This window comes from Ochrobactrum quorumnocens (assembly GCF_002278035.1).
Classification (GTDB): domain Bacteria; phylum Pseudomonadota; class Alphaproteobacteria; order Rhizobiales; family Rhizobiaceae; genus Brucella; species Brucella quorumnocens.
This window is the reverse complement of sequence record NZ_CP022604.1, coordinates 862,026-977,368: the sequence shown is the minus strand read 5'-3', so window position 1 is coordinate 977,368 and position 115,343 is coordinate 862,026. Positions and strand designations below refer to the sequence as shown.

Here is a 115,343-nt window from a genome sequence, read left to right as displayed (position 1 = left end):
TTATAAGCGCGAATCTCATAAGAAAATCGAGCTGCGACGCTCCCTCGGACATGACGGTCCGCCACTATACGAGGACGATCCAAGCATTGTTGCAATTGCAAGCGACCACATGGATCAACATGAAAAATTGCCCGTGTTTAGTCTGGATGCAGTGGAAGAAATTGCCGACTTCGTTGTGCAATTGATGAAGCTTTGAGGATTTCCCCATTAGTTGAGATAATATCCGTAAAAAACACGGTCATATCGCCATATTCTATAGAAAACCCTTTTGAAACCCCTTTCTGCATGCACAATTAAATTACGCCAACCGTCTTGCAAAGACATGGAAAATGGTGGGATTATCAAAGCCTGGGCGGATGATTGGGCATAAGTGCGAAAAAATATTGCGCGTTGTCAGCTCTGACATCTATTTGTAGTGAACGGGGGATCCACTGTCAGGCTTACTACTTAAGGTTTTATGTCGACAGCATCTCTTGAAGCGGCTGAACCAGAAAAAGAATCAGGGAACCAGCCACAACTAAACGAGAGGACTAAGAATGCGCGTTATTAAGCGTATCGCTGCGGCGACATCAGTTGCAGTACTTGCCATCACACTCGGCAGCATGAGCGCCGGTATTGCCAATGCTCAGGAACCCCTGAAGCTTAAGATTGGCACGGAGGGTGCCTACCCTCCATTCAACTTCATCAAGCCAGATGGCACGCTTTCCGGCTTTGACGTCGATATTGCCAGAGCGCTCTGCGACGAAATGAAAGCTGAATGCGAGTTCGTGACGCAGGAGTGGGACGGTGCTATCCCTGCCCTTCAGTCCGGCAAGTTCGATGCCTTCATCGCGTCCATGTCCATCACTGACGAACGCAAGAAGCAGGTCGACTTCTCAAACAAATATTACAACACGCCTCCCGGTGTTGCAGCACCTAAGGACACCGACATCAAGGGTGTGACTAAGGAAGATCTCGCAGGCAAGACGATTGGCGTACAGGTTTCGACCACGCATGCCAACTATTCGGAAAAGACCTTCACCGACAGCACGATCAAGGCTTATCCGACTGCAGAAGAATATCGTCTCGATCTAGCCAATGGCCGTCTGGACGCCGTCAACGACGATAGCGTGACGCTGGCCGAATGGCTGAAAACGCCAGATGGCGCTTGTTGCAAGATGGTTGGTACTTTCCCACCAGTTATCGAAATTCACGGTCCTGGTGCTGGCGTTGCCTTCAAAAAGGGCCGTCCTGAGCTGGTTGAAAAGTTCAACGAAGCGATCAAAGCAATCCGCGCCAACGGTAAGTACAAAGAAGTCAATGACAAGTACTTTGATTTCGACGCTTACGGTGCAGAAAACTAAGATATTTTAACATTCAAACGCCGGTTTACTTCCAAGTAAACCGGCGTAACTATTTGGGCTATAAAGAGAAAATTCAAAATCTATCAGGTCTAGTTTCACCACAGACTTGAAGCCCTTAGGAAGAGATTAGGCGCATGGAACATTACGCCACCTTGTTAAGTTTTGGCCCCGACGGCTGGGGTAAAAGTATCGCATGGGGACTTGTCGTCACGATTTCCTTGGCCCTTGCGACATTGCCCGTAGGCCTGGTACTTGGTTTCATTGTTGCTCTGGGTAAGCAATCGAGCGAACCTTCGATACGCCTCGCAAGCAACATTTACACCACTATTTTCCGTGGACTTCCGGAGTTATTGACGCTCTTCCTTGTCTATTTTGGCGCGTCTTTGCTGCTTCAACAACTGCTCAGTTTTTTCAATATCAACGCAAATGTTGAAATCAATGCCTTCGTGGCAGGCATGATTGCGCTCGGTTTTGTGTTTTCATCATATTCCAGCGAAGTCTTTTTGTCTGCTTTTCGAGCTATTCCGCGTGGACAATATGAAGGCGGCTATGCGGTCGGTCTTTCGTATTGGCAGACCATGCGCAAAATCATCCTGCCGCAATTGATCAAGATCGCGCTTCCCGGCCTTGCTAATCTCTGGCTGGTTTTGCTGAAAGATACGTCACTCGTATCGGTTATTACACTCTCGGATATCCTGCGCCAAACGTCGATTGCCGCGCGCGTCACGAAAGAGCCATTCCTGTTCTTCGGCGTCGCCTGCTTGCTCTATCTCGCGCTTGCGATCATCTCCTCATATTTCATCAACCGCATCGCTCGATGGGCCGATGCGGGCAATAGCGCGTCGCGGGGTGCATGATTATGAGTGAAGGTACATCACATGGCGCAGCAACGGTATTAGCCCCACCGCCAGTTGTCAGAAGTTGGACGGGCGCTCGAATTGCCGGGCATATCATCGTGGTATTCTGGGGCCTGCTCTTAATCGGACTTGCGCTATACCTCTATAATGTGTGGCGTATTGATCTGTTTGAAACCTACGCACCGCGCTACTGGTCTGGTCTGCTGGTTACGTTGCGGCTCGTGGCGATTTCGATTGTTATTGGCGCGCTCCTGTCTCTGCCGATCACGGCGGCTCGCATGTCAAAGAACCGTTGGCTGCGTGGCATCGCTTTTGGCTATGTTTATTTCTTCCGTGGCACACCACTGCTCGCTCAGACCTTCCTGATCTATTACGGCTTCGGAACGTTTCGTCCGTTCCTTGAAAGTGTTGGTCTTTGGGTTTTCTTCCGCGATGCATGGAACTGCGCAATTCTGGCCTTCTCGCTCAACACAGCGGCATATCAGGCAGAAATCCTGCGTGGCGCTATTCAGAGCGTTGCTGCTGGGCAATGGGAAGGTGCGGCGGCTCTTGGTATCTCCAAGCGTGTGACGTTCTGGAAAGTAATCCTGCCTCAGGCCTTGATCGTGGCTTTGCGTCCGTATGGCAACGAAATCATTCTGATGATCAAAGGATCGGCTATCGTCGCAATCATCACCGTGCTTGATCTCATGGGGGAAACCCGCCGTGCCTATTCAAGGACGTTCGATTTCCAGACCTACATCTGGGCAGCGGTTATCTACTTGCTGATTGTCGAATGTCTGCGACACGTCTGGGACTTCCTTGAACGGCGATTGACAAGGCATTTGATCCGCTGAACTGACGAATAAAAGAAAATTTATCGCCCCCGTTAGCCTTGCAGCTACCGGGGGCGATCTGCTTTAAATGCATACCTCTCTGAAGCGCATCTCGCGCTTTTTAATCGCAAATCGATAGGCTCAATCATGTTGAAAATCTGGGGTCGAACCAATTCCACCAATGTAAAAAAGGTGCTTTGGATAGCTGAAGAACTCGGGCTCAAATATGAGCAGATCGATGTGGGTGGACAGTTTGGCGGCCTGCAGGATGAAAGTTTTCTTGCTCGGAACCCCAATGGCCTCATCCCGCTTCTTGAAGATGGTGACACCACACTTTGGGAATCGAATGTAATCGTTCGTTATCTCGCCGCAACGCATGCAAAGAGCGGCCTTTGGATTGAAACCCCTGCAGAACGTGCTCAAGCAGAAAAATGGATGGATTGGGCTCCCTCCACGCTCTATGCCAACTTTCGCGATGTGATCACCAATTTGATCCGGCTTCCCGAAGATAAGCGCGACGAGGCAGTAGTACAGCGCGGGATTGAAGGCATGACGCGATCGCTCAAAATTGCCGATCAAGCACTTGCCAACCAGCCATGGTTATCAGGCGACGATTTCGGCGTTGGTGACATTCCGTTGGGTTGTTATGCCTACGCATGGTTCAAGTTTCCTATAGAGCGCCCATCAACCCCTCATCTTGAAGACTGGTATAACCGTCTCACGCAGCGTCCCGCCTATCGCAAGGCGGTCATGACGCCACTCACCTGATCCACCAATTTCTCTCTGGAGGGACAAAGAATGACAGCAATAAAAGTGGCCTTCCTCGGCCTCGGCGTAATGGGCTATCCGATGGCCGGCCATTTGAAAACCAAAGGCGGCTATGACGTTACGGTCTATAATCGCACCAGTGCAAAGGCTGCCAAATGGGCTGAACAGTTCGGCGGAAAACATGCAGCCACTCCTGCTGAAGCCGCGCGCGATGCGGATTTCGTTTTTTGCTGCGTTGGCAATGACAACGATTTGCGTGAAGTGACGACTGGTTCAGATGGCGCTTTTTCGACAATGAAAAAGGATGCTGTTTTCATCGACAACACCACGGCATCCGCAGAAGTCGCACGTGAACTCGACGGCGAAGCGCAGCAGCGTGGCTTTCATTTCATTGATGCGCCTGTGTCTGGTGGCCAGGCTGGCGCAGAAAACGGTGTTCTGACCGTGATGGTCGGCGCGTCGGAAGCGGTGTTTGAAACGGCCAAACCTGTTATCGAAGCCTATGCGCGTTCGGTCGGGCTGATGGGCCCCGTTGGATCGGGCCAGCTCGCCAAGATGGTCAACCAGATTTGCATTGCGGGCCTGGTTCAGGGCCTCGCCGAAGGCATCCACTTCGGCAAGAAAGCTGGTCTGGATATCGAGAAGCTGATTGGCGTTATCTCCAAGGGTGCTGCAGGTTCCTGGCAGATGGAGAACCGGCACAGCACGATGAATGAAGGCAATTATGAGTTTGGTTTTGCTGTCGACTGGATGCGCAAGGATCTCGGTATCTGTCTTGAGGAAGCTGACCGCAATGGCGCGCTACTGCCTGTAACCGCACTGGTCGATCAGTTCTACAAGGAAGTGCAGAAGATAGGCGGTGGCCGCTGGGATACGTCTTCCCTGCTTGCTCGCCTTGAACAGTAAAATCTTTGCTCTTAAATGAAAAAGCCCGGCTTAGAGCCGGGCTTTTTGTTACTTCTCTTAAAAGATCAGAACTTGACCTTAGCTGTCAGCGACAAAGCGCCAACGAAGTCGTTTCCGAATTCACCTTTGGAGCCGGTTGGGTTTGGCTTACCGTTGATTACAGTGTCGTCCATCTCACCAGATGTCAGCCAGCCCGCAGCACCTGCAAGACGAACTTCAAAGTTTTGGGTTGCCTTATAGTTCGTGCCCAGGCCGAATAGCCAGATGTCGGTTTGAGACGTCAAGCCTGTTGTCGTTCCGCGGTCCCAAGTGACAGTTGCTGCAGCAGACCACTGATCGTTGAACTTGTGTCCAACGCCACCGCTGACAGTCCAGCCATCCTGATAATAAAGGTTCAGGTTGGTGATATTCGTTCCCTTAGGAACGATCGCACCGGGAGCAAGCTGTAGATTGGAAGAAGAGTTGAATGCAACCATTTCAACGCTCGACCAATCAGTCCACTTGACCGAACCGAAAGCGAGCCAATCCGGAGCAATACCTGTTTGGAACTTGAATTCGACCGACTGCGGTGTGGCAACATCGCCAGCAACGCTAATCGGAAGTGCGCGGCCAGTGATTGGGCTCAGAGCCAGATTATCAATGGTGCCTTCAAGATTGTATTTGACTTCAGACTGATAGACGACCGTTGCGCGGATCGCATATTCTGGGAGTTCATAGGCAGCACCGATACGCCAGCCAAATGCCTTGTCTTCAACGTCAAGCGAAGCGACACGGAACGAACCGCCGAAAGCTGAGCCCGGAGGAATCATACGGGTCTGTTCACCCTTCAGCTCCTGATAGCTGACGCCACCGAGAAGACGGAAGTAACCTTTTTCACCCGCGTTGAAACGATAAGAACAGTTCAAGCCATAATCATTGGATGAAATCTTCTGTTCGATAGCAGTGAACATGCGAATGTTATCAGTGCCGACATCCGTGTGAATGCCCCATGGCTGACGATACTGTGCCGCACAAGCCAGATCGTCCGTAAGATCAACCTTGGCTGAGAACTTCGGTACCCAATAGCTTTTTGCTTCGTCCACATCATTGGAATAAGGACGACCGTTCAGCGGATTGATGCCACCTGTCGCAGTGCCAATCGGGCCGCGGATATTTTTCAGCTTACGCTGTGGTGAAACGTAGGTGCCCGTTGTATCGATCACGGTGCCCTGCTCGAACAGGATATCAAAATCCTGCGAACTCCGCTCCAGACCGCCCGCATGTGCAGTAACGGCACTCCCCAACAGGCCGACTGCGATCCCGACAGCTTTCATGCGCTGCAGCTTCATAAAATGTCCTCCCAAACAGAATGCAATGAACTTCAGCAATTTACTTTGACGCAAACGTAAATCAGGAAGGATTCAGCCTGCAAGATGCATAAATTGGGAGGTCCGCGAGTAGCGAAGATTTGTTTTGACGAAAAGCTTAAAATAAGCGCGCTAATTGCTAATTCTTCTGATTTTTGCAGGGCTATTAGCACCCAAAACCGCCAAATTTTGCCATTTTTTAGCCCAATTAGAGCCTTGTTGCTAAAGCGCAACAGAGCTGAAAAACAATCGAAACGGCGGTTCGATGAACTTTAGAACGCCTTGAAAGGCTAAAATTACAGCCTCTTTGAAAGCAAAAGCCCGGCAACTAGAAGCTGCCGGGCTAATGATTCGAAATGAGGCAGATCTGAACGGACGAAATCAGCCTGCTTCGCGGATACGCGCTTCTGCGGTCGCCACGCGTGCCGCCGCATCTTTGAGTTCTGCCAAACGCTCACGTTCCGCCTGAACGACCTCTTCCTTTGCGTTCGCTACGAACTTTTCGTTCGAGAGCTTCTTTTCGATCTTCTCCATCTCAGCAGCGATCTTGCCTGCTTCCTTGGCCATACGGGCGGCTTCGGCCTTCAGGTCAATCAGGCTGCCCAAAGGCAGGCAAATGGTAGCTTCGCCGTGCACCAGCTGCGCTGAACCCTTTGGCGCTTCCTCTTCAAAGGAAACTGATTCCACACGTGCCAGACGCTTGATTGCAGCATCATGACGCGCAAAGCGGTCGATAGTTGCAGCATTTGCCTCAAGCACCACGATCGGAGCCACAGCACCAGCAGGCACGTTCATCTCCGCACGAACAGAGCGAATGCCCATGACAAGATCAACCAGCCAGTTGATGTCAGCAGCTGATTCTTCATCTTCAAATGACAATTCAGGCCATTGCGCCAAAGCGAGAACCGTATCGCGCTTTGCACCTTCACCTGCGGTCAAGGTCCAGAGCTCTTCGGTCATGAATGGCATGAACGGGTGCAGGATCTTGTAGATCTCATCCAGGCAGTAAGCAGCGGTTGCCTGCGCTTCAGCCTTAGCAAGCTCATCGTCGCCCATGAAGATTGGCTTGAGCAGTTCCAGATACCAATCGCAGAACTGGTTCCAGACAAAACGATATGCCGCGCTTGCCGCTTCATTGAAGCGATAGTTCGCAATGCCTTCCGTGACAGCGCGCGCCGCCTTGGTCAGTTCCGTCAGAATCCAGCGATTGACAGCAAGCTTTGCATCATCAGGCTTGAAGTTTGGATCAAGCTTCACGCCGTTCATCTGAGCAAAACGTGTCGCATTCCAAAGCTTCGTACCGAAATTGCGATAGCCAGCAATACGCGCCGGGTCGAGCTTAACATCGCGGCCCTGTGCGGCCATGATGGCAAGCGTGAAGCGCAGAGCATCCGCGCCATACTCGTCCATCAGCTCAAGCGGATCGATGACATTGCCTTTGGATTTCGACATCTTCGCGCCGTGCTTGTCGCGCACGAGTGCATGGAGATAAACCGTATGGAACGGAATTTCTTCCATGAAATGCATACCCATCATCATCATGCGGGCAACCCAGAAGAACAGAATGTCGAAACCCGTTACCAGAACACTCGTCGGATAATAGATGCCAAGTTCCGGCGTCTTGTCCGGCCAGCCCAGCGTTGAGAACGGCCACAGGCCCGATGAGAACCACGTATCCAGAACATCGGTGTCACGTTCCAGAGCGACCTCTTCGCCGTAGTGAGCGTGTGCGGCAGCTTTCGCTTCCTCTTCGCTTTTTTCAACGAAACAATGACCATCCGGGCCGTACCATGCAGGGATCTGATGTCCCCACCACAGCTGACGGGAAACACACCATGGCTGAATGTTTTCCATCCAGTCGAAGTAGGTCTTTTCCCAATTCTTCGGCACGATCTGTGTGCGTCCATCACGAACCGCAGCCATGGCTGGCTTTGCGAGTTCGGCTGCGTTCACATACCACTGGTCAGTCAGATATGGCTCGATTGGCACACCACCGCGATCGCCGTGCGGGACAGCGTGGGTGTGATCCTCGATCTTTTCCAGATAACCCTGCTCGTCAAGCATTTCGACGAGGCGCTTGCGTGCAGCAAAACGATCCAGACCTTCGAACTCTTTGATAAGCGCTATCAGATCAGGTGTCAGTTCCAGACCTTCGAGGAAATCAACATTGTCCTTGAGCGTAATCGCTGCCGACGGCGTCAGAATATTGATTGCACGAAGATCGTTGCGCTTGCCAACTTCAAAGTCGTTGAAGTCGTGCGCAGGTGTGATCTTCACAGCACCGGAACCGGCTTCCGGGTCAGCATAATCGTCCGCGACAATCGGTATGCGGCGTCCAACGAGCGGAAGAACGATGTTGTTGCCGACCGACGCGTGATAGCGCTCGTCCTTCGGGTTAACAGCAACACCCGTATCACCAAGCATGGTTTCAGGACGTGTCGTTGCAACAACGATGAAGGTATGCGGGTTTTCTGGATCGAACGGAATGTTTTCCAGCGGATAGCGCAGATGCCAGAGATTGCCCTTAATCTCACGTGATTCGACTTCAATGTCGGAAATCGCGGTGAGAAGCTTCGGGTCCCAGTTCACGAGACGCTTGTCGCGGTACATCAGTCCCTGCTTGTAAAGCGAGACGAAGACTTCGAGAACGGCCCGCGACAGACCTTCGTCCATGGTGAAACGTTCACGTGACCAATCGCATGATGCGCCGAGACGACGGAGCTGATTGGAGATCATCCCGCCTGATTCAGACTTCCATTGCCAGATGCGCTCAATAAACTTCTCGCGGCCCATGATATGACGCGTTGGCTCCTGGCGTTCAGCAAGCTGACGCTCAACAACCATCTGCGTGGCAATGCCCGCATGGTCCAAACCCGGTTGCCAGAGAACATTCTTGCCGCGCATGCGCTCGAAACGGACCATGATGTCCTGAATCGTATTGTTAAGCGCGTGGCCCATGTGCAGCGAACCAGTCACATTCGGTGGAGGAATGACAACAGCAAAGGGATCAGCGCCAGGCTTTGAGCCTGCACCCGCCTTGAACGCGCCGGCTTCTTCCCAGCGTTCAGCGATTTTCGGCTCTACAGCCGCGGCGTCATAAGTCTTCTCAAGCATGGAATTGTCCGGTCTTTATGCGGAATGAATTGATTGACGGCTCAATAGCAACTAACAGCCGACAAATCATCCTAAAAGTGAAAACCCGCCTGTGAGACAGACGGGTCAAGAAGTCCAATCTGGCGTTAAACCAGCTCCAGTCAGGATTGAATCACTGGAACCGATTTACCAATTATCATTAGCATTATCCTACGCAAAACCGCTTCGCACTTTTGCTGGAAATGCTTTAGATACTTAGCGTTCGCCTCGCACCACACGTTCGATTTCTTCGCGAACGAGTCGTTCAACAAGAGGCGGCAGATTATCATCAAGCCAGCTCTGCAGCATCGGGCGCAAAAGGTCAGAAGCGATTTCATCGAAAGAACGACGCGGTTCCGAGTGAACAGCGTGGTTCAGATCCTGAAATGCAGCAGCCACTTTCCGTTCGGTGCCCTCTGACAAAATATGTGCTGAGCCCTGCGCTTTCAAGTCAGCGGGTTGAGCTTCAGCAACAGGCGTCGCTTCAACTTCCGGCTCCGAAGTCTCATCAGGTTGTGCAGTGTCAAGCTCAACGGCAATCTTGGCTTCCAAAGACGGAGCAGTGTCAACTTCGGCTACTGGTTCAACAACTTCGCCGCGATGATCATCATTTTGTGCGTCGAGAACGAAATCGTCTTCTTCCTCATCCGCATCAGGAATTTCATCTGCAATGGTTACTGCAGACGGGGTTTCTGAAAGTGGACCACGCAAAACGGTGTCATCTAAGAACGCATCGCTCTTGAGAGCTGGTTTATCTGCTGCTTCAGGCTGAGATTCCTGAGCAGTAACAGGCTTACGAAACTTGGCGACTTCTCCCCGCGACGGAAAAGCGGACGCGGCAGGCATCGGATGACGCGAAACATCGCTATCTTCGATAATCCGGCGAATGGAAGCGAGAATCTCTTCCATTGACGGTTCGCGTGCTGCGCTGGATGTTTGTGCCATTGCTGTCCGTCTTTCCCTTATTGCCAATTACTCACACAGGCAGAGAATCATTGGATTAAGGGTACCGGACCTTGGTCGTTTTGAGAATCCCTCCACAGACACATGCAATCCGAACCCACAGCTTTATCATTTTGTTAAGAATTGCAGTTCCCACGACGAATCAAACAAAAACGGCGCCAACGGCGCCGTTTCAGTAACTCATATTTTTAAGGTTTACCGGCCATCTGGTGTACGTAGGCCGAACCACTTGTCCTTTACAGCATTGTAGTGCTCTTCAGGCTTATACTGAGCGACCTGCAACTGCATGTCCTGTGCCGTCATACGACCGCTTGCATTCAGAAGCGCATAGCTTGCAACAATCGAGTCATGCTCAGCCTGAACAAGCGCGATTTGAACCTTCACCAGTTCATTCTGTGCATTCAACACGTCGAGTGTGGTGCGCTGTCCGACCTTGCGTTCTTCAATAACGCCATCAAGAGCCAGCTGAGCTGCCGCGATGCCATCGCGGTTTGCCTTGACGGATGCACGAGCTGCTTCGAGTTGAGACCAGGCAGAGCTGATCGCCTGACGAACCCTGTCTTGAATGATATCAACTTCGATACGTGCCTGGCCGAGTTGTTCCTTAGCCTGACGTATCTGCGCTGAAGTACGGCCGCCGGTATAGATCGGAATGCTTACACCGACGCCAACCGATGCGGAGTTGCCATCACCAGCATTGGTGCCAGCATAGGTGTCGAGGTGGCTTGCACTTGCAGTCAAACCAACAGTCGGCAGCAAAGCACCTTCCTTGGCCTTGACGTTGTAGCCCTGCGCGTTAACTGCATACTGGGTAGCCAGAATGCCCGGATGCACAGTAACAGCATTTGCATAGGCAGAATCTGGCGTGCGCGGAAGGTTCTTGGCAGCAGGTGCTGCAGCAAGACGGTCGGGCTGCGAACCAACAACCTGAACATAAGTCGCTTCGGCTGTCTTCACGTCTGCGCGGGCAGAATTGAGCTCCGCGATGGCGGTCGAGCGCTGCGATTCTGACTGAGCAACATCGGTACGTGTGCCTTCACCAACATCTAGGCGCGCACGCGAAGCACGGACCTGCTCGTTCATAGCAGCGAGATTCTTTTCGCGAAGCGCTGCGATCTGACGAAGCTGATACACACTCATATAAGCCTGAACGGCTTCCAGAAGTGTATTCTGTTCGTCGTTGCGGAGATTTTCGCGCTGCGCAAACACACTGGTTTCAGCTGCGGCAACGTTGTTCTTGGTCTGAAAACCATCGAACAGCATCTGGTTCAACTCAATACCGTAGGTACCTGTCGTGCGCGTTCCGGCTGTCGGCGTCTTTCCGCGACCGATATTATACGAACCTGTCACCTGCGGACGGTAGCCGGATTTCGCAATCGCGACATTCTCGTCCTCGATACGCACGCCTGCTCTGGAAGAGTTCAGGGTCGCGTTGTTCTTATAGGCTTTCATGAGAGCGCCATTCAGCGTCTCTGACAAAGCGGCCTGTCCCGATAAAACGGTGCCAGACAGGAGTATTGCCGCCGCCATAAGTCCTTTGCACGCTTTGAACACCGTATACCTCATATCAGAACAAACGAATCTATAATCGAACCGATCGGTTCGGGAAGACTTAATAACGTGTAAATTCCGCTATTTCCATCTTTCCCGCCAGTGCTTTCACAAACAATTTCCGCATCGTTGCAGAATTGCCCCACGCGCTGGATTAAAACTCGAACTGCTCAATACGCTCAAAACCAGGAAGCGGACGAACTGCTGTATTGAAAACGCTGCGTCCCGAAGCAACACCGTTTTCTTTCACGTAAAGTCGCGCAATTCCGGCATTTCCACGCCCTTCGACGACAACCAGACGGCCGCCTTCTTTAAGCTGATTGAAAAGTACTTCCGGCACAAAATCAACTGCACCCTCGATGAAAATCACATCGTAAGGCGCTTCCGATGGATAGCCTGCATTCAAATCGCCTGAAACGATCACAACATTGTCATGGCCAAGTTCCTGCAAACGAGCCGTCGCAACGGCCGCCAGTGCGGAATCACTTTCAAGGCCAATGACCGATCCAGCCAACTCAGAAAAGATTGCAGACGAATAACCAGTGCCGCAACCGACATCGAGAACGACGTCGTCCTTGTTAACTTTCGCAAGCTGCACGAGCTTCGCAAAAGGTGACGGTTCCATGAGATAACGTGGCGCAGTGCCTTCGCTTTCAAGAAGCTGATCCTCGTCGATATAAGCAAGCACCTGACGGTTTGCCGGAACAAAAGCTTCGCGTGGAACAGTCAGAAAAGCGTCGATGACCCTGAGGTCCGTTACATCCGTGGTACGGATCTGGTTATCGACCATCTTCGTGCGAAGATCCTGGAAATCGGCTGCCATAGCCATGCCCTACATCCTTCTTTATCGCGATCACGCGATGATTATGCCTTTTGGCACCCATTTCGAACAGAGCCGGGACCATACGGCAAATCCGTGACAATCGCGGTTCACTATCGTTATGGAGCACCATAAACGAGATTTGCCGCTGGTGTGGCAAAAATCGGTCTCCCAGTCAATCAGACACAAAATTTGCCAAACACAAGATTTGCAGATGTAAGCGCCGCACTTTGTCACTGCGATCTGCAATCTTATGAAACAGCCCACAAAAATGCCGGGCGTTTCAGCCCGGCAATTATGCTTTGGATCGATATCTTGCAAGCGGCGCGCCATCACAACGCGCAGAATAGCGATCACATTATTGCGCAATCGTCGCGGGATAACCCGCAGCAGACAAGGCATGAAGCGCTTCATCCTGCGATGCGTTGCCATCAAACTCGACCTCTTTCTTATCGAGATCGATCTTAACAGTGGCCTTTTCGTCAAGCTTACGTAGAGCGCCAGTGACACTATCGGCGCAACCACCGCATTTCATCTTCGGTACAGAAAAAGTCACCATTCAACTCACTCCTTGCTCTTAAGCGGTCCAGTTAGGATTGGATACCCGAAACGCTCTATCCGGTTGTTTTAAAGCATCTACCTCAGAGGAAAATCGCTTCACACTTTTGATTTAAATGCTTTAACTGACACCACTGTGCAGCTTCCCATCGTGGCAAGGTCAAGCGTGAATTTTCGTTACGGGGCCTCGCAGTTTTCCGGCACGCTCTTTTCGATGGCCAACGGCGATTTCGTCAACGAGCCCGTCATGATCTGCATCGGCTTGTAAGGTGGCTCTTCCTGCATACCAGGATTGGTGAGACGGATCGTATAACAGCCCGTAAATACTTCCTTTTTGCCATCGTCACCCTCAGATTCGATTGCTATCGGAAGGCTCCAGTAAATCTGCCCCGCCCCCGGATCGGGATCAATCTTCCGAACCGCGACCTTTACGCTTTTTGTGCCTTCGTAACCTTTGGCAAATGTCTTGAAATCAGGCTCCCGCCCCTCTTCCGAATAATAGCTGTAAGCGCGAGAATATTCCTTGCGATTGATCGCATTGTAATAGGATTCCATCAGCGCCTGAGGGGTCGAGCGGTCATCACGGTAATCAGGAACCGTTATGCCGTCACTGGCATCCTGGGTCTGCTCAGACGGTTTGGTTTCCTCGACGGGCTTTTCCTGCTTCTGAGTTTGGGCTTGGGCCGGAGCGGCTTTCTTGGGCGCTTCCTGGGCTTGTGCGCCAGACGTCAAGACACCGGACATCAAAACAATGGTGCTGAAAACGCCAGCGACCCCAGCAAGTATCAAAGGCTTCATGCGCTCAATCGACATTCGCTTCTCCTCTTCCAGCAATTCTTTGTTTGCAGCGCACCGAGGTGTGCACGCTCGTTGTGGCTGTGCTCCCGATTTGGTGTCTTGCAGTAATGATGTTACAACACTAACTATAGTAAAAACGTGGCAATCCCGCAGAAAAGCATATTGCTTCGAACAAACTGGATGATTCTCCAGTTGCAGACCAGCATAACACCGGAAGAGATGAAAAATGGGCCGTTTCTCAGTCTTGACGCTTACCGATGCAGCAGCAGCTCGCGTTAGTGAAATCATGGCGTCGCGTGACGGTGCGCTTGGCATTCGCGTCGGCGTCAAAAAAGGCGGCTGCGCTGGCATGGAATATACGATTGACCTCGTCACTGAGCCGAAAGCCGGTGATGATTCCGTCGAAAAAGATGGGGCAAAAGTTTATATCGCACCTGAAGCTGTGCTATTCCTGCTTGGCACACAGATGGATTTCGAAGTCACCACGCTACGCACTGGATTCGTATTCAACAATCCAAATCAGACATCGGCTTGTGGTTGCGGTGAATCTGTTGAGCTGACTGCAGCGTCCTCAGAAAGCCTGCGCCAGATGCAGGGAGCAGCTTAAATACCCGGCGTTCCAAATGGATGATCAATCCTTACGTGACTTGTTTGAAGGCTTAGGAGCGATCAGCATTCGTCGCATGTTCGGCGGCAAAGGTATCTACCATCAGGGATTGATTATAGCGCTCGTTGTTCAGGACGAGCTGTTGTTGAAAGCCGATTCCCAGACGGCCGCTGCCTTCATCGAAGCTGGGTCCAGACAATGGGCTTACGATAGTCGGAAGAGTGGCAAGCCTGTCGCCATGCCTTATTGGAGTGTACCAGACGAGGCTTACGACGACCCTGAAATCATGGCTGATTGGGCGCGACTGGCCTTTGCAGCAAGTCTTAGGACTGCTCCCGCTAAAGCGAAGTCACAGAAATCGCTCTAATAATTCGTTCTTACCTAAAGCATGTCGCAGTTAAATGGATTCATTTAACGTTCGCGAACATGCGACAATTAAAGGAATGTAGAGCGAGCATCATGGGTGCAATTAAACGCGACACGCTCTAGGCTCCAAACCCAATTAAACATTTGATCAAATTACTTCTTCATGATTCACTCTCCTGATAACGGGAGTTTTGGAGCATGGCAGGAGAATTCTGGCTTGATGATCGGCAATGGGCAGTGATCGCTCCTTTGCTTCCAACGAACCAACCCGGCGCGCATCGAACTGACGACCGCCGGGTGATTAGCGGCATCATCCATGTGCTGCGCACTGGCTGTCGGTGGCAGGATTGCCCCGCTGTCTACGGTCCCTCGACAACCATCTACAATCGTTTCCATCGTTGGTCTGCCAAAGGCATATGGCGGCAACTATTCGAAGCACTGGTGCAGACGACCAATCGCGACATTCACATGATCGACAGCACCACCGCAAAGGCGCACCGATCTGCTGCTGGCGGAAAAGGGGGGCGGAAGCTCAAGCCATCGGTCGATCGCGAGGCGGCAGATCGACAAAAATACATGCTGTTGTCGATGGTTGTGGCCGCCCAGTCGCACTGAGAATAACCCCTGGGCAGCGCGGTGACGCTCCCATTGCCATCCCACTGCTTGAGCCACTGCCGCCAAGCAACCTGTGCGCTGCCGATACGGCTTACGATAGCAACGCGTTACGCGATTTTCTCAAAGCTCGCGGCACTGAACCGGTCATTCCAAATAATCCGACCCGTAAGCGGATCAAACCTTTCAACCCAATTGCCTACCGCCGCCGAAACATCATCGAACGCACCTTTTGCCGCCTCAAGGACTGGAGGAGGGTCGCGACACGATATGACAAGCTCATGCTGAACTTTACAGCCACATGCTATATCGCTGCCATCGTCACATGGTGGCTCAATTGAGTCTGGACCCTAGGGCGCGTTTCGATCTGATTGAATCATTGGAAATGCTCTATCTCCTTGTTTTTACCCGCATATTATTCCGAATAAGTGCCTCACATTTTCGGGATGCGCTCTAACTATCCGCATTCAATATAAAACGCCGGCCTGTTTCAATCAGACCGGCGTTTTCAATTTGCAACAACCTAAATTCAAACCCCAGTCGGGATCAGCATGAAGGCTGGAATGTCATTACCGAAACCAACTGGCACCGGACCATCATCATCGTCGCGATCACGGCGACGCTTGTGGTTGTCGTGCTGAGGCTTGTTACGACGCTCGTCATTTGACGTGCGGATCGCATCACGACGCTCTTTGATCTCGTTGATTACCGGCTGCGGCTCATCTGCCTGAACAATCACAGGTGTCTCGACCTTCTGCTTATCTTTCGATCTACCCTTGGCATCTTTACCTTTGCCTCGAGCATTTTTGCCCTTACGTGCCGTATCTTCAGATTCGTCAGACGCTGGCAAGGTTGAAAGATCGCCATCGAGCCATTCAATCTTTTCGCCAATCATGGATTCGATTGCCGTCAGATATTTCGTGTCAGACGGCGTAACGAGCGTGAACGCCTTACCGGAACGTCCAGCGCGACCTGTGCGACCGATGCGGTGCACATAGTCTTCCGAATGAATCGGAATGTCGTAGTTGAACACGTGGCTGACATCAGGAATATCGAGGCCGCGCGCTGCTACATCGGAAGCAACCAGAAGCCGCAGCTTGCCATCTTTGAAATTGGCAAGCATCGCCATGCGTGCGCGCTGGTCCATATCGCCGTGCAATGCGCCAGCATCAAATTCATGACGCACCAACGAGCGGAAAAGCTCGGATACGTCCTTCTTGCGGTTGCAGAAAATGATCGCATTCTTGAGCGTATCACCTTCAGCACGGATGAGATCGCGCAGCACAGCGCGCTTGTCCCAATCCTTTTTACCCGACTTTACCAGACGCTGTGTGACTGTCTTTGCGGTCGAGGATGCTTTCGCGACTTCAATACGTGTCGGCGAATGCAAAAACTGTTCGGTCAGCTTGGTGATTTCCGGCGGCATTGTCGCCGAGAAGAACAGCGTCTGACGCGTGAACGGGATCAGCTTGCAGATACGCTCGATATCGGGGATGAACCCCATGTCGAGCATGCGATCGGCTTCATCGATAACGAGAATTTCAACACCGGTCAGTAGAAGTTTACCGCGTTCGAAATGATCTAGAAGACGACCAGGCGTCGCGATAAGCACATCTGCGCCGCGCTCGAGCTTGCGTTCCTGCTCATCGAACGAAACGCCACCGATCAGCAATGCAACGTTAAGACGCTGATTAACGCCATACTTTACGAAATTTTCTTCAACCTGTGCAGCAAGTTCGCGCGTCGGCTCAAGAATGAGCGTGCGCGGCATACGAGCACGCGCCCGGCCCTTTTCAAGAAGATGGAGCATCGGCAAAACGAAAGACGCAGTCTTACCCGTGCCTGTCTGAGCGATGCCAAGGACATCTCGACGCTCCAGTGCAGGTGGAATAGCACCAGCCTGAATTGGTGTAGGCGCGGTGTATCCCGCAGCTTCAACAGCAGCGAGCACTTTCGGGGAAAGACCGAGTTCGGCAAATGTCGTCAATGGAGGCGCAGCTCTCTTTTTGGAAATGAATTCCACCCATCCTGTCATTGCAGCCGCGTCAACCGGCGCAGGAACCAAGGCAGAAAAGGCGTCTGCAACGCAATAAGCGTCTTCGTGCAGCATCGCCTACGTCCGCAGCGTGAAAAAGTCAACTAAAATACCGCGTCAGAATATAAAAATGCTTATTTATTTGTATTTTATTGTGTTTCACTCAAAACTAATGCGGTATTTTACTAAAATCATAGCCAACTAATGTCTAAATTGTTCTGTTAGAATTCGCTCATCCCAAGAATGATTTTGATCAAATAAGATGGCAACCTGGCTATCGGGGTCTTCGCGAACTGTGACTGACCTTACCGACTTGACTTCGTTATTGTCAGCAACCGCATTGACTGGCCGCTTTTCAGTTTCCAGTAAATCCATTCTTACGGTTACATGTTTTGGCAAAAGAGCCCCGCCCCAACGTCTTGGACGAAACGGGCTCACAGGCGTTAGAGCCAGGAGTGGGGCCTCAAGCGGCAAAATGGGCCCCTGTGCAGACAGATTATAGGCGGTGGAACCTGCAGGCGTCGCTACCATGACGCCATCACAGACCAGTTCCTCAAGCCGTACCTTGCCGTCAATGGTGATGCGTACCTTGGCCGCCTGGTAGGACTGCCTGAAAAGCGAGACTTCATTGATTGCAAGCGCCTTGAACGGCGCAGCATTTGCGGTTTCGGCAATCATCTCCAGCGGACGGATTGTTTCTTTCTGCGCCGCATAAATGCGCGCAGGCAAATCTTCCACGCTGAATTCATTCATGAGGAACCCGACCGAGCCACGGTTCATACCGTAAATCGGTATGCCGCTGTTCATAAAATCGCGCAAAGCCTGCAGCATAGTGCCGTCACCGCCGAGAGCAACGACTGTATCCGCATCTTCGGCGGCAACATGGCCGTAACGCTTCACGAGCTCTTTCTGAGCCGCAAGTGATTCCTCTGTTCCCGATGAGAGGAAGTGAAGCGCCAAGGATTTATCGTCCATATCATCCATTCCAATGCGCTAGCTCGTGGCCCCATTCCGATATTTGCATCCCTTGAATATAGGCATTGAGCAAATGTCGGAATCAAAAGACCGCGAGTAACTTTATGAATCGAGTGAATTTATCGAATTTGACGTCTGAAACAGCGTGAATGTCAGCCGGGATTCAAACGTCAAATTCAATCCACTCGTGCAGTTTCCACAGTTAGATGGCTATCATATGCAAAACTTGCTTACCATCACCCACTTAATGTGAATTTTCGCTTTACACGCGCTGGAAATATGCTAATTCGACGCCAGTGCCCTTATAGCTCAGTTGGTAGAGCACCTGATTTGTAATCAGGGGGTCGGGAGTTCGAGTCTCTCTGGGGGCACCATTAGCGCACAGCACCAAGCGCTTTACCTTATTTCCTTTGAAATTTGATAGACCTACAAGAATAAGGGATTATATTCTCTTTTTCTAAGTTGTAATGCTGCTTAATCGCAACCATTGCATTCATAATAAATACATATTAAGCATGCATAACATCGCAAATAAACCTTTTTGGCTTAGTACATCATGCAACAGCGGCGTATATGTGTTTCCGTCGTCACTCGCAGCAGACCAAAAATGCTGTGCAATCTTTTTTCATCACTCGCTTCGATAAAGAAGCCGGACAACGCATCTATTACTTTTCTTATTGTTGAGAATAATTCCTCTCCGACGCTTGATGAAACTATTGAAGGTTTCCGTGCTCAGATGCCCGGGGATCGGATCGATTACATTACCGAAGGCGTCTTAGGCATTTCGTCAGCACGTAATCGTGCGCTTAATCATGCAATCGAACAGAATTTCGATTTTCTAGTCTATGTAGACGATGATGAGTTTGTCGAGCCGGACTGGCTTATTACTTTGCTCGCTGAGCGGGATCTTCTTGATCTCGACATTATCGGCTCGCCTGTAAGACCTAAGCCTTTTGATGAGAAGCTCACATTTCTGCAAAAGCTGGTTTGGTCTGGCATTGAGCGCAGCGGCTACAAATCTGAATTGAAATGCCGTCGCAAATGTAAATCCGGCCATGGGGATTCGATCAAGGTTGCCACAGGCAGCTGGATGGGAAAACTAGAGTTTTTCCGCAACACAGGATTGCGGTTCGATTCCCATTTTGGCCTGACAGGCGGCGAAGATTGGAATCTCTGGGCAAAGTCAAAATCGCTTGGCGCAAGAACCGGTTGGGCCTGTGATGCCATTGTCTATGAGACAGTGCCCTCGTCCCGATTGACGCTGAGCTATCACTATCGCCGCAATCGAGACCACAATATTACGGAATTCGGTGCACGTTATCGCGAAAATCCTCGCAAGACGCTGAAAAAACTACCGATCAAGATCATCGGCCGGGCATTCAAATTTCTCGGCACAGTCTTGTCCATACCGTTCAGAGGCGGTCAGGGGCTTGTTTCAGCCGCAACAGCTCTAGGCGGACTCGTTGGCATTTTGCAGGGGTGTTTCGGGAAGAATTCGCTGCATTACGCAAATACGACAGGATACTGATCTGATATACAACAAGCCCCGCATTGCGGGGCTTTTTTCAGTATCGATCTTAGTACCAGCCGACAGCGACCTGTGCTTCTTCCGACATGCGATCAGCAGACCAAGGTGGATCGAAAGTCATGGTGACTTCAACCATGGAAACGCCTTCGACAGCACTAACAGCGTTCTCGACCCACCCCGGCATTTCGCCAGCAACCGGGCAGCCTGGAGCAGTCAGCGTCATTTCGATTTTGACGGTGCGGTCATCTTCAATGTCGATCTTGTAGATAAGACCAAGCTCGTAAATATCCGCTGGGATTTCAGGGTCATAGACTGTCTTCAACGCACTGATGATATCATCAGTCAGGCGCAGCAGCTCTTCCTGCGGTATCGCAGAAGCGGAGAAAACAGACTTCCCTTCCGCCGATACGCTCGCATCGTCGGTCTTCGTTTCAGTCTGTTCCTGAACTTTTTGTTCGATCTCGGTCATCCGAAAAACTTCCTTGCCTTTTCCAAGGCTTCTGCCAGCGCGTCTACTTCGGCACGGGTATTATACATCCCGAAGGATGCACGGCATGTAGAGGTGACGCCAAAGCGTTTCAAGAGCGGCTGTGCGCAATGCGTGCCTGCGCGAACCGCAATCCCCGCCCTATCGATCACCATTGAAACATCGTGCGCGTGGATGCCTTCGAGCGCAAAGGAAATGATTGCGCCCTTATCAGGTGCATTTCCATAAATGCGCAAGGAATTGATCTTGCCGAGTTGCTCGTGCGCATAATCGCGCAGATCTTCTTCATGCGCGAGGATCGCATGACGGCCGATCTTTTCCATATATTCGAGAGCCGCTCCCAGCCCAATGGCCTGGACGATTGGCGGCGTACCAGCTTCAAAGCGATGAGGCGGATGATTGTAAGTGACGTTTTCTTCCGTCACTTCTTCGATCATTTCGCCACCACCCTGGAATGGGCGCATCTTCTCAAGCATTTCTGCCCGACCATAAAGGACGCCGATGCCTGATGGGCCATAGACTTTGTGACCGGTAAACACATACCAATCACAGCCCAGTTCCTGCACGTCTACAGGCAAATGCACAGCGCCCTGACTGCCATCCACCAACACCGGAATACCGCGCGCATGTGCCAGTTCCACGATCTTCTTGATCGGTGTCACTGTGCCAAGCGCATTGGACATATGGGTGATTGCGACAAGCTTGGTACGCTCGGTCAGGCGCTTTTCGAATTCCTCGATATGGAACACGCCCTCGTCATCCACCGGCGTGAAGACAAGCTTCGCGCCCTGTCGCTCCCGGATGAAATGCCAGGGAACGATATTGGAGTGATGCTCCATGATCGACAGGAGGATTTCATCGCCCTCGCCGATATTTGGCATGCCATATCCATAAGCGACCGTATTGATCGCCTCAGTAGCGTTCTTCGTGAACACAATTTCGTCGACGGAGCCAACGTTCAGAAAACGGCGAACTGTTTCGCGCGACTTTTCATAAGCGTCTGTTGCAGCATTCGAGAGAAAATGCAGACCGCGATGCACATTTGCATATTCATTTGCGTATGCATGGGTAACAGCGTCAATGACGCTTTGCGGCTTTTGCGCAGAAGCACCATTATCCAGATAAACAAGCGGCTTGCCATGAACCTGTCGTGACAGGATCGGAAAGTCCCTGCGTATCGCATCGACATCATAAGCCGCAACGCGCGGGTTCTTCTGGTCCATGATCGTTCCTTCTACCGCTTGACCGCTAAATCAGGCAGAAAAGGCGAAGTGAACAACTCACTTCGCCTTGTTCAATCAAGCGTGGGCTGCAAGCCAGGTCGAAAGCACATCTTCAAGTGCTTCAACCAGTGCTTCATTTTCCAGCTCCTCGATGATCTCGGCAATGAATGCCTTGATCAACAGGCCACGTGCTTCGCTTTCCGGAACACCGCGAGCCATCAGGTAGAAGAGATAGTCCTTGGAGAGTTCCGTCACCGTTGCGCCGTGACCACAAGCGACGTCATCGGCAAAGATTTCCAGCTCTGGCTTCGCATCAAACTCACCATCATCAGACAGCAGAAGTGTGTTACAGGCCATACGAGCATCGGTCTTCTGCGCGATCTTCGAAACGCGGATCATACCCTGGAAAACACCACGTGCACGATCCTTGACCACGTTACGAATGATCTGGGTTGAACGCGTATTTTCAACCACATGCCCTACCGTCATGGTGATGTCGGTGTGAGAATCATCCGCAAGAAGGTTGAGTGCGCGAAGCTCGAAGTCCGAATCTTCGCCCGTGACATTCAGATGCACTTCCTGACGCACCAGCTTGCCACCAGCATTCACGATGTAAAGCGTGAGCTTGGAGCCTTTGCCAATGGTTGCATTGAACTGGGCAAGCTGCGTGGCCTGACCAAAATCGCGCAGGATAACCCATACGATCTCAGCGCCATCGCCAACGGTCACGTGACTTACAGATGTCGAGAAAGCATCGCCCTCACCACCGGACTGTCGTTCGACAATAGTCGCCTTAACATCCGACCCGATCTGCATCGGGAAGCGGGTATGCCCCTGCCCGGTTTTCTGGATGTTCTGCAGCTCAAGCGGTGTTTCAAGCTCAGTGCCGTCTGCAATCGAGACTGCCCAGCCATCGCTGACATAGGCGGCATTGATCTGCCCGATTGTGTCGTCAGTGCCACGGATATTCAGCTCCGAGACCAGTGATCCGTCAGCGAGCGCATCGTGAATACGGGTTAGCGACACACCTTCTGGTGCCTTGGCATCGAGAGCCACGCCATTGCTGGCAGGAATAATGAACGAGCCTGCGAGAAGTGCGGGTAGCGTATTCGTGCCAGCAGCCGAGTTGAACTCAGCTACGCCTTTAAGCAGCGTACGGAAATCCGTATAATGCCAGCTCTCGATACGACGCGACGGAAGACCGTGAACTTTTAGCGTTTCCAGTGCATTGTCACGCGCAATGACAACATCGCCATTGCCGGGCAATTCGCCCATGCGGGTGGCAAAATTGTCGATCAGCGCGCTTTCAGCAGCCGTTCTCGGCTTTGCTGTGGGAGCGGTCTGGATATTCATGATCCATCCCTCCTCAGGCAGCTTCGCCGATTACGTCGGCATAACCATTTTCTTCAAGATGAAGTGCAAGGTTCTTGTCGCCCGACTTGATGACCTGTCCCTTGTAAAGAACATGAACGCTGTCCGGCACGATATATTCGAGCAGGCGCTGATAGTGTGTGATTACGATCACCGCACGGTCAGGCGAACGGAGTGCATTCACACCATCCGAAACGATCTTCAGAGCGTCGATATCAAGGCCGGAATCGGTTTCGTCGAGTACGCAGAGGCTTGGCTCAAGAAGCTGCATCTGCAGGATTTCTGCGCGCTTCTTTTCACCACCCGAGAATCCGACATTCAGCGGACGCTTGAGCATATTCATGTCGATGTTGAGACCACCGGCAACGTCTTTGACGCGCTTGATGAACTCAGGGATTTTGAGCTCAGCTTCGCCACGCGCCTTGCGCTGGCTGTTCATCGCAACCTTGAGGAATTCCATCGTGGCAACGCCTGGAATTTCCATTGGGTACTGGAACGCAAGGAAGATACCCTTGGCAGCGCGTTCGGCTGGGTCCAGTTCAAGGATCGACTCGCCGTTGTAGAGAATGTCGCCTTCGGTGACTTCATAATCATTGCGACCGGCGAGAATATAGGACAGCGTCGACTTGCCGGAGCCGTTCGGCCCCATGATGGCGGCGACTTCACCCTTGTTCACGGTGAGGTTCAGACCACGGATGATTTCGGTATCCGTGTCAGCGATCTTTGCATGAAGGTTCTTGATCTCAAGCATGGGTATAAACCTTGTCTCTCAACGCAGCCTTTCAAGAGGGCTGCTTATGCCAGTTAAAGGGCTGGCCAGAAAATCGGATGCGGGAAGGCAGTCAGAGAGCGTCGGGTTAACCGACGCTGCCCTCAAGCGAAATGCCAATCAGCTTCTGCGCCTCAACGGCGAATTCCATTGGCAGTTCCTGAATAACTTCCTTCACAAAACCATTGACGATGAGGGCGATTGCCTCCTCTTCCGGAATGCCGCGCTGCATGACGTAGAACAGCTGGTCTTCGGAAATTTTGGAGGTGGTTGCCTCGTGCTCAAACTGTGCAGTGGCGTTTTTCGCCTCGATATAGGGCACAGTGTGCGCGCCGCAATCGTTGCCGATCAAAAGCGAGTCGCACTGGGTGAAGTTGCGGGCGTTTTCAGCTTTGCGATGCGCTGAAACCTGTCCGCGATAGGTATTGTTGGAATTACCGGCAGAAATACCCTTGGAGATGATGCGGCTCGACGTGTTCTTGCCGAGATGGATCATCTTGGTGCCGCTGTCGATCTGCTGATATCCGTTGGATACGGCAATCGAGTAGAACTCACCGCGTGAATCGTCGCCGCGCAGGATACAGGAAGGATATTTCCATGTAATCGCCGAGCCGGTTTCAACCTGCGTCCAAGAAATCTTCGAGCGGTCGCCACGGCAATCGCCACGTTTGGTAACGAAGTTATAGATGCCGCCCTTGCCGCTGCTATCACCCGGATACCAGTTCTGAACGGTCGAGTATTTGATCTCCGCATCATCAAGCGCGATCAATTCAACGACTGCTGCGTGAAGCTGATTTTCATCGCGCTGTGGTGCTGTGCAACCTTCGAGATAGGAGACGTAAGCGCCTTCTTCAGCGATGATCAGGGTGCGTTCGAACTGGCCCGTATTCTTTTCGTTGATACGGAAATAGGTCGAAAGCTCCATCGGGCAGCGGACGCCCTTGGGCACGTAAACAAACGAACCATCGGTAAAGACAGCCGAATTCAGCGTCGCATAATAGTTATCCGAAACAGGAACGACAGAAGCAAGATACTTCTGAACCAGTTCAGGATGCTCGCGGATGGCTTCGGAGATCGAACAGAAGATCACGCCAGCCTTGGCAAGTTCTGCCTTGAACGTCGTGACAACCGAAACACTGTCGAACACGGCATCAACAGCCACGCGGCCCGATGCATAGACGTTATCGGATGGGTTGCCGTCGATTTCGCTCGGATCGCCCTGTTTGCGCACGCCAGCAAGGATTTCCTGCTCGCGCAGAGGAATACCAAGCTTTTCGTAAGTGCGAAGCAATTCCGGGTCGACTTCATCAAGCGACTTCGGGCCAGATTGATTCTTCGGCGCCGCATAATAATAGACGTCCTGGAAGTCGATCTTGGGATACTCGACGCGTGCCCATGTTGGCTCTTCCATGGTGAGCCAGCGTTCATAGGCCTTCAGACGCCACTCAAGCATCCATTCCGGCTCGTCTTTCTTGGCGGAAATGAAGCGAATGATATCTTCATTAAGCCCCTTTGGGGCCTTCTCAGATTCGATTGTCGTTTCGAAGCCGTACTTATACTGGTCCACGTCCAAGCCGCGAACCTGATCAATGGTCTCCTGCACTGCAGGCATTGGCGTTCTCCATCCTCGTCAGATTCAAGGTCCGACAGTTGCAAACGTCAGGGCGATGATAGTCGCTATCCTCGCCACAATATAGTGTGCGTGATGCTTCTTTAAAACCTCTCTAAACTAAATTTCAAGCCCAGCTTTAAATTTGCCCGTAAAATTCAAGAATAATTTACGAGGTTAGGCCCGATTGGGCGTTTAACTGGCCTTTGAGCGCTCGTGACGAGCAACGATTTTGCGCAAAACATCGAGAAACTGATCAATAGATTCTATCGAAGCATCTGCTTCAAGCGAAACACGGATCGCGCCCGGACCATCTTCATGCCCCATAGCAGCCAGAACGTGGCTTGGACCAACCTTGCCGGAAGAACACGCCGATCCAGCGGACAGCGCTATTCCGCCGAGATCAAACGCGATCTGAACTGTTTCTGCCTTTTGTCCATCAAGCGTAAAGAAGGTCGTGTTCGGTAGGCGTTCAACAGTATTGCCATGGATTGTAGCGCCAGGCGCAATTTCCATAAGCCCGGCTTCAAGCCTGTCTCGCACTTCCGCCGACCAACCATTGCCATTCAAGCGTGCTGCAGCAACATCTGCTGCCGCACCAAAACCTGCAATAAGAGGCAAAGCTTCGGTACCTGCACGGTGCCCCTTTTCCTGACCGCCACCGCGAACGAGCGCTTTCGGCATCATGAGATCAGAAATTGCAATAACAGCACCAACACCTTTCGGGCCACCGATCTTGTGCGAGGATATTATCAGGTAATCCCCGCAATTATCTGTAATGTCTAATTTAATGCGGCCAACGGCCTGCACAGCATCAACCACGAAAATTCCGCCTGCGGCTTTGACCAGCGCCGCAATTTCACGGACAGGCTGAATAACGCCGGTCTCGTTATTTGCGGCTTGAACCGCAACGAGTGGCAAGCCGGCACTCTTGTCATGCGCTTCCAATGCCTGTTGCAGTGCGTCCAGCTTCAAGATACCATTTTCATCCACGGCAAGTATGGTGATGTTTTCAGGTGGAAATTGTCCACCAGCCAGCATGCATGGGTGCTCGGTCGCGCTCACATAAAGATGCGACAGACGCACAGGCGCACGACCCATCATGTAATTGGGCGTGAGCAACGTTGACGCGGCCTCTGTGGCGCCTGACGTGAAGAAAACATGATCAGACTTTGCACTGACCAGCGTTGCAACACTGCGGCGCGCAGCTTCAACAAGTCCACGTGCCGCTCTGCCTTCACGATGCACCGATGACGGATTACCCAGAATGCCCAATGCCTCGATGACCGCATTGCGCGCCTCATCAAGCAAAGGCGCACTGGCATTATAGTCCAGATAGAGCCTCTTGCCGGTTCCGATCACCGATACTATCTCCTAAGCAACATCTTAAAGTGGCTCAGCACGCTATTCGCACGCAGTTCGCGCGCAATTTTCTTGAATTTTCAATCAGGAAAAGCCTATTAAGCCACATTAGGTACTGAACATTGGTTCAGACTAACGAAATTTCAAATCGGTTCTAGAAGCGGCGCACCCCCACGTCAAGTTCGCCACCCTGAAGCCGATCTTCCGATCACAAGCGGAGTACACATGCCTGAAGTCATTTTCAACGGTCCTGCCGGACGCCTCGAAGGCCGCTATCAGCCTTCCCGGGAAAAGAATGCACCTATCGCCCTGATCCTGCATCCGCATCCGCAGTTCGGCGGAACCATGAACAACAAGATCGTCTATGATCTGTTCTATATGTTCCAGCAGCGCGGCTTTACGACACTTCGCTTCAACTTCCGCGGTATCGGCCGCAGCCAAGGTGAGTTCGATCATGGCGCAGGCGAATTGTCGGATGCAGCAAGCGCACTCGACTGGGTGCAGGCTTTGCATCCCGATTCCAAGAATTGCTGGGTTGCTGGCTATTCATTCGGTTCGTGGATTGGCATGCAGCTTCTGATGCGTCGTCCGGAAATCGAAGGATTTATCTCGGTCGCACCGCAACCAAACACCTATGACTTCTCCTTCCTGGCGCCTTGCCCATCCTCTGGCCTGATCATCCATGGCGATCAGGACAAGGTCGCACCGCCAAAAGATGTTCAGGGATTGGTGGACAAGCTCAAGACGCAGAAGGGTATTACGATTACCCAAAACACACTTCCTGGCGCGAACCACTTCTTCACAGGCCAAAGCGACCTGCTTATTGAAGAATGCTCTGAATATCTGGACCGTCGCCTTGCTGGCGAATTGGTCGAAGTTCGCCCTAAGCGTCTGCGCTAATACTTTGAAAACAAAATCCGGCGAGTTGTCTCGCCGGATTTTTTATTTGTCTACTGAAGCCAAAACGCCACCTGAAACGGGCTTATCGCAGCCAGTTGTTGTGGGATAGGTCAATGGCAACCCTCGCAACGAACGCACGGCGAGATAGCCCCAGGCTTCTGCTTCCATCGCATCCCCGTCAAAACCCGCATTATCTGCATCCAGCACTCGTGCGCCTTGGCGTTCGGCAAGAGCGCTCAGCTCTGTCATGATCGCTCCATTCTTGCGTCCACCGCCACTCACGACATAAGTACGTGGCTGTGTCGGCAAATGAGATGCTGAACGCAAGATTGCAGCGGCGCTGACATAGGCCAGCGTGCGTGCGCCTGTCTCTACTGAGGCCTCGTCTTTGGCAGGCACAATAAAATCGCCACGATCCAGCGAGCGGCGATGATTCCCCTTGAAAAACTCATGATCGAGATATCGAGCGGCCAGAACGTCATCGACACTACCGCTCATTGCCGTAATGCCACCGGGATCAAAGCTGCCCTGCCCGTGCAACTCCATCCATTGATCAATCAGCATATTACCCGGTCCACTATCATAAGCGATTAGCACACCGCCTTCGTCCACATAGGTCAGATTGGAAATGCCACCAATATTGACGAAGACGACAGGCCCTTCGAGGCCAAATGGCAAGTTGGCTGCAAGTGCTGCATGATAGGCAGGAATCAATGGCGCACCTTCGCCACCATGACGCATATCTTCAGCGCGCATATCATAGACAACGGGAATACCTGTCTCGGCAGCCAAAAGTGGCCCATCGCCAATCTGAACAGTCAGCGCTTCCCGCGGTCGGTGCAGCACAGTCTGTCCATGGAAACCGATCACATCAATTTCTTCCGGCTGCAACGCAAATTCGTGCAGAAAGTCCTGAATGACAACGGCATGAAGCAATGTCTGGTCATGCTCGAGTTGCTTTAAGATGCCGGGACGCTCAATGCGATCAGTGATACTGCGCGCATCAACGAGAGCAGCCTTCAACCGCGCGCGAAATCCATCCGAATAAGACACGGCACTTGAAGGACCGCGCTCGACCCAGTTTTCGCCATCTGTTGTTATGAGAGCTATATCGATGCCGTCCATCGAAGTACCACTCATCAATCCAATAGCGCGTTTCAAATCGGCCATGCCGGAGTTTCCTTGTTATTCCCGATTGAATGATGTTAAAGGCAAAATATAACAAGGCAAAATATCATAATGCGGTAAGCACTTATTACTGCTCACATCAATCACGCCTTATCAGTCAGGAAAAGGACATGTCCGGTTTCAAATCCGATTTTCTTCGCACGCTTTCCGAGCGCGGCTTCATTCATCAAATGTCTGATGAAACGGGCCTCGACGAACTGTTGGTCAAGGAAACCGTGACGGCTTATATTGGCTTTGATCCAACAGCGCCAAGCTTGCACGCTGGCGGCCTGATCCAGATCATGATGCTGCATTGGCTGCAACAGACCGGACACAAGGCTGTAGCCCTTATGGGTGGCGGCACAGGTATGGTTGGCGATCCATCCTTCAAGGATGAAGCGCGCAAGCTGATGACCGAAGATACCATTGCCGAGAACATCGCTGGTATCAAACGCGTTTTTGCAAATTACCTGACCTTCGGCGATGGCCCCACCGACGCGCTGATGGTCAACAATGCCGACTGGCTGCGTAACATCAATTACCTCGAATTCCTGCGTGACGTGGGCCGCCATTTCTCGGTCAACCGCATGTTGTCGTTTGATTCGGTCAAGACGCGTCTTGATCGCGAGCAGTCGCTTTCATTCCTCGAATTCAACTACATGATCCTTCAGGCCTACGATTTTGTGGAGCTAAGCAAGCGTCATAATATTCGTTTGCAGATGGGCGGCTCGGATCAGTGGGGCAATATCATCAACGGTATCGATCTCGGTCACCGTATGGGAACGCCGCAGCTTTATGCCCTCACCTCGCCATTGCTTACCACAGCTTCCGGTCAGAAGATGGGCAAGTCACTGGGCGGTGCAATCTGGCTGAATGCCGATATGCTGAGCGCTTATGATTTCTGGCAGTACTGGCGTAACACTGAAGATGCGGACGTAGAACGCTTCCTCAAGCTCTACACAACGCTGCCAATGGATGAGATTGCAAAGCTGGCCGAGCTTGGTGGTTCTGAAATCAACGAAGCGAAGAAAATCCTCGCAACCGAGATTACTGCTATCCTCCACGGCCGTGATGCCGCTGAAGAAGCTGCGGAAACTGCGCGCAAAACGTTTGAAGAAGGTGAACTGTCGCAGAACCTCCCTACCGTTGGTGTACACAAGGCAACGCTTAATGATGGCATCGGTGTTCTGGCGTTGATGGTGCTCGCAGAACTCTGCGCCACCAATGGTGAAGCACGTCGCCATATTGAAGGCGGTGCGGTTCGCATCAATGATGAACCAGCTACCGATCCGCGCATGACTATCAATGCGTCTTCTCTCAACGAGCAGGGCGTGATCAAGGTATCCCTTGGCAAGAAGCGCCACGTGCTTATTCGTCCTGCGTGAGCCGTGTCTCATAACGCTAAAAGCCGGGCACAGCCCGGCTTTTTTATTGAGCTGATTTCCTCAGCCTCAGAATTCAAAGATCGAGCGGAAGATACCCGGAGCGATTATGGAAATCGGGTTCACGATAACCTGCGGCTGCTTTGCACTGCCTTCGAGCTTAAAGGTAATACCCAACAAACCTCGATCACGTCCATTGCCCAGCAGTGCGCCAAAGATCGGCACTTCGCCGAAAATGCGGTTCACGCCATAGGCTGGCATGAAGGTGCCGGTGATCGACATATTGCCACGCGGATCATACAGAGTACCCTGAAAAGTCGTGCCAACAGACGGTCCGCGCACGACACCCTTGGAAAGTTTGAGATAGCCTTCGCCCTTTTCGATAAGCGAAAATCCCCGTTCGATATCAACGCGTGACACGTCGATGTCGCGTTTGACCGCCTGATTGAGACTGGTGCCGCCGCTGCTAGGCGAGCTTGAAACAATCTTTGCCAGTCGCGGCTCATTGATGATCGCGAAATTACGCGCATCGATCTGGCCGCTTAAAGGACCATTGCCCTGCCCGGCAAGTCCCACGGTAATTTTGCCGCCACGCATTTTGTCATAGAAATCAAAGAAGCGCAGAACAGCACCCGCATCATTGGATTGCAGCGAAATTGACCGTGCATCGCCCTGATCGTTGTTGGTTGCAACGAAAGCCTGACCGGAAGTCGTGACAGCGTTCACCGACACGCCGGAAATCTTGCTTCCTGCATTCTCATACGAAACAGCCACATTGCGCAGCTTCTCGTCATTAAATCCGCTCACTTCATCAATCTGCGCACTGACAACCACGCGCGGGCTCTTGCCACCAGAGCCTCCACTCTTTTTCTGAATGTCCGATACCTGTTTGATGATCGAACGGGCGTCAAATTGAGATCCGCGTATCGTTACGCGATAGCCACCCGAGCTTTTGGTCGCCTTAACACTCAACCGATCAGAACGGGTAAGCCGTATGTCACTGAAATCGGCCGACTGAAAATCGCCTCCAGCAATCGAGAGATTGCCTTTCGCCCCGAATGCATCGCCAGTCAGAACCAGATTGCGGATATCGAGTTTACCATCATTGCCGGTGCTTTTGATCAGATCGAATGTCGCTTTTGCAGGAACGCCGCTACCCTTGCGCCAGCTAAGCCACGGCAAATCCACCTGTGTCCTGTCCAGGTCTGCCGATACATGTCGCTTGCCGTTCTCTTCCATGCCGAGATCAACGGAAATCGGACCAGAGAACAAATCTTTCAAGCCGGGCAGCAATTTATTGCGTGAGCTGTCATCAAGCTCAAGCTTGATCTTCTGTTCGCGTTTCGTCGGCCCTGAACGATCGACAGGCTCAGTCATTGATATCTTTGCAGGAACGCCGTCAAGTTTTGCGTCTGCGGTAATAAAAGCCGCTGTCTGATCGACTTTAATACTGCCATCGGCATTGCTCACCATGGAGCCGCCCACAGGCTTCGAGATAGCGAGGTTGGAGAACCCAATATCGGCATTCCAAGTCAGCGTTCCGGGTGGTGCATCTTTGGAAACGGCGAAACCGACTTTCACGCGCGCCTTAACATCTCCTGTCGCGTCTTCAGGCTTGAAAGGCACGTTCTTCAATACATCGATGGGCTTCTTGCCCGCAATTTCCGCGATCGCTGCGGCGTCGCCTGAAACGAGCAAATCAAGGTCAGCGATAACTGGTCGCTGCGGGCCCCAGGGGATAATCAACGTTCCGTCTGAAACAGACGCCTTGCGATTATCCGGCGTGTATGCAACGCTATTTGCCAATTTGATTGTTGTATGCGCACCCCGCACCGAAATACTGCCAGCAACGTCGCGGACAGGAGGCAGTTCGCCAATCACATCAAACCGCGTGTCGGAAACATTGAAATCGGCCTTGATTTCCTCACCCGTCAACGGCGGCGGCAGACCGGGACCATTGAAGCGTCCGCCTGCCAGAGAAATATCAATGCGGCTATCCTTCAATGTGCCGCCAAAGAGGTTCTTCAGAACCCACTCACGCGCGCCATCAGCCACATCGATTGGCCAAAGATGTTTTGCGTCCGCGACTGCCATTTTTGGAATGCGCAGCATGAAAATCATTTCAGGCGAGCCGCTGCCAAAGCCCATGCTTCCCTGGCCGTATAGTTCGCCCGTATTGGTTTGGACATCAAGATTGGAGAACTGGAGCCGTTGTTGATTGGCCAGGAAGCGACCGGCGATTTTCACGCCGAAAGCCAATTCCGGATCTGTTGATTCCGCTGGCATGCTGGTGGCAGAACTCGTCAGCACTTCAAAGCGATAGCTTGGGCCACCAGTATTGTTTTCAGCGTCCGGTTCCGGTCCGAAAGCACCGTTAAACTCCGCGTTCATTCCGCCTAACCGAATGCGGGAGGGTTTGACTTCTATCTTGCCGCTGCCGCTCGAATGTTCAATGCGAAGCAAAGCGCTACCGCGAACATCTGTGACTCGCCCAATCTCCATATCAATGCCATCAACAGCCAATTCGGCTGTGATCCGCTCCGGATTTTCACCATTGGCGGCTCTACCCGATATAGCAAGGCTGGCTTTACCGTTCAGATCGAAATGCGCGGGATTAACGCGATTACCATCGATAACCGGCGCAACCTCTTCTGGCGATCTAAGGTCAATGGGCAAATTACTGACCTTGATTTGGAACGCATCCAGATCGTTTTCATGCCCTTTACGATCAATGCTGCCATCAACCGTGATCGTCTTGTTCTGCCAAATAACGCTACCCTGAACCGAAATCTTTCCAGAATTTTCGACCAAACGCAGCTTCTGCACCACTATGCTTTGCTGTGTGTCGCCAGTCTTGAAACAAATTGTTGTGTTCAGCAGTCCGATGGCTTGGGTGTTTTGATCGCGCAGCAATTCCAGATTGCGCCGCATAGTTGAGAACAGCTCTTCGGAAACCGCGTCAAAATCGATGTAGCCCCGCTTGTCATACGGGAGAGATTTCCAGAAACCGGCACCTTCCTGCTCAGGCAGATCGAAAGAAGCGCCGTCTACTTCAAGTTCAGCGACGCGGACTTTGCCTGTCAGCAGTGGCAAAGGCGCTAAACCAAGGCGTACAGACTTGATATTCTTGATTTCGATGCCTTGTTTCGGATCGACGATCGAAACATCCCTCGCCTCCATCGCAACAAGACTATTCTGATCGAGCGACAATCCGGCGCTGCCGATTGTGGCTGAGGCATCCTGGCCGAGAATTCCGCTCAAGCTTTTCTGGGCTTCATCACGCAAGAGATCGCTGTTCACGCCCCCGCGCAATACCACAAAACCCACACCACCAATCAGCACAAGAACGATGCACAAGGAAAGAAAAGCGTGGGAACACCACGACATAAACGAGCGCCGGGAGCGCATTGAAGGAAGCACAATGCCATCCGCGCCTTCGGCTGCGAGGCGTTCGATTCTCTTCAATTCACGCTTGCTAAAGCGGATTTTGCGCGGTTTATCTGTCAATATTCCAGCCGAACATCTAATTTCCTCAAATGGTCACCCTTACAAGGCGGATTACAAAAACTTGTTATCACTCTGCTTTTATTAAGCTTCTTCATTTCAGCACGACCGCTGATCAGCTTGATTGACATGTCATCGCTGCACGTCATCAAGTCAAACCGGGTGCGCTTGAGCAGTTGCACAAGCCCAGCCCGAATGCGATAGCTCGAAGTGTAACAGGCAGTTTCCCCGTTTATCCATAAAAGAAAGGCGCAGATATGGCTCGTCCCCAAGTTGGAGATCTGGCACCAGACTTCACTTTGCCATCGGATAGCGACACGATTACCTTGTCGTCACTCAAAGGCAAACCAGTCGTTCTTTATTTTTATCCAAAAGATGACACGTCTGGTTGCACTAAAGAAGCCATTGCCTTCTCTCAGCTGAAGCCAGAATTTGACAAAATTGGCGCTCGCGTGATCGGACTTTCACCCGACAGCGCAGAGAAGCATGCGAAGTTTCGCAAGAAACATGAACTAACTGTCGATCTGGCAGCCGATGAAGACAGAACGGCTCTCGAAGCATATGGTGTGTGGGTCGAAAAGAGCATGTATGGGCGCAAATATATGGGCGTGGAACGCGCGACCTTCCTGATCGATGTGGAAGGACGTATTGCGCACGTGTGGGAAAAAGTAAAAGTGGCAGGCCATGCGGAAGTCGTCCTTGAGGTCGCCCGCGCGCTCTGACCAGCCTGACAACTGAAACTACCGCAAGTTTTTCCCGTCCATTCCGTGGAAAATGCATACGACTAAAGCTTCGGAAAAGCTTTGTTAACCATGATAACATGCAATCGAATCAACGATCTGGAATGAGAAGACTGCGGCATGGTGCAGAAGTCGAAGGGGCTAAAGACGACAAGCCGCGATAAACATCTCACTGATGTTATCGCGTCTTCTACGCCTATCAAACGCCTCAGTTTCTTCACGATGCGTGCAAGCTTGGCCACATTAGGTGCAACGATCTTCACCGCAAGTCTTGGTGCTGGCGTCTATATAAACATGCATGACACCGCAGAAAGCCGAAAAGGTTTTAATGAGCCGGCCAGCAGGCTTGCATCCGTGCTGAAAAAGCCAGCTGTCATGCAGCCGCTACCCGAAAAGCCAACGGAATCAGTGCCTAACATTTCAGCTCAGCAGGAACTGTTGGTTCCCGGAGATGCGATCAGCATTCAGAGTGTAGACCCGATCATCACCGGTCCTCGCGCATATAAACCGCGCGCCGATGCAGGAGGCACTGCTTCAAAGGATTCGTGAACGGCAACCGTTCACAATATGGCTCTTTGACTCGGGTACAAAAAACCCGGCTCAAGGCCGGGTTTTTTTCAGAACACGTTCTCAAAAATATCAATCGATATCTTCAATGAGTTCAGCGCCGCCATGGATGCGGTGAGCAAGTGCTGCTTCCATGAATGGTGTTACAGCGCCATCAAGCACTTCCTGCGGATTGGTGCTTTCAACGCCGGTACGCAAGTCTTTTACAAGCTGATAAGGCTGTAAAACGTAAGAGCGTATCTGATGACCCCAACCGATCTCGGTTTTGTTGGCATTAGCCGCATCAGTCGCTTCTTCGCGCTTTTTCAGCTCATTTTCGTAAAGACGAGCGCGCAACATTGACCATGCTTTTTCACGGTTCTTGTGCTGCGAACGTTCTGCCTGACACTGCACTACAATGCCGGTTGCGATATGCGTGATACGCACAGCCGAATCCGTTGTATTGACGTGCTGGCCACCTGCACCCGAAGCGCGGTAGGTATCGATGCGTACATCGGCTTCAGTCACCTGCACATCAATGTTGTCATCGATAACAGGATAAACCCAGATACTCGCAAACGAAGTATGACGACGCGCGTTCGAATCGTAAGGCGAAATACGCACCAGACGATGAACGCCGGATTCCGTCTTTGCCATACCGTAGGAATTGTGACCTTTGATAAGAATCGATGCTGATTTGATGCCGGCTTCTTCGCCGTAATGCACTTCCATCACCTCAACCTTGCGCCCACTGCGTTCGGCCCAACGGGTATACATGCGCAGAAGCATGGATGCCCAATCCTGACTTTCCGTACCGCCTGCACCGGCATGCACTTCAAGGTAGGTATCGTTCGCATCCGCTTCACCGGAAAGCAACATATCGATTTGTCGGCTGTCGACTTCCTGCTTCAACTCGCGGATTGTGTTTTCCGCGTCAGCAATAATCGACTTGTCGCCTTCCTCTTCGCCCATGGCGATGAGTTCGACACTGTCATTGAGCGTCTGCTTCAGCGTGTTAATGCCGTTGATGCTGTCTTCCAGCTGCTGGCGCTCACGCATCAGCTTCTGCGCTTCCTGTGCATCATTCCATAGCGTTGGGTCTTCAGCTCTCTGATTCAGATAGCCCAGACGTTTTATTGCCTGATCCCAGTCAAAGATGCCTCCTCAGCAGGCTTATGGCCTGCTGGATTTCGTCAACCAACGTCTCGATTTCCGCGCGCATGGGCAAATCGTTCCTTCAATAAGTCATTCGAAAATGGAGAGAGAACAGAAACTCGCACTGCGAGCAATTTTGTTCCGAAGCGCATCGCATCAAAGCAAAGCGCTCTACCTCTACGCAAGAAGGCGTAAAAGCCTTTCAAGCGCCGCGGACCATAATTAGCACGCGACGCAGTGTAAAGAGGGATAGGTCAGTAAAGTCCGCCAGAACCCGAATTGATTGCGCGGGTCGCCTGTGGCGATTGTGGCTGAACTGGCGATCCTTCACGATACTGGTCCATACCGATAACGGAGTAAGTGTCGGACGGTCCGGTTCCGGGCTTGAACGCTTCCATAATGAGGTTCGGATCGCCCTTGTTGGTGCGCATACCCGTCTTGCGATTGATCGCAATCAGCGTCATGCCTTCCGGAACACGGAAATCGACCTTAGGAGTTCCAGCCAGGGCCTGGCCCATGAACTCTTTAAAGACAGGCGCTGCCAGACCACCACCTGTGCCACCGCGACCAAGCGGGGTCGGTGTGTCATAGCCCATGAAAACACCGACAACCAGATCAGGCGTGAAACCGACAAACCAAGCGTCTTTTTCGTCATTCGTCGTGCCGGTCTTACCAGCAAGCGGACGATCAAGGCTCTTAAGAAGCTGTGCTGTACCGCGCTGCACAACGCCTTCCATCATCGATGTAATCTGATAGGCGGTCATCGGATCGAGCACCTGATCGCGATTATCGATCAGAGTAGGCTCTTCCTGATTTGACCATTGCTGGGCGTTGCAGCCTTCACACTGACGCGCATCATGCTTGAAGACGGTCTTGCCGTAGCGATCCTGAATACGGTCGATCATCGAAGGTGTAATGCTCTGTCCGCCATTTGCGATGACGGAATAAGCCGTAACCATACGCAAGACAGTCGTTTCACCAGCACCAAGCGCCATAGACAGAACCGGCAGCATCTTGTCATAGATACCGAAACGCTCTGCATATTCCGCAACAGTTTTCATACCCATGTCCTGTGCAAGACGCACGGTCATGACGTTACGCGACTGTTCGATACCGTAACGAAGGGTCGAAGGACCTGAGAACTTGCCCGAATAGTTTTTCGGAGCCCATACGCCAAGCGCACCACCCTGATTAACTTCGAGCGGACCATCCAGAACAACGGAGGCTGGCGTGTAGCCATTATCGAGAGCAGCAGCATAGACGAACGGCTTGAACGACGATCCCGGCTGACGATAGGCCTGTGTTGCGCGGTTAAACTCAGATTCTCCAAAGGAGAAACCGCCAACCATCGACAGAACACGGCCAGTATGCGGGTCCATAGCAACAAGTGCACCCTGCAGCTTTGGCGGCTGCTGGAGACGGAAACGGGATTCGCCGTCGCCGATTTTTGAGACATAGACAATATCACCAGTATTCAGAACGCCTTCTGGAGATTTTGCACTGCCGCGCTTGCCACCAATATTGGTGACGCGCATTGCCCATTTCATGTCATCAGCAGCGATAAATGCGCGCGTACGCTCTTTGCTGCGCGAACCCGAACCTTCGACATCGGGCTGAAGACCAATGTCAGCGCCAGCTGCCGAAACGTTCAGGACAACAGCCAGCTGCCACTCAGGCACATCAGGATAGGCCTGCAAATCACCGAAAGCCGTGGCCCAGTCACTGCCAAGTTCAGCGTGCTTCAAAGGTCCGCGCCAGCCGCGTGCCTCGTCGTAACGAAGCAATGCTGTCTGCAGCGACTTGCGCGCTTCGACCTGCATGGTTGGATTGAGCGTCGTACGAACCGACAAGCCACCTTCATAAAGTGCATCAACGCCGTATTTCTGAATGATCTGGCGGCGCACTTCTTCGCTGAAATATTCGGATGCGAACAGGTAATGCGTTGCCGTACGCGTCTTCACACCAAGAGGTTCTTTCTTGGCTTCTTCAGCTTCCTGTGTGGTGATGTAGCCGTTTTCAGCCATACGATCGATGACCCAATTGCGGCGTTCAATCGCGCGATCTGGGAAACGGAACGGATGGTAATTGTTCGGACCTTTCGGGAGAGCAGCCAGATAAGCTGTTTCGGCAATGCTCAATTCGCCAACTGATTTGTCAAAATAGGTGAGCGCCGCGCTGGCAATACCATATGCGCCCAAGCCGAAGAAAATCTCGTTAAGGTAAAGCTCCAGAATGCGGTCCTTGGAATAGGCCTGCTCAATACGCATCGCAAGAATCGCTTCTTTGATCTTGCGGTCATATGTCTGGTTCGAGCTTAGAAGGAAGTTCTTTGCGACCTGCTGGGTAATCGTGGACGCGCCGACCGGGCGACGGCCAGAACCCATGTTTTTCACATTGGTCAGAACTGCACGAGCGAGGCCACCAAAATCGAGGCCATGATGCTCGTAGAAAGTCTTGTCTTCGGCGGAGATGAAAGCGGCCTTAACGCGATTTGGCACAGCCTGGATCGGCAGATACATGCGGCGTTCGCGCGCGAATTCCGCCATGAGGCTACCGTCCGATGCATGGACGCGCGTCATCACAGGAGGCTCGTATTTTGCGAGCACTTCGTAATCGGGCAGTTCCTTTGTGAGGCTTCCAATATAGATAGCAACAGCCCCGGCTACCAGAAGCGCCAGAACGGTTCCAATCCCGAAGAAATATCCGATAAGCCTTACCATAAATCCGGAATCCTGCCTTCAGATCATTCGCAAAATTAAGGGAGCAGTCAAAACAAGTGCCCGTCGATTAATGCCGCATGGCAACAGCTGGTTTAGTGACCATCAAATGCGTCAAAGGCAAGATCGTTTCCGTGTTTTTACCAATTTAACGCATGCAAACGCAGGGCAACGACAAAAATACGTGAAACTGTTGCAACCATGCATCTTATAAGCAGGGATAAATATGAAGCCCCACTAAACATTACATAATTCTACCCTTTTGACAAAGTGTCCGGGTGCTTTTGTGCTTCAAATGACTTTATCGCCCGAGCAATCCTATCAGCCAGCTTACGACGCCACTCAGGATTGCTGATCAGTTTCTCGTCTTCTGCATTGGAAAGATAGCCAATTTCAATCAGCACCGACGGCACATCGGGAGCTCGCAGAACCTGAAACCCGGCAAAGCGATGCGGGTTATTGATCAGGTTCACTTCCCCCTGAAGAGAACTGATAACCTTCTCGGCAAAGCTCAATGAAAATGTGTGTGTCTCGCGCCGGGTAAGGTCTAGCAGGATGTCAGCAACTTCCGGCAACTCTTCGGGAACAGCGCCGCCAACACTATCGGACTTGTTTTCGCGTTCAGCCATGGCGCGAGCGACAGAGTCAGATGCCTTGTCAGAAATGGTATAGACCGTTGCGCCACGGATATCGGTTTGATTGATGGTGTCGGCATGAATCGAAATGAAGAGATCGGCTTCTTGCTGACGCGCCAGACGCACACGCTCCGAAAGACGCAGGAAAGTGTCGTCGTCACGGGTCATCAACACCTTGATGTTCTTTTCCTTCGCCAGGCGATCACGCAACTCTTGCCCGAAAGCGAGGGTCAAATCTTTTTCTTTAATACCGCTTAGGCTTTCCGCACCACTGTCGATGCCGCCATGACCGGGATCGACCATCACAATAAACGGTCGCGCGCCGCCAGACTCCGATAAGAGAGCTGCATTCCCATTACCCTGTTTTCGTTCGGTTGATCCGGTGACATCGTGTTGCGATGCGAGCTTTGCAGCAAACTCTCGATCTGATGACGCGACAATATCCGCAACAAGGCGATAGCCCGGAGCGGTTTCGTTCTTGATTACTTGAATGTTTTCGACGCTGAACGGGCCACGCAGCGTTAGAATGAGGCGAGAACGGTGATTTCCGACGAGCCCATAACGCACATGAGAGACAAGCCCCCTCGCCGCCAAACTTTTCTCATCGAAACCGAAACGCGTTTCAGGAAGGTCAAAGACGAGACGATGCGGATTGCCGAACATGAGTGTCGAATATTCAGGCTCACGGTCGAACATGACGACGACGCGCATCCGCAGATCATCGCCTGCCATACGGTATGTCAGCGCCGAAAGTGGATCTTTACCACTATTGGCAGCCATGGCTGAACCGGCTTGAAAAAAACCGGCGCACATCATCACCAGCAGCACGAACATGTTTCGCACCACCAACATTTTTTGAGAACCGTTTTTATTACTCAGAGAATGCATCCGTAATCGCGATCTAAATATTATGGAATAATCTTGGATCAGACATTTAAGCCATAGCCTGTGATTGCGCGCATTTCATAAATCTATCCGTACAAAATTATGGTTAACGAAGGCTTTTCTCCCCGCGTTCCACGGCCTCGGCGGGTGGTTTTGACCTCTATAATCACCTTTCGGCAAAATTACGATGAAGGTGTCAACTGATATTCATACTTGTCATAGTTCAAACGACACCATAAAAGCTAAGGTAGGTTATGGAGTAGCTGTCAGAATCGTTTGCCGGTTTTTAAAACGGAGCGCGAGGAAAGATAGCAAAAACAGTGGCGTATTGAGTTCGCCACCCAATAACCCGCACAGAATTCAACGGAATACGGCTCCCCTGCCGCCTCCGTTTTTTAATCGGCCGACTGCGCATTGATACGCGCTGTCGCCAGCGCTCTGAAAGAGCAAAGAGGTCGGCCCGGCTTTTTCGGGTCATATATGAGGTCGTTTCGTTCGGAACAGCTATGGGTCAAGCAAGACTGACCATTGCAAGCCTGAAGACCGTGATCGCCACGAGGCCATCGCGCGTAAGGACAGCAGCTTTTATTCCGACGAACCCAATATCATTCGGCAGATGCATCCCAGCCAGGACGACAGCCTTCAGGGTTTCGTCCGGCGCACGCGGCTTGCGTCCTAGCGCCGGCAGGAAAGACACTAATGTCCAACAAAATGCTTATAGATGCCTCCCACCCGGAGGAGACCCGCGTCATCGTAACGCGTGGCAACAAGATTGAAGAATTCGACTTCGAGTCAGAGCACAAGAAGCAGCTAAAGGGTAATATTTATCTCGCACGCGTCACCCGCGTCGAACCCTCTCTTCAGGCTGCTTTCGTGGAATATGGCGGCAATCGCCATGGCTTCCTCGCTTTTTCTGAAATCCATCCGGATTATTATCAGATCCCTGTTGCTGATCGTTTAGCCTTGCTCGAAGCGGAAGCCAAAGCTGCCCGGAGCGAAGACGACGAAGACGAACCAAAGGCCAAGAACAACGATCGTTCGCGTCGCCATCGCCGTCGTGGACGTCGTGATGGTCAGAATGGTGATTCGCAATCAAACGTAGCCCGTAACGGCCTGCCTGCTGCAGAACCAGTCGGACCTGATTTTGCAAACTATGTACCAGGTACGCCAGCCATCGCACTGATGAAGCAGGCTGGCCATGTCATTTCAGAAGCCATCGACGCTGACAATGGTGACGATGACGACGATTCGGAAGTCGAGAACGAAGAAGACATGGTTGAATCGGTTGGTTCCGAGGATGCGATGGAAGAACTTCCTTCGCATAGCCGCACCAATCGCCGTCAGTACAACATTCAGGAAGTCATCAAGCGCCGCCAGATCATTCTGGTACAGGTGGTCAAGGAAGAGCGCGGCAATAAGGGCGCTGCTCTGACGACCTATCTGTCGCTCGCTGGTCGCTATTCCGTCTTGATGCCAAACACCGCTCGCGGTGGTGGTATTTCGCGCAAGATCATCAATCCGCAGGACCGCAAGCGCCTCAAGGAAATCGTCAAGGAACTCGAAGTGCCGCAGGGCATGGGCGTGATCCTGCGTACGGCAGGTGCCAACCGCACCAAAGCCGAAGTAAAGCGCGATTATGAATATCTGATGCGCATGTGGGAGAACGTGCGTTCGCTGACGCTGCAATCGACTGCGCCTGCCCTCGTTTATGAGGAAGGCAGCCTGATCAAGCGCTCGATCCGTGATCTTTATAATAAAGACATCACCGAGATTCTGGTCGCAGGTGAAAACGGTTATCGCGAAGCGAAAGACTTCATGCGCATGCTCATGCCGAGCCACGCCAAGGTCGTTCAGCCTTACCGCGAACCAGTTCCTGTCTTCACGCGCTATGGCCTTGAAGCACAGCTTGATCGTATGCTTCTGCCACAGGTAACGCTGAAATCCGGCGGCTATCTCATTATCAACCAGACCGAAGCGCTGGTTGCGATAGATGTTAACTCGGGTCGTTCAACCCGCGAACATTCGATCGAAGACACGGCTCTCCAGACCAATCTGGAAGCGGCCGAAGAAGTCGCGCGTCAGCTGCGTCTGCGCGACCTTGCCGGTCTGATCGTTGTCGACTTCATCGACATGGAAGAAAAGCGCAACAATCGCGCTGTCGAAAAGAAGATGAAGGATTGCCTCAAGGACGACCGGGCTCGCATTCAGGTGGGCCGCATTTCGCATTTCGGCCTTCTCGAAATGTCGCGCCAGCGTATCCGCGCATCGGTTCTTGAAAGCACGATGCAGGTTTGCCAGCATTGCGGCGGTACAGGACATATCCGTTCTGACTCCTCAATGGCTCTGCATATCATCCGTGGCATTGAAGATTATCTCCTGCGTCATTCGGGTTACGACATCGTCGTTCGCACCCCTGCCGCATCGGCTCTTTATGTGCTGAACAACAAGCGCCAGCTGTTGGCTGATCTGGAAGGTCGTTTCGGCGCCAATATCAGCATTGACGCAGATGAAAGCGTTGGTCATCAGCATTTCGTCATCGATAAGGGCGCACCTTCGACACGTCCTGTAACCATTCAGCCTGTGCAGCCGATGGTTTATGAAGATGATTTCGAAGATCCTGAAATTCCGCTTGAGGACGACGAAGCCGAAGAAGAAATCAAGGCTGAACCGCAAGCTCGCGAAGAAAGCAGCGAAGAAGGCGATCGCAAGCGTCGTCGTCGTCGCCGCCGTCGCGGTGGTCGTGATCGCGAACAGACGGAACAGACTGAATCCGGTGCAGAAGCTGCGGACGAAGATGGCGATGAGGACGAAGATACCAGCCCTCAGAGCAACGCTTCGCTGAGCGAAGAAGATCGTCGCAAGAAGCGTCGCCGTGGTCGCCGTGGCGGACGCAAGAACCGTCGCGAAGACGAAATTCAGGTCAAGAAAGTACCTGATGCTGAGCCAGTAGGCTACACGCCCGTCTTCCCGCCAAAGGCAGAAGAAAAAGCTGCTGAAGCCGTCGTCAGTGAAGCCATTGCTGTTGAAACGGTCACGGTTGAGGTGGTTGCGGCTGTTGAAGCATCAGCTGCTGAAGCTGGCGAAAAGCCTGCAAAGCCAACTCGCAAGCCACGTGGCCGCAAGGCTGCGAAAAGCGAAGAGGTTGCTTCGGACGAAGTTGTTGCAGTCGAAGCAGTAGAAGAGCCTGCAAAGCCCGCGCGCAAGACACGTTCGCGTAAGAAGCTCGCAGAGGAAGAAGCTCCTGTAGAAGCGGCCGCACCGGCTGAAGAAGCAGAAGAGATCAAGCCAAAGCGCCGCACCCGCAAGGCAGCCGCCAAGCCGGAAGTGGAAGAAGCTGTTGTTGAGGCCGATGTTGCTCCTGCTGCTGAACCACAGAAGGTTTCCGAGCCCGTCGTCACCTCCAGTGAAACCGAAGAGCAGAAGCCAAAGCGTGGTGGTTGGTGGCAGAAAAAGGGCTTTTTCTAAGCCCTGCCCGCTTAATACGTAATATAAGAAAACCGGCAGAAACGCCGGTTTTCTTTTTGCTTTATCGATTTTCTATTCAGGCTTTTTGTTGTGGAAGCCATTCTTCGAGGCGACGGACCACTTCCTGCATTTCCTCTACCTTGCCAGCATAGGAAAAGCGCATAGTGCGATGCCCATCAACCGGATCGAAGTCGCGTCCGGGTGTAGCCGCAATATTGGTTTCAGCAATCATAAGGCGTGCAAATTCCATGCTGTCATTGGTGAGACGCGAAACATCACAATAGGCGTAGAACGCACCATCCATGGGTGCCGCAAGGCTCAGTCCCATTCGAGGAAGATGATCGAGCAAAATCTGGCGGTTCTGCCGATAGCGGTCCTTCACACGTTCGAGTTCTGCTGTCGCATGAAAAGCTTCGATTGCAGCGCGCTGGGATAATTCAGGTGCCGAAATATAGAGGCTCTGTGCGAGGCGTTCGATAGCCCGAACGTCTGCACTTGGCAGAACCATCCAGCCGATGCGCCAGCCGGTCATGCAATAATATTTCGAAAACGAATTGATAATCGTCACGTCATCCGAAATCTCAAGTGCTGTAACGTCTTCTGTTTCATAAGAAAGACGGTGGTAGATCTCATCCGAAATCACGCGGATGCCAAGATCGCGGGCAGTCTCTATGATCGCCTTTAATTCAGGCTTGTCGATCACTGCACCCGTCGGGTTTGCGGGACTTGCAAACAGCACACCTTTGAGCGGCTTTTCAGCATGGGCAGCAGCAAGCGCTTTGGCTGTCAATGCGCCGGATGCTCCACCCTCATTGGCTATCTCTACGACTTCAAGACCAAGCGCTGTCAGAATGTTGCGGTAGGCGGGATAACCCGGACGCGTGATTGCAACGCGATCGCCTGGATCGAAATAGACAAGAAACGCCAGATTGAACGCGGCCGATGACCCTGTCGTAATCGCAATACGTTCAGGCGAGACGGTTACGCCATAATTGTCAGCATAATGCGCGGCAATTGCTTCGCGCAGCTCTATCAGCCCAAGAGCATCGGTATAACCGATACGGCCATCTTTCAAGGCGCGTTCTGCAGCCAGCCGCACGATTTGCGGTGCCGGGTCTGCTGGCTGCCCGACTGCCATCGAAATGATTGGATGGCCCGCAGCACGGCGACGATTGGCCTCCGCCAGAACATCCATGGCGTGAAACGGTTCGACTGCGCTGCGGTTGGAAAGAGTATTCAACTTAGCCTCCAAAAAAGCGGGAATGCAATGCAACTCACCCGCCCTATAATCGCCGGATTGGTAAAGCAACAGCGCTGTAGTAAAAACAGCGATGAAGATTGATATAAAGCCCTTAAACTAGGCCTGATTTGTAAGATTCGCTTTTGTTTCGTTTGAGCAGGATGAGGAGCACTATGGGGAGCATGACTGCAACTTTCATGACCAAAGCGTTTTCTTTTCAGAATGTAATGCGTCGTTCAGTTGCTGCCTTTGCAGCGCTTGCTGTCGCGGTGACAGGCGTTCTGCCTGTTCAGGCCCAATCACGCGGCGGTGGTGTTCCCATCGTGCGTGATGCTGAAATTGAAGCGCTTGTCGCCGATTATGCAGCGCCGATCCTTAAAGTCGCCGGATTAGGCGGACGTGGTGTCCGTGTTATTCTCGTCAATTCTCAGAGCTTCAACGCCTTTGTCGACGGCCGCCGTATTTTCATCAATACAGGCGCGATCATGCAGGCTGAAACTCCCAACGAAATCATCGGCGTTATCGCGCATGAAGCTGGACACATAGCTGGTGGACATCAGGACCGCTTGCGCGAACAGCTGAGCCGCGCACGCACCATGGCAGTTATTGGTATGCTGCTGGGCGTAGGCGCAGGCGTTGCAGGTGCTGCTTCAGGCAGTGGTGCGGCTGCGGGTGCCGGTGGCGGCATCGCCATGGGCAGCACAGAAATGGCAATGCGCAGCCTGCTCAGCTATCAGCGCACCGAAGAAATGACTGCAGATCGACTGGCTGTGAACTACCTAAATGCCACCGGTCAATCCACGAAGGGCATGCTTGATACATTCCAGCGTTTTGCCTCGGCGCTTTCGCTGTCGGGTACACAGATTGATCAGTATCGCATCAGCCATCCTTTGCCACGCGAGCGCATTTCCAATCTCGAGGAGCTTGCCAAAAAGAGCCCCAACTACAACAAGACGGATTCCGCAGCTCTTCAGCTCAGACATGATATGGCGCGTGCAAAAATTGCTGCCTATTCCAACAATATGGGCGCATTGCAACGCATGTTCAGGGGTAACCCTGGCGGATTACCCGCGCGCTACGGCAGTGCTATTACAACATATCTGAATGGCTCGGCGCGTTCTGCTCTTCCCAAGTTTGATGCACTCATTAAAGAGCAGCCCAAGAACCCATATTTTCAGGAAATGATGGGGGAAGTTCTGATCAAAGCCAACAATCCTCAGGGCGCTGCCAAGGCTTTCCAACGTGCCGTTGCACTCGACACACGCAAGTCCCCGCTTCTTCGGATGAGCTATGGTCGCGCTTTGATGTTGACGGGATCAAAAGCGAATATGCCGACCGCAATCAAAGAGATCAGAGCAGGCATTGCAGCCGACCCTGAATTTCCGGGCGGATATGGCTATCTCGCCCAGGCTTACGGCCAATCGGGTGATATGGCGCGTGCAGACCTTGCCACAGCCGACATGAACTATTATTCCGGCAAGCTACAGCAGGCTCAGATTTTTGCGATCCGTGCACAAAAACAGATGAAATCCGGATCGCCGGACTGGATGCGCGCGCAGGATATCATCAACGCCAAAGCAAAAAAGTAATACGCGCGGATAACGCCCTAGGGTCCAGACTCAATTGAGCCACCATGTGACGATGGCAGCGATATAGCATGTGGCTGTAAAGTTCAGCATGAGCTTGTCATATCGTGTCGCGACCCTCCTCCAGTCCTTGAGGCGGCAAAAGGTGCGTTCGATGATGTTTCGGCGGCGGTAGGCAATTGGGTTGAAAGGTTTGATCCGCTTACGGGTCGGATTATTTGGAATGACCGGTTCAGTGCCGCGAGCTTTGAGAAAATCGCGTAACGCGTTGCTATCGTAAGCCGTATCGGCAGCGCACAGGTTGCTTGGCGGCAGTGGCTCAAGCAGTGGGATGGCAATGGGAGCGTCACCGCGCTGCCCAGGGGTTATTCTCAGTGCGACTGGGCGGCCACAACCATCGACAACAGCATGTATTTTTGTCGATCTGCCGCCTCGCGATCGACCGATGGCTTGAGCTTCCGCCCCCCTTTTCCGCCAGCAGCAGATCGGTGCGCCTTTGCGGTGGTGCTGTCGATCATGTGAATGTCGCGATTGGTCGTCTGCACCAGTGCTTCGAATAGTTGCCGCCATATGCCTTTGGCAGACCAACGATGGAAACGATTGTAGATGGTTGTCGAGGGACCGTAGACAGCGGGGCAATCCTGCCACCGACAGCCAGTGCGCAGCACATGGATGATGCCGCTAATCACCCGGCGGTCGTCAGTTCGATGCGCGCCGGGTTGGTTCGTTGGAAGCAAAGGAGCGATCACTGCCCATTGCCGATCATCAAGCCAGAATTCTCCTGCCATGCTCCAAAACTCCCGTTATCAGGAGAGTGAATCATGAAGAAGTAATTTGATCAAATGTTTAATTGGGTTTGGAGCCTAGAGCATTTCCTGTTTAAGATGAATCGTAGAAAATGCGTCTCACTGTTTGTTTATACGAATGTCTCCCAAAATCGGTTCCCACTTTTGGGAGACATGCTCTAGATCGCCGTGCGCCCTCTTGGGCGCCACACAAGGGCGCTCTAAACTATTGAATCTACGCATCGTGCTTTCCAAAAAATCGATTCCGATTTTTGGGCCAATGCTGTAGCGATATCCCAAGCGGATTTTCAGAACGTATGAAAGTGATCGGTATGAAGAATGTAATTTTAGGCTCGATTGCGGGTGTCGTGGTTGGCGCTGCTGCTCTCGCCGCTGGTTATTATGCAGGCACTGCCCATCAACAACCAGCACCTGTCGCTGCAGCACCTAAAGCAGCCCCCGCTTCATCTGACATGTCACAGCAGGCTGTTGAAAACATCGTTCGCAACTATCTGTTGCAGAACCCTGAAATCATGATTGAAGTGCAGACAGCACTTGAAACAAAGCAGGCTCAAGCTGCACAGGCGCAAATCAAGGACGTATTGGCTTCCAGCCAGGACGAACTTTACAATTCACCCCATGATGCTGTTTTTGGCAATCCGAATGGTGATGTGACTGTTGTTGAGTTCTTCGATTACAATTGCGGCTATTGCAAACGCGCATTGCCAGACATGGAAGCCATCCTCAAGAACGATCCGAACGTCCGTTTCGTGATGAAAGAATTCCCGATCCTCGGTCCGGATTCCATGCGGGCGCACATCGTAGCACAAGCCTTCAGAGCGCTAATGCCAGACAAATATGCTGAGTATCACGAAGTGTTGCTCGGAGCACAAGAACGCGCCACTGAAGAGTCTGCGATTGCTGACGCGGTCAAGTTGGGTGCTGACGAAGCAAAGCTGCGCGAGAAAATGAAGGACCCGGCGATCACCGGTTCTTTCCAGAGCACCTATCAGCTCGCCAGCAAGCTCAACATCACCGGCACGCCATCCTATATCATCGGAAACGAGCTTGTTCCGGGCGCGATCGGTGCGGAAGGCCTGATTGAAAGAATCGCCGCTGCACGCGCAGCAAGCAAAAGCTGATTTGATTAGAACCGTGTCTCGTGGGTGCTCGCATACATCACACGAGATGCGGTCAATAAATCATATCGCGGAAATAACTATTTTTGCCACATATTGCGTCCATTCCACAAAGAATAGCGGGAAAAACGCTGTGGTGAAACATTAGCATTGAATTAGAGGGTTTCGACTTGCATCCAAGCCCTCTATATGGAATGCGAAGTGTAATCGAAATTTCGTAATAGGCCCGTTATCGACCACGGACGAATATGGTGAAAACAGTTTTTGTTCTGAATGGCCCCAATCTCAATCTTCTAGGGAAGCGTGAGCCTGGCATATACGGTGTGGCAACGCTCGATGATATCGAAGCGAGCTGCAAGCGTGAGGCTGAACAACTGGGTCTTGAGGTCGATTTTCGCCAGACCAATTATGAAGGTGATCTGGTTAGCTGGATTCAGGAAGCGGGTGATAAAAACGCCTATGTCCTGATTAACCCAGCTGCTTACAGCCACACTTCGGTTGCTATTCATGATGCAATCCGCTCGGCCAAAGTTACGGTCGTGGAAGTGCATCTGTCGAACATTCATGCGCGTGAAGCTTTCCGGCATCACTCCTATGTCTCCGCAGTCGCCAAAGGCGTCATCTGCGGCTTTGGCGCGGAAGGATACCTGCTCGGCCTGCGCGCACTCGCGGCAATTGCCAAAGAAGAAGAAAACAACGGGCAAAGCGTAAAAGGGGCCTAATATGTCCAGCAAAACTTCCGTCATCGACAAGGAAACCATCCGCGATCTCGCGGACATCCTCAATGAAACCGACCTGACCGACATCGAAGTCGAGCATGGCGATCTGCGTATTCGCGTTTCGCGCAAGGTAACGGTTCAGGCTGCTGCCACCGTAATGCAGGCTGCACCAGTAGCTGCCGCAGCACCAGTCGCTGCTGTTGCCGCTGAACCAACCAAGGCAGAGCTGTCGAAGAACGCCGTGCCTTCGCCTATGGTTGGAACCGCCTATCTCGCCCCTGCCCCTGGAGCACGCAACTTCATTGAAGTTGGGACCCAGGTTAAGGAAGGCCAGACCCTTCTCATCATCGAAGCTATGAAGACCATGAACCAGATCGCCGCTCCACGCGCCGGTACGGTCAAGGCTATTCTGATTGAAGATGCAGCGCCTGTAGAATTCGGCGAGCCGCTCGTCGTCATCGAATAAGACGACCATCTGGTCAGAAGAACTTCGGCTTATTCAATGAACGGGCAGCAAAGCGCAATGTTTCAAAAGATACTCATAGCCAATCGTGGCGAAATCGCTCTTCGTGTGCTCAGAGCTTGTAAAGAGCTGGGCATCAAGACGGTCGCAGTTCACTCAACGGCAGATGCTGATGCAATGCACGTTCGCCTTGCGGACGAAAGCGTTTGCATTGGACCTCCTCCATCACGCGACAGCTATCTGAATATTCATCAAATCGTTGCCGCCTGCGAAATCACAGGCGCGGATGCAATCCATCCGGGCTACGGCTTCCTGTCGGAAAATGCCAAGTTTGCTGAAATTCTTGAAGCACATGGCATTACCTTCATCGGACCAACCTCATCGCATATCCGCATCATGGGTGACAAGATTGAAGCCAAGCGCACTGCAAAGCGCCTTGGTATTCCTGTCGTGCCGGGTTCGGACGGTGGCGTTACCGATGATGTTGAAGCTGCTCGCGTTGCCAAGGAAATCGGCTACCCTGTCATCATCAAGGCATCTGCTGGTGGTGGTGGACGCGGTATGAAGGTCGCGAAAACCGAGGAAGACCTCTCTGTAGCGCTCTCAACCGCTCGTACCGAAGCCGGTGCAGCATTTGGTGACGACGCAGTCTACATCGAGAAGTATCTCGAAAAGCCGCGTCACATCGAAGTTCAGGTTATGGGCGACGGTGCTGGTAACGCAATCCACCTGGGCGAACGCGACTGCTCCTTGCAACGCCGCCACCAGAAGGTCTGGGAAGAAGCCAATTCTCCAGCGCTCAATGCAGAAGCACGCCACAAGATCGGCATGATCTGCGCCAACGCTGTGGCCGATCTCGGCTATCGCGGTGCGGGTACGATCGAATTCCTTTATGAAAACGGTGAGTTCTATTTCATTGAAATGAACACCCGTTTGCAGGTGGAACATCCGGTCACCGAAGCCATCACCGGCATCGATCTTGTTCATGAACAGATTCGTGTGGCCGCTGGTCTCGGCCTTTCGGTCAAGCAGGACGATGTGCGCTTCTCGGGTCACGCTATCGAGTGCCGCATCAATGCTGAAGATCCGCGTAACTTTACGCCATCACCGGGTCTTATCACGCATTACCACACTCCAGGCGGTCTTGGCATTCGCGTGGATTCGGGCGTCTATTCCGGCTACCGCATCCCGCCTTACTATGACAGCCTTATCGGCAAGCTCATCGTACACGGTCGCAACCGTGTCGAATGCATGATGCGTCTGCGTCGTGCGCTTGATGAGTTCGTGGTCGATGGCGTCAAGACGACCCTGCCCCTGTTCCAGGACCTGATTTCCAATCAGGACATTGCCAATGGCGACTATGACATTCATTGGCTGGAAAAATATCTGGCCAAGCAGTCAGAAACACCAGGTGCATAAGTAAAGTGACCGCAGGAGCTTCCCCGGACGACTATTCGATCGAGCCGGAACTGCTCCTGCGGGCCTATTCCACCGGGGTTTTCCCGATGGCCGAAGAAGCGGATGATCCGGAGATTTTCTGGGTTCGTCCTGAGAAGCGCGGCATCATTCCGCTTGATGGCTTTCACATCCCGAAAAGCCTGCAAAAAACAATCCGACAAGCTATTTTTGAGATCAGGCTCGATAGTGATTTCGAGGGCGTTATCGACGGCTGCGCAAGTGGCTCCGGTGAGCGTGCACGCACATGGATCAATGGTCCGATCCGCGAAGCATACGGCAAGCTGTTTGAAGCTGGACATTGTCACACGGTCGAAGCATGGCATGACGGACAACTTGTCGGCGGGCTTTATGGCGTCACGCTTGGCCGCGCATTCTTTGGCGAGAGCATGTTTACACGGAAACGCGATGCCTCAAAGGTTTGCCTTGCCTATCTGGTGGAACATCTGAACCGGCAAGGGTTCGTCCTGCTCGATACGCAATTCACAACCGCTCATCTGGAGCGCTTCGGTGCGATAGAGGTAAGGCGTAAAAAATACGAAGTGATGCTTGAGCAAGCGCTTCAGGGCGACGCTACGTTCTGACGATGTATCGGGCAGTTTTATTTAAACTGCGCCATCACAATCGTTTGGCTTTTGGCAGTGCGTCTTCGCTTAATTATTTACGCTGATCCGGTGGCGGAACTTCAGACTTCTGCTTGCAGTCCTTCAACCACACGTCATAAATCGGGTGCTCAACAGCATTGAGACCGGGACTATCGGCAAACATCCAACCGGTGAAAATACGTCTGATCTTACGATCCAGCGTAATTTCATCGACTTCGACGAAGCCATCGGTGCGTGGCGCTTCATTTTCGGTGCGGGAATAGCAAACTTTTGGCGTCACCTGCAGCGCACCAAATTGCACAGTCTCGTTGATATAAACGTCAAAACTCGTGATGCGACCTGTAATCTTGTCCAGCCCCGAAAACTCGGCCACTGGGTTTGATATCCGTTCGGCCTGAGCAAGCTGAATGCCGCTTGTGCTTGAAAGAAGCGCGATCAGGGCAACCTGTGCCGCCTTGCTGATCCAGTTCTTTCCATTACCAGCCCTGCCGGGAGAATGCTTCGTCAAAACGGATATCCGCATCAAAATGGTGAATTAAAAAGCCGGAATAATTCCTAAGCATGAAATGTGACGATTCGTTGCCCTGCTGCAAGCAGCAATGAACCCACAGCGCCTGTGCGGCACCTCTATCCTCAAAACCTTTTGCAAACTGGCAATCGGAGATGAAAAATCCGGCGTGAAATGTCACGCCGGACCACAATTTCGGTATTTTAGTTGCCTGGTGTCCAGGCGTCGTATTCGCCGGTCACACGCGGACGCTCAGCAGGTTGCGTACCCGGAATAGCGATCGAACCTTTTGGGCGATACGCCAGCGGTGACCCCGTGAGGTTCTGCAAATGTGGCTTCTGCCAGTCGCGCGGCTGGTAATCTTCCTTGCTTGGCGGTGTATCAACGCGGTGATGCATCCAGCCATGCCAACCCGGAGGAATTGCGCTTGCTTCTGCATAGCCATTGAAAATGACCCAACGACGTGTGCGACCTTCAGAGTCCTTGCCACCCTGATAGTAGACATTGCCGAACTCGTCTTCGCCTACGCGCTCGCCCTTGCGCCACGTATGAAGGCGGGTGCCGAGCGTCTGGCCATTCCACCATGTGAAGACTTGTATAAGAAATTTCTTCATGACCTATCCAGATCCGTTTTCGCCACAGGCAGAGTAACTGCTGGGTTTTGAACGCTTATGGCCCTATCGAAAGACCAAGGCAAGGGGCAAGTTGCCGCTGTCACAAGAGTATGATGCAGCGACAGGCCGAATTTACGTGTCGCATTATCCTACGCAAAACCGCCTCGCACTTTTGCTGGAAATGTTTTGTTTCTACGCATTTACCTCACGCAAAACCGCTTCGCACTTTTGCTGGAAATGCTTTTTACATAGACCAGCCTTCAAGAGACTTTTCCATAATAAGTACCGGCTCCTTGCAATTGGGGTCGCCCCAATCTTCGCTACGGCCGACCAGTGCATAGCCCTTGCGTTCATAGAAGCGGACTGACTTTGCATTCCGCTCGATCACTTCAAGCCGCATCGTATTTACACCGGGAAAGGCCATTTCAACTTCTGCCAGAAGCATGGTGCCAATACCCTGCACCTGCGCATCAGGGCGAACATAAAGCTGATGAAGCGAGGCTTTGCCATCGCCAGTCTGACTTGCGAAAGCCATTCCATCGATGCCGCCTGCGCCATTATCGGCAACGATGAATTCCGAGTATGGCTTTTTCAGATTGGCTTTCAAAGCTGCAACGGAATGCCATTGACCGGTAACGGTATTCACCATCTCCCGGCCAATAATATCGTCAAAGGTCGCGTGCCAGGTTGAAACCAGCAGTTCATGCACGGCCTTCAGGTCGGCTTCACTGGCGCTGCGAACCCACATTATTCTTCAATCCCAAGCTTGGACTTGACCAGATCGTTGACGGCCTGCGGGTTAGCCTTGCCACCTGTTGCCTTCATCACCTGACCAACGAACCAACCAGCCATGGTTGGCTTTGCCTTGGCCTGCTCAACCTTGTCCGGGTTAGCTGCGATGATATCGTCAACTGCCTTTTCGATAGCGCCGGTGTCAGTAACCTGCTTCATGCCGCGTTCTTCAACGAGGCTCTTCGGATCACCACCTTCGTTCCAGACGATCTCGAACAGATCCTTGGCGATCTTGCCGGAAATCGTGCCGTCCTTGATGAGATCGATAATCGCACCAAGCTGATCTGGCGAAACTGGCGATTCTTCAATGTCCTTGCCAGCCTTGTTCAGCGCGCCAAGAAGATCATTGATGACCCAGTTCGCAGCGGCCTTACCGTCGCGGCCTTCAGCAACCGCTTCATAATAGTCAGCGATGGCTTTTTCAGTGACCAGAATCGATGCGTCATAGATCGAAATGCCGAGTTTTTCGACGAGGCGGTCTTTCTTGACGTCTGGCAGTTCCGGCAATTCAGCGGCAAGCGCATCAACAAATGCCTGATCGAATTCAAGCGGCAAAAGGTCTGGATCCGGGAAATAGCGATAATCGTGCGCTTCTTCCTTCGAGCGCATCGAACGCGTTTCGCCTTTTACAGGATCAAACAGGCGGGTTTCCTGATCGATAGAGCCGCCATCTTCCAAAATACCGATCTGGCGACGTGCTTCATATTCAATGGCCTGCCCGACAAAGCGGATGGAATTGACGTTCTTGATTTCGCAACGTGTGCCGAACTCACCACCTGGACGACGCACAGAAACGTTCACGTCGGCACGCATTGAGCCTTCGTCCATATTGCCATCGCAAGTGCCGAGATAACGGACAATCGTGCGCAGCTTGGTCAAATAGGCACGGGCCTCATCAGACGAACGCAGGTCAGGTTTGGAGACGATTTCCATCAGCGCCACGCCAGAGCGGTTCAAATCAACATAAGACATCGTCGGATGCTGATCGTGAATCGACTTGCCGGCATCCTGTTCGAGATGGAGCCGTTCAATGCCGATCTCGACATCTTCGAACTGCCCCTTATTGTCGGGGCCGACCGAGATCATGATCTTGCCTTCGCCAACAATCGGCTGCTTGAACTGCGAAATCTGATAACCCTGCGGCAGATCGGGATAGAAGTAGTTCTTGCGGTCGAATACCGACTTCAGATTGATCTGCGCATTGAGGCCGATACCCGTACGCACGGCCTGCTTGACGCATTCCACATTAATGACAGGCAACATGCCCGGCATCGCCGCATCAACCAGAGACACATTGGCATTCGGAGCTGCGCCAAACGATGTAGAAGCGCCTGAGAACAGTTTCGACTCGGACGTGACCTGAGCGTGGACTTCCATGCCAATGACGATTTCCCAGTCGCCGGTGGCGCCAGAGATGAAGCGTTTTGGTTCGGGCGTACGCGTATCAATAAGGGTCATAGTAACTCGTCTATCTCTTCCTGTGCGACGCAATGCGCAGCAAAAATTCTATCTGACTTTGGCTAAAACAAACGGGGGAGACTGGCAAGCCTTCTCTGCCATTCACGGCAATTTGCTCAGGGATTCATAGGCTTTTAGGCCGAAAGAACGTCGTCAAAACCAATTCGTCTGTAAAGCCGTTCAGCACCAGAGGGATTGTTCGGTTCAACTTTCAAACTGACTTTATGCTGTCCACGGTGAAAGAAAAGCCCAAGAACGTGGAGCAGTAGCGCCTCGCCTATTCCTTCTCGTCGCCTGTCTGGATCGACAACCAGATCCTTTATAAAGGCGCTGTTCCAGCATTGCACAAAAGCGATAACTCGATCAGACCGATCCAGTACCGGGACAACAAAGTCCGGATCATACTCGCTATCTGAGATCAATCCACGGTGCCACGTTTCAAAATCCGCTACTGAACCGCCTCCATTCATATAGGAATTGACCAGCAATGCATGGGTGCGCTGAGCATATTCTTCAAAGAATGCGCCTATCGCAACATCTGTCGGCCACACAGGTTTACGTGGCTCTTCCTGCATCGTCAGCGCCAAATGAAGATATGGCAAATTGATCACGTCATAGCTCCTTCGATCGCGGATTAAACTACAAATAAAAAGGCCGCGCTGTGCGCGGCCTTTTTATTAAATTGGAGAAAAGAAGAATTAAGCCTCTTCAGACTTGTCTTCTGCCTTCTTCTTAGGAGCGGCTTTCTTCTTAGCAGCAGCCTTCTTGGCTGGTTTTGCTTCCGACGCATCATCTTCGTCTTCTGCAGTAAGCTCTTCCTTCGAGACCTTCTTGTCGGTCACGTTGATGTTTGCGAGCAGATGGTCAACGACCTTTTCTTCAAAGATCGGTGCGCGAAGGTTAGCAACGGCATCCGGCGTCTTGCGCAGGAATTCGTAGATTTCCTTTTCCTGACCTGGATAACGACGTACCTGATCGTAAACTGCGCGCTGCAGTTCTTCTTCAGATACTTCTACGCCAGCCTTTTCACCGATTTCGGAGAGAACCAGACCGAGGCGAACGCGACGTTCAGCAAGCTTTCGATATTCTTCGCGAGCAGCTTCTTCAGTGGTTTCTTCGTCTTCGAACGTGCGGCCAGCCTGCTGCAGGTCGAAGTTGATCTGCTGCCAGATGTTGTTGAATTCTGCGTCAACAAGCTTCTCTGGGGTTTCGAACTGGTAATCGCCATCGAGAGCGTCGAGAATCTGACGCTTTACCTTCTGACGAGTGATCTGGCCGTACTGGCTTTCGATCTGCTCACGAACAACCTGACGCAGACGCTCAAGCGATTCGATGCCGAGCTTCTTTGCGGTTTCGTCGTCGAGAACGAGTTCGTTTGGCTTGGCAACTTCCTTCACGGTGATGTCGAAGGTTGCTTCCTTACCTGCGAGATGGGCTGCGCCATACTCAGCTGGGAAAGTTACGTTGATGACCTTCTCATCGCCAGCCTTGACGCCAACGAGCTGCTCTTCAAAGCCGGGAATGAACTGACCCGAACCGAGGATGAGCTGCGCATCAGTGTCTGCGCCACCATCAAATGGTTCGCCATCAAGCTTGCCGAGATAGTCGATCGTTACGCGATCTTCATTTTCGGCCTTGCCCTTTTTGGTTTCAAAAGTGCGGGTCGATGAAGCAACGCGCTTAACCTGTTCGTCAACTTCTTCATCAGCGATGTCTACGACTTCACGGGTTACCGCGATCTTCGAGAAATCCTTGACTTCGATAGCTGGCAGAACTTCGTAGTTCAGCGAGAAAACGAAATCAGCCTTGCCGTCGAGAACCTGTTCGGCTTCTTTTTCGTCTTCCGACATAGAAACGACTGGCTGGGTTGCCGACTTTTCGTTGCGCTCAGCGAGGATCGAGCGCGACGAATCGTTGAGGATTTCGTTCACGATCTCAGCCATGAAGGACTTGCCGTAGGTCTTGCGCAGGTGTGCCGTTGGCACTTTGCCTGGACGGAAACCATTGATCTTGGCGCGACCACGCGCAGTTTCGAGCCGCTCAGCGAGCTTGGCTTCGAGATCTCCGGCCGGAACCACGACTTTAATCTCGCGCTTCAGCCCTTCATTGAGCGTTTCGGTAACCTGCATGTTCAAACCTTCACTTCTTGTCATTGTCCCGCCGTTACCGGCGCTTATGCCTCGTCGCGGGAGAGAAATTCTTTTGCCTTAAGGCAGTTGGTGCGGATAGAGGGACTCGAACCCCCACGGTCTCCCGCCAGAACCTAAATCTGGTGCGTCTACCAATTTCGCCATATCCGCCTCTGAACCGAAGTGCACTCCACCGAATGCACTAAATTCGCCTCAGATATTGAACCGCCTCTCGAAAGCGCGCGTCTCTATATCATTCAATTTTCCCGGTTCAAAGGAAAAAAGCCGTTTTACCGGCATTGATTTGCCAGCTCTTTCAAGCCGAAGCGCTTTCGTTCTGTCCGCCCCTATATAGCGATCTTATAGCCTTAGCCAAGCCCCTTTTCTTCAAGGGCGATATTAATAGAGCGGCTCCTGGTAAAGTTGCTTGCCGTTATCGCGCAAAGCTTTCATCACAGCGGTGCCCGTATCATCGACGGCAACTACCGCAGTGATATCCAAATCACGCTGGCTATCCTCTATTACACGGCCCTCACCTTCGGGTACGTAATAGCGTTCTATGCCGTAACGCATGTTGATTGTCGCATCCGGGAAATCGGAGATGGCGTAGGTCGATTGTCCGCGAATCTGAGCTTCATCAGAAGCTAAGTCTGCAAACGGCGTGAACGACGCGCGCGAAATATTCCATATTCCTTTGTCGTCAGGCTTCACCGCGACATAAACAGTGCGAGAACCGTCGGCAGGGGTCCCCTGAATAATCTTGCGATCAATCGATGTAATATCATAGCCAAGGATCACATAATCGCCGCGCATCAGATCGCGAGGATCAACAGGCCGCGTCTGCAACACAATCTCATGGCCAGAACGCAGTACCGAAGCCCGCTTCTCGATGCTCGCATACAGAATGCCTGTCTGCAGCACTGCAGTAATAACCGCGCCCGCGTAGAGCCATTTCCTTCTTATTATGCTCATGGCTGCACCTCCACTGCGCGCTTTCGCCCGAACCTGCTCTCCATACGACGCACAAAGGCCGCAAGCAGTAACACCAGCACGCCAGCAGTGAGGAAGAAGCCAGACGTACCGATCATCGAGCCGACGGTCGTGAAGGCGAGGTAAAGCACTTCAACTGAGAAGGCTGCGTAAGCAATCGAGCGCAAGCTGCCGTTGTCACGTCCACATATGGCCAGCGCTCCGATGGAAAGCGCGAGAATGAGGATTCCATAGACGACGTCTTGCGTGACGGCCTGGTTGAAGATCGAGGAAATCATTTTGTCGACCTGAAGAATGCCAAGCGCCAGAAGAGCAAGCAGCAAACCGTAGGAAGCCAGAGGATGCGCAAACCGCGTCAGCTTTTGAAGAGCTTCATGTGCAAATGCATCCGCCAGCATCAGGGCGATACCGATTATCAACATCATGCCGAGAATCGCTCGGCTTTCATGTTCCGAATAAAGAAGAACAGCCCAACCCAAAACAAACAGGCACCAGAGATGCGCAGCGTGACGAGATCGCGTAAAACGCGCAGCGCCCGCGCCCACCAGAACCAACAAAGGCCCCATCCAGCGATAGCTGAGATCGCCATAGTCATTATCGAAAGCATATGTAGACAGATAAAAGCATGCGACGCCTGCACCGAAAGCAGTCAGCACCGGCGAACGCAACAGGAAGGCAGAAGCCAAGACACCACCTGCCCAGACCAGTGCTGCCGAATGCACATCACCCGACAGATGATACATCTGACCGACGAGCGCTATGCCCGCACCAAAGGATGATGCCGCCACTATATAAAGCGCTTGCGGCAATAGCCTGTCGCCACGCGACTGCCGCCATGCCCCACCGAGATAACAGGCCCAGATCAATACAAAGATCAGGCCAATGCGCATGATGCGTGGCATGTCCTGCCAGTTCGCTGCAATCAGCATGATGACCGCAGCTCCCAGCAATAATCCGCCAAGCGTCGCGAGAACCGAGCCGAGACTGAACCGGGGACCACGTTTTTCGAGATCAACATTCAGGCGCGATGCCGTTTCAGCATCGATAAGTCCTTCATGCTGCCAGCGCTCGATCAGGCGCTCTACAGATACTGAAAACGACAAAACAACTCCCGAACAATCTATCCGTTGATGTCACCAACTTACCAAGTGGCTGAGAACATATAGGAAACTCGCCAGTCGGCAAATAGTTAGAGCAAATCAGTTTGAGGCAAATTTGTGCCTGACCAGTCTAATCGATTTAGCGCGTCGTGCAGAACCCGCAAGGCAGCTATGCAAACTCGGGTCTGCAAGTAGCGAAAACAATGAGTTATATAATGGGCAACAAACAAGATGAATTGATCACCAGTTCCTCAACGATGAAGGAATAATACCATGAACCTCTTCCGCTCTTACAACAACTGGCGCCGTTACCGCGATACCGTTAACGAGCTGAACCAGCTCTCGACTCGCGAACTTAACGACCTTGGCATTTCCCGCGCAGACATCCCATATGTAGCGCGTCAGTCCAAGGCACGCTAATCAGATTTCAGTTTCCTGAGCCTGAATCCTCCTCCCATCAGGCTCGGTTCGTCGCAAAGCACTCCTCCTCCCATGCTTTGCGATACCAAGACCGGTCTCTCCTCCTCCCAATTCCGGTCTGACAATAATGGCATCCGTCGCACCTCCTCCCGCGCCGGATGCCATTTGTGTTTCTGGCATCTAATTACGAACCTCTGACGCTCATCTCCCATTGAAGGCGACATGCAAAGGCGGTAAGGGATTTGCCATGTCAAAAGATACCGATTTCTCCCCCGTACATGTTGTTGGTGGCGGCCTCGCCGGCTCTGAAGCTGCGTGGCAAATTGCGCAGGCTGGCGTTCCTGTTATCCTGCATGAAATGCGTCCCGTCCGTGGCACAGATGCGCATAAGACAGAGCAGCTGGCAGAGCTGGTTTGTTCAAATTCTTTCCGTTCGGATGACGCAGAGACCAACGCTGTAGGCGTCCTCCACGCCGAGATGCGCCTTGCAGGCTCGCTGATCATGGCTTGTGCGGATGCAAATCAGGTTCCAGCCGGCGGCGCTTTGGCTGTTGATCGCGAAGGTTTTTCGCAGGCGGTAACCGCAAAACTTGAAGCCCATCCACTCATCACCATTGAGCGCGAAGAAATCGCGGGCCTGCCACCGGAAGAATGGGGCACGGCGATTGTGGCAACCGGCCCGCTGACGGCGCCATCACTGGCTGAAGCCATTCAGGCACAGACTGGCGCCGATGCACTGGCATTTTTCGATGCGATTGCGCCGATTGTGCATTTTGATTCGATCAATATGGATATTTGCTGGTTCCAATCGCGCTACGACAAGGTCGGCCCCGGAGGCACCGGCAAGGATTACATCAACTGCCCCATGGATAAGGACCAGTATGAGGCTTTTGTCGCAGCACTGATCGAAGGCGATACGACTGAGTTCAAGGAATGGGAAGGTACGCCCTATTTCGACGGCTGCCTGCCGATTGAAGTCATGGCCGAACGCGGCGCCGAAACATTGCGCCATGGGCCGATGAAGCCAATGGGCCTTACCAATGAGCATAACCCGACAGTGAAAGCCTATGCGGTCGTGCAATTGCGTCAGGATAATGCGCTTGGCACGCTCTACAATATGGTCGGTTTCCAGACGAAGCTGAAATACGGCTCGCAAACCGGTATCTTCAAGATGATCCCCGGCCTTGAGAATGCAGAGTTCGCACGTCTTGGTGGGCTGCATCGCAACACTTATCTCAATTCGCCGGTGCTACTTGATAACGTGCTGCGGTTGAAATCGCGCCAATCCCTGCGTTTTGCGGGCCAGATCACCGGCTGCGAAGGCTACGTCGAATCATCTGCAATTGGCCTGCTTGCAGGACGTTTTACCGCCGCTGAAAAGCTCGGAAAAACGCCTGTTGCGCCGCCACAGACCACAGCTTTCGGTGCGCTTCTCGGCCACATCACCGGCGGTCACATCGTTGCTGACGATGAAGAACCCGGCAAGCGCTCTTTCCAGCCAATGAATGTGAATTTCGGATTGTTTCCGCCGATTGACGTTCCAAAGCCGGAAGGCAAGCGTCTGCGCGGCAAGGAAAAGACGATTGCTAAAAAGCGCGCATTGTCTGCTCGCGCTCTCGCTGATTTCCAGGTATGGCTGGATAATAACGCATAGTTTTGAAAGAAAATGTAAATCAAAGACTTAAGGCGGTTCTCTTGAAAAAGAAAACCGCCTTATCTTTTAGAAACCAGCTCTGAACATCAGCCATTGTTTGCGCAGCGCTGAAAGGTCAGCAATCTGATCAGCCGCCTTGTCACCCAGTCGTTCAATCGACTTGAGATAAGCAGGGACAAGCGCCAACGGTAAGAATGCCGGAGCGAGACTTTTGGGCAAAGCCTGCCTGGATTTCTCAAAAATCACCAGATGTTCACGTGCGAGAGCCGTCATCACGCTAATCACACGCCCATGTGCCGACTTGTCTTCATTGCCAAGGAAGGCCTCGCGCGTCACACCAACGGCCTGTAACATATCTGCGGGGACATAAAGCTGTCCGCGACGCCGATGGATCGGCATCAGACGCAACAGACCCGTCACAGCCTGCGCAACGCCTGCATGTCCCGCTGTCTCAGCATGAGACTGGGCTGCATCACGGTCGAGGATGAAACCTGCCAGCTGAATGAGAGCGGAAGCGGTCTCACCACAGTAGCCTTCAAGATCGTTCCTACTTGGTATCGGATCGTCATAAAGGTCAAAAATCCGCGCTTCGCAATAATTGTCGAATGCAGAACGCGGCAGATCATATTTGGTAATTGTCTCAATCAGAGCTGCTGCAACAGGATGCGCATCTGCACTGCCCCTTGCCTCACCATTGAGAAGATCGCGCCACCATTGCAGACGCACTTCGCCGGGCAGTGGCTCGTGAACCAGATCGCGAATGCGGGCGATTTCCGCATTGAACGCGTAAAGTGCTGCAAGCGCGCCGCGTTTATCCTCCGGCGCATAAAGCACCGAAAGATAACGATCCCGGTCGGCTTCGCGCAGAAGCGCCAGGCAATGTGCCTCATTCTGGTTCATGAAAATCAGTCTACAGCAATCAGTGCAGCGGCAACTGCGCGATCTTCAGCGAGCAGCACATTATAAGTGCGGACCGCAGCACCTGTGCTCATTGGATCGGACGAAATACGGTGTTCACGAAGCACAGCGCGCACGTCTTCCGGAATACGGCGCAAATCCATACCCGTACCGACCAGGAGGATTTCTATATCGTTCGCCTGCTCAAGAATGGCACCCAGATCATGGCGCGATATAATTGGCGGTGTCTGTGGGTCCCAGCCATGAATACCCGACGGCAAACAGAGAATAGACCCCTTGTGCGACATATCTGCAAAGCGAAAGCCGCCATTGCCATATGCATCAATAGGTGCCCGGCCCGGAAAATGGGCTTCGCGAATTTCTATGCCTTTTGCCATGTCAGAGCATTTCCAGTTTGGATTGAGTCATTAGAAATGCTCTATCCATTTGTTTTACGCGCATCTTGTCCGAAAACCGTTTCACACTTTTCGGGATGCGCTCTAACTGTCCAGATTGAGCGATTGTGCAAGATCGTCGCCCATCGCATCATCTCCTTCGGCTGCACGCGGCTTGAGGCCAAACTGTACAAGCAGAGGTGCTGCAATAAAGATCGAAGAATAAGTCGCCACGATAATGCCGACGCTCAGTGCCAGTGCGAACATACGAATATCCGCTCCACCGAACATATAGAGCGGAATATGTGCAATGAAAGTCACAAAGGCGGTAGGCAAGGTGCGTGACAGTGTCTGATTGATCGAGGCGTCGATAATCGCGGGCAATGGCGCGCTGCTATAACGGCGCAGATTTTCCCGCACGCGGTCATAGATGACGATCGTATCATTGAGCGAGTAGCCGATAATGGTCAGAACGGCGGCAACGCTCCACAAATTGAATTCCATTCGGAATACAATGAATACACCGGCCAGAATGATAACGTCGTGCAGGGTCGATAACACAGCACCGAGTGCCAGCTGCCAGCGGAATCTTATCCAGACATAGATGAAGATACCTGCCAGCGAGAGAAATAGCGCCAGAAGCCCCGCCTGTGACAGCTGTTCCGAAACCGTTGGACCAACAACCTCGACGCGCTGGAACGAATAATCCTGTTCGAACTCACCACGTAGTTTGACGGCAACGGTCTGCTCCGCATCGTCGCCCACTTCCTGACTGCCGATGATCACGAGCGCCGAACGTGGCGACTTGGCAGGAAGAACGCGCGCGCTTTCGATATTGAGTTCGCTCATACGTTCTTCAATATCCGGCAGATTTGCATCGCCGCTACGGGCCTGCAATTCAACCATCGAACCACCACGGAAATCGATGCCGTAGTTGAGGCCGATATTGACGAAAAGTGCCACAACGATCGCACTCGCCAGAACAGAAATGCCAAGCGTTACGAACTGCAGGCGCATGAACGGGATATGCGTAACTGTCGGAACCAGTTTCAGACGACGCTTGGGGATTTCTTTCGGTTTCGCCGTGCGCACCCATTGGGCAATCAGCAAGCGCGTGAAGGTCAGCGTGGTAAATAGCGTCGTGCCAATACCGATTGTAACAGTCAGCGCGAAGCCATGAACCGGACCAGAGCCAAGCAGGAACAGCACCAGAGCTGCAATCATTGTCGTGAGATTGGCGTCCACAATCGTCGAAAGTGCGCGATAAAAGCCGGATTCCATTGCCTGAACAACGGAATAACCTTTGCGGCGGTCTTCCCGAACGCGTTCATATATAAGAATGTTGGCATCGACGGCCATGCCGATAATCAGCACCAAACCCGCGACACTCGCCAACGTAATAGATGCACCGATCAGCGATATGATCGCGATCAGGATAATCATGTTGACGGCGAGCGCCACCATGGCGATGACGCCAAGTATGCCGTAGGAAAGCACCATGAAAAGACCGACGAGCAAGGCGGCCAGCAGTGCTGCGGAAACAGCAGCACTTGCATAGTCGTCACCCAACGCCGAAGCAATTGTGCGTTCTTCCAGAACAGAAACTGCCTGTGGCAGCGCACCGGACCGCAGAACAACTGACATATTGTTGGCGGACTGCAGATCGAACGCGCCTGAAATCTGCAATTCATTTGTATCGAGCGGTTCGCTCACAACAGGTGCAGAAACAACCTGATTATCGACGACGATTGCAAAGCTTTTGCCGATGGCCTGAGTGGTCGCTGCAGCTAGGTTGCTGCGCCCCTTCTCATCCAGCGTCAGCGTGATGATTGGTTCATTGTCGTCTTCAGAAAGTGTGGCTTTGGCATCCGTAACGTCAGCCCCTGTAAACACAGGCTCGTTTTTCACAAGATAACCAATAGGCGGGTCATCATAAGAATAAACAACCGTGCTGTCGGCAGGCGGCGTTCCGCGAATAGCATCGTCGGGCGAAACGCTGTCGTCAACTGCGCGGAAGGAAAGATTGCCACGGATGCTGAGAATGTCTTTTAGAAGCTGAGCGTCATAAAGGCCGGGAACTTCAACGCGAATGCGATTGCGTCCCTCTTCCTCGACAATGGGATTGCCATAGCCAAGTTCTTCAAGACGCTGGCGCATGATCTCTTTGGTGCGATCAAGATCGCCCCTACCAGCATTCTGCACCTGAAGCACAAGACGGGAACCACCGGAAAGATCAAGTCCAAGCGCGACCTGCTTTGTGGGCAAAAATCCGGGCAGATTTGCCAGTGTTTCACGCGAGAAAAAATTAGGCGACGCAATGAGGAAGCTGGCAATAATTGCCAACCAGATCAGAGCCGACTTCCAACGTGAAAAATAAAGCATCGAACAGCAATTCCGTTTCGGCTTGGGTAGAGCGTGCCGGAGCGTACGTGTTACAAACGGCTCTCCAGCTTGGCGAATGGGTCACAATATATGACCCACACGCGATAATGAGCGAGCCCCGGTTATGGAAACCTTACCGGACTCGCGTAATCTGATAAAAATTACTTGTTCTTGTTGTCGGCGACTGGTTCGCCCTTGACGCGCACTTCGGAAAGAGCGCTGCGCAGAACGCGAATGCGAACGCCTTCAGCGATTTCAACGTCGAGTTCGCCGTCGTCGTGGACCTTCTGGACCTTACCGACAATACCGCCACCGGTCACAACCGTATCGCCGCGACGAACTGCTGCCAGCATTTCCTGACGCTTCTTCATCTGGGTCCGCTGTGGGCGGATGATGAGAAAGTACATGATTACAAAGATCAGGACGAAAGGCAGAATGCTCATGAGCATGTCTGGCCCGGCGCCGCCGCCGGAGGCTTGTGCAAAAGCCGGTGTTACGAACATTAGGAACTCCTCTGAAGTCTCGAAGACAAATTCTTTACGGCATTACAATGGTTAGCGCGTCAATTGCAACCGGCGAAGGCCCTACTGCGCCAAGGTCGCACACTTTTCCCGCCCGCTGTGGCATGTTAAGCCCTGATCCTCACTATTTGAGGGCTTGGAATGACCACCGAAAATATACTCAGCCAGAAACTGGACCGACTGATCGCTGCACTGGAGCGTATTGCTCCACCACAACCAACCGTACCCGACCTTGAAGCAGCCGATTGCTTCGTCTGGGCACCCGAGCGTCTAACACTCGACCCCGTCAGCCGCGTTAATCGCGTCGATATCTCGCTCATTCGTGGCGTTGATTTGGTGCGTGACCAGCTCGTTGACAATACCCGACGTTTTGCAAAAGGCTATCCGGCGAATAATGTCCTGCTCTGGGGCGCGCGCGGCATGGGCAAATCATCACTCGTCAAAGCGGCACAAGCCAGCGTCAATGCAGAGCAGACCGAAAAGCTGCCATTAAAGCTTGTTGAAATTCATCGTGAAGACATCGACAGCCTCCCTGCCCTGATGAACATCATTAAGGAAACGCCGTATCGCTTCATCCTGTTCTGCGACGATCTTTCTTTTGATCACGATGATACGTCCTACAAATCGCTGAAGGCAGCGCTCGAAGGCGGCGTCGAAGGGCGCCCAGACAATGTGATCTTCTATGCAACGTCCAATCGCCGCCATCTGATGCCGCGCGATATGATTGACAATGAGCGTTCGACCGCCGTCAATCCGTCTGAAGCCATTGAGGAAAAAGTATCACTGTCAGATCGTTTCGGCCTTTGGCTCGGCTTCCACAAATGCAGCCAGGACGACTATCTCGCGATGGTTGATGGTTATGCAGCACACTACAAGCTGGATTATGATCCCCAGGCGATGCACGCAGAAGCCCTGACCTGGGCGACGACACGTGGCAATCGTTCTGGTCGTGTTGCATGGCAGTATATTCAGGATCTTGCTGGTCGTATGGGCAAAGCGATGTAAAGAAAAAGGCGGGTCTAACCCGCCTTTCTTATTCCGTCGAACCGTTTTCGATCAAGATTCCAGATACTTGGAAGGATTGACCGGTGATGAATTCTTGCGCACTTCGAAGTGCAGCTTAGGCGATTTTGCGTTCCCACTCATACCGGACTTCGCTATGTCCTCGCCACGACGAACCTTCTGACCGCGCTGCACGAGAATCTGGCTGTTATGGCCATAGACTGTAACCAGTCCATTGTCGTGACGGATCAGAACCGTCTGACCGAACTCCTTCAAGCCGTCGCCTGCATAGATGACAACGCCATTTTCAGCGGCCTTAACGGCGGTACCTTCCGGAACCATGATGTCGATACCGTCATTAACTGAAGTGCCATCACGCTGGCCGAAGCTTGCAAGAACGCGGCCACGAACTGGCCAACGCATCTGCGAAATGCCCGTTGAAGATGGAGCAGCCGACTGATCCTTCTCAGCGTCTTCGATCACCTTATTGCTCGCCTGTGGTGGCGTATAAGGCTTCACATTTGACGCGGCATCAGGCGCCACCGATGCAGTTTGCACTGGCGCTGCTGCGGCTGGTTTTGCTGGCTGCGGTGAAACCGCTGCAACCTGTGTTGCACCACCGGCGGCTGATGGAATTGCGAGAGACTGACCGACACGAATTGCACCGTTGGTAAGGCCATTCGCCTGCTTTAGCTGTTCAACCGGTACGTTGTGCTTTTGTGCAATGGAGAAAAGCGAATCGCCCGACTTAACTGTGTAAGCACCACCTGCTGCGGCAGTTTGCGGAGCTGCAACAGGAGCTTGCGCCTGCGGTGCAGCAGCATGGTTAGCGGCCGGCAATGGAACGCCATTTGCCGTTGCTGGCAACTGTCCGAGAACGTTTGATTTCGCATTAGCGGCTGCATTGTTTGCAGCACCGGCAGCGCTTGCCACCTGAGTTCCAGCATTGTTCACAGCGCCATTCACACGATTGGCGGCCATGTCTTGAGCCTGATTAACCTGATTCTGTGCCTGCGTTGCAGCAGCCACAACCGGCGCAGAGGACACAGGCGGCAGACTGTTACGCTGAACCGACCCGCTCGAAACCGGCTGGGCGGCCGCCACCGGCGCAGATGCATAAACATCGCCGGCAGGCTGTTGTTGCACAACACGCTGATTAGACGTGGAGCCAGTATAAAGGCCATCCGTGAAGCGCATCGTATCGGCGCTGCACCCTGCACCAAAACCGGCAATCAGAACGATCGCTGCATTCCGCAGGAGACGTTCGGACGTATGCTGCAATATTGGAAAACGCATGTTCAACTCGCCCATACTCTAATACTCACTTGGACTCATTAAAACGCGTTAATGTTACTCGCTGGTTAAGAATCGAGATTTCTTCGAAAAAATATTCACCAATTAAATACCATAAGCGCACAAAAGCGTTTTTTTGCTCGTGCATTACACAAAAAAACCGCCGTAGCATCGATCCAAAAATCGGAAACGATTTTTGGTAAGCACGATGCATAGATTGAATAGTTTAAAGTGGCCTTTGTGCGCCCAAGAGGGCGCGTGGAGCTCTATTGCATTGTGCCGATGCAACAGCGGTTAAAGCATTTCCAGCAAAAGTGGGAACCGGTTTTGCGTTCGGAAATTCGTAAAAACAAATAGTTACAGCGGTTCGAACGATCCAATACTAACTGGAACCGCTGTAAGTCTCAAAAAAGAGGCTGCGAAGTCCTCACAGAACGGAGGACATGCCTTCGATAAATGGCTGATAACGAACAGGCATGATGTTTTCCTGCTCGAAGCGGCTACCGACCTTTGCGATTCGCGTCACCATTTGCTGACCGTCTCCAGGCCCAATTGGTGCGATAAGCACACCATGGGTTGCCAGAAGCTCTACGAAATGGCGCGGAATGTCTTCACAAGCCAACCAGATCACGATGCGATCAAACGGTCCACCCGGCATACCGTGGCGACCATCGGCATGTTTCACCATGATGTTTTCGCGCTTGAGCGTTACAAACTGCTGCAAGGCGCGGTCGCATAATTTGCGATAGCGCTCGACTGTCGTGACGCGACCTGAAAGCATCGACATGACTGCAGCGGTAAAGCCAGAGCCGGTGCCGATTTCCAATACGCGATGGCCTGATTCTAATTGAAGTGCGGCAATGACGCGCGCCTGATCGTCGATGCCTTCGATATACTCGCCGCAATCGAGCGGTGCAGTACGCTGGCTAAATGAAAGATGCGCCCATGACGAACCCATGAAGCTTTGACGTGGCGTCGATTCGATTGCAGCAAAGAGCCGGGCATCATTGATGCCCCGCGCTCGCATGCGCATGACGAAGGAGGCAAATCCTTCCCTGTCCGAAAGCTGCTGGCGTTCAGACACAGCCTGATTCATGCTTCAACCCCAAGCGCTTTGCTGAGTTCAGCCCGTACCTTCTGTGCCGTCAGATCAAGATGCAGCGGCGTTACAGAGATGTAATCCGCGCGGATGGCAGCGATATCGCTATCGCTGGCAACTTCTGCTTTGGTGCGACCAAACTGCAGCCAGAAATAAGGGAAGCCACGACCGTCACGACGCTCTTCGAGGCGCGCATCATGGCTGAGTTTGCCCTGTGCTGTTACACGTGTGCCCTTGACTTCATCTGGAGCACAATTCGGGAAATTCAAGTTAAGCAGAACACCTTCAGGCCAACCCGCTTCAATCAACTTGTTGATCAATGCAGGCGCGTGAGCTTCCACTGTTTCCCATGGCAGAATGCGACGGCCGTCTTCGTAATCATATTCCTGCGACAGTGCGATTGCCTTAACACCGAGAAGTGTGCCTTCCATGGCCCCTGCAACGGTACCGGAATAGGTCACATCATCGGCCATGTTGGCACCAGAATTAACACCTGAAAGGATGAGATCAGGCGCTTCCGGTAAAACATGGCGAACGCCCATGATGACGCAATCAGTCGGCGTTCCGCGCAGCGCGAAATGACGATCATCGATCTTGCGGAGGCGCAGAGGCTCTGAAAGCGTCAATGAATGTGCAAGACCGCTCTGATCTGTTTCTGGGGCGACAACCCAAACATCATCCGAGATTTGGCGTGCGATACGCTCCAGAACTGCGAGGCCTTCAGCGTGGATACCATCATCGTTCGTCAGCAGAATTCGCACGTCGTCTCTCCTTCATTCACATCGTTACAGCGGTTCTAGTTAATATTGAATCGCTGGAACCGCTGTAACTATTTGTTTTTACGCATTTCCGAACGCAAAACCGGTTCCCACTTTTGCTGGAAATGCTTTAACTGTTTAAATTCACGCGGCTTTCTCGATACGCGTGAGACCGCCCATGTATGGCTGCAATGCTTCAGGAATATGAATGCTGCCGTCTTCCTGCTGATAATTTTCCATGACAGCAATCAGAGCGCGACCGACTGCAACGCCCGACCCATTCAGCGTATGCACAAAACGTGTGGCCTTTTCGCCTTCTGGGCGATAACGCGCATTCATTCGGCGCCCCTGGAAATCTCCGCAAACCGAGCAGCTCGAAATTTCGCGATAAGCGTTCTGACCCGGCATCCATACTTCAATGTCGTAAGTCTTTTGCGCGCCAAAGCCCATGTCACCCGTACAAAGAACAACGGTGCGGAACGGCAGGCCGAGACGCTTCAACACTTCTTCAGCACAGGCCGTCATACGCTCGTGTTCGGCTGCCGAGCTATCCGCATCAGTAATCGACACCATCTCAACCTTGAGAAACTGATGCTGACGCAGCATACCGCGCGTATCGCGACCAGCTGAACCTGCTTCGGAACGGAAGCAAGGTGTGAGTGCCGTGTAGCGCTGTGGTAAAGTCTTAAGGTCGACGATTTCATCGGCAACGAGATTGGTCAACGGAACTTCGGCAGTGGGGATCAGCCAACGACCATCCGTCGTACGGAACAAGTCTTCAGAAAACTTCGGCAGCTGACCTGTGCCATAAACGGCTTCGTCGCGCACCATCAGCGGCGGCATGGTTTCCATATAGCCGTTTTCTGTGGTGTGCAGATCAAGCATGAACTGACCAAGTGCGCGCTCAAGACGTGCCAACGGGCCTTTCAGAACGGTGAAACGTGCACCTGCGATCTTCGCGGCACGCTCGAAGTCCATATAGCCAAGCGCCTCGCCTAGCTCATAATGTTCCTTTGGCTGGAACGAGAAATTGCGCTGATTGCCAATGCGACGGACTTCGACATTATCTGCCTCGTCCTTGCCGAGCGGCACATCGTCAGCTGGAACATTTGGAAGGCTCGAAAGTGCGTCGTTCAGTTCCTTGACCAGGCGGCGTTCTTCTTCCTCAGCATCAGCAAGGAAAGTTTTCAACTCACCGACTTCAGCCTTGAGCTTGTCAGCAGTCGCTGCGTCCTTCTCGGCCATTGCTTTGCCGATTTCTTTGGATGCCGCATTGCGGCGCTCCTGCGCAGCCTGAACTTTGCCGACATGCTCGCGACGCTTTTCGTCAAGCGCGATCAGTTCGGACGAGAGCGGCCCTGCTCCGCGCTTGGCAAGCGCCTTGTCGAGAGCTTCAGGGTTTTCGCGAATCCATTTGATATCGAGCATGGGAAAAGCCGTTTCATGAAATTTAACAGAAAGAGAGGCTGCGATTATGCAGCCTCTGTTTTACATATAGCCGGATCAGGAAGTGGGGGCGTTGTCTTCTGCCCCAGTATCGGCTTTGGTATCACCCTCAGCTTCATCCTTTGCCTCATCCCTCTTCTTTTCGATCATTCGGGCCAATATGATGGAAATCTCGTAGAGAAGGATCGTCGGCAAGGCAAGACCGATCTGGCTCGCCGGATCGGGTGGCGTCAGAACAGCGGCCACAACGAAAGCAATCACAATCGCATATTTGCGCTTGTCCTTGAGACCTGCAGAAGTAACCAACCCGACTCGGGCCATAAGGCTCGTGACGACCGGCAACTGGAAGACCAGACCGAAAGCAAAAATGAGCGTCATGATGAGGCTCAAATATTCGGAAACTTTTGGCAGAAGTGAAATCTGCACTTCACCATTGCCACCCGTCTGCTGCATGGCCAGGAAGAACCACATAACCATAGGCGTGAAGAAGAAATAAACGAGTGCACCGCCGGTCAGGAACAATATCGGCGAAGCAATAAGGAATGGCAGAAACGCCATACGCTCATGCTTGTAGAGGCCAGGGGCCACAAACTTATAAATCTGCGCAGCGATAATCGGGAACGCCAGCACAACGCCGCCAAACATCGCGACCTTGACCTGCGTAAAGAAGAATTCCTGCGGTGCGGTATAGATCAGCTCTGCTTTCGAGCGGTCCATCCCGGCCCAGTCGAGTGCCCATTGGTAGGGAACGACGAGCAGATTGAAGAGATGCTTTGCAAAGGCAAAACAAAGAATAAAAGCAAGGAAAAACGCCACTATCGCCCAGATCAGGCGGCGGCGCAGTTCGATAAGGTGTTCGAGCAGAGGAGCGGCGCTCTGTTCAATTTCGTCCTCGTCCCGTTTCACGCTTTGCTTCCTGTCTTTTCAGTCGTCTTTTTCGTGGTCTTCTTGGCGGGAGTGTCCGCCTTCACCGTTGCAGGCTTTGCTGGAGACGCCTTTTTGGGTGCAGCCGGTTTTGCAGCCGGTTCAGCTTTGACGCTGGCTTTTGGCTTCGCGGTCGCAGCCTTCGGCTTGACGGGCTTGGCGGCCACCGGCGTTTCTGCAGCAGCAGGTGCCGCCTTCTTACGCGTTGTCTTCGGCTTGGCTGCAGGCTTCTCTGTTGGAGCTTCAACAGGAACCGTCGTACCGTTTGCGTCAACAGGCATTGTCACCTCAGCCACCTTGGCAGGCTCAGCGGGCGACATCGATGTTGTGGACTGAAGACCCGAACGAATATCCTCACCGGCACTGCGAATCGGGTCGAAGACCTGTGTGAGCTTCGAGCGCGGATCAAGCTTGCGAGCCTCATCGACGATATTCTTGACGTCTTCGAGTTCGGCTTCTTTCAAGGCTTCGTTGAACTGATGCCGGAACTCGTTAGCAGTGCTGCGCATACGCGCGGTCGCCTTGCCGAAAGCTCTGAGCATCTTCGGCAAATCCTTGGGGCCAACCACCACGATCATCACAATCGCGATTATCAGCAGTTCAGACCAACCGATATCGAACATAATTTGATACTCCGCGCTTCTGACGCGCGCGTCCCGTCTTTCGGCGGAAAACCGCAATCCAGATTGCAAACACACCGTCGTTCAAGGTGAAGTGGCAATCAACCTGTTGTTATTACACATGATCTTATCGGGAAATAGTTCCCAACCTGCTGGATCATGCCTTCATGGCAAAACATGCTGCGCACCATATTGCACGCAGCATCCCTGACATCAGATCAGGATTTTGTCGTCTTCTTGACGTCATTGACGGTTTCATCCGCCTTGGCATCAATTGTACGTGCATCCGCCTTGGCATCTTCCTTAGCAGCGTCTTCTTCAGACATGCCCTGCTTGAAGTTCTTGATGCCCTTTGCAACATCACCCATCAGTTCAGGGATTTTGCCACGGCCAAACAGAAGCAGCACAACTGCGAGAACGATCAGCCAGTGCCAGATAGAAAAGCTACCCATTTCATTCCTCTCATCGCCGTTGCGACACGGCTTATTCCTATAATGCTGAATACGATTTAAGCGCTTTCACCAAATCTTTCAAACAGAAGTGTGACAGTGAACGAAGTTACAACGATTTTATTTGTTGTAGCTCAAATTTCCCATCAATCTCCGCGTGGCGCCAGCAGCCCCAAACCTTCAAGATCTATATCTTCGAGCGGCTCTTCATCGTCTGTAAGTTCGTCAGGGTCCACATTCGGAACCGGCACAGAGAAACTGGACGGTATGCGCGCAGATAACAGCCCTGCCCCGCGCAATTCTTCCAGCCCTGGTAGATCACGTATTTCCGGCAAGCCAAAATGATCCAGAAATGTATCGGTCGTTCCGTAGGTCACAGGCCGTCCGGGCGTGCGACGGCGACCACGCAGTTTGATCCAACCCGTTTCCATAAGCACATCCAGCGTGCCTTTGGAGGTTTCCACACCACGAATATCTTCAAGCTCGGCGCGTGTGACAGGCTGATGATATGCAATGATTGCAAGGACTTCCATTGCTGCGCGGGAGAGCTTGCGCTGTTGAACCGTCTCACGGCTCATGAGAAAACCAAGATCGGGTGCTGTGCGAAAAGCCCAGGCCGCACCGACCTGAACCAGATGAACGCCCCGCCCCTCATAAACCTTTTGCAGATGCTCTAATATTGCCGCTAAATCGGTACTAACTGGCAATCGCTCTGCTAATGCGCGTTCAGAAACCGGTTCCGCAGATGCGAAGATTATCGCCTCTGCCATCCGTGCGAGTTCCGCCAAGGCCATGGGCGAAGCTGGATGTTGAACTTCGTCGTCATAATCATCCATCGCCACTTCCGCTTCAGACATTTTCGTCCTCATCAAGTTCGCTTAATCCGCCTGCAACGCGCATATAGATCGGCTCAAAAGGTGCATTCTGTCGCACTTCCAGCTTACCTTCTCGCACCAGCTCAAGACTTGCGGCAAAGGAACTGGCCAAGGCAGAAGCTCTTTCCTGCGGTGTCAGCGCATAATTGATGAGAAAGCGGTCCAGTGCGACCCAGTCTCCGCTCGATCCCATAAGTCTTACAAGTGCGACACGTGCCTCTTTCAGCGACCAGACGGCGCGCTTTTCGATCTGCACATGAGATACGGCCTGTCGCTGACGTTGCGAAGCATAGGCAGTCAGCAATTCATAAAGCGTGGCCGAAAACTGGCTGGATCGATCAATCACCACCAGTTCCGGCATTCCACGCGCAAATACGTCACGGCCCAGCCGGTTACGGTTTACAAGCTTCGCTGCGGCATCGCGCATAGCTTCAAGCCGCTTCAAACGGAATTGCAGAGAAGCGATCAGCTCTTCGCCTGTAGCGCCATCCTCATCCTGCTGCTTGGGGATCAGCAATTTGGACTTGAGGTAAGCAAGCCATGCAGCCATGACCAGATAATCAGCAGCCAATTCAAGACTAAGGGCCTGCGCCTGTTCCACAAAGCCCAGATATTGTTCAGCGAGTGCCAGCACCGAAATCCGAGAAAGATCGACACGCTGGTTGCGGGCCAGATGGAGCAAAAGATCGAGCGGGCCTTCAAAACCCTGAACGTCGATCAGCAGAGAAGGTTCGCCCTCAGCGCGATCGGCTTCGCCCTGCCACAAGGCATCCATCGGCACGTTGGTGCCGTCTTTGCCATTTGTGTTCGTTTCCGATCCAGCCAACCGTTTGTCCTGTTTATTATGTGATCGGTGAGAAAATCCCACCGATCCGTTTTAGTGTACCAATTTTTGTCGGTTACGCCATCAGTTCGAACATTTGTCCAAACTCTTCGCGCAGTTCTGTTTCATCAGAAAGATCCGGATCACCTGCATAGACTTCCGCCAGATCCGCACGCTTGCGGGCCTTACCATCGAGAACCGGAACACGTGCGGCAACCTTCACCAGCTCTTCCATCACCCCCGCGCAATAGAGAACGATATCACAACCTGCAGCCGTAATACCTTCGGCGATATCACCAAGATCTCCCGAGAGTGCCTTCATCGAAATATCGTCGCTGATGACCAGACCGTCGAACTGGATAACATCGCGAATGATCGTATTGATGACTGTCGGCGATAAGGTCGACGGACGCTTGGGATCGATGCAATCAAAGATCACATGTGCGGTCATTGCCATTGGAAGATCGTTCAACGCCTTGAACGGCACAAAATCATGCGCGACCAGCTCACTGAGCGGCACACCAACGCGGGCTAGTTCCTTGTGTGTGTCGCTGAATGCGCGGCCATGACCTGGCATGTGCTTCACCACAGGCAGCACACCACCGGCAAGAAGCCCTTCAGCAGCGGAGCGACCCATTGCAGCAACGCTATACGGATTCTTGGAATAAGCGCGTGCGCCGATTACATCGTGTGCGCCTTCAATAGGAACATCGAGAACCGGCAGACAATCAGCATTGACGCCGACTTTCAGAAGATCAAAAGCGTGTAGTCGTGCATGAAGCCAAGCGGCACGAAGACCCGCTTCATTGTCACGATCATAGATCGCACCAATTTGTGCAGCTGCTGGGTAGTTCGGAACAAGTGGAGGGCGCAGGCGCTGAACGCGTCCGCCTTCCTGATCAATGAAAACAGGTGTTTGGGGACGGTCGGTCACATCGCGCAGTTGCGCGGTCAGCTCTGCAACCTGTTCAAGGCTTTCCACATTGCGTGCAAAGAGAATAAAGCCCCAAGGCTTTTCATCACGGAAGAAAGCCACCTCATCCGGCGTCAGCTTTGTTCCTGCCACGCCAGCAATCCACGCCTTGCACTCTTTCATGCAGCATTCCTTTGATCTGTTTTATGCTCAAACCAGTGATAGGGGTTTAGCCGAAAAATCACCGTCATGGTAGCCATACGAAAAGGGCGGCAAATGCCGCCCTTCTTATTTTTTCGTCTGATAAATCTTACTGCGTCACGAAGCAGCTACCCCCGGCAGTCTTGAAGCGACCGCAAAGTGCATTGGCATCGTCTTTCGAACCTGCCTGGACACGAACACGGTAATAAGTGCCCTTGTTTGGAATATCTGCGCGTTTGATATCCACTGCCCGGCCACCGATCACGCTGCCATAACGCTGTGCCATGTTGGCATAGGACTTCTGTGCCAGTTCAGCAGATGGCTGCGAAGCAATCTGGATGAAATATCCACCACCGGCAGCAGAAGCGACCTGAGGTGCAGCGGCCGCAGGCGCCTGAGCCTGCGTGCGTTGTGGCACGTTGCCAACAATATTGGTTGGCTGTTCAGCTGGACGCGATGGCACGACTGGCGCACGAACTGGAGCTGCTGGTGCCTGAGCCGCAGGTGCTGGCTGCGTAGCCGGTGTGTTTACGACAGGCTCCTGCGGTGCATTGCCAGCCGCAAGCGCTGCAATTTCATCAGTGTCTGCTGGTGGCGCAATTGGTGCGTCATTGCCTGCCGAGTTTGTTGAGTTTGCGGTATTTGTTGGATTGACTGTGTTGGTTGGCGCTGGTGCCTGAGTCACAGGTGCAGGTTGCTGTGCCTGAACGATTGTGCCATCGGGACGAACGATCATCGTTTCGACTTCACGCGGCTGGATCAGCGGTGCATCCTGACCGGAGTTCGATGGTGCTTCAGCCGTCTGATTTGGCTCAGGGAAATCATTCGCACCCGCATCATTATCCTGCGCACCCAAATCAACCGGCTCTTCACCAGCAGAGATCAAAGCTTTCTGCTCTGGATTGTTCGGCAATGTGCCAGCAACGCGATCATAGACCGCCTTGTCCTGATTGGGGACAGTCGCTCCACCCGGATTTTCCGGCTGCACTTTGATCGGCTGATTATCCGCACGAATCACAACTGGCTCCCCCGAACCGCTTCCACCAAGGAAGTGGTAGCCGATGCCGCCAATAAGCACTGCAATGCCTGCAACACTTGCGAGGATCAGACCACGACGACCACGAACCGGACGATTCCGGTAAGCCTCTGCAGCGCTACCGAGATCGTCTTCGGGCTGCATGGCTGCTCGTGTGCCGAATTCGCCGCTCTCTATCGTCTGAGCGCCCTGTGCTGCCCAATGATTGTAGAAATCATCGCTGCTACCACCGGCATCTGCCACATTAGCCTGTGGTGCCGCAGGCTGCGCTGTTGGATTTGCGCGTCCATAAGCGGCCGTAGCTGCAGCGGTTGCCGCACCAAGACCGAGAGCAGCACCAGCCGCCACGCCTGCATTTGGCATGTAGGACGAAGCGCTTTCACGGAAAATATCTTCAAAAGCCTTGTCGGCTTCGCTCTGCGCATCCGTTTTTGTGGCTGTCTCATCAACACCGATAGTGTTGAACACTTCCGCAAATTCGGTTTCCAGATCAGTCAAACCAGCATTTGCTTCTTCTTCGCCATAACTGACTTCCGGCAAATCCAGTGAATGCGTCTGTTCAACCTTGCTATCAGCGACACTCAGCGTTTCAATTTCCGGTGCAGGCGCAACGAAAGCAGAACGTGGGTCCGCGTAATTGGTGAAAGATGGAGCTGCTGGATGCGCCTCTTCTTGATCATAGGTCGCGTGGGCATAGACAGGCTCACCGACCTGTTCGTCTTCAACTTCTGACGCCAAATCGAGATCATCTGCATTGAAGAAGTCTTCTTCACTAAAGAAGTTCGAATCATTTGCAGCGACAGACGACGGCGCGTCGCCTGACGGTTCAAATCCGAAATCATCTTCGCTCAAAGAGATTTCACCAAGGCCTGAGAGATCATCTTCCGTCGCCTCAGCGGCGACAGGTACAAAGGTCTGCTCATTTTCAAGCGAAAAATCATCGTCGAACGAGAAGTCGTCGTCGAGTGCAGCTTCTTCTGGTTCGTAGCCAGCGGTTTCTGCCCGGGCCGGTTCAGACGCAAGAACACCTGTTGTAGCAGCACCGGCAGCGAAGTTGCTCAGCGTGTAATGCGGATAGATAGGAGCCTGAGTCTGCGATGTGGCTTCGCGCGCATCATATGGCTCAGGCGCAAAGTTCGCCGCCGTTTCTACGGGCTCATAGGCCTGTGGGTCATCAAGCTGAAAGTCGTCAAACACCGGCTCGGAATCACCATGATGAGCAGGCTCAGCATACGACAGCGCTTCTGCGACAGGTTCTTCGTAACGCGGCGTATATGCTGTGAACTGCTGTGGTTCATCCTGATAAACGGCATCGGGTGCGGAGGCTGGCTGTGGTTCATCACCGAACAGCAGGCTTTCCAGCTCATCTTCAAGCGAAAGCGCCTGATGGGCGGGTGCTGCGGCATAGCTGGTTTCGAACGGCTCGGCAGACTGGACTTCCCAATCATTGCCTACAGCTGCATTCACCGCTGGCTCGCTCGCATATGGATCAACATACGGCACTTCTGACGGCTGGTATGTGTTGGCGGGGCTGTAGTCGACATAGCCCTGCTCCAAAGGCTCATGCGCCGCATTGACGGCGTGAGGCTCGGCATAGCTTGGCTCCACATGGCTTTCTTCATAAGCCGTGCGCGCTTCGGAATAATCATTGTAGTCGAACTGCGGCACAGGTTCAGAGCGATCCGTTTCGACGAAATCAAACGATTCGGTTGGAGCAACCGGTTCATTTGCGTCCATGTGAAGATCAAACTCTTCTTCCAGAGCAGACGCGAGATCGTCTTCCTGAAGCTGAGGCTCTGCATTTTGATAGGAATGTGCGTCCTGATATGGTGTTTGCGCCAACGAAGCCGATTGCTGTTCCGGCTCCGCGAAATCGCCGAAATCACCAAGAAGTTCGCGTTCAAGATCAAAAGAGAGCGCGTCGTCACCAGAATCAAAATTTGGCTCAGGACGATACTCACTTCGCGCAACTTTGTTATCAGCAGACGCGCCGAAGTCCATGATCCGTGAAAGTTCCATCAGCGGATCGTCTTCATGCAGCGGACGCTCGCCGTAATTACGGGGATTAGCACTGCTGTCCGTCATGGTGTGTTCCTAACTCAAACCCTGGACGCCGCAAGACGTCTCGATACATTACGTTGTAGCGAGGCAATGTGGGCAAAAGTTGACGGAAGTTTCCTGCGCCTGAAGGAAGATCGACGACTTGCACCCTCGTTGATCTTCCATCTTTTTGACTTGCCGACATCCGCACAACACCTTGGTTGAACTTGCGGATGACGAAACCGTCCTAGCGCATTTCCGTTGGAGCATCCGCACCGATTATTGTTAAACCGGACGTCAGCACATCGGAAACGACCTGTACTAGCCCTAGCCTTGCTAGAGACAATTCTGGATCGTTAACCTTAATAAAACGTAAGTCTGTGTTCTCGGTGCCCTTATTCCACTGAGAATGGAAGGCGCTGGCGAGGTCATAGAGGTAAAAAGCGAGGCGATGTGGCTCCTGATGCGTCGCCGCAGCTTCGATCAGGCGCGGGTATTCTGCGAGCTTGCGAACGAGTGCTATTTCACTCTCATCGGTCAGCTTGTCGAAGTGTCCGGCCATCGATACGCGATCAAGATCGCTCAATCCAAGCTGGTCAACAGCCTGACGGAAAACCGAATGGCAACGTGCCGAAGCATATTGCACGTAGAAGATCGGATTGTCCTTGGACTGCTCAGTCACTTTCGCAAAATCGAAGTCGAGCGGCGCATCGTTCTTCCGATAAAGCATCATGAAACGAACCGGATCGCGGCCAACCTCATCCACCACTTCACGCAGCGTGATGAATTCACCCGAACGCTTCGACATACGCACAGGTTCGCCATCGCGAAACAGTTTCACCAGCTGGCAAAGCAGAACGGTGAGCTTTGCCTTGCCGTCAGAAACAGCCCGTGCAACAGCTTCGAGACGCTTGACGTAACCGCCATGATCGGCGCCCAGCACATAAATCATCTCATTGAAGCCGCGATCATACTTGTCTTTGAAGTAAGCAACGTCAGCAGCAAAATAGGTGAATGTGCCGTCAGACTTCATCAGTGGACGATCGATATCATCCCCCACTTCGGTCGAGCGGAACAAGGTCTGTTCACGATCTTCCCATTCTTCCGGCAACTGTCCCTTTGGCGGAGGCAGCTTTCCCTTGTAGACGTGGCCCTTTAGCGTCAGATCATTAATCGCAGCGCGGATGACGCGCGCATGATCGGCATGAAGATTACGCTCGGAATAGAAGACGTCATGATGCACATTCAGCGCTTCCAGGTCGGCGCGGATCATCACCATCATCGCAGCGATGGTGCGTTCTTTTACGATAGCAAAAGCCTCTTCTTCCGGCATTTCGAGAAGCTTGCTGCCAAACTCCTTGGCTAGGGTTTCGCCAACTGGAACGAGATAATCGCCCGGATAAAGGCCTGCTGGAATCTCGCCAATCTCTTCACCAAGTGCTTCGCGGTAACGCAGAATAACCGAACGTGCCAGCACGTCGATCTGTGCACCTGCATCGTTGATATAATATTCTTTGACGACGTCGAAGCCCGCAAATTTCAACAGATTTGCCAGCACGTCACCGACGACCGCGCCACGGCAATGGCCAACATGCATTGGGCCTGTCGGGTTCGCTGAAACGTATTCGACGTTGACTTTGGTGCCCGTGCCAAGCTTCGAGCGTCCAAAATCGGTGCCTTCATTGAGCATCGATGCCAATTCGCGCTGCCAATAGGTGTCTTTCAGGCGCAGATTGATGAAGCCCGGACCTGCAACATCAACCGTGGCGACATCCTTGTCGGACTTCAGCGCATCGGCGATCGCAGTGGCAAGTTCACGCGGGTTCTGACCCACAGCTTTGGAAAGCACCATGGCGGCATTGGTGGCAATATCACCATGCGACGCGTCGCGCGGTGGTTCCACACTGATACGCGACAAATCTAGATCGCAGCCATCTTTCGCTTTCAGATCAATATCTTGCAACGTTTTTTTAATACGCGCGTCGAAATCTGCAAAGATATTCATGGTTCGTCCTGTCAGGCTTCCGTCCGGTTATAGTTATGATTTCCGGCGTCGGCTCGTCATAAAAATAGCAAAGATCCCGACGCTTTTAAGCTCCAGGACCCGCTTCGTCCCGACCCGATTAAGCTAAATCGGGTGTATGGTCAAACAATCGTCGGTGTTCTCGCACTGCATAATTGTCAGTCATACCGGCCAGATAGTCGGCGACACGACGAGCACGGCCCGCCTCATCAAGCGTTTCGCAGCCCGATTGCCATTCCGCTGGCATGATGGTGGTATCATCAAAACAAATATCGAACAGGTCTTGCACGATTTTATCGGCTGCATGCCTGCGAACAACGACGCTGTCGTGAAAATAGAGGTTCTTGAACAAAAAGCGCTTCAGGACTTTTTCTTCGTCCCTCATCGTATCCGAGAAGCCCACAAGCGCGCGCGGTTGTGCGTGCACATCCTCTAAATTCTGAGGATTGGCAGCAGTGATACGGCGCTGAGATTCAGCAATCACGTCTTCGACCATGATGGTGATTTGCCGACGGACCAGTTCATGGCCCGTACGCACAGGATCAAGCGCGGGATAGCGCGTCTTTACCAGATCGAGCAAGCGCTTGGTCAACGGCACTTCGTCGAGACCTTCTAGCGTCAGCAGGCCGGAGCGCAGGCCGTCGTCGATATCATGAGCGTTGTAAGCAATATCGTCTGCGATGGCAGCACATTGCGCCTCAAGGCTCGCAAAGCGCGACAATTCGAGATCATAGCGTTCATTAAAATCGAGGATGGGCAGTGGAACCGGCTCATCTGAATGTGAGGCAAAGGGACCGACCAACGGACCATTATGCTTTACCAGCCCTTCGAGGGTTTCCCACGAGAGGTTTAGCCCGTCAAAATCCGCATAGCGGTGTTCAAGCTTCGTCACAATACGCAGGGACTGCGCGTTATGGTCAAAGCCACCATAGAGCTTCATACGCTCATTGAGCGCTTCTTCGCCGGTATGACCGAACGGCGTATGTCCAAAATCATGCACAAGGGCCACGGCCTCCGCGAGATCTTCATCCAGTCGCAAAGCACGCGCCAGCGCGCGGGCAATCTGCGCCACCTCGATGGTATGGGTCAGACGGGTTCGATAGTGATCGCCTTCATGGGCAATGAAAACCTGCGTCTTATGTTTGAGGCGACGAAAGGCCGTCGAGTGAATGATTCGGTCGCGATCGCGCTGGAAAGGCGTTCGCGTTGCGCTTTCAGGCTCAGGAACCAGCCGTCCACGGGTCAGGGCAGGATTGCAGGCGTAGGGCGCGCGTTCGCGATAACCGAAGCCAATTCCTTCCAGCGATCCAATTCCTTCCGGGGACATTGCGATGCATTCCTCACTGTAATATGATTACGCTAAATTCAGGTGGACATTGACTTCCACACGTTGCGTTCATAGCTATCAGTTAAACATGAAGGCAAGTACGCGTTTGTTGGAAATTCTGGACAATTCCCAATTGGTTCAATCCAGCATAGGCGACAGCAAGCGGAACAAGGCAGATGACAGACATTACCGTTTCTGAATCCGCAGCCAAGCGGATTGCAAAAATTATCAGTTCCGAACCGGGCAAAACCGCACTTCGCGTTTCTGTCGAGGGCGGCGGCTGCTCTGGCTTTTCTTACAAGTATGATCTGGTTGACGATCAATCCGATGATGACATCGTCATCGAAAAGCTTGGCGCCAAGGTACTGATCGACTCGATCTCCGTTCCTTACATGGATGGTTCCCAGATCGATTTCGTCGACGACCTGATGGGACAATCGTTTCAGATCCGCAATCCGAACGCCACGGCATCCTGCGGCTGCGGCACAAGCTTCGCAATCTGATTAATTCCAAAGTTCGAAAAGAAACCGGCTGCATAATGCAGCCGGTTTTGTTTTATCAGGCTTTAAAGCATTTCCAGCAAAAGTGCGAAGCGGCTTTGCGTTGGATAATGCGTAAAAACAAAAATTAAAGCGGCTCCTACGATTCAGTCTGGACTGGAGCCGCTTTAACAGATGAAACCGTCGCATCGATGTGGTCGACCAGCGCATCCGGTAAACCAAGACGACCAGCCAGCATATCGAGATATCCACGCTCTGAACGGCTGTCGGGGTCGATGGTCAGACGCGAAGCGGTATAAAGCTCGACCTTCTGTTCTTCAGTCTGAGCAGCGGCTACCAACGCATCGATATCAATCGGATCAGCGAGTTCCTTCTCAAAGAAAGCTTCCGCTTCATCATCAAGGCCTGAAATCTGAACCTTTTCCATGATGCGTGCGCGTTCCGCATCATCGATATGGCCGTCAGCCTTCGCAGCAGCAATCATTGCCTGCACAAGCGTCAGTGCAAAACTGTTGCTCATGGTCGGCGACTGCGGATGAAACGGAGAATCTGCCGGTGGCGGCGGAAGCAATACAGGCTGCCCTGCTGCCTGTGGTTCTGCGGCCTGCGGCGCGGTTTCTGCGGTCTGCGGCGCTTGGCCAGACTTGTAATTCTTGTAGGCGAGATAACCCAGACCAGCGATAGCTGCGATACCGCCTGCTGTCGCTACATTACCGGCGAGCTTGCGTCCGGTCTTTGTACCGAGAATTGCGGCAGCAATTGCGCCAGTAGCCAAGGGGTTTTTCTTGGCCAGATCGGTGGCCTGCCCTGCCTTATCGCGAACGCTTCCAGACATGCCGGGAATTTGTGATCCCAGAAACTGATCGAGAAGCTTTTTGGCGTCGAACATTCAAATCTCCTGTTTGGCTACTGTTGTTGGGAGATAGGAATGCGAAAGCGGCAATACAAATGGCCTTTGAATAATAATCGGACCAATTCGAAATTCTGTGATGGAGCGAGGGCAGCGCTTGCCCTCACCTCGTCTTCCGCCTAATCATTTGTTCATGAAAATCGCGACATGGAACATTAATGGCGTCAAGGCGCGTATCGAAAACCTCCAGCATTGGCTGAAGGAATCGTCGCCTGATATCGCCTGCCTTCAGGAAATCAAGTCGGTGGATGATCTGTTCCCGCGACTAGAGATTGAAGCGCTCGGCTATCACGTCGAAACTCATGGTCAGAAGGGCTTTAACGGGGTCGCTATCCTTTCCAAAAAATCGCCTGATGAAGTCAATCGCGGGTTACCCGGCGATGACAGCGATGAACAGGCGCGCTTCATTGAAGCCGTTTTCTCGACGGAAAAGGGTGTTCTCCGTGTGGTGTCGCTATATTTGCCCAACGGTAATCCGGTAGATACAGAGAAATTCCCTTACAAGCTTTCCTGGATGCAGAGGCTGGAAAACTGGGCGAAGAGCCGACTTGAACTGGAAGAGCCACTTGTTCTCGCTGGCGATTATAACGTCATCCCGGAGCCTAATGACGCGAAAAACCCGCAGCAATGGCTCGGTGACGCGCTGTTTCAGCCGCAATCACGTCAGGCGTTCCGTCGGCTTGAAAATATGGGCTTTACCGAAACAGTTCGTGCGGCAACGGATGAAGACGGCGTCTATACATTCTGGGATTATCAGGCCGGTGCGTGGCAGAAGAACAATGGCATTCGCATCGATCATCTGTTGTTGTCGCCGGAAGCGGCAAACCATTTCGTTTCAACAGATATCGAAAAACACGTCAGAGCGTGGGAAAAGCCGTCAGATCATGTGCCTGTGACGGTAACATTGTCCGTCTGATCTCACGATTGGGAGCTTTGTTAAATGCAAAGCTCATTCTTCAGTTGTTAGAGCATTTCCAGCAAAAGTGCGAAGCGGTTTTGCGCTGGATAATGCGTAAAAACGAACAGATAGAGCGGTTCCAACGATTCATTCTTAACTAGAGCTGCTCTAAAAGTCGCCTTTGGCAACATAGTTGCTGGAGAGAGCTATGGCATTGCGGCGGTCAGCTTCACCGGCGATTGAGAAAGCCTGTTCCTGCATATCGCGAATCCAGGTGCAATCCTCCGTCGGGCAACGCTCGAACGCTGCGGTGAGCATGGCAAGGCCGCGAACGGTCTTTCCAGCCTGAAACAGCATATTGCCCAGCATGGCCTGCGCGCTTGCATTCCCCTTCTTGGCTGCAAGCTGGAACCAACGAGCCGCCTGCATTGAATTGCGTTCTCCGCCCTCGCCGTCCAGTAGCATCTTGCCAAGTTCATACTGAGCAGCAGGATCGCCAAAGTTGGATGCAGCCTGCACATAGAGGTTACGTGCGAACTTTGGATCAGAATCAACCGGGGAACCCGGAATACCGCGCCTTACATAGCCTGCGAGTGCGACCAGCGCATCAGCGACATAGGGTTCGTTCTCAGAACCCGGTTCTGCACCGTCGCGGACGATCTTTTCAAAAATCTGATAGGCTTCATAATCGTTCTCTGCAACGCCGTCGCCATCGGCATACATGCGAGCAAGCTTCCACTTGGCACCCTGATGACCACGTTCAGCTGCATAACGCAGCGCCTTGATGGCTTCGTCCTTGTGGCCGCTCTTATAGGCAGAGAAACCGAACTTGAAGAGTTCGAACGGACTACGTGATTTTTCAGAGTCATCGTTCAGATCAAATGCCGAAGCGCTGTTGCAGACAATGGCCAAGCCAAGTGCCGCAGCGATAAGGGGATATGAAAAACTGCGAATACGCATCACAACGCTGGTCTTTCACATTGGGTAGAAGTTGATGACATAAGTGACAGAGTACATTGTCTTTTCGTCAACACTGCGACCCGATTTTGACGGAATAAAGCTCGGCTATTGCCAGAAACACGAAATGAAAACGGAGCAGTCTTTTCGCTGCTCAAAAACGGATCGTTGTGAAACAATGCGTCGTTCTTCATTTCTTCCTGTCCTGAGGGAACTAACGTTTCCCGGAGTTGTTAATAGCTTTTGCCTTTCCTATCCGGTGACGCTTCTTTGTGGCGGGAAATGGGCAAAATGTGTCTCCCGTCTTTCTAGCCTAAAGCAATGGTAAAGACTGTTGCTGAATCAACACAAAATGAAATGTTGTTGGCCCCAATTAGTTGTGGTGACCCATTGGTGCAGGAGCGATGGAATTTCGCAAAGCCACCGGATGAGTTATGATCTGACGAAGGTCGGGGGCAGCAGATAATGAGCAACAGACGGCGCTATTACCGGCGACCATATCAGACAGGACAAAGAAGAAGAGGTGGAGCTTTCCGCAGCATCTTCTTAACTTTGCTTATCTTTTCCGCTCTCGTTGCAATTATCGTATCTCTGCCAGTCAACCGTCAGCCCAAAGAATCATTGGCGGGCACCGTCTATGTTATTGATGGCGACACCGTCATTCTCAACAAGGTTCACATCCGCCTTTTGGGTATCGACGCACCGGAGATGGAGCAAAGCTGTCAGACCGGTGAACGCACCTATCTCTGCGGTCGGGAAGCGCGCAATGCGCTGCGCGGCAGAATCAGCGGAGCTGCGATTCGCTGCGAAAAAGAAGGGATTGATAAATACGGGCGAGATCTCGGGCGATGCTATCTTGGTGAGACCGATCTTAACCGTTGGATGGTGGAACAGGGCTGGGCTGTCTCTTATGGCGACTATAGAAGCGAAGAGGTCGTCGCCCGCCGTGAAAAACTTGGGTTATGGGCGGGTAGCTTTGAAGCACCTTACCAATGGCGCAAAGAGCATCAGAAGCCAAATGTAGAGGCGGAAACGGGCCACGAGGCGCCCTCATCCGATGCAATCAGCGATGTGATCAACTATATCAGAGGCTGCGTCTCTGCTCTGTTCAACTCTCTCTGGTCTGGAGCCCAATAGGAATAATGGAAAATCTGGACGAGCTAAGGCACTCGATCCGGGCCTGTCGGATTTGCCGTGACACGCCTCAGTTTCTGCCACCTCTGCCGCACGAACCCAATCCGGTATGTATAATCTCGGATACTGCACGCATTGCGATCTGTGGGCAGGCTCCGGGCATTCGAGTGCATAACAGCTCCCTGCCGTTTAACGACCCTTCCGGTGACCGCTTGAGGCAATGGCTCGGCACAACACGCGAAGAGTTTTACGATCCGGCGCGTTTCGCAATTGTGCCAATGGGTTTCTGCTTTCCTGGTTATGACAAACAGGGCGGTGATCTTCCCCCGCGCCGCGAATGTCGTCAGACTTGGCACGACCGCGTCTTTGCTTCTATGCCGCAACTCGAGTTCATTCTTGTCGTCGGGCAGTATGCACTCGCCTATCATTTGCCCGAATGGCGCAAAACCAGCCTCACAGAAACAGTCCAGAACTGGCGCAGCTTTATGGAAACGCCGAATTCTGCCGGACGAACAGTTTTACCTCTGCCGCACCCATCCTGGCGCAACAGCGGCTGGCTCAAACGGAATCCTTGGTTTGATCAGGAAGTCGTTCCTCTCCTTCGCCAAAAAGTCCGTCACCTGATCGACGTTAGAAAATAAATTTTAGATCCTTTATTTTCATTAGAATAAATTTCCTGTAATTTCGGATGAATGCGAACCATAAGGTATGAAGTTTCATTGATCCGGAAAGTTCGGGAAACGATTTCTAATACCGGGATAAAAAACGTATGGACAGGCTCGACAGAAAAATACTGCGCTTACTGCAGGAAGACGCAACACTGGCGGTAGCAGATGTCGCCAAGAAGGTTGGCCTCTCCACAACCCCTTGCTGGCGCCGCATCCAGAAACTCGAGGAAGACGGCGTCATTAAGCGCCGCGTCGCAATCCTCGACCCTGTACGCGTCAACACACGCGTTACCGTATTCGTATCAGTGCGTACCAGCTCGCACAGCAATGAATGGTTGAAGCGCTTCTCGGAAGTGGTTCAGGAATTCCCTGAGGTCATCGAATTTTACCGCATGAGCGGTGATGTCGATTATCTGCTGCGTATAGCAGTGCCAGATATTGCGGCCTATGACGCGTTTTATAAACGCCTTATCAGCAAGATCGAAATTCGTGATGTGTCCTCATCCTTTGCGATGGAGCAGATCAAGTACACGACCGAACTGCCGCTCGACTACATGGTTCTGGACAAAGAAAACAATTAAAAGCTTTCATCACAGCTGAAAAAGCCCGGAGAATTCCGGGCTTTTTTGTGTTCATTTTGTGGTGCTTGTGACACCAGCTTGTTCAAATGTTGCCATTCCGCTATGGCAAAGCGCTGCGGCCTTGACGATACCAGCGGCCAATGCGGCACCTGTACCTTCACCAAGACGCATCCCAAGATCAAGAACTGGCTTCTTGCCCATCTTTTCAAGCATCAGTCGATGGCCCGGTTCTGCCGACACATGGCCGAAAAGGCAATGGTCGAGCGCTTCCGGGTTTGCGGCGTACAGCACGGCAGCAGCCGCACTGGCCACAAAGCCATCAACGATAACGGGAATTTTTTCCATACGGGCGGCAAGAATTGCACCAGCCATAGCAGCAACCTCACGTCCGCCGAGACGACGCAGAACTTCCAGGGGATCTTTAAGATGCGCCTGATGAAGCGTGATAGCAGCACGAACTGCAGCAAGCTTGCGTTCCAAAAGATCACCCGTCGACCCCGTACCCGGCCCAACCCAATCTTCAGCAGTACCGCCGAAGAGTGCTAGGGCGATGGCTGCTGCAATCGTTGTGTTGCCGATGCCCATTTCGCCGATGCAGAGAAGATCAGTGCCGCCGGCAATGCCTTCCATGCCAAACGCCATTGTCGCCGCACAGGTACGTTCATCCATCGCCGGTTCTTCGGTGATGTCTGCGGTCGGATGTTCCAGCGCGAGGTCGAAAACCTTGAGACCAAGATCGTTGGCAATGCATATCTGGTTGATTGCTGCGCCGCCCGCAGCAAAGTTCTCGACCATCTGTGCCGTCACACTTGATGGGAACGGCGTGATGTTTCTTGCAGTCACCCCATGATTGCCTGCAAAGACAGCGACCAGCGGGCGGTTGATCTGCGGCACCGATTTGCCAGTCCATGCGGCAAGCCACGCAACAATCTCTTCAAGCTGCCCAAGTGAGCCTGCTGGCTTGGTCAGTGTCGCTTCCCGCGCACGTACAGCCGCTTCTGCACCAAGATCAGGCCCGGGCAGATTGCGGATGAGTTCACGGAAATCGTCAAAAGGAAGGCCACTGGCGCTCATATCGTCTAGTCCAATCAATCAATGGAGGATACAAAACTGTTGTGCTCGTCCTATAAGCACTTACGTAAATTTTCAAATCACCTCTTTGCGCCACACCCTATTGGCGGCAAATATTCCGGCCAGCGGCATTATAGTTCTTAAAGCGGAGCAAGCAGTTGCAGCGAAACAGCTTCATAGGAGATACAATTCGTTCTCTGGGCTTTCTGAGCCGTCTGCCTTTGCCGCATAGCTGGCTTGCAGACGCAGATGAAGGCTTGGGCGATTCGCTGAAAACGAGTATGCGCGCGTTCCCTCTGGCGGGCGCGGTTCTTGGATTTCTGGCTGGCCTCGCCCTTCTGGTATCCGATTATCTGCACCTTCCAGCGATTGTTTCGGGCTTGATCGCCGTCGGCATGCTGGCAGCGATGACCGGTGCGCTGCATGAAGATGGTCTTGGTGATACTGCGGACGGCTTCTTTGGTGCGTCAACGCCTGATCGTCGTCTCGATATCATGAAAGATTCGCGCATTGGTACCTTTGCAGCACTCGCACTCATCATCTGGACCGGTATCAAGGTTTCGCTACTTGCTGCCATTATTGATCGTGCTGGCGCATGTTATGCGGCTCTGGCGCTGATTGGTGCAGAAGCTGCAAGTCGTGCTGCAATCCTCGCTCTCTGGCACGGATCACCGTCCGCTCGCCCCGGTGGGCTCGCCGATAATCTGGGCGCACCCAAATGGGAGACACTCGTTTGCGCATGTGTAATCGCGCTGGTGGTACTGATGATAACCATCATCCCTGCAGGCGGATTAATGGCTCTCATCAAGGTGCTCATTTTCAACGTCGTGCTTTTATTTGGCTTTGCAAAACTCTGCCTGGTCAAAATTGGCGGACAAACCGGTGATACGCTGGGTGCTGCGCAACAGATCAGTGCCGTGACAGTGTTACTCGGTCTTGTCACAACGCTTTGACGTGACCACATTGACCTTATGAACGCGGCAACAATCGAATCGCCATGCATTCTGGTATGCGTGATGGACATTCAGACCGGATTTTGTCTCGGCTGCGCCCGCACACTCGATGAAATTGCCGAATGGTCCTCAATGAAGGACGATCAACGGCGAGCAATCATGGCGCTTTTACCTGCACGCCATGAAAGACTGGAAAAGAAAGAAAGCTGATGGGGCGTTTGTTCTGGATCGTGATTGCAGCAATTGCAGTTGTCATATTGTTGCTGATGGCGAACGATGACAGCGGAACTACGCTTGGCATTGCGAATGATGCCTTTGGTCAGGCTGCCTATATGGGCATCTGGGGCGTCGTGCTTGCAGCAGGTTTGCTTGGTTCGGGAATCAAGCTGAGTGACTTTGCCCGTAACATGGCCGTGTGGGCGGTCATCATCCTCGGTCTCGTCGCGGCCTATCAGTATCGCTATGAGCTTCAGGATGCGGTCAGTCGCATTACGGCCGGGCTTATTCCCGGCAGCCCTATTTCAGGCCGTGCCGCCGATGGTTCCCTTACCGTAACATTGGCAAAGTCTGCCAACGGGCATTTCGAGGTTAATGGCCGTGTGAATGATGCGCGCGTCCATTTCCTTGTCGATACTGGTGCGTCTTCTGTCGTGCTTTCAAAGGAAGACGCAGAGCGCGCAGGCATCGACACGTCATCGCTCAACTATTCGGTGCCGATCAACACCGCGAACGGAAGAGCTACCGCTGCCAGCATCACCATTGCAAAATTACAGATCGGTGACATTGAACGGCAGAATGTCCGTGCAATGGTGACACAGGAAGGACTGATGACCGGCAGTCTGCTCGGTATGAACTTCCTGCAAACGCTTGGCGGGTTCAGCGTTCGCGGCGATCAGCTTATTATGATGGATTAAAGCATTTGAGCCAAAAGCGCGAAGCGGTTTTGCGTGAGACGCGATTCCTACGATTCAGTCTTAACTGAAGCCGCTCTGGAGCGACGCGCATCTAATCGTAACCACTGCATTCGCTCTAGATTTTTTAATTGTCGCATGTTCGCGAACGCTAAATGAATCCATTTAACTGCGACATGCTCTAGGCAGCTTCGCTGCTGGCTTCCATGATAGTCGCATAGGCCTGACGCAGCACATCGCTATTCGCGCCGGGCTTGGCGGCATCTGTTGACAAGATTTGACGCCAGCGGCGCGCACCTGGCTGCCCCATGAACAATCCAACCATGTGGCGGCTTATGTGTGAAAGCCTGCCGCCATCCGCAATGTGCCGATCAACATAGTCGCACATTGCCTCAATGATTTCGGTCATATCCGTAGGCTTTTCATCATCTCCATAAATGAGATGATCGACGTCCGCGAGCAATGCCGGATTATGATAAGCGGCACGCCCAAGCATGACGCCATCCAGATGATCGAGATGCGATATCGCATCTTCCAGAGTGCTTATACCGCCATTGATACCAATGAATGGCGCATCAAGGCGCTGTTTGAGACGATAGACACGATCATAATCAAGCGGCGGAATATCGCGATTTTCCTTTGGAGACAGCCCTTTCAGCCATGCTTTGCGGGCATGAACCCAAAGCGCATCAGCGCCTGCTTCAAGAACCTGATCTGCAACTGCATCCAGTGCCACTTCCGGGTCCTGATCATCAACGCCTATCCGGCATTTGACTGTGACGGGCACCGAGACAACTTCCTTCATGGCGGCGACGCAACGTGCAACCACTTCCGGTGTCTGCATCAGACAAGCGCCGAATGTGCCGGACTGAACACGGTCAGACGGGCAGCCGACATTGAGATTGATTTCATCGTAGCCGAAGCCAGCGCCAATTCGTGCAGCTTCCTGTAATTTGACCGGATCGGAACCGCCAAGCTGCAAAGCAATGGGATGTTCCGTTACATCAAATCCCATGAGACGGTCACGTGGGCCATGGATTGCCGCATCAGCGACAACCATCTCTGTGTAGAGCAAAGCACGCTTGGAAAACAGGCGGTGAAAATAGCGACAATGGCGATCCGACCAGTCGAGCATCGGCGCAACAGAGAACCGATGATCTGGATAGTTGTGATTTTTATTTTTTATTTCAGTCATTTAAACAACAATCCTGAGAATGCGATTCATCCAGATGTTTGGCGTTTTATCTGGCTATGGGTTGATACACCCTGCATCAAGTCGCGCAAAAAGCCATAAACGAAGCAAATGATCAAGTTTTGTCGTTTGGGCCAAGGTTTTCAATATAAGAAGCTTGTGTGATTTTTCACGGTATGGCGGACGCAAAAGCAGTCAAAGACAATCATTGTGTTGAATACTGTGACTTTAGCCAATTTTCCGCATTAAGATCAAAAACCGAACACGCCCACCTGATTCTGGCTTCCGTTTCTGGCCTTAAAATTCGAGGATCTTCATTTTGACCGACCTATCTCCCTTCAACAAAACATTCGACGCTTTTCTGTTCGATATGGACGGCACAGTGCTGAGTTCCATTGCAGCAACTGAGCGTGTCTGGGGCGAATGGGCAATCCGTCATGGTATTGATCCGGTCACATTTGTTCCAACCATTCATGGCGTGCGTGCTGTCGATACCGTCCGCAGACTGGGCCTGCCACATCTTGATCCAGACACGGAGGCCAAAATCCTGCTTGATGCGGAAATGGCTGATCTGGATGGGATCGTAGCCATTGAAGGTGCGCTTGACTTCCTGAACTCGCTACCGGAAAATCGCTGGGCAATCGTTACCTCGGCACCAATTGAACTGGCGCGGCGGCGTTTGCAGGCCGCAGGCTTGCCAATGCCTAAGACAATTGTTTCCGCTGAAGATGTTGAGCGTGGAAAACCAAGCCCTGAATGCTTCCAGCTCGGTGCAAAGAGGCTCGGCTTCGATCCTCATAATTGTCTTGTGTTTGAAGATGCCCCAGCTGGCATTGTCGCTGGCGAAACCGCTGGTGCGCGCGTCGTTGTCGTAACGGCAACGCACCCGCATTCGCCGGAAACATCGCACAAAAGCATCAACAGCTATCTCGAACTTAAGCTGTCTGTGGACGATGTAACAGGGCAACTTTCACTGACAGATGCTGAGACCTGAAACAAATAAACGGCGCGTGTCAGATCACGCGCCGTCCTTCGCGCCAAACGGTGCGAATGATCGGTACGTGCTCGGCAATCTGCACACGCACCAGATCACCACGCTTTCCAATTGCGATTTCACCACGATCCTGCAGGCCAACGGCTTTTGCCGGATTGCTTGATACCAGCTTGATCGCCTGTGGAAGCGTAATTTGCTCCATGACATCTGCCATGAAGAATGCCGATTGCATCATGCTTGCCGGAATATAATCAGACGAAATAATATCGAGATGACCGGCTTCAGCCAATTCGCGTGCCGAAACATTGCCAGAATGCGAACCACCACGCACCACATTGGGCGCGCCCATCAGAACCGACATACCCGCTTCCTTGGATGCCTTGGCGGCCAGATGTGTTGTTGGAAATTCAGCAACGCGAATTCCCTGCGTACTTGCTTCTGCAACGTGATCCGCTGTGGCGTCATCGTGGCTGGCCAGAACGATGCCGCGCTCAAGGCAATCACTGGCAATCGCCTTGCGGGTCGGTGCCGAATGTCGCTGTGACTGGCCCATACGCTTTTCGCAATAGCGTATGAATTCTTCTTCGGTCACTCTGAGCTTGCTCATGTAGTAGGATTTGTAGGTTTCAATATCCGTGAACTGCCGCTGTCCCGGTGCATGATCCATCAGTGAAACCAGTTTGACCAGCGGATGCACGCCAAACCGCTCGAATGCACTCAGGCAATCAGGTGCTGAAACCTCGCACCGCAAGTGCAGAAAATGGTCGGCGCGCAAACGTCCTGCCTCACGCCCCTCTGCGATTGCTGATGACAGCTTACGCATATCATCAATACCCGTCTGCGCTTCATCGTCGAAGCCGATCCGCAAAGCATCAAAGACTGTCGTAATGCCGGAAGCGGCAATCTGCGCGTCATGAGCCTGAACCGCAGCAATCGGATTCCAGCGCACTTTCGGGCGTGGCGCATAATGGCCTTCGAGATGGTCAGTGTGCAACTCGACCAGTCCCGGCGTCAAATAATCCCCTTCCATGTCTTTACCAGACACGGACGAGCCGGATGAAATATCAACGATGACACCATCAGCTATTTTAACGGTACCGCTGATTACTTCGTCAGGCAGAACAATATTTGCATTTTTTAGAACAGTTTCCGTCGTCATTCCTCAAGGCCTTCCCACAGCCCGAGAGGACCGTTTTGACACCTTAGTACCACCGGTCATCGGATGCAGCGAATGAATCTCGAATGGTGCGCCTTTTTCCGGTTCCACAAAGAGCGCAAGATTGGCGATTTCTACCGGATCATCCAGAACAGGCGCAAAAAAGTCGTCAAGCACGCGTTCGACATGCGGCCGCTGCTTTTCATCGACTGGTCCGGTCAGCGTCATATGAAAGCGAAACTCATCGAAAACGTAAGGATAGCCCCAGCGATCAAGGTTCTGGCGCTGCCCTTCGCTCAATCGTTCTGGACGACGCTTGGCAATTTCCGCATCCCGCAATGGCGCGCGAAAACGATCAAACGAAACCACCACGTCATTGGCAAGCTGATTGAGTTCAGCCACAGGCTCTTCCGGCACGAGCGCAAAGAACGGGCCAATACCCTGCAATTTCAGGCGTGGTATGACGAATGGCGCGCTCGAAGATGCGAAATACATCAGCGCGGAAAGCAAATCGCTTTCCTGATAGGTCTCGTCCAATCGGAAAGGCGCTTTCAACGTGCCATGAAAACCATAGCGGCGCGGCTCCTCGGTCAGTGCGGCAATATCTTCGGCCGCAAGCGTTCGAATCGCAGGAACCTTAACCGGCTCTCCACTAAACGCACTTCGCCCAAGCCAGTTGGCGGCAACTTTCAAAAGCGCATCGCCTGACGGCGGCGTGAAATAAATCGCGTAACGCATAGTGATTCCTCTCTTGGCGGGATCGTTACACGCAGATTGTGGCAAGTCGATAAAGGGTAAGTGACATCTGGATTTTACATCACCGCAAATTCCTATGGAGTACCCTGCACTTCTTCAACGCTCTAAATTATTGAACCTACGCATGGTGCTTTCCAAAAACTGGTTCAGATTTTTGGACTGATACTGTAGGCGTACGTGCGGATAGAAACGAGGAGATAACTATGGGTGGCTTTGCGTCGATCGGTGAGTGCATGATCGAACTGTCCGGCGGTGGCGATGATCAATGGCGCATGGGATATGCCGGCGACACACTGAACACCGCCTGGTACATGCGCGCGCTGAAAGACCAATCGTATCCCGTGGAATATGTCAGCGCATTTGGCGAGGACGATTTCTCGCAGAAGCAACGTGCTTTCCTCACATCAAATGGCATCGGCATTGCGCACAGCCCCATTATCAAGGGCGTCCATCCTGGGCTATATGCGATCACGCTCAATGGCGCAGAACGTTCGTTCACCTATTGGCGCAGTGATGCAGCAGCGCGACGCCTCGCAAACGACCGAAATGCCTTAAAAGCCAGCCTGGCTGGCCGCGATATGATCTACTTCTCGGGCATTTCAATTGCCATCGTCTTCCCGGAACATCGCGAAACTCTGTTCGAAATCTTACGTGAATGCCGCGCAGAAGGCGCCCGCATCGCATTTGATCCGAATTTCCGCCATCAGCTCTGGCCTGATCGCGAGGTCGCAAAGAAAGTCATCAGCGAAGCCATGCAGATTGCCGATATCGCGCTGCCGACTTTCCCCGATGAACAGGCGCTCTTTGGCGATGCGACGGCGCAGGCCTGTGCGGAAAGACTTATTGGTCTTGGTGTGAAGGAAATTGTGGTCAAGGACGGCACAGAGCCCGCGCTTGTTATAGCGGACGGCGAGCAAACCCTCATTCCATCCGTCAAAGCCAATGCGGTTGATACGACAGGTGCTGGTGACAGCTTTAACGGTGGTTATCTTGCCGCACGTATTGAAGGCTTATCGCCCGTTGAAGCTGCACGCAAAGCACATGCAGTTGCAGCGCGCGTAGTGGAAATTCGCGGCGCGCTGGCTCCAATGGAACACGCACGCGCCGCTTATCTCAACGAAACTAATCCCGCGTAAACGTAAAATGGCTCGTCTGGGCGTAAACTTCGCCCGGACGTAAGATCGCTTGAGGAACGTAGGAATATTCCAGCGAACCCGGCCAGACCTGCGGCTCCAGACAGAACCCTGCATGCTTGCCGTAAGGCTTGCCCATTAAACCAATGCAATCATTGGCCATTGTATTGCCGGCATAAAACTGAACGCCAGGCTCCGTCGTCTCAACATCAAGGCGAATACCGGACCGCGCACCTTTAACGGACGCACAGGGGCGCAACGGACCGCGTGCCGCCGTCATGCAGAAATTGCTGTCATATTCGACTTGCTTGCCGTCCTCCTTGAAGCGGACTGGACGGAAATCGCGGAAATCATAAGGCGTGTCTTTGACGGGCAAAATGCGCCCATCGGGAATCAGTGCCTCATCGACCGGCATATAGGCATCGGCTTCGATCTTTAACTGGTGATCGAGTATGTCGCCCTCTCCGCCATCATCAAGATTGAAATAGCTGTGATGGAGAAGATTGCACACCGTTGGCTTATCCGTCACTGCTTCAAGACGCACAATCAAAGTACCCTTTGCATTGAGCATATAGGTGCAGCTTACATTGAGATTACCGGGGAACCCCATCTCTCCATCGGCTGCAAGTGTGGCGAGCGTAACGAAATCAGATCCAGAGCCGGTGACTTTCCAGACGCGGTTTCCAAGGCCTTTGCTGCCGCCATGCAGATTATGAATTCCCTGAAAATTCGCCTCGACATCATATGTCTTTCCATCAAGCACAAACCGCGCATTGCGGATGCGATTGGAAAAGCGACCGGCGATTGCGCCTAAATGGGGCGAGTGCGCTGGATAATCGGCAAAATCACGATAGCCAATAACCAATGGCGCATCATGACCTTCCATGCGCAAATCCTGAACAGCTGCGCCCCATGTAATGATCTTCGCTTCGAGCGAACCATTGGCTATTGTAAGCCGATGAACCGCCTGCCCGTCCGGTGCATATCCAAAAATTTCCGATGTCACTTTGTTCGCCCATTTTGATGCGTTTTCGAGAGCCGCATCAAGCCGCATCGGCGCGTGCTGCGCAAGAGCGAATGCAACTAAACCGGAAGTATCTAGTGGTCTGAGCCCGACATTTTCATCCCTCGATACAAGCGTTAAAGCGGTTCCAGTTAATATTGAATCGTTGGAACCGCTGTAACTATTTGTTTTTACGCATTCCCGAACGCAAAACCGGTTCCTACTTTGGCTGAAAATGCTTTAAAGAAATTTCGGAATCAAAAAGACCATTAGCAAGCATTTGAATCTAGTGGATTTTTCGAATTTGACGTTTGAAACAGCATTTGTGTCGGTCGGGATTCACATGTCAAATTCAATCCACTAGACGTAACGTTCTTCAACGCACATTCAAAACAAATCAATATTATTTACCCAAACTATGGAGTAATATCGGTTAATTATAAGTATTATTTATTTTTACATTATATAAATTAGGGATTTCAGAGATGAAGCCTAACTTCAAAAAAATTATACCCTATATTTTTAGTGAAGAAGGTGGTTATGTCGACAATCCACATGACCCCGGCGGCGCTACCAATATGGGAATTACCATAGCGACACTCTCGGCATGGCGGGGACACCCGATATCTACATCAGATGTGATGGACCTTACACAAGCAGAAGCCACGAAAATCTATCAGCAACAATTCTGGAACAAGATCGATGGTGATGATCTCCCATCGGGCATTGATTACGCGGTATTCGACTTTGCGGTGAACTCAGGGCCAGGCAGGGCGGCGAAAATGCTGCAAGGCATTGTCAATCTGCCTGAAGATGGCGTCATCGGCGTTAAAACCCTTGCCGCACTTTCTGATCACTCGCCTGAGGCGATCATCAACGCACTATGTGATGCGCGCGCCACTTGGCTGAAAGGATTGTCCACAGCTTCGACCTTTGGCACTGGCTGGTTGGCACGCGTCGAGCGTGTCCGATCTCGTGCACTTGCACTTGCCGCGACCCCATCTGTCACCGAGCCTGCGGAACCGAAAGCCGCCTCGCTACCGAAAGCACGGCAATGCGATACGGCTGTCAAAACTGTGCTGAAACATCCCGAAGCGCTTGGTGCTTTGGGCAGTGCCGCATCGGGGCTTGCAGCGGTTGCTTCCGGCAATGGGCCAGTACAATACGCGCTTGCGATTGTCATGCTCGCATGCACCGCTGTCGGGCTTTGGTACTTCATAAAGCGGGTGAGAAGCGAACCCTGAACAATTCTTTTTTGAGCACATTTCAAAAAATTGTAATTCGCTCTATGTTGCGCTTCGCGTGCTGTGCACCTTATATGCGCAATCAGAGTGCGTTTCGATCTGACTTCATCAGATCGACGCGTCTCAATTATTTGTTTTCACGCGCATCTTTTCCGAAAACCGTTTCACACTTTTCGGGATGCGCTCTAAAGTCCGGCGAAGTCTCGGTGATCGTGAAGCTATTATGACTTTCCCTGTCACCGGAAAAACGCTAGATACGCGCAGATACTCAGACGTATGCCTGTAGTGGCATCGCCAAGAATAAAGGAATCGAAACTTGTCCTCTACTTTTGACAAAGTCGCCGACATCATTGCTGAAACAAGTGAAATCGATCGTGATACCATCACGCCCGAAAGCCACACCATTGATGATCTGGGCATCGACAGCCTCGATTTCCTCGACATCGTCTTTGCGATCGACAAAGAATTCGGCATCAAGATTCCGCTTGAACAGTGGACGCAGGAAGTGAACGAAGGCAAAGCGCCGACTGAAGAATACTTCGTTCTGAAGAATCTCTGCGCCAAGATCGACGAACTGGTCGCGGCCAAAAAGGGCTGACCAGCCGCGAAAGCTGACGGTATTGAAGGGTGAACATCCGTGTTCGCCCTGATTCCGTTTCTGGATCACGCACAGCATCCCAAGCACAGCATTTACGGGCAGAACCGAACTATGCAGAGCAATAAAGTCGTCATCACAGGAATTGGCATCATCTCTTCGCTTGGCGAAGGACTGGATGCGCATTGGAATGCTTTCTCAACGGCTGGTTCAGAACCACGCCTCGAAAAAGAAGCCTTTGCGCCGTATACAGTTCATCCGCTTGGTGAAGTCGATTGGGGCTTGCAAATCCCTAAGCGCGGCGACCAGCGCCAGATGGAAACCTGGCAGCGGCTTGGTACCTATGCGGCAGGTCTCGCGCTTGACGATGCGGGCATCAAGGATGACGAAGTATTGTGCGCCAGCATGGACATGATCGTGGGCGCCGGTGGCGGCGAACGCGATATCACTGTCGATATGCAGATTCTCGAAGAAGGCCGCACCAGTAACAACCGCGGTGTAATGCTCAACGAGAAGCTCTCGACAGAGCTGCGCCCTACCCTGTTTCTCGCTCAGCTTTCAAACCTGCTAGCAGGCAATATCTCCATCGTTCATAAAGTGACCGGCTCTTCCCGCACATTCATGGGCGAAGAAGGCTCCGGTATTGCTGCAATTGAGACGGCTGCGGCACGCATTCGTTCGGGTCAGAGCACACATGCGCTGGTCGGCGGCTCATACAATTCCGAACATTTCGACATGATTCTCGGTCACGAGCTTGGCGGATTGCTCAAGCACGACGGTTGGGCTTCACTGTGGGAACGTGATGGTACTGCCGGTGGCGGTATGATCTCCGGTTCCGGCGGTGTATTTCTTGTGCTCGAAAGCGCTGAACATGCTGAAAAGCGTGGCGCGCGCGCTTATGCGGAAATTGCGAGCATCGAAAGCGCCCAAATCCGCCGTGATGCCGATGATCTCGAAAAAACTGTGCGTGAACTGGTGCTTGCTTCCAATGGCGGCAAAGAACCTCAATATGTGGTTTCCGGCTCATCCGGCGCACATGCTGCGACCGCTGCCGAAAAAGCCGCACTGAATGGCGTTTCTTCAGCCTATCGCGGCATTACCGGGCTGACGGGGCATTTGCGCGAAGCTCAGTTCCCCTTGGCGCTGGCGCTCGCAGCCATTTCTGTTTGGAAAGGTGAGGCTTTCGCACCAACAAGCCCGTCTGAAAAGGCGATTGATGGAACAATCAGCGAAGCCATCGTCACCACCATCGGTGCAACTCGCGCTGAAGGTGCCGCAAAGCTGGTGAGAGCATAAGATGACCAAATATACAGACCATCTCGGCCGCCCCATCGTTGCAATTACAGGTGCAGGCGTTGTTTCCTCCCTCGGACAGGGCAAGGAAGATAATTGGGCTGCACTGACCGGCGGACGCTCCGGCATTCATGACATCACCCGTTTTCCGACTGAAAGCCTTAAGACACGCTTCTCCGGCACGGTCGACTTTCTGCCAGAAAGCAATATCGGCTCCTCTGCCCTCTCCGAGGCGCTCGCACGTCTTGCTGGTGAAGAGGCGCTCGCACAGTCCGGTCTTTCCGTGACCAACTTTGGCGGTCCACTTTTCCTTGCAGCACCTCCTGTTGAGCTGGACTGGAAAAGCCGGTTTGCGCTCGATGCAAGCATCAAGGATGAAGGTCCGGCCAGCTATCAGCTTCTGCTCGAAGCCTGCCGTCGTGCGCGTCAGATTGATCTCTTCAATACGACGCAGTTCGGCTATATCGCCGAGCGCCTGTCAGAGGTTTTTGGCACGCGCGGCCTGCCAGTTACGCTGTCGACTGCTTGCGCTTCGGGTGCGACCGCAATTCAGCTCGGCGTCGAAGCCATTCGTCGCGGCGAAAGCGATCGTGTTCTTTCGATCGGCACAGACGGTTCGGTATCAGCTGAATCGCTGATCCGCTTCTCGCTGCTGTCAGCGCTTTCGACCCAGAACGACAAACCGGAAAAGGCTTCAAAGCCCTTCTCCAAGGACCGTGACGGTTTTGCGATGGCCGAAGGTTCTGGTGCGCTGGTCATGGAATCACTTGAAAGTGCAGTGGCGCGCGGCGCAAAGGTGCTGGGCATTCTGGCAGGTTGTGGCGAAAAGGCCGACGATTTCCATCGCACCCGTTCCAAGCCGGATGCCTCGCCTGCTATCGGAACGGTACGTGCAGCACTTGCTGATGCCGGTTTGACTGAAGATCAGATTTCTTATGTCAACGCTCATGGCACCTCGACGCCTGAGAATGACAAAATGGAATATCTTGCTCTTTCAAGCGTATTTGGTGAGCAGATCGCGTCGATCCCGGTTTCATCCAACAAGTCGATGATTGGCCACACGCTGACTGCTGCCGGTGCTATCGAAGCCGTGTTTTCACTGCTGACGATCCAGACCGGCACATTGCCGCCAACTATCAATTACGACAATCCAGACCCGGCAATCCCGCTGGATGTCGTGCCGAATGTGAAGCGCGACGGACAGGTTTCCGCGGTGCTTTCAAACTCATTTGGCTTTGGTGGACAAAATGCCAGCCTTGTTTTGACGGCAAATCCGAATTAATCGGACTAAAAGTTATATATTCTCGGTAATCCCGGAAAGCCGAATGCTTTCCGGGATTATGTCTTGAAAAGGATAAATTCATGCGCGCCTTGCAGCTTCTTGATGATCGTCGTCTCGAAATGACCGATATCGCTCCGCCTGCCGCACCCGGCAATGGCGAAGTTACGGTCAGGATCAAAGCCGTCGCGCTCAATCATATTGATGTATGGGGCTGGCGCGGCATGGCATTTGCCAAGCGCAAGATGCCACTGGTCATCGGTGCGGAAGCCTCTGGCGTTGTCGATGCAATCGGTCCCGGTGTTTCCAATGTTCTGCCCGGTCAGCTCGTTTCGATCTATGGCGCACGCACTTGCGGTCTCTGCAAGGCCTGCCGCGAAGGCCGCGACAACCTCTGTGAACATGTAGGCGGCGTCCACGGCTTCCATCTTGATGGCTTTGCATGTGAAGCAGTCAATCTGCCAGCACGTCTTCTGGTTCCAGCACCTCCCGGCGTTGACGCAATCGGTGCGGCTGTTGCTCCTGTGACCTTCGGTACGGTCGAGCATATGCTGTTTGACAATGCGAAGCTTCAGCCGGGTGAAACGATTCTGGTTCAGGCCGGGGGTTCCGGCATTGGTTCGGCCGCAATCCAGCTTGCCAAGAAGATGGGCTGCACCGTCATCACTACCGTTGGCTCGGATGACAAGATCGAAAAGGCCAAGGCACTGGGTGCCGATCACGTTATCAATTATCGTGTCGACCGCTTTGAAGGTGTTGTTCGCAAGCTCACCAAAAAGAAGGGCGTCGATGTCGTGTTTGAACATGTCGGCGCAGACACATGGGCAGGCTCAATGCTTTGCATGAAGCGCGGTGGACGTCTTGTGACCTGTGGTTCCACCTCCGGCGTTTCCACGAACATGAACCTGATGATGTTGTTCCAACAGCAGCTTAAGCTTCTCGGTTCATTCGGTTGCCGCATGGAGAATATGGCTGACGCCATGCAGAAAATGGCGCAAGGCGTCGTTCATCCGGTCATCGACACGATTGTCGGCTTTGATGATATCGACACTGCTTTGAAGCGCATGGAAGGCCGCGACGTCTTCGGCAAAATCGTGTTGCAGATCGACTAAGCTTTTGATGTTCAAGTTCAAGCTTCTTCTCTTCAAATGGTCGCGTAAACTCAAGCAGTTCAACTACTGGCTTTGGGCGCAGGCAGTGTTTCTGGCTCTGGCCCTGCTGCGTCTGTTGCCTGCTAAAAGCGCGATCCGCTTCTCAGCTTGGTTTGCACGTCGTGTTGGGCCGCTCACGCCCCGACACAAGGTTGCGATCAACAATCTTCGTCTGGCCTATCCTGAGAAGAGCGAAGCAGAAATCGAAAAGATCGCCATCGAAATGTGGGATTCGATGGCTCGCCTCTTCGCAGAATATATCTTCCTCGACGCGATCTTCGATTTCGACCCAAATGCTACAGAGCCCGGCCTGATTGAAGTCGAAGGAATTCCGATCTTCGAACGCCTGCGTGATGAGAAGAAACCGCACATCTTCTTCACCGCGCATACAGGCAATTTCGAGCTTCTCCCGATCTGCGCGGGTACATTTGGTCTTGATGTGACGGCCCTCTTCCGTCCGCCGAACAATCCCTATATTGCGAAGACCGTTCTCAAGGCGCGCCGCACCAATATGGGGCATCTCGTGCCATCAAAGGCCGGTGCCGCTTGGTCGCTGGCGCGTGTTCTGGATGCTGGCGGTAATGTCGGGATGCTGGTGGACCAGAAGTTCCAGCGTGGCGTTCCCTCGACTTTTTTCGACCGACCGGTCAAGACCAATCCGCTCTTGGCAAAGCTCGCACGTCAATATGATTGTGATGTCTACCCGGCGCGCTGCATTCGTTTGCCTGGCGGTCGCTATCGGCTCGAACTCAAAGAGCGCATGGAGCTGCCACGCGACGAAAAAGGCGAAATCGATGTTGCCGCGACTGCTCAGCTTCTCAACGACACCGTTGAAGGCTGGGTACGCGAATATCCCGGCCAGTGGATGTGGTTCCACAAGCGTTGGGGCTGACCAACTAAATATGTGCGTTCGGCCCACCTTGGCCGGGCGCATTTTTATTTTATGATGTGAAAACATCCTGCAAGGGAGACAAACATGCGTCCTATCGCTATCGCCCCATCCATTTTGTCCGCTGACTTTGCGCGTCTTGGAGAAGAAGTTGATGCCGTGCTTGAAGCGGGTGCCGACTGGATTCATATCGACGTCATGGACGGTCATTTCGTGCCAAACATCACGTTTGGTCCACAGGTGGTAAAAGCCATTCGTCCGCGCACCAAGGCTTTCTTCGATACGCATCTCATGATTGCGCCTTGCGACCCCTATCTCGAGCACTTCGCTGATGCAGGCTGCGATCTGATCACGATCCATGCCGAAGCTGGCGCGCATACGCACCGCTCGCTTCAGAGCATCCGTGCTTTGGGCAAAAAGGCTGGTCTGGCGCTCAACCCTGCGACCCCTGTCGAGGCTCTGACAAATGTGATCGATGACGTTGACCTCGTTCTCGTCATGACGGTCAATCCGGGCTTTGGTGGTCAGAAGTTCATTGCGCCTATGCTCGACAAGATCAAGCGCGTGCGTGATATGATCGGTGACCGTCCAATCGACATTGAAGTGGATGGTGGCATTACACCTGAAACCGCTGGATCGGTTGTTGCTGCAGGTGCAAATATTCTTGTTGCCGGTTCTGCTGTCTACAAGGGTATCTCGGTAGAAACCTACCGCGCCAACATCGCAGCCATTCGCCAAGCAGCAGAAGCAGCACGCTGAACTATTTTCCCGGGGCGAGTGCATTGAGCAGAGCCTTGCGCTCTGCTAAACACCGCGCATTCCCTTTACCCAAGACCTGCAGCCCGGCAGACGGGCCGCCAAAACAGGATATGCCCATGATCCCGCGCTATTCCCGACCAGAAATGGTCGCCATCTGGTCTCCCGAAACCAAATTCCGTATCTGGTTCGAAATTGAGGCCTATGCCTGCGAAGCGCTCGCTGAACTGGGCGTAATCCCAAAGGAAGCTGCCAAGACCATTTGGGAAAAGGGTAGCGTTGCAAAGTTCGACGTTGCGCGCATCGATGAAATCGAAGCCGTCACCAAGCATGACGTCATTGCATTTCTGACGCATCTTGCTGAATTCATCGGCCCGGACAGCCGCTTTGTGCATCAGGGTATGACCTCTTCGGACGTGCTCGACACGACGCTGAATGTGCAGCTCGTACGCGCCGCTGATCTGCTTCTCGCAGACATGGACCGCGTGCTTGCAGCGCTCAAAAAGCGTTCTTTCGAGCATAAGGATACCGTTCGTATTGGTCGCAGCCATGGCATTCATGCCGAGCCGACAACAATGGGTCTCACATTTGCACGTTTCTACGCCGAGATGTCGCGTAACCGTGCTCGTCTCGTTGCAGCCCGCGCCGAAATCGCAACCGGTGCGGTGTCGGGTGCTGTTGGCACTTTCGCCAATATCGATCCACGCGTTGAAGAATATGTCTGCGAAAAGCTCGGTCTCGAAGCTGAGCCAGTTTCAACGCAGGTTATCCCGCGCGACCGCCATGCCATGTTCTTTGCAACGCTTGGCGTTATCGCTTCGTCGATTGAAAATGTTGCAATCGAAATCCGTCACATGCAGCGCACAGAAGTTCTGGAAGCAGAAGAGTTCTTCTCACCCGGCCAGAAGGGCTCGTCCGCTATGCCGCACAAGCGTAACCCTGTTCTGACCGAAAACCTGACCGGTCTCGCCCGTCTGGTTCGTATGTCGGTTGTGCCTGCTATGGAAAACGTTGCTCTCTGGCATGAACGCGATATTTCACATTCGAGTGTCGAGCGTGCGATTGGTCCGGACACCACCATCACGCTTGATTTCGCGCTGAACCGTCTGGCTGGCGTTATCGAGAAGCTGGTGATCTATCCAGACAACATGCTCAAGAACATGAACAAATTCCGTGGTCTCGTGCATTCACAGCGCGTGCTGTTGGCTCTTACGCAGGCTGGTGTTTCCCGTGAGGATTCCTATCGCCTCGTGCAGCGCAATGCGATGCGTGTCTGGGAACAGGGGGCAGACTTCCTTGAAGAACTGCTGGCCGATCAGGAAGTGCGTGCAGCACTCTCCGAAGAACAGATCCGCGAAAAGTTTGACCTTGGCTATCACACCAAGCATGTCGATACGATTTTCAAGCGCGTTTTCGGCTGAGATTTAGGGTCTAGAGCGCCGTGCGCCCTCTTGGGCGCACAAAGGTCGCTCTAACACTTTATATTTACAGCATAATTTTACCTTAAACTGATTCAAGTTTAAGGAATTATGCTGTAGTGGATTGAATTTGACGTTTGAATCCCAACTGACACATACGCTGTTTCAAACGTCAAACTCGAAAAAAGCCCCATGTTTCTCTAAACATGGGGCTTTTTATTATCTCGGGTTATGCGCTCTTTTTAATCGTATTGATTACATTGCCCCATGGATCTTCAAAGGCGCGGTTATTGCCGCCTCGCGTATCTTCCATCTCAACCCATCCAAGGCCAGTGCGGTCCTGATCACGTTTACCAGCACCAGAGCTCTGCCAGGCATTTGCGCCGATGTGGTGATGATATCCACCCGTAGACAAAAAAACTGCCTTGTCGCCATAGGTCTGCACGGTATCAAAGCCCAGTTGCTGATGCCAGAAAGCTTCGGCATCCTTTGCATTGCCCACGCGCAAGTGGACATGACCAATGACGGTATTCTGTGGCGCACCGTTCCATTCACCGCCCTCACGATCGATAACATCGAGAAGGTCTTTAACGTCAAGCGCATCGGTACCCATTTTCACACGATCACCGTTCCACTGCCACGTATTGTGTGGGCGATCGGAATAGATTTCGATGCCGTTCCCTTCCGGATCGGTCAGATAAATTGCTTCACTGACATTGTGGTCGGATGCACCGGCAACGGGCAACTGCTTGTCGATAGCACGACGCGACCAGCGTGCGAGATCGCCACGTGTCGGTAACAGAAATGCCGTGTGATAAAGACCTGCACTGCGTGGATCATCAGGTTTAGCTGCGGAAAACTGTTCGATTTCCATCAGTTCGCGATCACCTGCGCCCAAAACAATGGAAGCTCCACGGCGTGTCATCTCCCGCAAGCCCACAACGTTGCGATAATACTCTGCAAGGCCTTCAGCATCGCGCGCCTTAAGACCAACACGCGCCACACGTACTGGTGTCGTCATTGCGAAGGGCAAAGGTGCGTTTTTTGCAGTGTTGTTGGAAACGACCTTTTCGGTGGTGGCCGTCTTCAGCGTCTCAGTCATTTCATTCTCCTTCGGCGGCATTTCTGCGCGCGCGGAAAGAATATTGCTCATAACGGCTGCGCCTGCAGAACCAAGCATAGTTCTTCTGCTGATGGCCATAGTCGTTACATCCTCTCCGTAGTTATCTTCTCGCCAAAGATCACAATTCGGAGAGCGTTTCACAAGATAGCGATCATCGAACAAGCTGTTCATCATTTGCGTCAGTCATCTTCGAGTACCCGTCTTATACCAAGGCGCTTAATACTTTTCGCGCTATGCAATTAGAGCGTGTCCCGCTTAATCGCACCCATGGCGCTCGCTCTAAATTCTTTTAGCTGTCACATGTTCGCGGGAGCTCAAATGAATCCATTTGAGCTCGACACGCTTTAGCAAGCTTGAAGACATGCAAAATCGCCTCTAAATAGGAGGCATGAAAGTCAAAGACACAGATATCCTCATTATCCCTGGCTACACCAATTCCGGCCCCGATCACTGGCAGACCCGTTGGGAGAGCAAACTCTCGACGGCTCGGCGTGTCGAGCAGGCCGAATGGTCGAAACCCGTAAAGGACGATTGGGTCGCACAGCTTGTGAAAGCCGCCAATGAGGCCACAAAGCCTATTGTTCTGGTCGCGCATTCACTGGGTGTCGCGACCGCGCTTCACGCCATGCCGCACATTCAGCATAAGATTGCTGGCGCATTTTTTGTGGCACCACCGGACGTCTCAAATGAAAAGATCCGGCCCAAGCATCTTATGACCTTTGGTCCTTATCCGCGTGAGCGTTTGCCTTTTCCGACGATCACAGTCGTCAGTCGCAACGATCCGTTCTCAAGCTTTGAAGCCGCAGAAGAGGTTGTGAAGGATTGGGGCGCGATGTTGATAGATGCAGGTGAATCCGGGCACATCAATTCGGAATCAGGCCACGGCCCATGGCCTGAAGGCTCAATGGTTTTTGCTGAATTCATGACCCAGCTGCAACCTGTAAAACATCACTAATTCAATAAGTTATAAGTACATCTGATTAAATAGATTCATATCCAGTTTAAAAGCGGCAGATGACAATCCATCTGCCGCTTTTTTCTTATGCGCGAACAGCATCCACAAGCGTCTTGGCACCGAGGCGAATGTAGCCGCCGTCATTTCCTAATGTCAGAAACTGGAAGCCAAGCGGAATATAGCGACGTGCGAATTCTGCCGAAGGCGAGTAAATGCCTGTAAATTTCCCTGCAGCAGCTGCCTTGCGTGCAATGATGCTAATCGGCTCGATGATTGCTTCGGAATCCGGATTGGCTTCGCGGCCATTGCTCCAGGCAATCGAGAAGTCGGCAGGACCAACGAATACGCCATCAATACCGCGTACATCGAGAATCGCATCAAGTGCGTCGTATGCATCGCGCGTTTCAATCATCGCGAAAGCCAGCGTGTCCTGATTGGCCGTCACGAGATAGTCATTCGAACCTGGCGCGCCGTAATCGGCATTGGCTCGGAAAACGCCCCACGAACGCTCACCAACCGGCGGATATTTCATCGCTGCTGCAAATCTGCGTGCATCTTCAACCGAGTTGATCATTGGCGCGATTACAGCCTGAGCGCCAAAGTCGAGCGCACGGCTTGCCATATCAAAACGTCCAACCGGAATACGAACGACGGGTGGCTTTCCTGCGTTCAGGATCAACCCAAGACTGCGCAGCACACTTTGCTCATCATGGCCACCGTGCTGCATATCAAGCGTTACAGCCTCAAGAGCACTGTGAGCCAAAACCTCAACTGTCAGTATTTCCGGCAAGGATGACCATGCGGAAAGAACTGTTTCTCCGGCACGAAGACGCGAAGACAAAGACATGCTTATTCCCCTACTCAAGAGCATTTCCTGTTTAGACTGAAACAATGGAAATGTTCTATCTATTTGTTTTTACGCGCATCTTTCTCCGAAAACCGGCTCCCGCTTTTCGGGATACGCTCCAAATGATAAGGGCGAAAATGCGCTTTGCATTTCCGCCCCTGAATATCATTTAGTCCTTTTGGACCTGCTGAATTGCTTCCTCGAGGAAAGCAAACATCTTCTCGCGAATGGTTTCGTCCGTCACTTTCACACTCGCCGCGTCGAAATCAGCACGCAGCTTGCGGAAGACGTCTTCATCACCCGCTTCTTCAAAATCAGCTGCAACAACTTCACGAGCATAGGCATCAGCGTCTGCATCGTGCTTGCCAAGCAATTCTGCGGCCCAGAGACCAAGAATCTTGTTGCGGCGAGCTTCTGCCTTGAAGCGCAACTCCGCATCAAGTGCGAATTTGCTTTCGAAAGCGTTGCGGCGGTCATCCATGCCAGTGGTCATTAATACAGCTCCCAAGACTTTAAGCATTTCCTGCAAAAGCAGTTAAACTTTTGCATAAGACAATGCAGCAAAACAAATGCTTAGCGCGTGTACTGAGACTTATCCCAAAATTCAACACGCTCTAAGTTATGCGAGATCGTCATCCGTTCTCTTGCCTAAAGCTGGCAAGGGGCGCAAGATTATACAAGAGCCAAACAACACTTTCTTGATTTATCCGGCTCTGAATCACTTAAAACGGGGGAACGGGTACAAAGCAGGATTGTTAAAAGCCCACAATTGCTATACGTAGCCCGCGAGAATAGCGGCAAAAGCCGATCATCACATTTTTGGAAATCCGAGAAAAGCCATGAACCGTCGCCGCCGTATTTACGAGGGCAAGGCCAAGATTCTTTATGAAGGCCCTGAGCCCGGTACGCTTGTCCAATTCTTCAAGGATGACGCAACCGCGTTTAACGCGAAGAAGCATGAAGTTGTTGACGGAAAAGGCGTGTTGAATAACCGCATCTCCGAGCACATTTTCACCCAGCTTAACCGCATTGGAATTCCAACCCACTTTATCCGCCGTCTCAACATGCGTGAGCAGCTGATCAAGGAAGTGGAAATCATTCCGCTTGAGGTTGTTGTGCGTAATGTTGCTGCCGGTTCGCTGTCAAAGCGCCTCGGCCTCGAAGAAGGCACTGTTCTGCCACGCTCGATCATCGAGTTCTATTACAAGGCAGACGCGCTCGACGATCCAATGGTCACCGAAGAGCATATTACAGCTTTCGGTTGGGCAAGCCCTGCGGAAATCGACGACATCATGGCTCTTGCCATTCGCGTCAACGACTTCCTCACCGGCCTGTTCCTTGGCATTGGCATCCAACTTGTTGACTTCAAGATGGAGTGCGGCCGTCTGTTCGAAGGCGATATGATGCGTATCGTCGTCGCCGACGAAATCTCGCCAGACTCAGCGCGTCTTTGGGATGTCACCACAAATGACAAACTCGACAAAGACCGCTTCCGCCGCGATATGGGCGGGCTGGTTGAGGCCTATCAGGAAGTGGCGCGCCGTCTCGGCATTATGAACGAGAACGAAACGCCTCGTCCTTCCGGCCCTACGCTTGTGAAGTAAAATCCGCACAGCCCGGCAACTCGCGTTCCGGGCTGTTTTCATTGTTGTTACGCGAGAGCGTTTCCTGTTTTAACTGAACCATGCGAAACGCTCTAAGTAATTTTGTTTGTCGCATTATCCTACGCAAAACCGCTTCGCACTTTTGCTGGAAATGCTCTAGATCAGCAGGAACTACTCAGTGATCAAGGCACGCGTCACCGTTACACTGAAAAACGGCGTTCTCGACCCACAGGGCAAAGCCATTGTAGGCGCGCTCGGCAGCCTGGGTTTCGAAGGCATCAATTCTGCCCGTCAGGGCAAAGTCTTCGATCTCGAACTCGAAGGCTCGGACAAGGCAAAAGCTGAAGCCGATCTCAAGGCCATGTGCGAGAAGCTGCTCGCCAACACGGTTATTGAAGATTACGCGATCGTCATTGGCTGACAGGCTGCGGTTCAGATTATTTCTTGCGCGCCTTCAGAACAGCTGATGAGCGGTTTTGAAGGGCACTCAAATTCAAAGAGACGTAAAACGCCATGAAAGCAGCAGTCGTTCTTCTTCCCGGCCTTAATCGTGACCGCGATATGATTGCGGCCATAACAAAGATTTCTGGTCAGGCGCCTGTAACCGTCTGGCAGACTGATACCAGCATCCCCGACGATGTTGATCTGATCCTCATCCCAGGTGGCTTCTCCTACGGCGATTACCTGCGTTGTGGTGCAATTGCAGCCCGCATGCCCATTATGCAAGCTATTCACGAAAAGGCCGATAAGGGCATAATGGTCATCGGCGTTTGTAACGGCTTCCAGATTCTCGTCGAAGCCGGAATGCTGCCGGGCGCTTTGATGCGCAACACTTCGCTGAAGTTCGTCTGCCGTGAAGTGAAGCTTGAAATCAGCAACGCCAATACCGCCTTCACACGTGGTTATCAGCCTGGCCAGATCATCCGTTGCCCTGTCGCCCATCATGACGGCAACTACTTCGCTGATGACGAAACGCTCAAGCGTATCGAAGGTGAAGGTCAGGTTGTATTCCGTTATGCGGACGGGACAAATCCAAACGGCTCGGTCAACGATATCGCAGGCATCGTCAATGCGCGCGGCAACGTCCTTGGCATGATGCCTCATCCTGAAAACCTGATTGAAGGTGCACATGGCGGAGATGATGGCCGCGCACTTTTTGCAGGCGCTCTCGGTATCGCTGCCTAAGCGATTAGCCGCTGATAAACAGATCAAATGGCCTTCGTTGCAAAACGGCGGCCATTTTTTATTGCCTTACATCGGACGGTTCAATTGAGCTGGCAAATGAGAACTCCGTTCTCAGGGCCTAGCCTTGCAGAAAAATTCATGGCAGCTTGATCGTCAGATACTTCCTGAATACACCGAATCGGGGAACGATATCGATGCAGCTATATTCACGCCCACTCTCCCCCTATTCCGCTTTTGTACGTGGTGTTCTTTATCTCAAGGAACTACCGTTCAAACCTATTAACCTTCCCTATCCGTTTCCAGAAGACTTCATTCATGTGACGCCTTTAAAGCGTGTTCCGGTGCTGATAACCGGCTCTGGAGAGACACTATTTGAAGCAGCCATTATCGCCGAATATCTGGAAGACCATTTTCCAGAAACGCCTGTTCTGCCCGGTAGTCCCCGGGAGCGTGCGCTCATTCGGCTTTTGGCACGCGTGACTGAACTCGAAGTGCTTGGGCCAGCGATGAAGCTGTTCATTCTGCTCAGCAAGCCTGAGAAGGACGACGCCACCATTGATCGACTGTTCACCAAGCTTCGTACAGGTTTAAGTGTGGTTGAATCACGGCTCACCGATCAGGCTTTTGCGCTTAGCGATGCGCCAACGCTCGCCGATGCGTGGCTGGTGCCTGTGCGGTTTCTCATGGAACCGCTGAAGAAGCTTTCTGGAAAATCAGATTTGCTGGAAGCTTACCCAAAATTCGACACATATGCGGTGAAAGCAAAGCAGGATCCGGTGTTCGAACTTATCTGGAATGAAATGAATGACGGGTTGAAGGCTTTCATGCCGCAGCTTGCCTGAGTTATCCCAACCAATACTAAGCGCATTCTTTAAACATGCGCTTTAACTATTTGTTCTTGCGCATTCACCTCCCACAAAACCGCTTCGCGCTCTTGCAGGAAATGCCTTAATATCTTGTTTCTACGCGTTTATCGGCCAGCCAAACCCTTGATGGCTCTGCTGAAAACGTTCTGATGGAGTCTTCCTTGAAGAATAAGACCATTGCGCTTGTAGCACTTCCAGCGCTTGCACTGTTTGCAGCTTGTACGCCGAAGCCTGCACCCGGCCCCGTTTCTATCGATTCCAATAAGGCAGCACTTCCGACCATGGAGCGCATAGCACTTGGGGCAAACAGCTGCTGGTTCAAATCCAAGGATAAGGATTTCCGCGGCTATACACTTGCACCGGAACTCAACTCGTTTACCGGGCGTCCACGTTTTCTGGTGGTGTCTTCGCGCAATTTGGCTGGACGGCCACTGCTTGTTGTCCAAGCCCAAGGCAACCCTGCCCGCATCGAGGCTTTTGGTCCGATGATGCAACAGGCGCATGGCGGCCGCATTGCCAAGGACATCAATCGCTGGGCGTCCGGTCAGAAGGACTGCTGATCCATTTTATCAGCCTACAGCATAATTCCTTCAACTTGAATCAGTTTAAGGTAAAATTATGCTGTAAATATAGAGTGTTAGAGCGACCTTTGTGCGCCCAAGAGGGCGCACGGCGCTCTAGGGTCCAGACTCAATTGAGCCACCATGTGACGATGGCAGCGATATAGCATGTGGCTGTAAAGTTCAGCATGAGCTTGTCATATCGTGTCGCGACCCTCCTCCAGTCCTTGAGGCGGCAAAAGGTGCGTTCGATGATGTTTCGGCGGCGGTAGGCAATTGGGTTGAAAGGTTTGATCCGCTTACGGGTCGGATTATTTGGAATGACCGGTTCAGTGCCGCGAGCTTTGAGAAAATCGCGTAACGCGTTGCTATCGTAAGCCGTATCGGCAGCGCACAGGTTGCTTGGCGGCAGTGGCTCAAGCAGTGGGATGGCAATGGGAGCGTCACCGCGCTGCCCAGGGGTTATTCTCAGTGCGACTGGGCGGCCACAACCATCGACAACAGCATGTATTTTTGTCGATCTGCCGCCTCGCGATCGACCGATGGCTTGAGCTTCCGCCCCCCTTTTCCGCCAGCAGCAGATCGGTGCGCCTTTGCGGTGGTGCTGTCGATCATGTGAATGTCGCGATTGGTCGTCTGCACCAGTGCTTCGAATAGTTGCCGCCATATGCCTTTGGCAGACCAACGATGGAAACGATTGTAGATGGTTGTCGAGGGACCGTAGACAGCGGGGCAATCCTGCCACCGACAGCCAGTGCGCAGCACATGGATGATGCCGCTAATCACCCGGCGGTCGTCAGTTCGATGCGCGCCGGGTTGGTTCGTTGGAAGCAAAGGAGCGATCACTGCCCATTGCCGATCATCAAGCCAGAATTCTCCTGCCATGCTCCAAAACTCCCGTTATCAGGAGAGTGAATCATGAAGAAGTAATTTGATCAAATGTTTAATTGGGTTTGGAGCCTAGAGCGTGTCGCGTTTAATTGCACCCATGATGCTCGCTCTAGATTCTTTTAACTATCGCATGTTCGTGGCAGCTCAAATGAATCCATTTGAGCGCGACATGCTTTAATCAGCATGTCCTTACGCCCAGAACCGGTTCCCAGTTTTGGATGCATGCTTTAGCGGATATGGAAGCGCACCTTGCGCGCTTCCTTGTGAGCCGCACCCCGCGTTATGCCAATATCCCGGAGTTGTTCATCCGTCAGGTCCATCAACTGAATGCGACTGCGGCGCAGCATGAGACGTAGAGAACACCAATCAACGAAACTCTGCCAGATCGGGCGCGGTGTATAAGAAACAACGCTTTCCCTGCCTTGCATTGTATCAATTGTATCTATTTCATCATGCTTGACTGACACATAGGTCATAGCACACTGCCTTCATTTCTGGGCTTAATCACTATTTTGCACCAATCAGGCGCCTGTGAAGTAAATACAATTGACTCAAATATCGATACAATGCTTATATTGTGACCATGACAAATTGGCTCCCAGACCTCACCGATAAATCCGGCCCTCTCTACCTTCAACTGGCTGATGCCATTGAAGAAGCAATTGTAGATGGCGCGCTGCCAGCCGGACAGAAATTGCCACCGCAACGTAATCTCGCCTATGATCTCAAGGTGACAATCGGCACAATTGGACGAGCCTATGCTCTCGCGCATGAGCGAGGACTTGTAACCGGTGAAGTCGGCCGCGGTACGTATGTACTGGGCAATCAAGATCGCAAGAATGCACCTCCGGCCTATTCAAGCGATGGCATCGCCGGTACGCGCGTTCAGGATGCTCCCCTCGATAAGGGGCGTTTCGATACGACTGCCGCACCCGATGTTGGGCAGAACGCCGTGCTTGAGCCGCTTATCGCATCCGTTATCCGCAATTTCCCACATGAGGTCGTCAATTACACGCGGCATTTCCCGCAACATTGGCTGGAAGCCGGGCGACAATGGCTCGATCAGGAAAACGCGCCCGCCGATGCGAGTAACATCGTGATTACCAATGGCGCTCATGCGGGCGCAATCGCTGCAATCACGGCTTTTACCGCCCCCGGCGACCGGATCGTCTTTGAAGACCTCACCTATACGCAGGTCAGTCGTTCCGTGCGGATTACGGGGCGGCGCATCGCCATTGCTGCGAGTGACGAATATGGCATGATCCCTGAAGAGTTCGAGCGGGTCTGCAATC

At 52.6% G+C, this 115,343-nt stretch carries 107 protein-coding genes, 2 tRNA genes and 3 pseudogenes (2 of these 112 cut by a window edge); 50 read left to right on the top strand and 62 right to left on the bottom strand.

Translation table 11 applies throughout. The features are described 5' to 3' along the window. From mobB to CES85_RS14145, 6 genes are all read left to right on the top strand, one after another. Positions 1–196 carry the end of a molybdopterin-guanine dinucleotide biosynthesis protein B gene (gene mobB, locus CES85_RS14170; RefSeq protein ID WP_095446553.1) on the top strand. 308 nt of this gene lie to the left of the window's left edge, so the window shows 196 of its 504 coding nt (coding positions 309–504); its start codon lies beyond the left edge, outside the window; the stop codon is at positions 194–196. A gap of 340 nt (positions 197–536) precedes the next feature. Then, the gene (locus CES85_RS14165; protein WP_095446552.1) at positions 537–1,343 is read left to right on the top strand and encodes an ABC transporter substrate-binding protein; all 807 of its coding nucleotides are present in this window, start codon (positions 537–539) and stop codon (positions 1,341–1,343) included. Positions 1,344–1,477: 134 nt separating this feature from the next. Continuing rightward, positions 1,478–2,200 (top strand): ABC transporter permease, encoded by a 723-nt coding sequence (locus tag CES85_RS14160; protein ID WP_095446551.1) that lies wholly within the window; start codon positions 1,478–1,480, stop codon positions 2,198–2,200. 2 nt (positions 2,201–2,202) lie between these two features. Next, positions 2,203–3,036 (top strand): ABC transporter permease, encoded by an 834-nt coding sequence (locus tag CES85_RS14155; RefSeq protein ID WP_095447892.1) that lies wholly within the window; start codon positions 2,203–2,205, stop codon positions 3,034–3,036. A 126-nt stretch (positions 3,037–3,162) separates the two neighbouring features. After that, complete coding sequence (locus tag CES85_RS14150; protein WP_095446550.1) at positions 3,163–3,783, top strand: glutathione S-transferase family protein; 621 nt, start codon at positions 3,163–3,165, stop codon at positions 3,781–3,783. 30 nt (positions 3,784–3,813) lie between these two features. Beyond that, a complete protein-coding gene (locus CES85_RS14145; protein ID WP_095446549.1) occupies positions 3,814–4,689 on the top strand; it encodes an NAD(P)-dependent oxidoreductase in 876 nt (291 codons plus the stop codon). Positions 4,690–4,754: 65 nt separating this feature from the next. Here the strand turns inward: CES85_RS14145 and CES85_RS14140 are convergent, their stop codons facing one another. The 7 genes from CES85_RS14140 to CES85_RS14110 form a co-directional block, all read right to left on the bottom strand. Beyond that, on the bottom strand, positions 4,755–5,771 hold the full coding sequence (locus tag CES85_RS14140; RefSeq protein ID WP_244923304.1) for an OmpP1/FadL family transporter: 1,017 nt from the start codon (positions 5,769–5,771) through the stop codon (positions 4,755–4,757). A gap of 645 nt (positions 5,772–6,416) precedes the next feature. Beyond that, a complete protein-coding gene (locus CES85_RS14135; protein WP_095446548.1) occupies positions 6,417–9,149 on the bottom strand; it encodes a valine--tRNA ligase in 2,733 nt (910 codons plus the stop codon). A 234-nt stretch (positions 9,150–9,383) separates the two neighbouring features. Beyond that, positions 9,384–10,112 carry a PopZ family protein gene (locus CES85_RS14130; protein WP_095446547.1) on the bottom strand — a complete coding sequence of 243 codons (729 nt, stop codon included), beginning with the start codon at positions 10,110–10,112 and terminating at the stop codon, positions 9,384–9,386. 213 nt (positions 10,113–10,325) lie between these two features. Beyond that, on the bottom strand, positions 10,326–11,696 hold the full coding sequence (locus CES85_RS14125) for a TolC family outer membrane protein (RefSeq protein WP_095446546.1): 1,371 nt from the start codon (positions 11,694–11,696) through the stop codon (positions 10,326–10,328). A 139-nt stretch (positions 11,697–11,835) separates the two neighbouring features. Then, the gene (locus CES85_RS14120) at positions 11,836–12,504 is read right to left on the bottom strand and encodes a protein-L-isoaspartate O-methyltransferase family protein (RefSeq protein ID WP_095447890.1); all 669 of its coding nucleotides are present in this window, start codon (positions 12,502–12,504) and stop codon (positions 11,836–11,838) included. A gap of 355 nt (positions 12,505–12,859) precedes the next feature. After that, a complete protein-coding gene (locus CES85_RS14115; protein ID WP_095446545.1) occupies positions 12,860–13,060 on the bottom strand; it encodes a heavy-metal-associated domain-containing protein in 201 nt (66 codons plus the stop codon). A gap of 176 nt (positions 13,061–13,236) precedes the next feature. Then, the gene (locus tag CES85_RS14110) at positions 13,237–13,872 is read right to left on the bottom strand and encodes a Cif family virulence factor (protein WP_095446544.1); all 636 of its coding nucleotides are present in this window, start codon (positions 13,870–13,872) and stop codon (positions 13,237–13,239) included. A gap of 211 nt (positions 13,873–14,083) precedes the next feature. Between CES85_RS14110 and sufA the strand changes: the two genes are divergently transcribed. From sufA to CES85_RS14095, 3 genes and pseudogenes are all read left to right on the top strand, one after another. After that, positions 14,084–14,464 (top strand): Fe-S cluster assembly scaffold SufA, encoded by a 381-nt coding sequence (gene sufA / locus CES85_RS14105; protein ID WP_095446543.1) that lies wholly within the window; start codon positions 14,084–14,086, stop codon positions 14,462–14,464. 16 nt (positions 14,465–14,480) lie between these two features. After that, a complete protein-coding gene (locus CES85_RS14100; RefSeq protein WP_095446542.1) occupies positions 14,481–14,831 on the top strand; it encodes a TfoX/Sxy family protein in 351 nt (116 codons plus the stop codon). Positions 14,832–15,028: 197 nt separating this feature from the next. After that, positions 15,029–15,714: pseudogene (locus CES85_RS14095) on the top strand (IS5 family transposase); the annotation flags it as partial. 257 nt (positions 15,715–15,971) lie between these two features. Here CES85_RS14095 and CES85_RS14090 read toward each other — a convergent pair. Together CES85_RS14090 and CES85_RS14085 are read right to left on the bottom strand one after the other, a co-directional pair. Next, positions 15,972–17,429, bottom strand: a complete 1,458-nt coding sequence (locus tag CES85_RS14090) for a DEAD/DEAH box helicase (RefSeq protein WP_095447889.1) — start codon at positions 17,427–17,429, stop codon at positions 15,972–15,974. A 249-nt stretch (positions 17,430–17,678) separates the two neighbouring features. Continuing rightward, positions 17,679–18,452: an NAD kinase gene (locus CES85_RS14085; RefSeq protein ID WP_095447888.1), complete on the bottom strand. Its 774-nt coding sequence runs from the start codon at positions 18,450–18,452 to the stop codon at positions 17,679–17,681. A gap of 298 nt (positions 18,453–18,750) precedes the next feature. On the opposite strand from CES85_RS14085, the gene CES85_RS14080 reads away from it, so the two are divergent. Together CES85_RS14080 and CES85_RS14075 are read left to right on the top strand one after the other, a co-directional pair. Beyond that, a tRNA-Thr gene (locus CES85_RS14080) sits at positions 18,751–18,826 on the top strand. Between the two features lie 233 nt (positions 18,827–19,059). Further along, on the top strand, positions 19,060–19,980 hold the full coding sequence (locus CES85_RS14075) for a glycosyltransferase family 2 protein (protein ID WP_434063361.1): 921 nt from the start codon (positions 19,060–19,062) through the stop codon (positions 19,978–19,980). 49 nt (positions 19,981–20,029) lie between these two features. On the opposite strand, the gene CES85_RS14070 is transcribed toward CES85_RS14075, so the two are convergent. The 6 genes from CES85_RS14070 to CES85_RS14045 form a co-directional block, all read right to left on the bottom strand. After that, positions 20,030–20,449, bottom strand: coding sequence for an SUF system Fe-S cluster assembly protein (locus CES85_RS14070; RefSeq protein WP_095446540.1), 420 nt, complete (start codon positions 20,447–20,449; stop codon positions 20,030–20,032). Continuing rightward, positions 20,446–21,690 (bottom strand): cysteine desulfurase, encoded by a 1,245-nt coding sequence (locus CES85_RS14065; RefSeq protein ID WP_095446539.1) that lies wholly within the window; start codon positions 21,688–21,690, stop codon positions 20,446–20,448. Before CES85_RS14065 ends, CES85_RS14070 begins: the two co-directional genes overlap by 4 nt. A 75-nt stretch (positions 21,691–21,765) precedes the next feature. After that, on the bottom strand, positions 21,766–23,043 hold the full coding sequence (gene sufD / locus CES85_RS14060; protein ID WP_095446538.1) for a Fe-S cluster assembly protein SufD: 1,278 nt from the start codon (positions 23,041–23,043) through the stop codon (positions 21,766–21,768). A gap of 13 nt (positions 23,044–23,056) precedes the next feature. Further along, on the bottom strand, positions 23,057–23,812 hold the full coding sequence (gene sufC / locus CES85_RS14055) for a Fe-S cluster assembly ATPase SufC (RefSeq protein ID WP_095446537.1): 756 nt from the start codon (positions 23,810–23,812) through the stop codon (positions 23,057–23,059). Between the two features lie 106 nt (positions 23,813–23,918). After that, positions 23,919–25,442, bottom strand: a complete 1,524-nt coding sequence (gene sufB, locus CES85_RS14050) for a Fe-S cluster assembly protein SufB (RefSeq protein ID WP_095446536.1) — start codon at positions 25,440–25,442, stop codon at positions 23,919–23,921. Between the two features lie 192 nt (positions 25,443–25,634). Further along, positions 25,635–26,801 carry a cysteine desulfurase family protein gene (locus tag CES85_RS14045; RefSeq protein WP_095446535.1) on the bottom strand — a complete coding sequence of 389 codons (1,167 nt, stop codon included), beginning with the start codon at positions 26,799–26,801 and terminating at the stop codon, positions 25,635–25,637. A gap of 225 nt (positions 26,802–27,026) precedes the next feature. Here CES85_RS14045 and CES85_RS14040 point away from each other — a divergent pair, with 225 nt between their 5' ends. Beyond that, on the top strand, positions 27,027–27,701 hold the full coding sequence (locus CES85_RS14040) for an alpha/beta hydrolase (RefSeq protein WP_095446534.1): 675 nt from the start codon (positions 27,027–27,029) through the stop codon (positions 27,699–27,701). Positions 27,702–27,743: 42 nt separating this feature from the next. Here the strand turns inward: CES85_RS14040 and CES85_RS14035 are convergent, their stop codons facing one another. Next, positions 27,744–28,871, bottom strand: coding sequence for an anhydro-N-acetylmuramic acid kinase (locus CES85_RS14035; protein WP_095446533.1), 1,128 nt, complete (start codon positions 28,869–28,871; stop codon positions 27,744–27,746). Between the two features lie 128 nt (positions 28,872–28,999). Between CES85_RS14035 and tyrS the strand changes: the two genes are divergently transcribed. Next, positions 29,000–30,253 carry a tyrosine--tRNA ligase gene (gene tyrS / locus CES85_RS14030; protein ID WP_095446532.1) on the top strand — a complete coding sequence of 418 codons (1,254 nt, stop codon included), beginning with the start codon at positions 29,000–29,002 and terminating at the stop codon, positions 30,251–30,253. Between the two features lie 66 nt (positions 30,254–30,319). Here tyrS and CES85_RS14025 read toward each other — a convergent pair whose 3' ends face one another. Further along, complete coding sequence (locus tag CES85_RS14025) at positions 30,320–33,715, bottom strand: AsmA family protein (RefSeq protein WP_095447887.1); 3,396 nt, start codon at positions 33,713–33,715, stop codon at positions 30,320–30,322. A gap of 296 nt (positions 33,716–34,011) precedes the next feature. On the opposite strand from CES85_RS14025, the gene bcp reads away from it, so the two are divergent. Together bcp and CES85_RS14015 are read left to right on the top strand one after the other, a co-directional pair. After that, positions 34,012–34,476, top strand: coding sequence for a thioredoxin-dependent thiol peroxidase (gene bcp / locus CES85_RS14020; RefSeq protein WP_095446531.1), 465 nt, complete (start codon positions 34,012–34,014; stop codon positions 34,474–34,476). 138 nt (positions 34,477–34,614) lie between these two features. Next, complete coding sequence (locus CES85_RS14015; RefSeq protein WP_095446530.1) at positions 34,615–35,043, top strand: hypothetical protein; 429 nt, start codon at positions 34,615–34,617, stop codon at positions 35,041–35,043. A 90-nt stretch (positions 35,044–35,133) separates the two neighbouring features. On the opposite strand, the gene prfB is transcribed toward CES85_RS14015, so the two are convergent. From prfB to CES85_RS13995, 4 genes are all read right to left on the bottom strand, one after another. Further along, positions 35,134–36,262 (bottom strand): peptide chain release factor 2 gene (gene prfB, locus CES85_RS14010; RefSeq protein ID WP_151095458.1). Its coding sequence is split into 2 segments (ribosomal slippage): positions 35,134–36,192 and positions 36,194–36,262, totalling 1,128 coding nucleotides; the frame shifts between segments, so codons are not numbered across the junction. A 187-nt stretch (positions 36,263–36,449) separates the two neighbouring features. Continuing rightward, positions 36,450–38,915 (bottom strand): penicillin-binding protein 1A, encoded by a 2,466-nt coding sequence (locus CES85_RS14005; RefSeq protein ID WP_095446528.1) that lies wholly within the window; start codon positions 38,913–38,915, stop codon positions 36,450–36,452. A gap of 251 nt (positions 38,916–39,166) precedes the next feature. Further along, the gene (locus tag CES85_RS14000) at positions 39,167–40,381 is read right to left on the bottom strand and encodes an N-acetylmuramoyl-L-alanine amidase (RefSeq protein WP_095447886.1); all 1,215 of its coding nucleotides are present in this window, start codon (positions 40,379–40,381) and stop codon (positions 39,167–39,169) included. Between the two features lie 562 nt (positions 40,382–40,943). Continuing rightward, the gene (locus CES85_RS13995; RefSeq protein ID WP_094577142.1) at positions 40,944–41,129 is read right to left on the bottom strand and encodes a hypothetical protein; all 186 of its coding nucleotides are present in this window, start codon (positions 41,127–41,129) and stop codon (positions 40,944–40,946) included. Positions 41,130–41,131: 2 nt separating this feature from the next. On the opposite strand from CES85_RS13995, the gene CES85_RS13990 reads away from it, so the two are divergent. Further along, a complete protein-coding gene (locus tag CES85_RS13990) occupies positions 41,132–43,897 on the top strand; it encodes an Rne/Rng family ribonuclease (RefSeq protein WP_095446527.1) in 2,766 nt (921 codons plus the stop codon). A 76-nt stretch (positions 43,898–43,973) separates the two neighbouring features. Here CES85_RS13990 and CES85_RS13985 read toward each other — a convergent pair whose 3' ends face one another. Further along, a complete protein-coding gene (locus CES85_RS13985; protein ID WP_095446526.1) occupies positions 43,974–45,137 on the bottom strand; it encodes a pyridoxal phosphate-dependent aminotransferase in 1,164 nt (387 codons plus the stop codon). Between the two features lie 173 nt (positions 45,138–45,310). Between CES85_RS13985 and CES85_RS13980 the strand changes: the two genes are divergently transcribed. Beyond that, positions 45,311–46,726: a M48 family metalloprotease gene (locus CES85_RS13980; protein WP_095446525.1), complete on the top strand. Its 1,416-nt coding sequence runs from the start codon at positions 45,311–45,313 to the stop codon at positions 46,724–46,726. Positions 46,727–46,825: 99 nt separating this feature from the next. On the opposite strand, the pseudogene CES85_RS13975 reads toward CES85_RS13980, so the two are convergent. Further along, a pseudogene (locus tag CES85_RS13975) lies at positions 46,826–47,511 on the bottom strand (IS5 family transposase); the annotation flags it as partial. A gap of 329 nt (positions 47,512–47,840) precedes the next feature. Between CES85_RS13975 and CES85_RS13970 the strand changes: the two are divergent. The 5 genes from CES85_RS13970 (at position 47,841) to aat (ending at position 51,868) form a co-directional block, all read left to right on the top strand. Further along, on the top strand, positions 47,841–48,650 hold the full coding sequence (locus tag CES85_RS13970) for a DsbA family protein (RefSeq protein WP_095447885.1): 810 nt from the start codon (positions 47,841–47,843) through the stop codon (positions 48,648–48,650). Positions 48,651–48,895: 245 nt separating this feature from the next. Continuing rightward, entirely contained in the window at positions 48,896–49,369 is a 474-nt protein-coding gene (gene aroQ, locus CES85_RS13965) for a type II 3-dehydroquinate dehydratase (protein WP_095446524.1), read from the top strand. Between the two features lies 1 nt (position 49,370). Further along, a complete protein-coding gene (gene accB, locus CES85_RS13960; protein ID WP_095446523.1) occupies positions 49,371–49,832 on the top strand; it encodes an acetyl-CoA carboxylase biotin carboxyl carrier protein in 462 nt (153 codons plus the stop codon). 57 nt (positions 49,833–49,889) lie between these two features. Continuing rightward, on the top strand, positions 49,890–51,248 hold the full coding sequence (gene accC / locus CES85_RS13955) for an acetyl-CoA carboxylase biotin carboxylase subunit (protein ID WP_095446522.1): 1,359 nt from the start codon (positions 49,890–49,892) through the stop codon (positions 51,246–51,248). Positions 51,249–51,298: 50 nt separating this feature from the next. Continuing rightward, positions 51,299–51,868, top strand: a complete 570-nt coding sequence (gene aat, locus CES85_RS13950) for a leucyl/phenylalanyl-tRNA--protein transferase (protein WP_095447884.1) — start codon at positions 51,299–51,301, stop codon at positions 51,866–51,868. Between the two features lie 73 nt (positions 51,869–51,941). Here the strand turns inward: aat and CES85_RS13945 are convergent, their stop codons facing one another. From CES85_RS13945 to CES85_RS13900, 10 genes are all read right to left on the bottom strand, one after another. Continuing rightward, complete coding sequence (locus tag CES85_RS13945; RefSeq protein WP_095446521.1) at positions 51,942–52,412, bottom strand: DUF2155 domain-containing protein; 471 nt, start codon at positions 52,410–52,412, stop codon at positions 51,942–51,944. Then, a complete protein-coding gene (locus tag CES85_RS13940) occupies positions 52,366–52,578 on the bottom strand; it encodes a hypothetical protein (RefSeq protein WP_157743458.1) in 213 nt (70 codons plus the stop codon). The genes CES85_RS13945 and CES85_RS13940 overlap by 47 nt, the downstream gene beginning before the upstream one ends. Before the next feature lie 22 nt (positions 52,579–52,600). After that, a complete protein-coding gene (locus tag CES85_RS13935) occupies positions 52,601–53,011 on the bottom strand; it encodes an NADH:ubiquinone oxidoreductase subunit NDUFA12 (protein WP_095446519.1) in 411 nt (136 codons plus the stop codon). Positions 53,012–53,255: 244 nt separating this feature from the next. After that, positions 53,256–53,759 (bottom strand): GNAT family N-acetyltransferase, encoded by a 504-nt coding sequence (locus CES85_RS13930; protein ID WP_095446518.1) that lies wholly within the window; start codon positions 53,757–53,759, stop codon positions 53,256–53,258. Continuing rightward, entirely contained in the window at positions 53,759–55,261 is a 1,503-nt protein-coding gene (gene gatB, locus CES85_RS13925; protein ID WP_095446517.1) for an Asp-tRNA(Asn)/Glu-tRNA(Gln) amidotransferase subunit GatB, read from the bottom strand. Before gatB ends, CES85_RS13930 begins: the two co-directional genes overlap by 1 nt. Positions 55,262–55,395: 134 nt before the next feature. Beyond that, a complete protein-coding gene (locus CES85_RS13920; protein ID WP_244923287.1) occupies positions 55,396–55,872 on the bottom strand; it encodes a GNAT family N-acetyltransferase in 477 nt (158 codons plus the stop codon). An 87-nt stretch (positions 55,873–55,959) separates the two neighbouring features. After that, complete coding sequence (gene tig / locus CES85_RS13915) at positions 55,960–57,390, bottom strand: trigger factor (RefSeq protein WP_268967536.1); 1,431 nt, start codon at positions 57,388–57,390, stop codon at positions 55,960–55,962. 88 nt (positions 57,391–57,478) lie between these two features. Then, a tRNA-Leu gene (locus CES85_RS13910) sits at positions 57,479–57,561 on the bottom strand. 228 nt (positions 57,562–57,789) lie between these two features. Next, positions 57,790–58,362 carry a GDYXXLXY domain-containing protein gene (locus tag CES85_RS13905; RefSeq protein ID WP_095446515.1) on the bottom strand — a complete coding sequence of 191 codons (573 nt, stop codon included), beginning with the start codon at positions 58,360–58,362 and terminating at the stop codon, positions 57,790–57,792. After that, positions 58,359–59,483, bottom strand: coding sequence for a DUF2157 domain-containing protein (locus CES85_RS13900; RefSeq protein ID WP_095446514.1), 1,125 nt, complete (start codon positions 59,481–59,483; stop codon positions 58,359–58,361). The genes CES85_RS13905 and CES85_RS13900 overlap by 4 nt, the downstream gene beginning before the upstream one ends. Before the next feature lie 270 nt (positions 59,484–59,753). Here CES85_RS13900 and CES85_RS13895 point away from each other — a divergent pair, with 270 nt between their 5' ends. Continuing rightward, positions 59,754–59,900 (top strand): DUF1127 domain-containing protein, encoded by a 147-nt coding sequence (locus CES85_RS13895; RefSeq protein WP_094577128.1) that lies wholly within the window; start codon positions 59,754–59,756, stop codon positions 59,898–59,900. Between the two features lie 247 nt (positions 59,901–60,147). Then, positions 60,148–61,554: a methylenetetrahydrofolate--tRNA-(uracil(54)-C(5))-methyltransferase (FADH(2)-oxidizing) TrmFO gene (trmFO, locus tag CES85_RS13885; protein WP_095446512.1), complete on the top strand. Its 1,407-nt coding sequence runs from the start codon at positions 60,148–60,150 to the stop codon at positions 61,552–61,554. Positions 61,555–61,620: 66 nt separating this feature from the next. On the opposite strand, the gene CES85_RS13880 is transcribed toward trmFO, so the two are convergent. From CES85_RS13880 to yajC, 4 genes are all read right to left on the bottom strand, one after another. After that, positions 61,621–62,454, bottom strand: coding sequence for a phytoene/squalene synthase family protein (locus CES85_RS13880; RefSeq protein WP_095446511.1), 834 nt, complete (start codon positions 62,452–62,454; stop codon positions 61,621–61,623). 5 nt (positions 62,455–62,459) lie between these two features. Continuing rightward, complete coding sequence (locus CES85_RS13875; RefSeq protein WP_095446510.1) at positions 62,460–62,849, bottom strand: Mth938-like domain-containing protein; 390 nt, start codon at positions 62,847–62,849, stop codon at positions 62,460–62,462. A 102-nt stretch (positions 62,850–62,951) separates the two neighbouring features. Beyond that, a complete protein-coding gene (secDF, locus tag CES85_RS13870; RefSeq protein ID WP_095446509.1) occupies positions 62,952–65,228 on the bottom strand; it encodes a protein translocase subunit SecDF in 2,277 nt (758 codons plus the stop codon). Positions 65,229–65,389: 161 nt separating this feature from the next. Further along, a complete protein-coding gene (gene yajC / locus CES85_RS13865) occupies positions 65,390–65,731 on the bottom strand; it encodes a preprotein translocase subunit YajC (protein WP_095446508.1) in 342 nt (113 codons plus the stop codon). Between the two features lie 159 nt (positions 65,732–65,890). Between yajC and CES85_RS13860 the strand changes: the two genes are divergently transcribed. Further along, the gene (locus tag CES85_RS13860; protein WP_095446507.1) at positions 65,891–66,754 is read left to right on the top strand and encodes an ATP-binding protein; all 864 of its coding nucleotides are present in this window, start codon (positions 65,891–65,893) and stop codon (positions 66,752–66,754) included. A 51-nt stretch (positions 66,755–66,805) separates the two neighbouring features. On the opposite strand, the gene dipM is transcribed toward CES85_RS13860, so the two are convergent. The 13 genes from dipM to CES85_RS13795 form a co-directional block, all read right to left on the bottom strand. Beyond that, entirely contained in the window at positions 66,806–68,062 is a 1,257-nt protein-coding gene (gene dipM, locus CES85_RS13855; RefSeq protein WP_095446506.1) for a cell division endopeptidase DipM, read from the bottom strand. 409 nt (positions 68,063–68,471) lie between these two features. Then, positions 68,472–69,140, bottom strand: a complete 669-nt coding sequence (locus tag CES85_RS13850) for a protein-L-isoaspartate(D-aspartate) O-methyltransferase (protein ID WP_095446505.1) — start codon at positions 69,138–69,140, stop codon at positions 68,472–68,474. Next, entirely contained in the window at positions 69,137–69,904 is a 768-nt protein-coding gene (surE, locus tag CES85_RS13845) for a 5'/3'-nucleotidase SurE (RefSeq protein WP_095446504.1), read from the bottom strand. The genes CES85_RS13850 and surE overlap by 4 nt, the downstream gene beginning before the upstream one ends. 141 nt (positions 69,905–70,045) lie before the next feature. Next, complete coding sequence (serS, locus tag CES85_RS13840; RefSeq protein WP_095446503.1) at positions 70,046–71,329, bottom strand: serine--tRNA ligase; 1,284 nt, start codon at positions 71,327–71,329, stop codon at positions 70,046–70,048. A gap of 75 nt (positions 71,330–71,404) precedes the next feature. Continuing rightward, positions 71,405–72,253 carry a twin-arginine translocase subunit TatC gene (tatC, locus tag CES85_RS13835; RefSeq protein WP_095446502.1) on the bottom strand — a complete coding sequence of 283 codons (849 nt, stop codon included), beginning with the start codon at positions 72,251–72,253 and terminating at the stop codon, positions 71,405–71,407. Further along, positions 72,250–72,894 carry a Sec-independent protein translocase protein TatB gene (gene tatB, locus CES85_RS13830; protein ID WP_095446501.1) on the bottom strand — a complete coding sequence of 215 codons (645 nt, stop codon included), beginning with the start codon at positions 72,892–72,894 and terminating at the stop codon, positions 72,250–72,252. Before tatB ends, tatC begins: the two co-directional genes overlap by 4 nt. Before the next feature lie 215 nt (positions 72,895–73,109). Next, positions 73,110–73,343: a twin-arginine translocase TatA/TatE family subunit gene (locus tag CES85_RS13825; protein WP_024896600.1), complete on the bottom strand. Its 234-nt coding sequence runs from the start codon at positions 73,341–73,343 to the stop codon at positions 73,110–73,112. Between the two features lie 143 nt (positions 73,344–73,486). Next, positions 73,487–74,197, bottom strand: coding sequence for an SMC-Scp complex subunit ScpB (scpB, locus tag CES85_RS13820; RefSeq protein WP_095446500.1), 711 nt, complete (start codon positions 74,195–74,197; stop codon positions 73,487–73,489). Then, positions 74,190–74,990, bottom strand: a complete 801-nt coding sequence (locus tag CES85_RS13815; protein WP_421522299.1) for a segregation and condensation protein A — start codon at positions 74,988–74,990, stop codon at positions 74,190–74,192. The genes scpB and CES85_RS13815 overlap by 8 nt, the downstream gene beginning before the upstream one ends. A 124-nt stretch (positions 74,991–75,114) precedes the next feature. Then, positions 75,115–76,134, bottom strand: a complete 1,020-nt coding sequence (gene nagZ, locus CES85_RS13810) for a beta-N-acetylhexosaminidase (RefSeq protein ID WP_095446498.1) — start codon at positions 76,132–76,134, stop codon at positions 75,115–75,117. A 127-nt stretch (positions 76,135–76,261) separates the two neighbouring features. Next, positions 76,262–79,273, bottom strand: a complete 3,012-nt coding sequence (locus CES85_RS13805; RefSeq protein ID WP_095446497.1) for an SPOR domain-containing protein — start codon at positions 79,271–79,273, stop codon at positions 76,262–76,264. Positions 79,274–79,475: 202 nt separating this feature from the next. Then, entirely contained in the window at positions 79,476–81,233 is a 1,758-nt protein-coding gene (argS, locus tag CES85_RS13800) for an arginine--tRNA ligase (protein ID WP_095446496.1), read from the bottom strand. A 118-nt stretch (positions 81,234–81,351) separates the two neighbouring features. Then, the gene (locus CES85_RS13795; protein ID WP_095446495.1) at positions 81,352–82,578 is read right to left on the bottom strand and encodes a deoxyguanosinetriphosphate triphosphohydrolase; all 1,227 of its coding nucleotides are present in this window, start codon (positions 82,576–82,578) and stop codon (positions 81,352–81,354) included. A gap of 176 nt (positions 82,579–82,754) precedes the next feature. Here CES85_RS13795 and erpA point away from each other — a divergent pair, with 176 nt between their 5' ends. Continuing rightward, positions 82,755–83,081, top strand: coding sequence for an iron-sulfur cluster insertion protein ErpA (erpA, locus tag CES85_RS13790; protein ID WP_024896593.1), 327 nt, complete (start codon positions 82,755–82,757; stop codon positions 83,079–83,081). Between the two features lie 136 nt (positions 83,082–83,217). Here the strand turns inward: erpA and CES85_RS13785 are convergent, their stop codons facing one another. Continuing rightward, a complete protein-coding gene (locus CES85_RS13785) occupies positions 83,218–83,967 on the bottom strand; it encodes a tellurite resistance TerB family protein (RefSeq protein ID WP_095446494.1) in 750 nt (249 codons plus the stop codon). A gap of 154 nt (positions 83,968–84,121) precedes the next feature. On the opposite strand from CES85_RS13785, the gene xth reads away from it, so the two are divergent. Continuing rightward, the gene (gene xth, locus CES85_RS13780) at positions 84,122–84,904 is read left to right on the top strand and encodes an exodeoxyribonuclease III (RefSeq protein ID WP_095447882.1); all 783 of its coding nucleotides are present in this window, start codon (positions 84,122–84,124) and stop codon (positions 84,902–84,904) included. Positions 84,905–85,054: 150 nt separating this feature from the next. Here the strand turns inward: xth and CES85_RS13775 are convergent, their stop codons facing one another. Beyond that, positions 85,055–85,846, bottom strand: a complete 792-nt coding sequence (locus tag CES85_RS13775; protein ID WP_095446493.1) for a tetratricopeptide repeat protein — start codon at positions 85,844–85,846, stop codon at positions 85,055–85,057. A 462-nt stretch (positions 85,847–86,308) separates the two neighbouring features. Here CES85_RS13775 and CES85_RS13770 point away from each other — a divergent pair, with 462 nt between their 5' ends. From CES85_RS13770 to CES85_RS13760, 3 genes are all read left to right on the top strand, one after another. Next, positions 86,309–86,980 carry a thermonuclease family protein gene (locus tag CES85_RS13770; RefSeq protein ID WP_095446492.1) on the top strand — a complete coding sequence of 224 codons (672 nt, stop codon included), beginning with the start codon at positions 86,309–86,311 and terminating at the stop codon, positions 86,978–86,980. After that, positions 86,977–87,618 carry a uracil-DNA glycosylase family protein gene (locus CES85_RS13765; protein WP_095447881.1) on the top strand — a complete coding sequence of 214 codons (642 nt, stop codon included), beginning with the start codon at positions 86,977–86,979 and terminating at the stop codon, positions 87,616–87,618. Before CES85_RS13770 ends, CES85_RS13765 begins: the two co-directional genes overlap by 4 nt. A gap of 128 nt (positions 87,619–87,746) precedes the next feature. After that, on the top strand, positions 87,747–88,226 hold the full coding sequence (locus tag CES85_RS13760; protein WP_095446491.1) for an Lrp/AsnC family transcriptional regulator: 480 nt from the start codon (positions 87,747–87,749) through the stop codon (positions 88,224–88,226). 51 nt (positions 88,227–88,277) lie between these two features. Here the strand turns inward: CES85_RS13760 and cobT are convergent, their stop codons facing one another. Then, positions 88,278–89,300: a nicotinate-nucleotide--dimethylbenzimidazole phosphoribosyltransferase gene (gene cobT / locus CES85_RS13755; protein WP_095446490.1), complete on the bottom strand. Its 1,023-nt coding sequence runs from the start codon at positions 89,298–89,300 to the stop codon at positions 88,278–88,280. A 155-nt stretch (positions 89,301–89,455) separates the two neighbouring features. Here cobT and CES85_RS13750 point away from each other — a divergent pair, with 155 nt between their 5' ends. From CES85_RS13750 to CES85_RS13740, 3 genes are read left to right on the top strand one after another with little or no spacing between them, the layout of a single operon-like run. After that, positions 89,456–90,250: an adenosylcobinamide-GDP ribazoletransferase gene (locus CES85_RS13750; protein ID WP_095446489.1), complete on the top strand. Its 795-nt coding sequence runs from the start codon at positions 89,456–89,458 to the stop codon at positions 90,248–90,250. Positions 90,251–90,268: 18 nt separating this feature from the next. After that, positions 90,269–90,460: a DUF1289 domain-containing protein gene (locus tag CES85_RS13745; RefSeq protein WP_095446488.1), complete on the top strand. Its 192-nt coding sequence runs from the start codon at positions 90,269–90,271 to the stop codon at positions 90,458–90,460. Continuing rightward, positions 90,460–91,164, top strand: a complete 705-nt coding sequence (locus tag CES85_RS13740; protein WP_095446487.1) for a TIGR02281 family clan AA aspartic protease — start codon at positions 90,460–90,462, stop codon at positions 91,162–91,164. The genes CES85_RS13745 and CES85_RS13740 overlap by 1 nt, the downstream gene beginning before the upstream one ends. Before the next feature lie 178 nt (positions 91,165–91,342). Here CES85_RS13740 and dusA read toward each other — a convergent pair whose 3' ends face one another. Next, on the bottom strand, positions 91,343–92,356 hold the full coding sequence (dusA, locus tag CES85_RS13735; RefSeq protein WP_095446486.1) for a tRNA dihydrouridine(20/20a) synthase DusA: 1,014 nt from the start codon (positions 92,354–92,356) through the stop codon (positions 91,343–91,345). 316 nt (positions 92,357–92,672) lie between these two features. Here dusA and CES85_RS13730 point away from each other — a divergent pair, with 316 nt between their 5' ends. Continuing rightward, positions 92,673–93,347, top strand: coding sequence for an HAD family hydrolase (locus CES85_RS13730; protein WP_095446485.1), 675 nt, complete (start codon positions 92,673–92,675; stop codon positions 93,345–93,347). A 19-nt stretch (positions 93,348–93,366) separates the two neighbouring features. On the opposite strand, the gene CES85_RS13725 is transcribed toward CES85_RS13730, so the two are convergent. Both CES85_RS13725 and CES85_RS13720 read right to left on the bottom strand, forming a co-directional pair. Further along, complete coding sequence (locus tag CES85_RS13725) at positions 93,367–94,506, bottom strand: alpha-D-ribose 1-methylphosphonate 5-triphosphate diphosphatase (RefSeq protein ID WP_095446484.1); 1,140 nt, start codon at positions 94,504–94,506, stop codon at positions 93,367–93,369. A 3-nt stretch (positions 94,507–94,509) separates the two neighbouring features. Then, a complete protein-coding gene (locus tag CES85_RS13720; protein WP_095446483.1) occupies positions 94,510–95,241 on the bottom strand; it encodes a DUF1045 domain-containing protein in 732 nt (243 codons plus the stop codon). A gap of 221 nt (positions 95,242–95,462) precedes the next feature. On the opposite strand from CES85_RS13720, the gene CES85_RS13715 reads away from it, so the two are divergent. After that, positions 95,463–96,395, top strand: a complete 933-nt coding sequence (locus CES85_RS13715) for a sugar kinase (RefSeq protein ID WP_095446482.1) — start codon at positions 95,463–95,465, stop codon at positions 96,393–96,395. Here CES85_RS13715 and CES85_RS13710 read toward each other — a convergent pair. Then, positions 96,382–97,398, bottom strand: coding sequence for an aldose epimerase family protein (locus tag CES85_RS13710; RefSeq protein WP_095447880.1), 1,017 nt, complete (start codon positions 97,396–97,398; stop codon positions 96,382–96,384). The two genes, CES85_RS13715 and CES85_RS13710, sit on opposite strands and share 14 nt — an antisense overlap. A gap of 482 nt (positions 97,399–97,880) precedes the next feature. Here CES85_RS13710 and CES85_RS13705 point away from each other — a divergent pair, with 482 nt between their 5' ends. From CES85_RS13705 to purB, 8 genes are all read left to right on the top strand, one after another. Next, positions 97,881–98,639: a glycoside hydrolase family 108 protein gene (locus CES85_RS13705; protein ID WP_095446481.1), complete on the top strand. Its 759-nt coding sequence runs from the start codon at positions 97,881–97,883 to the stop codon at positions 98,637–98,639. Positions 98,640–98,955: 316 nt separating this feature from the next. Then, the gene (locus CES85_RS13700) at positions 98,956–99,237 is read left to right on the top strand and encodes an acyl carrier protein (protein WP_094506999.1); all 282 of its coding nucleotides are present in this window, start codon (positions 98,956–98,958) and stop codon (positions 99,235–99,237) included. Positions 99,238–99,348: 111 nt separating this feature from the next. After that, a complete protein-coding gene (locus CES85_RS13695; protein WP_095446480.1) occupies positions 99,349–100,530 on the top strand; it encodes a beta-ketoacyl-ACP synthase in 1,182 nt (393 codons plus the stop codon). 1 nt (position 100,531) lies between these two features. Continuing rightward, entirely contained in the window at positions 100,532–101,809 is a 1,278-nt protein-coding gene (locus tag CES85_RS13690; RefSeq protein WP_095446479.1) for a beta-ketoacyl-ACP synthase, read from the top strand. An 80-nt stretch (positions 101,810–101,889) separates the two neighbouring features. Beyond that, positions 101,890–102,918 (top strand): zinc-binding dehydrogenase, encoded by a 1,029-nt coding sequence (locus CES85_RS13685; protein ID WP_095446478.1) that lies wholly within the window; start codon positions 101,890–101,892, stop codon positions 102,916–102,918. 4 nt (positions 102,919–102,922) lie between these two features. Beyond that, complete coding sequence (locus CES85_RS13680) at positions 102,923–103,849, top strand: lipid A biosynthesis lauroyl acyltransferase (protein ID WP_095446477.1); 927 nt, start codon at positions 102,923–102,925, stop codon at positions 103,847–103,849. An 84-nt stretch (positions 103,850–103,933) separates the two neighbouring features. Next, complete coding sequence (gene rpe / locus CES85_RS13675; RefSeq protein WP_095446476.1) at positions 103,934–104,605, top strand: ribulose-phosphate 3-epimerase; 672 nt, start codon at positions 103,934–103,936, stop codon at positions 104,603–104,605. A gap of 116 nt (positions 104,606–104,721) precedes the next feature. Continuing rightward, the gene (purB, locus tag CES85_RS13670) at positions 104,722–106,023 is read left to right on the top strand and encodes an adenylosuccinate lyase (protein WP_095446475.1); all 1,302 of its coding nucleotides are present in this window, start codon (positions 104,722–104,724) and stop codon (positions 106,021–106,023) included. A gap of 226 nt (positions 106,024–106,249) precedes the next feature. On the opposite strand, the gene CES85_RS13665 is transcribed toward purB, so the two are convergent. Continuing rightward, the gene (locus CES85_RS13665; RefSeq protein ID WP_235902051.1) at positions 106,250–107,221 is read right to left on the bottom strand and encodes a VOC family protein; all 972 of its coding nucleotides are present in this window, start codon (positions 107,219–107,221) and stop codon (positions 106,250–106,252) included. A 310-nt stretch (positions 107,222–107,531) separates the two neighbouring features. Here CES85_RS13665 and CES85_RS13660 point away from each other — a divergent pair, with 310 nt between their 5' ends. Continuing rightward, positions 107,532–108,098, top strand: a complete 567-nt coding sequence (locus CES85_RS13660) for an alpha/beta hydrolase (RefSeq protein ID WP_095446474.1) — start codon at positions 107,532–107,534, stop codon at positions 108,096–108,098. Between the two features lie 85 nt (positions 108,099–108,183). On the opposite strand, the gene CES85_RS13655 is transcribed toward CES85_RS13660, so the two are convergent. Together CES85_RS13655 and CES85_RS13650 are read right to left on the bottom strand one after the other, a co-directional pair. Further along, positions 108,184–108,951 (bottom strand): HpcH/HpaI aldolase family protein, encoded by a 768-nt coding sequence (locus CES85_RS13655; protein WP_191794045.1) that lies wholly within the window; start codon positions 108,949–108,951, stop codon positions 108,184–108,186. A gap of 163 nt (positions 108,952–109,114) precedes the next feature. Continuing rightward, positions 109,115–109,438 (bottom strand): DUF1476 domain-containing protein, encoded by a 324-nt coding sequence (locus CES85_RS13650; protein WP_095446472.1) that lies wholly within the window; start codon positions 109,436–109,438, stop codon positions 109,115–109,117. A gap of 346 nt (positions 109,439–109,784) precedes the next feature. On the opposite strand from CES85_RS13650, the gene purC reads away from it, so the two are divergent. From purC to CES85_RS13625, 5 genes are all read left to right on the top strand, one after another. Continuing rightward, complete coding sequence (purC, locus tag CES85_RS13645; RefSeq protein WP_095446471.1) at positions 109,785–110,549, top strand: phosphoribosylaminoimidazolesuccinocarboxamide synthase; 765 nt, start codon at positions 109,785–109,787, stop codon at positions 110,547–110,549. 178 nt (positions 110,550–110,727) lie between these two features. Beyond that, entirely contained in the window at positions 110,728–110,970 is a 243-nt protein-coding gene (gene purS / locus CES85_RS13640; protein ID WP_094576949.1) for a phosphoribosylformylglycinamidine synthase subunit PurS, read from the top strand. 92 nt (positions 110,971–111,062) lie between these two features. Next, complete coding sequence (purQ, locus tag CES85_RS13635; RefSeq protein ID WP_095446470.1) at positions 111,063–111,734, top strand: phosphoribosylformylglycinamidine synthase subunit PurQ; 672 nt, start codon at positions 111,063–111,065, stop codon at positions 111,732–111,734. A 194-nt stretch (positions 111,735–111,928) separates the two neighbouring features. Beyond that, positions 111,929–112,576 (top strand): glutathione S-transferase family protein, encoded by a 648-nt coding sequence (locus CES85_RS13630; protein WP_095446469.1) that lies wholly within the window; start codon positions 111,929–111,931, stop codon positions 112,574–112,576. Positions 112,577–112,761: 185 nt separating this feature from the next. Next, on the top strand, positions 112,762–113,160 hold the full coding sequence (locus tag CES85_RS13625) for a hypothetical protein (RefSeq protein WP_095447878.1): 399 nt from the start codon (positions 112,762–112,764) through the stop codon (positions 113,158–113,160). A 199-nt stretch (positions 113,161–113,359) separates the two neighbouring features. Here the strand turns inward: CES85_RS13625 and CES85_RS13620 are convergent. Both CES85_RS13620 and CES85_RS13615 read right to left on the bottom strand, forming a co-directional pair. Beyond that, a pseudogene (locus tag CES85_RS13620) lies at positions 113,360–114,045 on the bottom strand (IS5 family transposase); the annotation flags it as partial. A gap of 233 nt (positions 114,046–114,278) precedes the next feature. Then, positions 114,279–114,527 carry a DUF1127 domain-containing protein gene (locus CES85_RS13615; RefSeq protein WP_095446468.1) on the bottom strand — a complete coding sequence of 83 codons (249 nt, stop codon included), beginning with the start codon at positions 114,525–114,527 and terminating at the stop codon, positions 114,279–114,281. A 107-nt stretch (positions 114,528–114,634) separates the two neighbouring features. Here CES85_RS13615 and CES85_RS13610 point away from each other — a divergent pair, with 107 nt between their 5' ends. After that, positions 114,635–115,343 carry the 5' portion of an aminotransferase-like domain-containing protein gene (locus CES85_RS13610; RefSeq protein ID WP_095446467.1) on the top strand. 707 nt of this gene lie beyond the right edge of the window, so the window shows 709 of its 1,416 coding nt (coding positions 1–709); it begins with the start codon at positions 114,635–114,637; its stop codon lies off the right edge, out of view.

Bases quoted from the DNA above. Each gene is read 5' to 3' on its own strand.
- CES85_RS14165 (WP_095446552.1), top strand. From the start codon at position 537: ATGCGCGTTATTAAGCGTATCGCTGCGGCGACATCAGTTGCAGTACTT.
- CES85_RS14160 (WP_095446551.1), top strand. From the start codon at position 1,478: ATGGAACATTACGCCACCTTGTTAAGTTTTGGCCCCGACGGCTGGGGT.
- CES85_RS14155 (WP_095447892.1), top strand. From the start codon at position 2,203: ATGAGTGAAGGTACATCACATGGCGCAGCAACGGTATTAGCCCCACCG.
- CES85_RS14150 (WP_095446550.1), top strand. From the start codon at position 3,163: ATGTTGAAAATCTGGGGTCGAACCAATTCCACCAATGTAAAAAAGGTG.
- CES85_RS14145 (WP_095446549.1), top strand. From the start codon at position 3,814: ATGACAGCAATAAAAGTGGCCTTCCTCGGCCTCGGCGTAATGGGCTAT.
- CES85_RS14135 (WP_095446548.1), bottom strand. From the start codon at position 9,149: ATGCTTGAGAAGACTTATGACGCCGCGGCTGTAGAGCCGAAAATCGCT.
- CES85_RS14130 (WP_095446547.1), bottom strand. From the start codon at position 10,112: ATGGCACAAACATCCAGCGCAGCACGCGAACCGTCAATGGAAGAGATT.
- CES85_RS14125 (WP_095446546.1), bottom strand. From the start codon at position 11,696: ATGAGGTATACGGTGTTCAAAGCGTGCAAAGGACTTATGGCGGCGGCA.
- CES85_RS14120 (WP_095447890.1), bottom strand. From the start codon at position 12,504: ATGGCAGCCGATTTCCAGGATCTTCGCACGAAGATGGTCGATAACCAG.
- CES85_RS14115 (WP_095446545.1), bottom strand. From the start codon at position 13,060: ATGGTGACTTTTTCTGTACCGAAGATGAAATGCGGTGGTTGCGCCGAT.
- CES85_RS14110 (WP_095446544.1), bottom strand. From the start codon at position 13,872: ATGTCGATTGAGCGCATGAAGCCTTTGATACTTGCTGGGGTCGCTGGC.
- sufA (WP_095446543.1), top strand. From the start codon at position 14,084: ATGGGCCGTTTCTCAGTCTTGACGCTTACCGATGCAGCAGCAGCTCGC.
- CES85_RS14100 (WP_095446542.1), top strand. From the start codon at position 14,481: ATGGATGATCAATCCTTACGTGACTTGTTTGAAGGCTTAGGAGCGATC.
- CES85_RS14085 (WP_095447888.1), bottom strand. From the start codon at position 18,452: ATGGACGATAAATCCTTGGCGCTTCACTTCCTCTCATCGGGAACAGAG.
- CES85_RS14075 (WP_434063361.1), top strand. From the start codon at position 19,060: ATGCTGTGCAATCTTTTTTCATCACTCGCTTCGATAAAGAAGCCGGAC.
- CES85_RS14070 (WP_095446540.1), bottom strand. From the start codon at position 20,449: ATGACCGAGATCGAACAAAAAGTTCAGGAACAGACTGAAACGAAGACC.
- CES85_RS14065 (WP_095446539.1), bottom strand. From the start codon at position 21,690: ATGGACCAGAAGAACCCGCGCGTTGCGGCTTATGATGTCGATGCGATA.
- sufD (WP_095446538.1), bottom strand. From the start codon at position 23,043: ATGAATATCCAGACCGCTCCCACAGCAAAGCCGAGAACGGCTGCTGAA.
- sufC (WP_095446537.1), bottom strand. From the start codon at position 23,812: ATGCTTGAGATCAAGAACCTTCATGCAAAGATCGCTGACACGGATACC.
- sufB (WP_095446536.1), bottom strand. From the start codon at position 25,442: ATGCCTGCAGTGCAGGAGACCATTGATCAGGTTCGCGGCTTGGACGTG.
- CES85_RS14040 (WP_095446534.1), top strand. From the start codon at position 27,027: ATGCCTGAAGTCATTTTCAACGGTCCTGCCGGACGCCTCGAAGGCCGC.
- CES85_RS14035 (WP_095446533.1), bottom strand. From the start codon at position 28,871: ATGGCCGATTTGAAACGCGCTATTGGATTGATGAGTGGTACTTCGATG.
- tyrS (WP_095446532.1), top strand. From the start codon at position 29,000: ATGTCCGGTTTCAAATCCGATTTTCTTCGCACGCTTTCCGAGCGCGGC.
- bcp (WP_095446531.1), top strand. From the start codon at position 34,012: ATGGCTCGTCCCCAAGTTGGAGATCTGGCACCAGACTTCACTTTGCCA.
- CES85_RS14015 (WP_095446530.1), top strand. From the start codon at position 34,615: ATGGTGCAGAAGTCGAAGGGGCTAAAGACGACAAGCCGCGATAAACAT.
- CES85_RS14005 (WP_095446528.1), bottom strand. From the start codon at position 38,915: ATGGTAAGGCTTATCGGATATTTCTTCGGGATTGGAACCGTTCTGGCG.
- CES85_RS14000 (WP_095447886.1), bottom strand. From the start codon at position 40,381: ATGTTCGTGCTGCTGGTGATGATGTGCGCCGGTTTTTTTCAAGCCGGT.
- CES85_RS13990 (WP_095446527.1), top strand. From the start codon at position 41,132: ATGTCCAACAAAATGCTTATAGATGCCTCCCACCCGGAGGAGACCCGC.
- CES85_RS13980 (WP_095446525.1), top strand. From the start codon at position 45,311: ATGGGGAGCATGACTGCAACTTTCATGACCAAAGCGTTTTCTTTTCAG.
- CES85_RS13970 (WP_095447885.1), top strand. From the start codon at position 47,841: ATGAAGAATGTAATTTTAGGCTCGATTGCGGGTGTCGTGGTTGGCGCT.
- aroQ (WP_095446524.1), top strand. From the start codon at position 48,896: ATGGTGAAAACAGTTTTTGTTCTGAATGGCCCCAATCTCAATCTTCTA.
- accB (WP_095446523.1), top strand. From the start codon at position 49,371: ATGTCCAGCAAAACTTCCGTCATCGACAAGGAAACCATCCGCGATCTC.
- accC (WP_095446522.1), top strand. From the start codon at position 49,890: ATGTTTCAAAAGATACTCATAGCCAATCGTGGCGAAATCGCTCTTCGT.
- CES85_RS13945 (WP_095446521.1), bottom strand. From the start codon at position 52,412: ATGCGGATATCCGTTTTGACGAAGCATTCTCCCGGCAGGGCTGGTAAT.
- CES85_RS13935 (WP_095446519.1), bottom strand. From the start codon at position 53,011: ATGAAGAAATTTCTTATACAAGTCTTCACATGGTGGAATGGCCAGACG.
- CES85_RS13930 (WP_095446518.1), bottom strand. From the start codon at position 53,759: ATGTGGGTTCGCAGCGCCAGTGAAGCCGACCTGAAGGCCGTGCATGAA.
- gatB (WP_095446517.1), bottom strand. From the start codon at position 55,261: ATGACCCTTATTGATACGCGTACGCCCGAACCAAAACGCTTCATCTCT.
- tig (WP_268967536.1), bottom strand. From the start codon at position 57,390: ATGCAGGTTACCGAAACGCTCAATGAAGGGCTGAAGCGCGAGATTAAA.
- CES85_RS13905 (WP_095446515.1), bottom strand. From the start codon at position 58,362: ATGAGCATAATAAGAAGGAAATGGCTCTACGCGGGCGCGGTTATTACT.
- CES85_RS13895 (WP_094577128.1), top strand. From the start codon at position 59,754: ATGAACCTCTTCCGCTCTTACAACAACTGGCGCCGTTACCGCGATACC.
- trmFO (WP_095446512.1), top strand. From the start codon at position 60,148: ATGTCAAAAGATACCGATTTCTCCCCCGTACATGTTGTTGGTGGCGGC.
- CES85_RS13880 (WP_095446511.1), bottom strand. From the start codon at position 62,454: ATGAACCAGAATGAGGCACATTGCCTGGCGCTTCTGCGCGAAGCCGAC.
- CES85_RS13875 (WP_095446510.1), bottom strand. From the start codon at position 62,849: ATGGCAAAAGGCATAGAAATTCGCGAAGCCCATTTTCCGGGCCGGGCA.
- secDF (WP_095446509.1), bottom strand. From the start codon at position 65,228: ATGCTTTATTTTTCACGTTGGAAGTCGGCTCTGATCTGGTTGGCAATT.
- yajC (WP_095446508.1), bottom strand. From the start codon at position 65,731: ATGTTCGTAACACCGGCTTTTGCACAAGCCTCCGGCGGCGGCGCCGGG.
- CES85_RS13860 (WP_095446507.1), top strand. From the start codon at position 65,891: ATGACCACCGAAAATATACTCAGCCAGAAACTGGACCGACTGATCGCT.
- dipM (WP_095446506.1), bottom strand. From the start codon at position 68,062: ATGGGCGAGTTGAACATGCGTTTTCCAATATTGCAGCATACGTCCGAA.
- CES85_RS13850 (WP_095446505.1), bottom strand. From the start codon at position 69,140: ATGAATCAGGCTGTGTCTGAACGCCAGCAGCTTTCGGACAGGGAAGGA.
- serS (WP_095446503.1), bottom strand. From the start codon at position 71,329: ATGCTCGATATCAAATGGATTCGCGAAAACCCTGAAGCTCTCGACAAG.
- tatB (WP_095446501.1), bottom strand. From the start codon at position 72,894: ATGTTCGATATCGGTTGGTCTGAACTGCTGATAATCGCGATTGTGATG.
- CES85_RS13825 (WP_024896600.1), bottom strand. From the start codon at position 73,343: ATGGGTAGCTTTTCTATCTGGCACTGGCTGATCGTTCTCGCAGTTGTG.
- scpB (WP_095446500.1), bottom strand. From the start codon at position 74,197: ATGTCTGAAGCGGAAGTGGCGATGGATGATTATGACGACGAAGTTCAA.
- CES85_RS13815 (WP_421522299.1), bottom strand. From the start codon at position 74,990: ATGGATGCCTTGTGGCAGGGCGAAGCCGATCGCGCTGAGGGCGAACCT.
- nagZ (WP_095446498.1), bottom strand. From the start codon at position 76,134: ATGAAAGAGTGCAAGGCGTGGATTGCTGGCGTGGCAGGAACAAAGCTG.
- CES85_RS13805 (WP_095446497.1), bottom strand. From the start codon at position 79,273: ATGACGGACAGCAGTGCTAATCCCCGTAATTACGGCGAGCGTCCGCTG.
- argS (WP_095446496.1), bottom strand. From the start codon at position 81,233: ATGAATATCTTTGCAGATTTCGACGCGCGTATTAAAAAAACGTTGCAA.
- CES85_RS13795 (WP_095446495.1), bottom strand. From the start codon at position 82,578: ATGTCCCCGGAAGGAATTGGATCGCTGGAAGGAATTGGCTTCGGTTAT.
- erpA (WP_024896593.1), top strand. From the start codon at position 82,755: ATGACAGACATTACCGTTTCTGAATCCGCAGCCAAGCGGATTGCAAAA.
- CES85_RS13785 (WP_095446494.1), bottom strand. From the start codon at position 83,967: ATGTTCGACGCCAAAAAGCTTCTCGATCAGTTTCTGGGATCACAAATT.
- xth (WP_095447882.1), top strand. From the start codon at position 84,122: ATGAAAATCGCGACATGGAACATTAATGGCGTCAAGGCGCGTATCGAA.
- CES85_RS13775 (WP_095446493.1), bottom strand. From the start codon at position 85,846: ATGCGTATTCGCAGTTTTTCATATCCCCTTATCGCTGCGGCACTTGGC.
- CES85_RS13770 (WP_095446492.1), top strand. From the start codon at position 86,309: ATGAGCAACAGACGGCGCTATTACCGGCGACCATATCAGACAGGACAA.
- CES85_RS13760 (WP_095446491.1), top strand. From the start codon at position 87,747: ATGGACAGGCTCGACAGAAAAATACTGCGCTTACTGCAGGAAGACGCA.
- cobT (WP_095446490.1), bottom strand. From the start codon at position 89,300: ATGAGCGCCAGTGGCCTTCCTTTTGACGATTTCCGTGAACTCATCCGC.
- CES85_RS13745 (WP_095446488.1), top strand. From the start codon at position 90,269: ATGAACGCGGCAACAATCGAATCGCCATGCATTCTGGTATGCGTGATG.
- CES85_RS13740 (WP_095446487.1), top strand. From the start codon at position 90,460: ATGGGGCGTTTGTTCTGGATCGTGATTGCAGCAATTGCAGTTGTCATA.
- dusA (WP_095446486.1), bottom strand. From the start codon at position 92,356: ATGACTGAAATAAAAAATAAAAATCACAACTATCCAGATCATCGGTTC.
- CES85_RS13725 (WP_095446484.1), bottom strand. From the start codon at position 94,506: ATGACGACGGAAACTGTTCTAAAAAATGCAAATATTGTTCTGCCTGAC.
- CES85_RS13720 (WP_095446483.1), bottom strand. From the start codon at position 95,241: ATGCGTTACGCGATTTATTTCACGCCGCCGTCAGGCGATGCGCTTTTG.
- CES85_RS13715 (WP_095446482.1), top strand. From the start codon at position 95,463: ATGGGTGGCTTTGCGTCGATCGGTGAGTGCATGATCGAACTGTCCGGC.
- CES85_RS13705 (WP_095446481.1), top strand. From the start codon at position 97,881: ATGAAGCCTAACTTCAAAAAAATTATACCCTATATTTTTAGTGAAGAA.
- CES85_RS13695 (WP_095446480.1), top strand. From the start codon at position 99,349: ATGCAGAGCAATAAAGTCGTCATCACAGGAATTGGCATCATCTCTTCG.
- CES85_RS13690 (WP_095446479.1), top strand. From the start codon at position 100,532: ATGACCAAATATACAGACCATCTCGGCCGCCCCATCGTTGCAATTACA.
- CES85_RS13685 (WP_095446478.1), top strand. From the start codon at position 101,890: ATGCGCGCCTTGCAGCTTCTTGATGATCGTCGTCTCGAAATGACCGAT.
- rpe (WP_095446476.1), top strand. From the start codon at position 103,934: ATGCGTCCTATCGCTATCGCCCCATCCATTTTGTCCGCTGACTTTGCG.
- purB (WP_095446475.1), top strand. From the start codon at position 104,722: ATGATCCCGCGCTATTCCCGACCAGAAATGGTCGCCATCTGGTCTCCC.
- CES85_RS13665 (WP_235902051.1), bottom strand. From the start codon at position 107,221: ATGGCCATCAGCAGAAGAACTATGCTTGGTTCTGCAGGCGCAGCCGTT.
- CES85_RS13660 (WP_095446474.1), top strand. From the start codon at position 107,532: ATGAAAGTCAAAGACACAGATATCCTCATTATCCCTGGCTACACCAAT.
- CES85_RS13650 (WP_095446472.1), bottom strand. From the start codon at position 109,438: ATGACCACTGGCATGGATGACCGCCGCAACGCTTTCGAAAGCAAATTC.
- purC (WP_095446471.1), top strand. From the start codon at position 109,785: ATGAACCGTCGCCGCCGTATTTACGAGGGCAAGGCCAAGATTCTTTAT.
- purQ (WP_095446470.1), top strand. From the start codon at position 111,063: ATGAAAGCAGCAGTCGTTCTTCTTCCCGGCCTTAATCGTGACCGCGAT.
- CES85_RS13630 (WP_095446469.1), top strand. From the start codon at position 111,929: ATGCAGCTATATTCACGCCCACTCTCCCCCTATTCCGCTTTTGTACGT.
- CES85_RS13615 (WP_095446468.1), bottom strand. From the start codon at position 114,527: ATGACCTATGTGTCAGTCAAGCATGATGAAATAGATACAATTGATACA.